The organism is Streptomyces sp. NPDC093591 (genome assembly GCF_044764885.1).
GTDB lineage: Bacteria > Actinomycetota > Actinomycetes > Streptomycetales > Streptomycetaceae > Streptomyces.
In genome coordinates, this window is the sequence record NZ_JBIWIY010000013.1 from 57,672 (window position 1) to 173,014 (window position 115,343).

The window sequence follows — 115,343 nt, forward strand, 5'->3', positions numbered from 1 at the left end:
CACTGGCCCCGGGCCGGGTTGTCCGGGCTCCAGCGTGACCGGAACTCCGGCGGGCTCGTGTCAGCACCCCAGCTGCTGCGAACAGCACGCTCGATGTCAGTAAGAAGCAATGACGTCACGGTGAGCATCGTCGCAACGACCACTGACAACGGGTCTGATCTGGACCCTCCGCGGCGGGCACCTGGGGAATTACGCGACGTTTGTCCTGAGGAATTACGTGATCGTCGACATCACGTCGCGACGGATGCCGGGCGAGTCAGTGCGGGCTGCCGGAGACGAGCACGTAGCCGGTCTTGGCCAGGCGGACGGTGAAAGCCAGGCGCAGGCCCAGGCGAGCGCCTTCGGCGATCAGCGGGCGCAGGCTGGCGGAGCCGGAGGCAATCGCCTGGGCACCGACGCGGCCGGCGCCGGAGCCGGTCGGGGTGATCAGATCGGCTTTGGAGCACACCCGGGCGAGCAGCGGCCCTAACCGCTGGATGACCCGGCACACCATGGAGGAGGAGACGCCGAACAGCCAGCTGCCGCATGGTCAGGTTCGTGCGGTAGTACACCGCGACCACCAGCACACGCTCAGCCAGCGGCAAGGACCACGGCCGGCCTCGCAGGGTGCCGTTGCCGCCCTGCTCCCGCACTACCTACAGCAGGCGTGCAAACTGTGTCACCTGCAGCCCGGTGAAAACGTCTCCACCCACACCCGCTCAGCCCTTAAGACGCCGACCATAGCAGGGAGATGCCCAGGTCAGGACCTTGTGCACTACCCTTTAGGGCTGTGGGGGTGTGGGGAGTCGGGCCCAGACCATCTTCCCTGAACTCTGCGGCCGGGAGCAGCCCCAGGAAGCAGTGAGTGCTTCGATGATCTGCAGGCCGCGCCCGGATTCGCTGAGCTGTCCTGGGTGTTGAAGTACAGGGACGCAAGAGCTCGGATCCGCCACCGCGCATATGACAGCCTGCTGCCTGCGTACGAGTCCGAGCCAGGCTGTGGCGGTGGTCTCGTCGTGGCCGTCTGCTTCGAGTGCGTGTCGGGCGGCGTTGGCGATCAGCTCACCAACGACGATGACTGCGTCCTCGATATAGGCGGTAAGTCCCCATTCATCCAGGATGTTTCGGGCGAAGTGTCGGGCATGCTTCAGGCCGGCGGGGTCGGCGCTGAAGCTGCGGGCTGCGAATTCAGCCGCGCTGATACCCATGAGCAGGCCCCAGTCGCCTTCTTCGGCATGGGCGCGCAAACCTCTTGCGAACGCCGGAGTTTCGACTGATTCAGGTGCATCGTCAACTTTCTCCGCGTGACACGCTGTAGTCGTGGCATGTGTCGGCACTACTCATCTCCCCGCACGCCGCCCCGCTCGGCAGCACTAAGAATGCCTGGCCGAGGCCAGTATCCTCGCCAACCGCCCGCCGATGCAATTGCTTCCGAAATTGCATCGCCCTGCCTCGAGGAGACGTACATGCACCCACGGTGACTATCCATCACTCCGTCAACAAGAAGGATATTCGGACGCGTTAGCGAAAGAAGGCGATAATGCAGCGGATCGTCAACGGTGTTCCGGCAAGCACACTTCAGGACGTCACCTGGGTCAGGAGCCAGCGCAGCGCAATGGAAGGCAACTGCGTCGAGATGGCCGCCCTTCCCGGCGGGACGGTGGCCCTGCGTAACTCGCGCGACCCTGAGGGGCCCGCCCTCATCTACACCCACGCCGAGATCGTCGCGTTCCTCGAAGGAGCGCGGGACGGCGACTTCGACGCGCTGGTCGATTAACTCCCCAATAGGACATAACGCTCTTGGGGCGCACTGCGGGCTCCATGGTGGGAAACTGGCCTTCATTTCATGGTCCCCTGCAGGAGCCCGCATGTCCGCTGCACAGCCGAACCGGCTGCCCAGGCTGGAGCGTTATCTCTCCGCCCCCCGACACAATCCCACGGCGCTGCATCTGATCCTGGCTGCTCAGTTGCGGCGTCTGCGGCTGGCGGCGGGGCTCAGTCCGATAGCGGCGGGGGATGCACTGCAGTGCTCCGATTCCAAGATCAGCCGCCTTGAGCGCGGCGAGGTTCAGCTGAAGGAACGTGACGTCGCCGTCCTGTTGCGTTTGTACGGTGTCGGGGCGGAGGACGCTGCGGAGTTTCTCGCGTTGGTGCGGCGCTCCAACCAGTCGGGGTGGTGGCATCAGTTCGACGATGTGCTGCCCAAGTGGTTCGACAAGTTCATCGGTCTGCAGGAGGCGGCGTCTGTTATCCGCACCTATGAGGTGCTGCTGGTGCCGGGGCTGCTGCAGACTCCGCAGTATGCGCGGGCTGTGGCCGCCGCGGACCGGCGGCCGACCGAGGAGCAGGCGGTCGCCGCGCGTAGGGCCGAGCTGCGCCTGGCGCGGCAGGAACTGCTGGAGTACCCGGATCCCCCCAAGTTGTGGGTGGTGCTGGAGGAGGGGGTGCTGCATCGGCAGGTGGCGGATCGGCAGGTGATGCGCGAGCAGTTGCAGTATCTGGCCCGGGCCGCGCTGCGGCCCCACATACAGGTGCAGATCATCCCGTTCACTGCTCCGCAGTGCATTACTTCCGGTTTCCCCATCACGCATCTGCGGTTTGATCCTCCCGAGCTTCCGGAGATCGTGTATCTGGAGCATGTGCGGGATGCGGTCTACCTGGACAAGGCGGATGAGACGGAGCAGTACCGGTCGATCCTGGACGGGCTGCTGAATGCGGCAGAGTGCCCCGATAGTTCGCTGCAGCGTATCCAGGACGCGGCCGACCGCTACTGCTGAGCCGGCGGCGGGCGGGTCAGCGCACATGGCCGACACCTCCGTATTCCATCCATTCCCGGGTGCGCGGCCGGGGGCCGAAGCGTGGATCGGCCCGCCAGGCGGACACGTCCACCAGGCCGGGTGCGAGGAGGTCGAGGCCGGTGAAGAATGAGTCGACCTCGCGTGCGCGGCGGACGGCTCCCCAGTGACTGTCGGTCCACTCGCGCATGAGGCCCGTGATGTCGCGGCGGAATGCCGCGTCCTCGCTGACGAGCTGGCTGACCGCCAGGAAACTGCCGGAGCGCAGCCGGGCGGCAGTGCGGCGGACCAGCTCAGCGGGAGCATCTTCGTCGGGAACGCAGTGCAGGACAGAGACGTACAGGGCCGCCACCGGCTCGGTGAGGTCGAACAGGTCAGTGACGCGGGGGTGGTCGAGGATCGCCTCGGGGTCGCGTAGGTCGGCTTGGATGACGGCCGTGCGGTCGTTGTCCTCCAGCAGAGCCCGGCCGTAGGCGAGAACCATGGGATCGTTGTCCACGTAGATCACGCGGGCGTCCGCGGCATGGCGCTGGGCGATTTCGTGGACGTTGTCCTGGGTGGGCAGCCCCGAACCGATGTCGAGGAACTGCCGCACCCCGTGTTCCAGTGCAAGGCAGCGGATCAAGCGCTCAAGGAAGCGGCGGCTGTTGACGGCGAGAATCTGGGTGCTGGGTGCATGCACGAGCAGCTGCTCGCACACCTGTCTGTCCGCGGGATAGTTGTCCTTGCCGCCGAGGTAGTAGTTGTACATACGGGCCACACTCGGCCGCGTGACATCAATGGTGTGTGAGAGCGGCGCGTGGTAACTCATCCGGCCCCTCACTGCCGTGTCAACACGGCTCGCGGACAATGCAGAAGTCCATCGTAGGGAGGGGCCAGTGACATGAGCCAGAATCCAGTAAAGGCGGCGACTGGAGCGGTACAGTGGAGGGCTGCCCCCTTTCCTCTACTCCGGCGGTGCACGGCGTCCGGTGCGCGGTTTACACCTGGGCGGGCTGCACCGTCGGCTGTGCGGCCACCGCCCGCTCGGCCATGGCGCGGTAGGCCATTTTCAACTGGCTTGCCACTAAGGGTTCTTCCACGCCCATAAGGTCGGCCGCCTGCTCGTCGCTGAGCGACAGGCGGTGGCGCAGGATGATGATGTCGGCCTGCAGCGGGGGCAGTACGCGGTAGACGGCGTTGCAGACGGTCGACGCGGCTTGCCCGTGCACCGCCTGCGCGATGAGGGAGCCGAGGATGTTCCAGGCTTCTGCCGCGGGGCGGTGACTGGCCAGCACGGCCGCCCAGTTGGTGGCGACACTGCCGAGCGCCGTTTCGACCAGTTCCCGGCTTAGACGGGGGTCGGCGATGCGGGCACGGGCGTAGCGCAGGTAGCGGTCCTGGTAGAGCATGCAGAACGCGGTGTAGTCGACGGGCAGATGGACCACCAGGCCAGCGGGCCAGGCGGGCGGTTCCACGGCCCCGCAGGAGAACCGGGAGCAGGGGGAGCAATGTTCGCGGCGCGGGCCCGGCAGGTCGGCCGTCCCCATGCTCCTGGTTGATAAACGGGTCCGGTTCATGGGGTGGGTCCGTCCTGACCTCCATGGCTGTGGCGTGCCGTGCTGGCGCCTTGTTGCGGGGCGGAAGTCGGCGGTGCGGCAGCGTCGGAGTCCGGGTCGAGGAAGAGCAGGAAGGCGTAGTGGACGGCTTCCCACTGCGGGCGGACATCGGCGGGAGTCCCGCCGATGGCGCGGACGAAGGTGACCGTGGTCTTCCAGTCGGGAACGAGTCGGCCGTCGAGGATGTCCTTGATGGTGGACAGGCTGAGCGCGCCGCCGCTGGCCTCGTGGATCCGCGCGGGCGAGGGGGAGGCCGCCGCCAGGTACAGGCCGCGCAGGGCTGCGTTGAGGCGGGCCGTCTCATCGGGCAGCGGCCGGCGGGCGGGCGGGGTCAGGCCCTGGGTGTTTTCCCACAGCACCGCCAGTTCGTCAGGGTCCCCGTCGAAGAGGGAGGCGAGTGCCTCCACCACGGGCCAGGCCGGCACGCGCTCGCCGGAGAGGATGCGCGAGACGTACGACGGCGACAGTTCCATCTTGTCGGCGACCTCACGGATGGTCAGGCCGCTGCTGCGGTGCAGGTGAGACAGCGCTGCCGCCAGCTTGCCGGAGGGCCGCTCGCCCGACGGTTCCCGTTCCTGGCCGTCCGGACGGGGCTGAGCCACATTGCCTGCCGCCTCGCGCTGGCGGGCCGCGGACCGTTCAGAGGCACGGCGCTCAAGGCGCCGTCGTACGGTCTTTTCCGCCCACCGGGAACGCGCCGTGGCAGGGCTGACGGCGGCGGCCGCGGCCACGGTGTCCCAGCCGGTGCCCTGAAGGCGGGCGTCGTGTACGGCCGCGCACACGTAGTAGTCCACTTCCCTGGTGAGCTCGGCCGCGCGGCCGAGCAGCACGGTCAGTCCCTGCTCGTCGTACTCGGCCGCCAGCAGGCCCTCCGCGAGCGCCTGCACGGACTCGGCGATGTTCCGGGCCAGCGGCAGCGGACTGTCCGCGCTCTGCCCCGTTTTCGCCGTCGTGCGACTGCGCTCCCGCTGGGCCCGCCGCCTGCACTCGGGCTTGCAGTACTCCTGTTTGCGTCCCGGCTTTCCGGTCCGCTCAAAACGCTGCCTGCAGTAACGGCACTTGCCGTACTGGGGGCCGCTGCTCGGCATGGTTCCTCCCAGAACGCGCCCGGGGTATTTCTCACCCGGACCACCGCAGAACTTCAACGCCGTTGAAAGAGGAATGCGGACGTCCGGCCCTTGGCGGTCGGTACGTCACTCGGTGCCCGCCGACGGCCCGGATGCTGCCGCCGGCGGGCACCGTGGCCTCAGCTGACCCGGATGCGCAGGTGGCGGAGGAAGGAACGGCGGGACGCGGCGCACGCCATGGCCACCGCCGCGGCACCCGCGGGGGCCTGCCAAGCCTCGGTGACGAGGACGATAGGCAGGACAAGCAGGGCAAGGAATGCGCTGAGCTGCAGCGTGCCAGCCCAGGCACTTACGACGCGCGTTTGACCGCGCAGACTACGCGGAATGTTAGCGTCGTAGCCCGTTCCCGACAGGCGCAGCCAGCCGGGGGCGGGAATTGGATCGATCACGGAGACCTCGCTTTTTCTTGTGAGTCGGTCAACGCATATGAGGGACCCCGGAGTTGGTTGCTAGGCCGCCCGGGGTCTTCTCGTTTCACGGACGCTAGCGCGTCAACACACTTCTCCGCCATCCGCTTCAGTTCATTAAGCAAAGGTTCGGCGTTCACCACGACGAATGGGAGGGGTGCGCGGGCGCACGGTAACCGAATGCAATTGCAGTGCACTCACCCCCGCGACAGAAACGGTCGCAACCGATCAGAGGACGCCGAAAAAACGCTTTCCAAGCGTCGACTACCGCCGGTTACTAGCGAGTTCAAGACGCAGAGGCGCAATTGTGTACCCCGCCACGCCTGTTCTACTCCCCAGGCAACGCGCGTCGATCCAAGCCTCGGATGGGATAAACTCTCGCGCCCTGTTACCCGCTCCGGCGCACAACTCGCAGTGCCGTGCAGCTGCAAATGCATCCCACTGGCAGGCAGTACGGTCGTTCCGGGTGGGGGCGCTTTGTGTTCCTCCCGGCCTCGTCCGTCTATGGCGGTTTCTCACATCCGTGCCCGGCCGGAGGCAGTCCGGGCGGCTGGCGAGCACAGGAGCCGGGCTCGGCGCTGGTGAGCCTCCGGCTCAGCACCTCGCGCCTGGAGGTGAAGCCGCCGGGACCGGGCGGGGATCAGCGCCCGCAGCGCAGGGGGCTTATGGAAACCGTCGGTGAGGCAGATCCACACGACCACGGCACGATCATCACGGTCGGATCCCGCACGGTGCCGAACAGACCATTCCGTGCTGCAGTCGACTCATGGCCTCACCGCCCCAGGGCGACCAGAACACCCCGGCACATCCTTCCCAGGTCCGCGAACGCCCCTCTTGGCTGACCGACATCGTGGTTGCCCTGCTCCTCCTGATCGCGGACGTGGTCATCGTCGTCGTCGCCGCGATGGTGCTTGTCATGGTCGGCATGGGCATCACACAGGCACCGTGCCCCTCCGCAACCGTGCGCTCCCGCGACGTTCCAGCCCTTGCGTGGCTCGCCATCTGGGGCATCCCGACCGTGGCGGCGACCAGCGCCGTCGTGTACGCGCGCCTGAGGATGCCGGTCACCACCGTCATGCAGACCTTATTCACGCTCGCCTGCACGATCCTGGCCGTGGTAGGGACGCGAATGCTGCTGACGTGACCGTGCACACCTGCGACGGTCAGCGCACGCAGACCACGGATGTTCCGCTGCATGGTGGTGTCGGGTTCTCGCCGAATAGATAGCCGTCCTCGGTGCTCCCGGCTCCTCCAAGGCCGGGCGCAACTCGATGAGCCGCCGCCCATGAGCCATCCCTTGATCACAACGCTAGGGCTCTCCCCCAACTGCCCATGGTGTGGGTATCGAGGGTGTACGCCCGGGTCGCCAGGGCAACTCGCAACGTCGGCCGCACTCACCGACTTGTGCTCCCCATCCACGACGCTCGACTGGTGACGTCGAATTCGCTGACCGGGAAGTCAGCCGCGTGGTCGCCGGCCGTGGGAGCACCCACTAATTGCCCGTGGTCAGTGCGACTGCGCCAGGTACAGGGTCAGCGTGGGCGCCAGGTGCGGATTTCGAGGTGGATGATGTGGGCGTCCTCGCGAATGCGGCCGGTCTCGACGAGCCATTGGTGCACGGCGGCGGTGACGTCTCCGCCTGCGGCGTCAACACGGCGGGCGAAGTCGGCAGCGTCGAATCCTCCGGTCTGGGCTGAGCCGTAGGAGCGTTCCTCCGTGTGGTCGGCGCGCTGAATCACGCCACGGCGGATGCCGGGTGAGTCGGTGCGGCTGCCGGAGGGGAGCAGATAGCCGGTCTTGGCCAGGCGGACGGTGAAGGCCAGCCGCAGCCCGAGGCGTGCGGCTTCGGCAATCAGAGGGCGCAGTGGGGTGGAGCCGGAGGCGATGGCTTGGGCGCCGACGCGGCCGGCACCGGAGCCGGTAGGAGTGATCAGGACGGCTTTGCTGCGGACCCGGGCCGGCGCGCCGGAGGCGGTCGTTCGTCGTTGGGTGTGGCGTGCGGCGATGGCGGCGAGTTCGGGTACGTCGGTGATGCCGCCGGTCTCAACGGCGGCCAGGACCTGCTGGAGGGCGGTGACGAAGGCGGCTCCCTTGTTCTTTGTGTAGAACTGGGAGACCAGCGAGGGGTCCCGGTCGATGATGCGGGCGATGTCGCGTTTGGTGTAGCCAGCTGCCTGCAGTCGGTCGGCGAGTTGGGCAGCCTCGTTGATCTGCCGTGGTGCAGCGGGTTTGCGGCGACGGCGGGGCGGCATCACGCCTCCTGGGTAGTGGTGGCGAGCGCCGCGCGTCCCGCGTCGCGCAGGGCGAGGAGTTCTTCTTCGGTTGTGGGGGCAGCCAGGGGGCCGTTGAGCTGTCCCTTGAGGAGGTAGTCGCCCGGCTGGTGGCGATAGGGCCAGTTCTGGGGCTGGGTGAGGTAGAGGGCGTCGGTGCGGAAGGCAACGACGCTGCCGGGCGGGGTGTGCAGGGCGCCCGCGTAGGTGTCGTCGTCGCGGTGGTACTGGGTGAGCAGGGCGGCACGGGCTCCGGACCAGATCGTTGCAGCCCATTCGGGATGGGCGTTGGGGTCGCGGGCGAACCCGGTGGGCCTCTGCCAGGTGATCAAGTCGTCGTCGAAGCCGATGATCTCAGCGTCCGGCGGCACGTCGCGTTCCATGGTGCGGGGGGTGGTGCCGGTGACCATACGTGGCCTTTGGGCGAACGAGCCGATGCCATACAGCAAGATGGCGCGCACCGCGCGCGAGGCGAGGTGGGCGGCTCGGGCCTGCTGGGCGTCGCCCTGGAAGTGGGCCTGGGCGGCAAGGTTGGCCCAGGTTTCCTTGAGCCTCTTGGCCCAGTCGGTGAGGGGTTTGTCTGCTTCCCAGAGGATCCCGTCGATGATTTCGATCTTCCAAGGCTGGATGGGGTTGTTCAGCGCGGTGTGGACTTCGGGTCCGCCGGCCCAGGTGGTGAAGGTGGTGCCGGGTGCGCTCGGGTAATGCCAGGCGCGTTCTCCGGGGGCGGGGGCGGGCAGGATTCCGACGTGGTTCCAGCCGTCGGGGACGGTGACCCTCACATGCCAGTGGCCGCAGCCGTAGAGTGCGTTGATCTGTTCCTGTGTCGTCCATGAGGCGAAGGTGCGGGCTGTGATGCGGCGGGGGGTGCCGACGGGGGATTTCCAGGTGTGCTTGGCGTAGGCGAAGGTGCGGTCGTATTCAACGAGTTGGGGCAGCTGGTCCGGGACGTGGGGTGCGGTGATCAGTTCGTTGCGGCCCTGGCCTGCTGTGGCATGCAACAGGCCGCGCAGTTCTTCGGACACGACGGGGAAGCCACCGGCGTATTTGCCGCGCTCGGGGATGGTGCGGGTCCACAGGTCGCGGCCGGTCTGGGAGGGTGAGCCCATGACGACGGCGTCGGGCCAGTGGCGGCGCAGTTCCTGCCATAGCAGCAGGAATGCGTCGCGGACGATGGTGGGGTCGTCTCTGTCATCCAGGTCGAACCACTCCCCCACGGAACGGATTTCGACGCGGTGGTCGCTTCCGTTGCGCCGGTAGCGGCCGACGGGGTTGCGGGCGTGGACGAAGTGTCCGGCCAGGCGGTCCTTGCCGTGGCCGGTGTCGGCGCGCCAGCCCGGCGTGGGTGCGTTCAGCCAGGCGGTGACGGCGTCGCGGAGGTAGGGGTAGCGGTCGGCGTCGCGGTGCCAGGGGTGGCCGGCGGTGATGTAGATCCGCTCCACGCTGTCGGGGACGGTGCGGAAGACGGCTGTCAGGAGGGCTACGGCGGAGCGGTCGCCAAGGTCGAGGCGGGCGGTGTGGTCGCGGTGGACCAGCACGCCCGTGGCGGCGTCCAGGAAGACGGTGGCGCGGGGCCGTTGCATGAAGTTGGGGCGCTGGGAGATCAGCCCGGGGGTGTGGGTGAACCAGCGGGCTGCTGCGGTCTCGTCAGGCAGGGACGGAAGGGTTCGGGGGGCGGTATCTGCTGAGGGCTCTTCCCGAGTGTTCGCGGCAGGGGGCTGCGGCGCAATCGGGGCAGGCTTCTCTGCCGCAGCGTCGGTGCTCGGACCGGAATGGGTGCTGGCGTGGTCGCTGAGGCTGTCGGGGGTGAGTTGGGGGGCGACGGCCACGACGTCGGCCACGCTGATACCGGCGGCCTGTGCGATCCGGCCTGCCTTGGCCTTGTCATGGCCCGCCAGTTCGGTGATGGCCTTGGTGCGTTCCGTCTCGAGTTTTGCCAGGGCTGCTGCGGTCTTCTTGATTTGGTCGCGCAGGGTACGCAGCTCGGCCAGGCCGGTGTTGTAGCTCTGTGCATCCATCACGGATCCTCGTGCAGCCGGGGGGTGTGGGGGGTGACATACGCGATCGATCCGCCGGAGTGCGATTCCAGGCGGGTGCCCAGTAGTAGCTCGGCGAGGACTCGGTCACGTTTCACGCGGGAGGTCAGTTCGGTGGCGGGGGCGGCCAGGTCGGTGACGTATCCGGCCAGCCGTGCAGCAGGGAACGCGTAGCGGCCTTGGGGGTTGCGTTGGAAAGGGTGCAGGCCGGTCAGGACGGCGACCACGTACCCGGACAGGGTCACCGGTAGCACTCCGGCGGCGGCGATGGTCGGTGCGTCGCAGCGCCACCAGCCCTTGAGGCTGTTGAGGAGGCGGTCGGGGCCGAGGTGGGGGGCGTAGCCGATCCACTGCCGTTCGTCGTCGACCCGGCGTGCCGCGTCGATGCGCAGCACGCCGAGTTCGGTGGCGTCTAGGCGGTGCACCGGGGCGTGGGCGCGTTCCTGCAGGGCCTGGACGACGGGTAGGGGGGTCATGACGCGAACGCCTCGGCGGGACAGGCCGGGCAGGACGCCGGCGTTGATGAGACGGCGGTAGGTGGTGACGGCGCAGCCCAGTTCCTCGGCCGCCTGTCCCGTGGTCAGCAGCACTGCCGCCTCCTCGGGATGTGGGTGCTTGCCGTGCCTGGACGGTATAGGCTCACCCCACCACGATGCAAGCCCGATCAGATATGTGATTCGGCATGTTGTTTGGACGATGTGTTCCGGGTGGTTCTCGCGCCGCCCCGTCAGGTCAGAACTCCGGTGTGCGGGCCTTGTCGGCAGCGGGTCCTTGCGCGCCGATGGCTTTCATACGCTTCTCGATGGCTTGCTCGCTGCGGCCGAACTCGCGGCTCATCTCTTCGGCTGTGGCGCCCTGGGCGCAGCGCTGGGCGAGCTGCTTCTCCTCTGTCTCCGTCCACGGCTCGTGGGACCGGCTATGGGTCCGGCGGCGTTCTTCGAGCGTGGGGCCATGGGTCTGCTTCGGTACAGGTGCGGGCCGGGCGGTGGGGTGCGGCGGCGTGGGGCGGCGGGCGAGGCCGAGGCGGGCGAGCTGGTGCTGGATGGCCAGGGGGCTGCGCCCGAATTCCCGGCCCAGCGCGTCAAAGTCGCGTTCGTGGCGGTAGCTCTCGGCCAGGCGTGCGCTTTCTTCGTCGTTCCACGGCTCGCCGCGGCGCGGCGGTGGAGGGCCGGGCACTGCGGGTGCGGGGACAGGGGACGGTGCGGAGGCGGCGGATTGTGTCTGGGTGGCGCGGGCAGCGGCGCTCAGCAGCCGGGCCAAGCCGTCGAGGTGAGCAGTGCCGATGTCCCCGCGTAGTTCTCCTTCGATGTCACCGGCAAGGGTGCTGGCGGTAAGAGTGGCGGTGAGGCGGCCGTCGTCGTGCCGGGTGGCGGTCAGGACGTAGCGGCGGCCATGGTCGGTCACGGCCAACTCCAGACACGGCTCGGAGGTGCCGTCGAAGTCGGGTGGTTGCGGAGTGGTCCGGGTGCCCACCGGCGCGGCCAGGAGGGTGTGCACATGCCAGGAGGCCGGGAAGAGGCCACCACTGTCGAGCTGGTACATGACGGGCCCAGGTTCCAAATCGGTGACAGCGAACAGGACTTTGAGGGTCTGCCCGGCGAAAGGGCTGGCCGCCTCGGGAGTGCCGGGCACGGGGAGGTAGGTGAGGGTGCCGTGCCCGCGGTCTGCGAGGAGGGGGGCATCGAGGTCGCCGTGCCAGTGTCCGGAAGCATCCTGAAAGGCGTAGATGAGGGTCATGTGCGTTCTCTTTTTCGCAGCGAGCGGGCGATGCGGACGGAGGTGGGATCGGCGGCGTGGCGCTGGACGGGCGGCGACGACTGCCTTGGGCAGGAGATACGCGCCGATGTCAGGAAGCCTTCGCCGCCTGGCTGTTGGTTAGTAGTGGAACTGGACAAAGTGCAGGTCGCTGATCGCGACGGCGGCCTGCTGCTGGTCGGCGGGCAGGGCTCGGAAGAAGTAGGCCTCGCCCATGCCGTCAGCCAGGATGCTGCGCAGTGTGTCCTCGTCCGCGTTGCGGTGGCGGGCGTCGAAGAGGGCGCGGGCGTGTACGGCGGGCAGGTCCTCGGTCAGACAGCGCAGACGAGGGTCGGGGAATTCGCCGCAGCTGGTGGTGTAGGTGAAGCGGGCGTGCAACTGGACGGTGACGCAGCCGCTGTGGTGCAGGATCTGCTGGTGGGCGCGGTGCCTGACGTCCGGCTGCCAGGTGCGGTAGATCTCCCGCTCGATGAGGGTCGTGTGGGCGGGTGTGAGGCCGTCGGTCTCTCCGGCAGCCCACCGGGTGACGGCATCCGGGTAGGCGAACAGGCGGGGGGCCAGGTCGGCGGCGTCTTGGTGACGCAGCAGGTGACGTAGGCGGGTGGCGGGCAGGACGGGAGGCCGGCGGGTCCAGTGGCGGGCGTCGGCGATGTCCAGAGCCTCGGCGACCGACGTGCTGGGGTGGGGCACGGTGCGGCAGTCCTTCTGCTGGATTCGGGGGCACGGTGCCCCGTACGGCTGGTGATCGTTGTCCAAGCGGGCGGAGAAGCGGGGAGCCCGCAAGTGCGCCGATGATCAAAGGCAGGGGGCATAGCGCAGTGAGTGTGCTGGTGGCGAAGGCAGTGGGTCTCTCGGCGGTGCGGGGCGAGGCGACGAGTTCGTTCGTTGCCCGGCTTGCTGCCGTCAACGGCCTTCCATGTGCCGATCTCCTGAAGGATCTGGGGCTGGCAACCCGTCACGAACTCAACCCGTGCACGCGCGAAGTCCTGCTGAATGCCCGGGGGCTGGGGCTGCTTGCCACGCTGGCCGGCCGGGAGGAGACGCATCTGCGCCGTGCCCTGCCCACTGCCGCTTCACTGCCGGTGGCCTCGCGTGCTCGGCCTGCGCGCCTGGGGCCTTGGCCTGCGGGCTGGACGGTGCTGGCGGAGTGTGCGGGGTGCACGGCCCGCCGCAGTGACGGGCTGCCGCCTGCGTGGCTGGCCGTGCGTGCTTCCTGGCAGGCGTGTGTGAGGCACGGGCAGTGGCTGCACGGTGCCGACCCTGCGCAGCACATCAGCCTTGCCGGGCTGGCGGCGGTGGTGGAGGCCCATCAGCGCCGGATGCGGCTGGAGCGGCGGGTGGGTCCGTACGCGCGGGCGCTGCTCGCCGATGCTCTTCAGGTCGCCGGGTTTTGGTGGCGGTGCCGGCAGATGGGATCGGACACGGTGTGGGCCGCCCGAGAGCGGACGCTGGGCCTGGTGCGTCGGCCGGAGGCCCTGCCGCTGGTGGTCTATCCGGAGGCGGTCACGGTTGCCGAGGCGATGGCCGTGCACGAGCGCCAGCGGTGCTGGGGCCGGGACTTCGACAACGGTGCGCCGGGATGGGTGTCGCGGCGCTGGATCAGATGGGTCGGTGAGCGGCTGGGCATGGCGGAGCAGATGGCGCACGGCGGCTACCGCGCGCTGCTGACCTGGACGATGCAGCACCGCATCACCACGCCGGTGGTGGCCCGGCTGGCGCAGAAAGCACCGCCGCCCGGCTACCGCTCGGGACAGATGCAGCCGCTCGAGCCGCACCGGCCGCTGCCGGAAGCCTTGGAGGACTCCTCCTGCCTGTCCTGGCGGCTGGACGGGCCGGTGACCAGCTTGCCGTGAGAAGTGCGGCCAGGGCGGCGAGGACTGGCCGGCTTTGTCTGCCACAGGAGCCGTCACCATGTCGCGGCCGCGTTCGACAGCACGTGTGCGGGGTTGTGGCCGAGGCGGCAGTGCTCGAGGAACCAGTCCATAGGGCGCACGGCGACCGGTCGCACATGGCCGGGCGAGATACCGACCCTGAACCCGCAGCCGGCCTCACTGGTGATCTCCAGAATGCTGGGGGTCCGCGTGGCGTAGATGATGTGTCCGGTGTGCACGGCCAGCGGGAAGTGTCCCGTGCTCGCGGTCTGGCACAGCTTGCGGTGCACGTTGGCCCGGGTATTGGCGGTGAGCGCGGCGAGCAGGTCGGGGCGCCAGCTGGGGTCGTTCGGGCTTGGCCAGGGCAGGGCGGGGTTGTGGTCGGGGTCGACGGGCTGCGCGGCCAGCCGGGCCAGGCCGCCGTCTGCGGAGGTGTGCACGGCGCGCAGGAGGGCCACGTCTACCGGGTTGCCCTGGGCCAGGTCGTGCAGCGCGGCCTCGAAGGCCTCAGGTGATTCGGGAACGGTGATGCCGAGGCGTTCCAGCACAGTGAGATGGGCGAGGCGGATGCGCTCGTACCAGGGGTTGAGATAGGGGCCGGTCGGGCCGGTGCGCAGCCAGCCCTTGACGGGCCGGATGGTGACGCCCCGGTCCAGGGCGTAGGCCACGGCCGGGGTGGGCTGCCAGGCCAGGCCCTCGGTGGGGAAGGGGGAAGGCAACTGGGGGTGCTGCGGACGGACGGGGGGCAGGGCGACCAGCCAGCTGCCGGGAACTTTAGGGTTGAATGGGGGCTGGTTGACCTCACGGGCCGGGCCGTTGGTAACGCGGACGTTGTTGCAGTCGGCGACATACGGCAAGTTGACGGCCAGGCAGACCACGTACGCGCGCTCGGCCTCGGCAGGGGTGGGCGTGCGCCACCAGTCGAGGTCTTCGACGGCGAGGCTGTCGGCGGCCGCGCGGCCCACGGCCAGTTGGTGACCGGCAGGTGCCTCGCATGGTGCGGGATCGACGCACTCGGTCAGCGCGCCCCCTGCGCCCGGACACAGCAGGGCTCCGGAGAGGGCGTGGCGGCGCGGTGGCGGGCGTAGGTCGCTCATGAGCCGGTGGCCGCAGTCCCCGGGCTGACCCAGCGGGGTGCGCAGCAGACTTGTGTACTCGCCCAGCAGGCGGGCCAGTTGGGCGGCATCGAGGCTCTCGGGCAGCTGCCACGCATCGCGGAACAGAGCGCCCCAGGCGGTGACGGCCAGATGGACGCCGTCTCGGTGGGGGTCTTGGTTGCTGGGGTGGAGGGTGGACCAGGGGCCCAGTCCGTGGGTGTCGGTCTGCCAGCCGATCGCCCGCAGCTGTTGCAGCAGAGGGTGGTCACTGCGCGGATGCTGTGCTGGGGCCGGCAGGGCGAGCGGCAGAGCCAGGCGGGCGACGGCCGCCTCGGTCAGGACGAGCAGCGGGCCTGTGTCCAGCCCTGCCCCGGGTTTGATGGCGGGCGTGCCCAGGCCGGCGGTGACGGCCCAGGACAGCAGCCGGGTGAAGTCGTCGGTGGCCAGGGGATGGCGGTGGCCGTCGGGGTAGCGGGCGGCAAGCCCCTGCCCGTCATCGGCGTCGATCACTGCGAGGGGGCCCGCGATGGTGCGGCGTCCGGCCGTGGGGTAGTCCAGGCGAACGGCCGGAAGACCGGGCGGGCCGGTCGGCGCGGGGGTCGGCGGCGGTGCCGGCTGGGGCGGCAGGGACGCCAGCGGTGAGGCGGGCTTGGCCGCAGGGGCAGGGCAGCGGGTGCCCAGATGCTGGGGTTTGCCGCCTACGCGCTGGGTGGTGGGCTGCCTGCAGCGCCGGCACGGCTGGTCGGTGTCGGCCTGGGAGGGAATTTCGCGGTGGATGCCTCCCAGGGCGGGCCAGTCCGGGGCGGTGGCGGCCGAGTGGGCAGGCGCGGGAATCTGGGTGAGCCGTGCGCCCAGTCCCTCCAGCAGGTTTCGGTAGACGTCGGCGTTGTGGCCGCGCGGGGTGGTGGTGCCGTCCTCCCAGGCGCGGATGGTGGCCTCAGTGACGGAGCAGGCGTCGGCTATCTGGTGGAGGGACAGGTCGGATTGCCGACGCAGCCTGCGCCGTTCGTCCGGGGCGGGCAGGCCGCGCGATGCGGAGGCGGACAACGCCGCGTCCACGGGGAAGAGTTCGTCCATGGGCTGCCTCAACTCCCTGGGACAGTAAGGGCAGATGGCGGCGCGGATGCTGTTGCCAGCGACGCCTGGCAGCGGAGCATGCCAGGGCCCGAACACGGCGTGCCGGTCCGCATGAACGTTCTGCCGCCGGGCATGACGATCTGACCTGCACTGATGCGCCGCACCTCGAACCCGTTCGAGCGAAGCGCGCGCTGGCGTTCGGCGCACGCCCCCCTAGAGACCCCGCCCGGCGTGGCTGGCGCCCCGCCGTGCACCGGGCAGGCCTACGCAGCGAGTGGTTCGGTCACACGATCGAGCGAGGCGCACGCCGGATGCCCGCGCCTCGCTCGATCGAGCGCGTTCGAGCCGGATCGCTTCCCTGTCGGGCGGTCGGGCCGCCACCGTGTTCGACACCGCCCGGATCGATCACACGGGCGACGTCTATGTTTTCGCGATCCGTGAGGGGTGTGCTGTGCGGGATGTGGTGTGGGCCGAGTTCCACTCCCTGGCCGGGCGGCTGGTGCGGCGGCCGGTCAGTCAAGTGCCGCGGGAGGCGCTGGAAGAGCGGGAGCCGGTGTGGAAGCCGGTGCAGTACCGGGGCAAGCGGGCGATCGCGACCTGGTGGCGGCCGGCCGACACAGCCCGCCATGCCGGCTGCGCCACATTGGAGGGGCTGGCGGCGGCCCGCGCGCTGGAGTTCGACCCGGAGGTGGTCGCGTTCACCGCGTGGCCGGTGCGGTTGAGCTGGCCGGAGGGCCGCGGCGCCTATGTGCCGGACTTCTTTGCCCGGCTGTCTGACGGGCGGGCCCGCCTTGTGGTGCGCACGCCGGGCGGCGAGGGGCGCACCGGCTGGCCCGGAACGCTCCGGCTGCTGGATGCCGCCCGTCAGCAGGCAGACTGGCAGGTACGGGTGCACACCCCGGCGGATGCCACAGTGGTGGAAAACCAGCGGCGGCTGTCCCGCTACCGGCATGCGCGTCTGGCGGATGCTGAGGCCGCCCGGCTGCTGCACGCCGCATTCGCCATGCCGCGGCCCGTCACCGAGGGGGTGGCGGCGACCGGCCTGCCGGAGCTTTCGGCGCTGGCGCAGGCGTATCACTTGATCTGGAAGCGGGATTTGCTCATCGACTGGAGCATGCCGTTCGTGGCGGCCCAGTCGCTGGTGTCGTCGTCCATGGCGTTCCAGGCGGTGGCGTGATGGCCGCTGCGTCCGTGCCGGCCGCGCCGCCGGGTGCGGTGGCGGTGGGGGACGCGGTGCACTGGCACGGCAGCACCTACCTGGTCGCGGCTCTGCAGGGCAGCAGCGTACATCTGCTCAGTCACGGCGGCGCCGACGGCGAGGACGCCGTCGTCCTGCTCGATGTACTGCTCGCCGCGCCGGACTTCGCCCGGCTCGCCTCCCCCGACGACACCAGCACGGGCGGCGGCGGGGGCGGCCGGGCGGCGCCGATGAGAGAGGGCCTGGCAAGCGTGGCCCTGCTGGAGGGGCTGTCCGAGAAGGCGCGGGAGGAGGCCGAGTTCTGGCTTGACCACGTGCTGGAGGTGCACACCGGTCTGCCCGGCTTCGCTGCGGCTGGTTCCGCGCCCCGCCCCGGGTACGACCCGGCATGCACGACGCTGCGTGAGCGCTACACGCTCAAGGCGGCCGAACTTCAGGCCGCGCACCACCAGGTGTCGGCGGCGACGGTGGAGCGCAAGCGGCTGGCCTGGCTGGCCGAGGGGGTGTGGGGGCTGGTCGACAAACGGCGGCTGCGCGCCCGCGGCGGCCACGGCCGTGTCGACGAGCGGGTCGTACGGCTGCTGCGGCAGGTGCACGGCCGGCTGAAGAGGAAGTCCGCCGGAACTAAGTCACGGCTGTTCGAACTGCTCAGGAGAGCGTGCGTGAAAAAGTTCCAGAAGCGGGAAGCCGGGCGGCTCTTACCGTCGCGGGCAACGTTCTACCGGCTGCTGGAGCGCCTCGGTATCGAGTGCGGCACCGGCAAGGACACCGCCAGGTGCCGGGGGGACGACGGCAACCGCCCGCAGCCGCCGTTCACGCGGGCCACGGCGCTCATGCCGGGTGAACAGGTACAGATCGACACTACCCAGCTCGACGTGCTGGCCCTCGACGAAACCGGCCGGGTCGTTTCCGTCGAGCTGACCGCGGCCATCGACGTGGCCACGCGGTCGATCCTGGCCGCGGTCATCCGGCCCAAGTCCAGCGGCACCAAGACCGGTCCCAACAGCCGCCGTCACGGCGGCCGGGCCACCAAGGCTGTCGACGCGCTGCTGCTGCTGGCCGAGATGTGCACGCCGCAGCCGATGCGGCCCGGCTGGTCGGTCAGGGCCCGTGCCGAGGGCTCGGGGCTGCCGTATGCGCAGCTGGTTCAGGCCGATGAGCGCATGCGGGACGCGGCCGCCCGGCCGGTGATCGTGCCGGACATGATCGTCATGGACAACGGGAAGGTGTTCGCCGGGCGGGCCTTCATGGACGCGTGCGCCTATCTCGGGATCTCGGTGCGTCCCGCCTGCTACCACTCCCCCACCCACAAGGCGATCATCGAGCGGACCTTCGGATCGGTGAAGAGCCGCTTCAGTCAGTTCCTCACCGGCTACACCGGCCGGGACTTCACCCGCCGCGGCAAGAAGGTCGAATCCGAACGGCTGTGGAGCCTGCAGCAGCTCAACGACCTGCTGCAGGAGTGGATCGCAACCGGCTGGCAGCAGCGCCCGCACCAGGAACTGCGCAACCCGTTCCTGCCGTCCATGCCGCCGCGCACGCCCAACCAGATGTTCGCCGCGCACGTGGCCAGCAGCGGCTACGCACCGGTGCGGCTGAGCGCCGAGGACCGGCTGCGGCTGCTGCCCACCGCATGGGTGCGCGTCACCGACCAGGGAATCCGGCTGCACAACCGTACCTACGACAGCCGGGCACTGAACGGCTACCGGGGCGCCGCATCGGGCTGGCCAGGCAAGGGCGAGCGCTGGCCGGTGCGCTACCACCCGCACCAGCCCGAAAAAGTGTGGCTGCAGGACCACCGCAACGGCACCTGGGCCGAGGCCGACTTCGTCTACCAGCGGCTGATCGGTGACGCGTGGACCGAGCACGTGTGGAACCAGGCCACCGCAACCCACCTCGAACAGGGCGGCAGCGCCAAAGAGGAGCGCGCCATCGCTCGCGCCGTGCGCTCGCTGCTGGAACGCGCAGGCCGCGGCCCCGCCCGCACCAAGCCCGAGCCGATGCCTGTGGAGCGCGGGCCTCAGGTGGGACCTGTCCCGCGGGAGAACCGCTACGCGGGTATCCCCGCCCCCGTTTTCGGCACTATCGCGGCCCTGCCCAGCATGGACATCGACCCGCGATATCTGTGCCTGCCGCCCGCTTCCTGCGACCAGGGCCGCCCGGGCGGCGAGTCCGACTAGAACGCCGTCCTTCTCTCTCAGTTCGCGCTGGGGCGGGTGCGAAGCCACACGCCCCAGCGGCTCCTTGACGATCACAGAAAGTGCCGACCATGCCCCCTTCTACCCCCATTGCCGACGACGGCGAGCAGCCTGCGCGGCCCACCGTCCGTGCTGGCTGGCAGTCCTACGTGCACCGCACCGTGACACCGCCCGACCTGGGCAATTGCCCGCCCGCCGGCTCCCCCGTCGGCCCGGAGGACAAGCGGCTGCGCTATCACGCCACGATGCGCACCGTGCAAACTCCTGCGTTGAAGAAAGCAGTTGTCGTCGCGCGGCGGCTGTGGCTGGCCAGCAGTCCGCGCAGCGAAGGCCCCATGCACCTGGCCGTCGACGGGCCCGGCGAGACCGGCATGACGACCGTGCTGAGGCAGATCGGACGTGCCTTCGAAGGCATCGTCAGCGACCAGCTGCCTCCCGACCGCACCCGGATCCCGGTCATCCACATCAACGTGCCCTTGTCCCCGACGAGCAAGCTGGACTGGTCCATCCCCTTCGCCGAGTTCGTCGGCCACCAGCACAACAGGGACCCCGAGAGCGGTCAGCGCAGCACGGACATGACCGGCCCGGTCTGCCACGTCATGAAAACCCGCGGCACCCGCCTGGTCCTCGTCGACGGCCTCGACCGGCTGGAGAACTCCGAGCTCAAGACGGCGTTCGACTACTTCGGCTACCTCGCCAGCGAGTTCAGCCTCTCCTTCGTCTTCTGCGGCCCGGGCGCCCGGGACATCGCCAACGACGCCCGCCGCGGCAAACGGGCCGAGGCACCCGCAGGCGGCGCAGGCGGGATCGCCACCCTCGCGGTCAATCCGATCCCTTACAGTACCGACGCCTACGACATCTGGCACGAAGTCATCAAGTTCTTCGACCAGGACCTGCGCCTGCACCGCCACTCTCCCGGCGACCTTCTCAAACTCGCGGCCCACCTGCACCAGCGCACCGGCGGCTACATGAAGCCACTGTCCTACCTGATCTGCCAGGCAGCGCAGGAAGCCATCGAGACCGGCACCGAGGCCATCACCAAGGAACTCCTGGACAACCAGTTGGTGGGGCGCTTCGATGACGATCCGATTCTGCAGATCTGACACGCATCCCATCGGATCATCCACTCGTTGTACTCCATGTCACCCGAGGCCGTCGAGCCGTCGCAGCGCTGAAGGAATCCTCCTGCCCGTGGCCAAACGCAAAGCCAAACCTGCCCGTTCCCGCCTGAGGCCCACCGTCCTCGTCGCGGACGTCACCGAGATCTCGGCCTGGCCAGGCGTCCTCGTCGTCAGGACCGGCCCCCTCACCAGGCCCCCCACCGTTCTCACTATCCCTGCCGAGATCATCGGTTCGTTCGTGCCGACGCTGCAGGAGGCCGCCCGCGCAGCGGAAGAGGAGTACTGGGACCTGCTGCCCGCATTCCGCGCCGGGGCCCGCAGCGAGGACAACACTGAGCTGGCAAGAGCCAAGGAGGAGTGGCTCCTGTCCCAGCCCTGGCAGCAGGAAATGCGGCGGGTGCTGGGCAATGAGCGTCATCGGCTGTTCTTCATGGACTACGCGGGACACGTCGGCGTCGTTCTGGCACCGCCCTACACCGCCACCCCTCACCTGCTGATCTTCGATCCGCTGCAACTGCACCGGCTGGCCCCGGCGTTGCGGCAGGCTGCCACCGCCGTCACGCGCAGCCTGCCAGACGCCACGGCCGATCCGGCACAGCGGCTTGCAACGGCGCACTGTGAATGGTCCTCGGCGCCCTGGCCGCGCATCGCCGTCGTCCTGCCCACCCAGCAGCAGGCGGACGAGGTCATCACGGGGCTGCGCACCAACTTCCTGCGCCGCACTCCCCTCCTGAAGGACTGAGCGCTCCTGGCGGGCCACCGGAGGACTTCGCGCGTCGCTACGGCGTAGGCAGGCTGCGTGCCGGCGCGCGGCAGCAACCTCCGGCACGGCTCGCCGCTGTCGCGCACCAAGACGCTGCCCGGATAACGGGCCGCCGCCCCTTGTCCCCATTCCCCTTCCGTCCGCCGGCGCGGCAGGCCACGCAGGCAGAACGCTGCGCCCACAACACAAGCGAGAACGCCCTCATGGAGACGTACCGCACGTTGCTGGAAGTCCGGTTCCCCGATGACGACGGCGAGGACGGCCCCTGGCAGCGCTATGACGAGGTCATGGACCCCTACTATTCGCAGGCCCCCAGCAGCGAGCAGGCGTACGACGACGACAGTGACTGGCTCCCGGGCACCCCGCAGGAAAGCGCCCAGGACGATCTCAAGGAGGCTCTTCGTACCGTCATCGACGAGCAGTACCTCGCCCACGTGGTCCGCGACGGCCCGATGGACGTCCGTGTCCGGCTCGTAGAAAACGGCGCTGGCGATGCCACTGACAGAGTCGTCGCCGTGTGCATGCCGTCCCCCGAAGAGAAGGCCCGGGCGTATCTGGAGACAGCCCTGCGCGGCTACGACGACGTGCGGGCCGACCTGCGCCGCCGACTGCTGATGGCACACCGGGCAGGTGTCGGCGCGGACGAGCTCATCGATGCGGCCGCTGGACGGATCGAAGCCACCGAGATCCACGCCCTGTTCGAGGCGGGCCGACTGGCCGAGGCCGCCCGCGAGGTCATCGGCGGCTGGGAGGACCCTGAGGCGCGGGCGAGGGTGTCCGTCGCAGTGGACAACTCGGTCGTTGTACTGCTGCAGACCTCGTTCCAACAGGAGATGAACTACGAGGACATGTGCCGCTGCGACGGTATGGAGGGGTACGGGGACTGCGAGGACGGCGACTTCTGGGGATACAAGGACGGCGTCCCCGACGCCGAGTCGCTGCTCAAGATCCTTACCGGCCACTACACGGTCACCCGTGACGGCCGGCCCGCGGCGCCGTCTGACCTGGCCCCGACGAACCCTCACCAGCCGGGGTGGGTACGGATCACGGCCGGACCGGGGTCGGCGCAGGCTTCGCCCGTGCAGTCGCCCTGACGGACAGCGGTGGCGGCAAGTTCGGACGGCCCGGGGGATGCGCACGTACCCCCTGGCCGCCGATACCCACCCGTCAACCCGGCTGCCAGGGCAGCGGCTCCTCCGTTTCAGAAGGGGACTTCGTCGCTTCGCCTGGGGTCCGCAAGCCCGACCACCTGGGCGAACTGCCGTTCCAGCCGGGCTCGATGCCCGTCATCGTGCAACCGGGCACAGTTGCGGACGGCCACGCCGCCGTCGAGCCGGTGAAATCCCGCGGCCCGCAGCAGGCGGCTCGGGGTCGAGTCCTCGTCGCCGATGTCCGCAGCGGCCAGGCGGCACCCCGCGCCCAGGAAGTCCAGGGCCTCGCCAGCCAAGTAGGCACCGAGACCGAACCCCCTCCACGCCTGGTCCAGCTGGACATCGAGAAGAACCAGCATGTCTCCATGTGCTGCCAGGCCGAGCTGGTGGATCTTGCTGTCCGGGCGCTGCCAGTGCTCGAAAACCTTCGATGCCAGGCAGCCGAAGCTGTAGTCCTCGCCGTCCAGGGTTCCCACGGTGTACTCCTCTTGCCACCAGCTCAGCCGCGCCAGTGCCAGTCGGCCGATTTCGCCCAGAGGGGGCTCAGGATCGTAATCCGACGGCCGGTGGTGCATGCGCACGCTCCACCACTGGACGTCGTCCTGACCGCAGGACGACAAGCGATCCGGCTTATACGAGAACTCCAGCCTCAAGTCCACTGGGGAGCCGGGCAGTTGCAGTGGGTCGAGCGGGCCGATCTGCCGAGGCACGCCCCGCTGCTCACTGATCGGCACAGGCCGGGGGATCACGAGGTGCAGGAGACGTTCCTGGTCTTCGTTGATCTCCGGCTCGTGCTCTTCGTAGTCCCAGTCGTCGGCGAGGTCGGCGTCGGCGAGGTGGAGCCGCTCGGCGAAGTACTGGGCATGCTCGGCGGCGGGCAATCCCACCGTAACTGCGGCCTGCATGAGCTCCGTCATGAGATCGCCTTCGACATAGCGCATCCAGTCCCGCTCCTCGCGGTGGCGCTCGGCGAACAGGGTGGTCTGCTCGCGGACGGTCTCGCCACCGCCGGCAATCGTGTGCGCCTCGCACAGAGTCCGGTAGCAGGTGGGCCTTTCAGGACATCGAAGCTGGTTACAGAGTCTGTGAGCATCTCCCCAAGGCCCCGCCCCGAGATGGAAACGCCGCCGGGCATCGCTGATCACGATGCCGTCCTGGTCGGCGGTCTCGATCGAGAAGCTGCGCTGCTCGAGCGGTGGCCAACCGGATGCCAGGAGGTTGACGGCGGCCAGAACGCTGGTGCGGGCGACCGCGGTTCCCAGGATGGCCGAGTGATAGACCACGGAATCGCAGCAGCGGTGTGCGGCGGTGCGGTAGCACTCCTCAATGAGATCCCATGCAGAGAAAGGGGTGAGAGTGTGGGGCGGTGCTGCGTGCGGGCAGAGGTGTGCAGTGCTGTTCATGGGGTGCCTTTGGGAGTGGGGCGGGAGGGATCAGACGTGCTGCATGGAGGGGCAGGCGCAGTGCGAGCACGGTTCGCCCTCTGTGACGTTGCCGGGGTGACACGACCAATCGTGTCCGCAGGCGCAGAGCATGCCGCCGTGGGCGGCGGAGAATGAGCACACGTTGCAGGCCGCGCTCTCGGGCTGTGGGCCGGTCGAGGGAGCAAGTAGCCCTGCGGGGAGGTTTTCGAGGAGTTCTCGTGGCATCGCAGAGCGGCCCTGGTTGAGGATGATGTCGGTCAGCTCGTGGTCGAGCCAGGCCTGGGCGGGGTCGGGAGTCGACGCGATCAGCCAGCTGCGGTATCCAGCGGGTGCATCCTCCAGGAGCGCGAGTTCTCCCTCTCGCACTTTGCCCAGCACGTGGTGGAGCCGGGAGGCAAGCTGGGTGCCCAGCTCCCAGTCGGATGCTTTGGCCATGCGGGCCCGCAGTAGCACTTGGCTGCCGCGCGGCTGTACGACGAGCTCGCCGGATGAGTGGGGGCCGGACGTCCTGGTGTTGCTGGTGTGCCAGGGGCAGGGCTCGGTGAGCTGGCTGACGACCGTGTCCCGGAACGTGACCGGATCAGCAGTCTCGGGCGACCATCCCCAGTCGATCACGCAGCCGCATTGCTGCTTCAGCGGCGTCCAGGCGACGTGTGCGGTCGCTGCTCCTGTTCGGTTTCGGCGTGGGTGATGTGGATTGCGACGTGGCTTGTGCTTCTTTGCCCGTCCCATGATTGCCCCCTCTGTTGTCGGATATCGCTGACCAGTTCAACCGGCGAATGTCTGTGCCGGATGGCCAACGATTCGATAAGGCGAAGAGCAGTGGATGTGACGGCATTCTCGCTACTTCGTGTGATCATCGATCATTCACGCGACGCGGCGCCGTGAGACGGCGAACGTCTTCGGGGGCGGACGCCGCCTGGCTTGGTGCATGTGGAGCGTCTGCATTGTGATGACGGCACGTCAACCGCGGGTTCTAGCCGGGTTGATGCTCCGCAGCGCACGGCGTCGCAGGAACGGGCGCGGAGGGCCTGTCGCAGGCGAGTGGAGCGGGCTTGCTTGATCGTCCGTGTGGGTGGGGTGCGGTTGCACCCGTCACCGGGGGCGATGGCCGTTCGTTGGCGCCACCGCATTCGGCCATGCGGGCTGAGCGGAGGGAGTACGCGCTGTGCGTCGGTCTTTCATCATCGAGTGTCACGAGTTCGAGGTCCAGGGGGCCTGGGTGAAGCAGGCCTTCACCAGTGCGGTGACCTTGCTCGTGGGCTGCTCCGGGTCCGGCAAATCGACAGGGTTTGAGTCGCTGCTGTACCCCTTGGGTCTCAACTCCGGAAAGATCATGCACGCGGTGCGGTCGTGTACCCAGGTTCGGTTGGTCTTCCGTGTCGGTGAGATGCGGTGGCAGGCGACGCGACCGGCCGTGCACCGCGGCGGTCATGTGTCCTTCGAGAACCTGAGCGATCCGGCTGTCGGCGTGGTGCGCCGGCCGGTCGGTCGCGGGCGCGGCGGCGAGCAGAGTGCCAGCGAGTTCGTCATGGAGTTGCTGGGGATCCCGCTCCTGGGCAGCGGCGGGGGCCGGGTCGGACTGACCGAGGTGGAGCGGTGGATGGCACTGCGGCAGTCCACGATTGCCACCGCCTACCTGGGCGGCGGGAGCGATACGGTACGCCGACTGACGGGGCGGGTGCTGCTGGGTCTGCACGACGAGCACATCGAGGGACTCCAACAGCGGTTTCAGGAGGTCAAGGCGGCTCATGCGCAGGCGAAGGCGTCGGCTGCGGCGATGCGGGCCGCGCGCCGTGAGGCCGGACTGCCCGGCCCCATGGATCTGGAGGCGACCGAGCAGCTGTGGAAGCAAGAGCATGCGGCTGCAGCCGGCCAGGCGCAGCAGGCGCAGGCACAACTAAGCAGGCATCAGCAGCATATGGCCGGTCTGGACAGGCAGCGTGACCAGGCGAGGGCCGCTCATCAGGCGGCGCGCCGCCATACCGGCGCCGTGGAGGAGCGGCTGCGGCAGGCGCAGCGTCACGAGGGCCGTCTGGAAGGCCGTCTGGAAGGCCTCAGTCAGCAGGCGTCGGAGCCCCAGCACTGTCCGCGATGCGCTCAAGTTCTGCGGACGGAAGGACTTCCTGTAGACCACTGCCGGGTCTGCAAACAGAAGGACGTCCTGCATACGGAGCGGCTGGCGGGCCAGGCGGCGCGGCTGGCGGAGGCACAACAGGCACTCGCCTCCGCGCGGCAGGCCTGCGGGCGGCTTGAGACCGAGCTGGCCCGGGCGCACGAGGCGGAGGACAGGGCGCGGCAGGCGCTGTGGGCCATCGAGCAGTCGATCGGTGACTTCACGCGCTCCGTCCTCAACCCGTGCCAGGCGGCCGCGTTGGCGCACGAGAAGGAGGCCGCTCACCTGGCCGGGCGCTTGGAGCAGCTCCAGGAACGGATCAAGGAGGTCGGGGTGCTTGCCGCACTGGAGGCCGAACGGGACCGGTTGCTGGAGGAGAAGGATCAGGCGCACGACATGTGGAAGGAGGCGGAGAAGAAGCTCGCGGCGCAGCTCAAAGATCTGGTGGAGCAGTGGTCGCGTCACTTCGCTACTCGGATCAGGGCGGTGAACGCTGACGTACGGCATGCCCACATCGATCCGGAGACGTTTCTGCCCCATGTAGACGGGCTGGCCTTCGACGAGCAGGCGGTGGCTGGCGGTCCGCAGACGCTGGCCAATGTCTGCGCCATGCTGTCGCTGCGTGATGTGGCGCGTGAGGTGCCGACCGTGCGCCTTCCGCTGTTCTTCATGGTCGACTCGCCGCTCAGCGGGCTGGGCGGGCAGGGACTGGACGGTCAGATGGCCGAGCGGCTCATGGAGCAGCTCGCCCACGCGGCCGCCGTCGCCGACGCGGACGGTACGCCGATGCAGATCATCGCGGCGGTCAACGATCCCCTGACACGCCCGCTGAACGGGGTGCGTGAGATCCGCCTGGACCGCAGTGATCGCTACATCCCCGCCCAGCTGGAGGCCGAGGCGGCCTGATCGGCCGAATCAGTGCGGCTGGCCGATCGCCTCTTCGCGTCCCTCGGCCGGCTTGTCGGTCAGCCACCGCGCGGCGCGGGAGTCGTAGTTGGGAGCCAGCAGGTGCTGGACACCGGTGACGTACTCGGCGGCCGACTGGCCTTCGGGCGCAGTCAGGACACCGGCGTGGACCAGGTTGGCGGACACGACCCGCATGGTCGGTATGGTCGGGCCCGTCCAGCCGCCGAAGTCGGGCACGTTCACCGTGGGTGCGCTGCCAGAGGCGCGCCAGGCAGCCTGCCGCACCTGGCGGTTCCCGCTGAAGGCACGATGCGTCGCGAGATAGTCCAGAAGCCTGGCCGTGGTGCCCGCCGACGTTCCGAGCACGTGAGCTCGCGGAACTCGACACGGAGGGCCAGGCTGCATGAAACCTCACGCCACTACGGCAGCGATCGACGCACGCCGCCGCCAGGCCGCGCAGAAGCTCGAGCAGGTCGAGAAGGCCATCGGCCAGCTTCGCCGGGAACGCGGTCGACTGACCGTCCGGGCCATCGCAGAACGGGCCGGCGTGTCCGTCACGTTCCTCTACCAGAACTCCAAGGCCCGCGCGCTCGTGAGCAATGCGGTCGACGGCAGCCGCACACGCCAAGTCCGAGCAGCCCAGGCCGAGCACGAGCAAATCGAAGCGTCCTGGCGCGAACGTGCGCTGAACGCTGAGGCCGAACTCGGCCGCACGCAGAAGGAGGTCTTCGCGCAACGGCAGAAGATCGGCGAGCTCATGGGGAAGCTCCGCGACCTCGACCAGATGGTTCCGGGGGAGTCGGTTCAGGATCTGACCTCCGAGAACATCACGCTCAAGCGCCGCGTCCAGCAGCTCACCCGGGAACACCGAACCTTGCAAGAACGCCTCGAAGTCGCCCGCTCCAACCTGCGGTTCGCCGAGAAGCGCATCGCTGACCTCGAAGTCCAACTTCTCGAACAGGGACAGCCCTGACTGAGCAGGCCAGCCCCGGCACGATCCCGTTCGACCGGCAGCAGGCCCACAACCTTGGCCAAGCTCCTTCGCGAGGTCTAGACGAGTAGTTCCGATTGCGGGGTTCACGGACGCAGGGAGGGTGTCCAACATCGGGTTGTGACGACCGATTTAGACACCCTCTTGACGGCATGTACGTGCATGTCGATGACCGTTTGAAGACCCTGCGGTGGCGTGGCCGCCCGCCGCGGCTGACCGGTGCCGAGCTGGTGACCCTGGCGGTGGCCCAGGCCGTGCTGGGCTTCCACTGCGAGGCCCGATGGGTGCGCTTCGCCCACGCGCACCTGCAGCGCATGTTCCCGTACCTGCCCCAGCGCCCGGCCTACAACAAGCGGCTGCGAGCCGCACTGCCCCTGGTCAAACGGGTCATCCGGTCGCTGGCCGCAGACACCGACCTGTGGCTGGACGACGTGTGGATCGTGGACTCCACTCCCGTCGAGTGCGCCCGTTCCCGCGAGACCGTCAAACGCTCCGACCTGGCCGGCTGGGCAGGCTACGGCTACTGCCGCTCCCATTCCCGCTTCTACTGGGGCCTGAAGCTGCATCTGGTGTGCACCCCGGCCGGCCTGCCCGTCACCTGGGCCCTGGCCGACCCCAAGGTCGACGAACGGCAGGTCCTGGCCGCGCTGATCGACGACGAACCGCATCTGGCAGCCGCCCGGCCGGGGCTGCTGATCCTGGCGGACAAGGGCTACATCGCCGCCGAACTCGACCGCTTCCTCGCCGCCCGCGGCATCAGCCTGCTACGGCCATCCTACCGCAACCGCGGCACCTCACAGCCCGCAGAAGCCCTGCTCAAGACGGTCCGGCAGCTGATCGAGTCGGTCAACGACACCCTCAAGGGCCAGCTCGACCTCGAACAGCACGGCGGCCGCACCATCGAGGGCGTCGGAGTCCGGGTGGCCCAGCGGATCCTGGCGATGACCTGCGCGATCTGGCACAACCGCGCCATCGGGGCACCTATCACCCGCTCACTGATCGCCTACGACCACTGAGCCACATCGGAACTACTCGTCTAGCAGTTCCCTCGACGAGCGCGACGAGTCCGTCGAAGAGGTGCTGTCCGCCCACTTCGGCCTTCACCCGGCCAGCGAGGCATTCAGCGCGGCCCTCTACTTCCACGCGGACCGGATCGAGGCCGCCCTGGCCGATAGCTCGGACCCATCACGGACATCTACGCGATGCGCCCCCTGCAGTTCAGACCCCATCTGGCCTGATCGACGATCGGTGTATGACGAAAACCCGCCTCACCGGCGGGGCTTGTCCCTCGCTGTTCTGGACGTGAATCCGTACGGTTCGAGCTGGACATGGCAGCGCACCTGGAGATCACGCGGGCCGCCGTGCCCGGGCCCCCGCACCGCGGCGGACACCGAGGCCGTACAACAAACGCCGGGGTGAGATCCCCCTGCCCGCGTGAGGGACGAGAGGAAGTCGGGTCTATCCGATTCCTCTACGCGCCCGAGTGGAGGAAGGCGGCCCACAAGGAGGGGGTCGCTGGGTAGCGGTCGCGTAGTCCCCGGATGGTGTGATGTAGAGCGGTTGCGGCCTGAGTGGGATCGAGTGTTCCGGGCGGGCCGGTGGTCAAGTGGGTGTAGAAGGATTCGGCAACTTCGACGGCTAGGCGGTCGTTGATCGGCCACAGGGTTCCGACGACGTGGGGAAACCCAGCGAGTTGGAAGGCGCTGGTGAGGTGAATGGACTCGTCCAGGAGTTTGGGGTTACCAGGATCCGCGGTGCTGCAGGCGGAGAGGTAGGCCAATTGTGCGTGGTCCAGGTTGACCTGGGCCAGCGCAGAGACGGTCAACGGCGTTGTGGCGTGATCGTGCAGGAGCAGTTGGCTTCGTGAAGGGTCCACCCGGTCGCTTACGCCGTGGCACGCGAAGTGGGCAATGGCGCACTCAGGGAGACGAGCGAGGACTGTAGCCGTGCTCGGGGCTCCCATGCCGCGAGGGTGATGGGTGCCGTCGGAAGCCTGGGCGACTTCGATGAGTTGAATCGGATCGTGGAAAAGTCCACGGATCCGGCGAACCTCCTCGGAGACATAGCGCAGCGGATTGTGCCCCGGGGTCGTCGGCATGGCAACAATCAGGGACTGGGGCTGATCGGTGGGCCGGGGGCGGCGGGTACGAGCGTGATGCAGTGCGCGGATGGTGGGAGTGTACGACGAGATCACCCGGTCCAGAACAGTGCGACGCTGTGGGCCATCTCCGGGGTCAGTGTGGAAGCCGGCGGCGTGGAGGGGGAGCAGTCCGAGCAATCCGCCCGGCGCCAACCACACCCGTTGCAGAGGTTCACCGTCCTTTGCAGGAAAGACCGCCTCGCCCAGATCCGCCAAAGCGGAGAGGACAGGTTCGGCTGCGTGTTCCCAAAGCCATTCCAAGATCTCTCGTAGCGTCTTTTGGGCGGCAATGCGGTCACCATCGGGGGCCGTGGACGTATCAAGGGCCTGGTAGAAAGCGTTGACCCGCTCGATGACGTTGTCCGGAGTGAGTTTCGGCAGTGAGACGGAACTGATACCAGCGCGAGTGAGTAGAAGCGCGTCACTGCGGTAGCCACTGACATTGAAAGTCACCACTGGGCCCAACGCTGCTTCAGCGAGCAGGTCGTCGGACGTAGGTGGCAAGCCGAAATCGGCGAATCCCTCCTGTGACCGGATGCGCCCAAGTAACGCCTCCAGCTCTGCGACCAACTGGGGACGTTGCCCACCGACCGGTATCTGTGCGTGGCCGACGCCCAACGCGCTGAGAGTCACAGCAGAATCCTGGTCGAGCAGTTCGCGGAGTGTGGCGAAACGCTGTGCCAGGTCCGGATGTTCCTGGTGCAGATCCGTCAAGTCGCTGCGAGTGTCCAGGGCTTGCGACAGCAATACCGATCGCCCGGCCTCTGCCAGACGCAATGCGCGAACAGCCCGCTCCTGGGCGGTTCCGCCCGGTGCGGCCAGCGCCAGGGCAACAGCGTCCGCAGTGACCGTCGTCCCGTGAGAACCCAGGGCACGCTGCTGATCATTACGTTTCAAGCGACGGGGCGCCAGCTCTGGGAGCATCAGCACTGCCCGCTCCGCAAAGTTAGCTGCTCGGCCAAGATCCGGAATGCAAGCTGTCCAGAACATCGACGAGCACGCCGCCCGAAAGCGGTGCAATGGCAGCGTTGTCGGCGCTTCCACCGCATCACCCCAGACCGACAATGCCTCATGCACATACTGCACGTCCCCCTCAGGCACCCATCCGGATGAAAGAGCGTCGCCGAGTTCGGTCAGGAGCATGGCATGATTTGGCGAGTCATGAGGGGTGACTCGAAGAGCGGCACGGTATGCCTCCAGTGCCTCTTGCAGATCTCTCGATTCCCAGGTGCTGGTAAACCGACTCCGCAGGGTATTGCCGAGGACAAGCAGCCGACCGGCGTAATCGTGACCGCCCTTGGGGGACGCTCTGACAGCGTTCCGGCTTGCCTCCACCGCCTCGTCGAGATCTTCCATCCGTTCCGTATGAGTGAACCTCTCCCGTAGGACCTCGCCGAGTGCGTCCAGACGCAAGGGCAGACCAGGATCGTCCTTTGCCGCACGGACGGCGAGACGGCAAGCTTCCACAGCGTGGTTCAAGTTCTCCAGATTCCCTGTCTGCCGGAAAAGGTTACGGAAACCCGAAGCCATGTGAGTGGCGGTGCGCACGGGATCGCTGTCAGGGCTCGTACGTATAGTGGACGAGTGCAACTCCAGCGCCTCGTTCAGGTCCGCTTGCCGCCCGGTGTGCTGGAATCGATCAGCCAGGGCATCGGCAAGCGCGGATAGATGTGATGCGTCGCCAGGAGAGGCATCGACCGCTGCTCGATATGCCTCCACCGCTTCATCTAGATCCGCCAGCTGCTCATGTGAGGTGGACGCGAACCTCAGTTGCAAGCTGTTTGCCAGGAGTGCGAGGTGCTTGGAGTGGTCGGGGTGTCCCTGAGGGGTGGCACGGACAGCAGCACGCTGTGCTTCCACCGAATCATCCAAGTCCGTCAGTTCGCCGGTGCCCCTGAAGCGGACCTCAAGGGCCGTACCCAACTGGGCCAGCCAGTCGGCGCGCTTGGGGTGGCCCAAGGGGGCGGCGCGCACAATACGCCTCCACAGGGTGACGAGTTCCGAAAGATCGGACGCATTCAATATGGGTGCGTAATAGGCCCGCCAGAGCACGTCACACGCATGTGGGTACACACTTTCGGCGATGGAGGCGAGCAACGGTTGAGGAAGGCGGTCCATTCCAGCAACAAAGCATCCTTGGAGAAAAACGACCGCCATTTCGCGGGCGTGCTCAGCCTGCTGTGCGGGTAGGACTAGAGAGCGGACGTGATACCACCAGCCCAAGGCGCATGCCACTTCCAGGTCAAACTCGCCCTCGTTGCCTGCCTTCGTGAATCTGTCGATCAGGTGAAGGGCCTCGACTTGGCTGCCTCGCTCCAGCACGGCGGAGAGGTCTCCCGTGGCAGTCACTCCATCGATTCGCGCCCACATCGCCGCCAGAAGTTCCTCGCGCTCTGCCATTGCTGTCCCCCTTAACCGATGTGTCTCAACTAGTGCAGGATGAAGGCTAGTTGCTGCGCAAGGCCAAGTTCGGCACGATGGGCGCATCGTGTACTGCCCGGGTGCCACCATCGACGTTTCGGACCCGCCTGCAGCGGACTGCCACGATGCTGGTGCTAGTCGGCGAAGGTGCGGCAGTGAAGGGGGCGCAAAGTGTCTGACCAGCAAGAGACAAGCAGTTCTGGGTCGAAAGAAGACATCGCCTACGTATGTGACCAGTTGGAGAACATCCGCGCGAGCCTTGAGGCGCATGGCAGCGATGGCGCGGCCCCACTAGAACGCTTGCTGGTGGCCCTGCACTCCGGGCAAGATCTTACGGCCGGGTTGGACGCGCTCCATGAGGCTCTGCTCACCGTGGGAGACGCCGCAGGTGTCCACGGCCACGTCCGAGGGCTGAACCCGATCGGGATCGAACCCGCCGCTCCGGATGAGTGGGTGTTGCTGTGTCCGACCCATCAATGCTCCCGGCATGCGTGGCCCGACGGCGCCGAAGTACCCCGCTGCCACATCAGCGGCCAACCCCTGTGCACTGTACGGCTGTAGCACGTGAACGGATTCCTCAATGCCCTGGGGCAGAAACTCGCCGAACGCTGGCTAACCCTGCTAGTCCTGCCGGGGGCCCTCTACCTGGCCACCGCCACCACCGCCCACACCCTCGGCCAGGCCCACGCCCTGGACTACCACCGCCTCACCAACCACATCACCCACTGGGCCCAGGCCCCTGCCGCAACTACCCTGGGCGGCCAAGTCGTCCTGCTCGGCGCGATCCTCGCCGCCGCAGCAGCGGCCGGGCTGGCCGCCCAGAGCCTGGGGACACTGGTCCAGCGCACCGCGCTGGCCGTCGGCTGGCACACCTGGCCACCCCCGCTGCGGCAATGGGCACACACCCGCGTCGCCCGCCGCCGCACCCGCTGGGCCACCGCCCAGCAGCGCTACCGGCAACAACTCGACGCCGACGCCCGCACCCTGGCCCGCGACAGGCGCCGAGCCGACCCGAGGCCGCGCCGGGCCGCGCACCACGCGCTGCAGCGCATCGCCCCCGAGGAACCCGACCGGCCCACCTGGAGCGGCGACCGCATCCACGCCGTCACCGTCCGCCTGGAACGCGACCACCACCTGGACCTGCCCCTCCTGTGGCCGCCCCTGTGGCTCACCCTGCCCGAGACCACCCGCACCGAGATCACCACCGCCGAACAGGCCCTCACCCGCGCCACCACCCTGGCCGGCTGGGCCCTGCTGTACGCCCCGCTGACCGCATGGTGGTGGCCCGCCGCGCCGCTCACCATCGCCCTCGCGTTGACCGCCAGGTACCGCCTCCGCAGCGCCACCGACACCTACGCCCAGCTACTGGAGGCCGCTGTCCGCCTTCACGCCACCGACCTGGCCACTCAACTCGGCATCGCCCACACTGCCTCTGCAGACCCTAATCTCGGCGACGCCCTCACCCACCAGCTACGCACCCGGACTTCCGGCCCGCCCGCCTCCGGCGGTACCCCTCCCCGCTGACTGCAAGGTGTCATGTGTAGCCTGCCAGCGACGCAAGTCAGCCAGGCGTTCCTGTGGCGCCTGTCACGAAAAGTTGCACCTGCGTGCTTACTCGAACGCTCCGGGGGCAACCCGGCCACTCAGGCCCATCCGCCGGGCAGTGACGGGGTCGAGGGATGTTTCTTAGGTGGCCGCTGAGGCTCCGAAGGCCCCGGTCGGCGGAGGTCAGCCACTGGCCAGCGCCGCCGAACTCCGTTTTTGCGAGCCGGACTCAGCGACTGCGGCCTCTATCACCCGGTGGTCAGACGCATCACGAATCACTGGGACAACATAAGGCGAGGGTCTGGCATTGAGATGGCGCCGGACAACGTCCCAGACGTCTACGCGACGCTCCGACCTCGGTCGCAGACGATCCGAACGCCACACAGGTCGGTAAACAGGACCACGACGTGCTGTGGCTGTACGACAGCAAGTACGGCGAGGGCGACGGTGAAGCAGACGGCGAGGCCTCCCCCGTCCCGCCCGCCTTGCACCCGGACAACTGGTTCGAGGACTTCCTCAACGTCCCCCGACGCTCCCCCGATCGCGGTCACCGCCGCTGAACCGCGGGCACCGTCCCGGCTGCCGGAGCCGATCCCGTGGCCCTCGCATGGGCCTTGCTTCGCCTGCCCGGCCCGCCGCGTGCCGGTACCCAGATCTGCAACAGAGAGCCCTTCGTATGACCGTGAGCACCCAGCCCGTGTGGGCTGAAGAGAGATTCGAGCTCGACAAGGTCCGCCAACTGCTGGTCCCTGGCAGCGCGTTGGACGTCACGGACGAGGAGGGGCTACTGCGTGTTTCCAACGTCTACGGCAGCTGGCCCGCAGTGCGCACGGCAGCGGAAGCGGCCGACGGGCTGACGGCCGTGCTGCCCACCCGCGCAGGCCGGGATGTGCGCTGGCAGGGCAGCCGGGCCTGTGCACCGCAAACGGTGGTGGAGTCGTATCGGGAGGCCATCGGATTTCGTCCGTACGACGAGCCGCGCAGCCTGCGCCGCCCGCAGATCGGCGCCCTGCACGCGGTGATGGGCCACTGGGCCTCGGGCCTTACCGACCCGGGCATCGTGGTCATGCCCACCGGCACCGGCAAGACCGAGACCATGCTCGCGCTGCTCGTGGCCGCGCGGATGGAACGGCTGCTGGTGCTGGTGCCCAGTGCGGCGCTGCGCGACCAGATCGCGGGGAAGTTCGAGACGCTCGGCATCCTGCAGCGGGAGGAGATCGTGACACCCGCCGCCTTGCGGCCGCGGGTGGGCCGCCTCGAGCACGGGTTCAAGGACTCGGAGGAGGCGGCTCGGTTCGTTCAGGCGTGCAATGTGGTCGTCGCCACCCCACAGATCCTCAGCCGGGCCGCGGGGAATGTGCGGATGGCGCTGCTGTCGTCGTTCTCCCATCTGATCGTGGACGAGGCGCATCACTCCCCCGCGGACACGTGGGCACGAGTGATCGACGACTTCTCCGACCGGCCGGTGCTGCTGTTCACCGCCACCCCGTTTCGGGAGGACGGCCGCCGCCTGCCCGGCCGTACCGTGTTCCGTTTCCCGCTGCGGGAGGCCCAGCGGCTGGAGTACTTCCGGCCTATCAACTACCGGGCGGTGTTCGGTGTCCAGGACGTCGACCGGGAGCTGGCCGAGCTGGCCGTGGGCCAGTTGCGCGCCGATCGGGAAGCCGGGCACGACCACGTGCTGATGGCGCGGGCCGAAAGCATCCCGAAGGCGGAAGAACTCGGGGTGCTCTACCAGCAGTTGGCGCCCGAGTTCCATCCCACCGTGGTCCACCAGAACGTCGGCGTCACGCGCCGCAAAGCGGCCGTACAGGCACTGCGGGAGCGCGAGTGCCGCATCATCATCTGCGTCGACATGCTCGGCGAGGGATTCGACGAGCCCGCCCTGAAGATCGCGGCCATGCACGCTGCCCGCAAGAGCCTGAGCCCGATGATCCAGTTCATCGGCCGGTTCACCCGGGCCGCCAACGGACTGGGTGGGGCCACCGTGTTCGTCGCGCAGGAACCGGGCGCCGGCACCTCACCGCTGCGCCGCCTGCTGCGCGAGGACGCAGACTGGAATCATCTGCTGCGCGACCTGACCGACCGCGCCACCCTGGCCGCGGAGGAGACCAGCACCTTCGACGCAACGTTCACCGGTGTGCCCGAGGACGTGGCGGTCAACGTGCTGGAGCCGAAGATGAGCGCGGTCGCCTACCGCGCAACCACCGCCCAGTGGAGGCCCGAGGCCGCTCTGACCCTGTACAAGGACAACGAGCGCGTCCTGGACGGCGCCATGGCCCTGGGCGGCGAGGACTCCCCCGTGGCCTGGTACGTCATCGAACGCCGCACCCCCGTGCGCTGGGGCGCCCCGCAGGAGTTGGAGCAGGTCGTCTACGAGCTGATGGTGCTCTACTTCGACACCACCAGGCGGCTGCTGTACATCCACGGCTCGGAGAAGTCGAGCACCTACAAAGACCTGGCCGAGGCGGTGCTGGGCGAGGACTGCGAACTGATCAACGGCAAGCGTACCTTCCGGGTACTGGCCCGCCTGGACCGGCTGGTGCCGACCAACGTCGGCCTCAAAGACGCCCGTGACTACTTCACGCGTTTCTCCCTCCACGTCGGCAGCGACGTCTCGCAGGGCTTCACTACTGCCCAGGAACACAAGAGCCAGACTCACATCGCCACGTCCGGCTTCGACGACGGCGACAGCGTCTCGATCAGCGCGGCGCACTCGGGCCGCTTCTGGTCCCCCACCACCGCGCCGAGCCTGAAGGCCTGGACTGACTGGTGCGATCAGCAGGGCACCAAGCTGCTGGACAGCACTATCAACCTGGAGCAGATCTTCGACGGATTCATCATCCCCGAGGACATCACGGCACGGCCGCCGTACGCGCTGTTGGGCGTGGAGTGGCCCTGGCAGGTCCACCTCGGCTCCCGCGACCGGTACACCCTCACCTACGACCAGCACAGTTATGCGCTCACCGACGTGGATTTCGAGGTCGACGACTACTCCCCCACCGGCCCGTTCCTGTTCTCCTTGACGACCCCCGCCTGGCGGGTCGCCTATCAGGCCGACTACGACGCCAAAGGCCTGGTCTACCGGCCACGTGACCGGGACGCCGTCATCGTGGGCAGCGGCCCCACGGCCGAGCCGCAGCCGCTGAAGGAATGGCTCAACGCACACAGGCCCGACCTGTTCCTGGAGGGCGACCGCCTCATCGACGACGAAGGCAAACTCATCGCCCCGCGCTACACCCGCCGCCCCTACGATCCGTCCCTGCTCACGCCACTGGACTGGCGAGACGTGGACCTCAGCAAGGAGTCCCAGAAGCCGCAGCGCCTCACCGACTCCATCCAGTACTACATGTCGGCCCACCTGCAGGCCACTGGCTCCTTCGACGTTCTTCTCGACGACGACGGCTCAGGCGAGGCAGCCGACCTCGTCGGCCTCAGAGTCGACGGCCGCTACCTGGGCGTAACGCTCGTGCACTGCAAGTACTCGCACAAGCCCACTCCAGGCACACGAGTCGAGGACCTGTACGAGGTATGCGGCCAGGCCATGCGCGGCGCCAAGTGGCGGCGCGGAAACGCCCTGCCCCTGCTGGACCATCTACACAGCCGGGCCGTGCAGTACGCCCAGCGCAACGGCGGTATCTCGCCCTACGAAGTCGGAGGCGCCAAGGCCCTGTTCGCCATCCGTGACCAGGCCCGCCTGTTGCGACCCCGCTTCCACACGATCATCGTCCAGCCTGGCCTTCAGGCCAGCAAGGCCACCAACGAGCAGCTCCTGCTGCTCGCCGGCGCGGAGAAGTTCGTCCGGGACACCAGCGCTGGCGACTTCACCGTCTACTGCAGCCGCTAGACACCCGGGGCGATAGGCAGGAGGGCCGCTCGGCTGACGGCCTGCGTGCGGGCCCGGCGACTGCAGGTGGGCCGAACTCAGTGCCTTACTGGATCGTCTCCGGCCGATCGGTCCCACCGTCGGCACTGTCCCGCGGTGGACACGGTATCCCCTGTCTGCAGCACAACAACGTGCCGCACCATGCCGGCGGGTCGTTACAGGCAGGTGGGTGTCGAGGACGCCGGACGGAAGAGGACTGCGATGTCATACGGTTATGGCGGAGGCCCGAATTGGCCAATGATCCGCGCCAAGCAACGCGCTGAGAGCGAGGCTGACGATGCCCGTCGTCGCAGCGCACAGCTGCAGGCAACGGCATCAGAATGGCAGGCAAAGTTCGAGGCGCTGGCCGAGCGCGTGCGGGAAGCCGCAGATCGTGCAGGCGGGGAGCACCAGCAAGAAGACGGCTGCTTGTGCCGCTCCTGCTGGGATTCGGTGATCACGAAGATCGTTGAGGAGCCGCGAGCCGGGGAGAGGGCCACCGGGCATTTCGGCAACTCCGCTGGCACGTTCTCCTTCGACGACCTGTTTGGCCGTTCCACCCCACCAGGGCGCAACTGACGAGTCCGAGTGGGCGTCGCTGGCTGTACTGCCGTCGGCTGGGTCAACGACAGCGCTGCGCGCCACCTCGCAGCCCGGCGCCTTCATGTGGGGAACGCCCTCGACCGGGGCGTTCCCCACTGCCGGGCCGTCAGTTCCGAGTGACAGTTAGGGTGCGCTGGTCAAGGTCGAGGTGGACGACGCCGCCGTTCTGCTCGCGCAGCTGGCGCCAGGCGGTGTAGCCGGTAAGGATGGCGTGCTCCCAGTCCGCGGCGCGGCAGATGCTGACCTCCAGGTGGGCGGTCATGTGGCCGATGGTGGCGAGGAGTTCGTGGTCGACGTGCTTGATGTCGGCGAGGTAGCGGTGGCGGGCGGCGTAGGAGAAGACGAGGGCGGAGATTCCTTCTTCGATGGCGATGGCGCGGCCGCCGTCTTCGGCTTCGTCGGTGCGGGGGTCGCTCTTGCGTTTGCGGCCCAGCAGGAAGCGGGTGACGGGGGACCAGCCCAGCACGGTGGCGTGGGCGAGGTGGAAGATGTCGTGGAAGCGGTAGCCGTCTTCGACGTGGGAGGCGCTGGTGAGCGGGTCACCGGCGGGGGTTCCGTCTTCCCGGGTGAGGATGATGACGGTGCGGCCGGCGTCAGTCTTGGTGGGCGTGAAGGTGAGTGAGGTCTGCCGGGGCAGTTGCTCGTGGGCGGGAAAGCCGGCGTCGAAGGGGACGTGCTCGTCGCGGGGGGTGGGGCGCCAGCGGTCCTTGGTCTTCTCGAGGTTGGCCGCAGCGACGTCGTCGAGGTCGAGTCCGAAGCGATGGGCGAGCGCGGCGACGTACCACAGGACGTCACCGAGTTCTTCGCGTAACTGGTGTTTGCCCTGCTCGAAGGCGGGTCCGTCGCGCAGGAACTTCTTGTAGGCGGTGGTCAGGGATCCGACTTCACCGGCGAGGCCGAGGAGGGGGACGAGGACGGGATCGGTGCCGTCCGCGGGGGGCTGGAGGGTTTTGACGGCGGCTTCCTGGTAGCGCTTGAAATCCACACTCACACCTGTCTGATCTTGGGACAACCCCGTTGGCTTTCCCGACAGCGTGTCGTATGCTACGACAGCGCCGTTGGAAATGCAGACGATTGGGGAGAGTTGTCGAACACAGGCACACCGAGCATGGACGACATCACCTCGGTCGTCATCGGCTTCCTCGCCGAGTACGAGGGCGTATCGCCAGACGAGCTCCGCTCCGAACTGGAGCAGGGCGGCCGAGAGTTGCCCGTGGATTCGCTTCTGGTGGTCGAGATTCTCACACGCATCGAGGAGCGCTACCAGGTCGCCATTCCCGCAGACCGGGAAGCGGCCCAGGCGACCGGGTCGGTGCGGTCATTCGCCGCGGCGGTCCTGGACGCGATCGAAGAAAGGCAGCAGTCATGACCCCTCCCCCCTCCGATAGCCGTGACCGCGATCCCGAGCTGGTGCGGCTCGGTGAACGGCTGAAGAAGACCCGCGACTACTTGAACATGTCCCAGCAGTTCGTCTCGGACTCCACCGGCATCCCTCGCTCGGCGATCAGCGACATCGAGCGCGGCGAGCGGCGTGTGGACAGTCTGGAGCTGAAGAAACTGGCGCGCCTGTACCGGCAGCCGGTCGCCTATTTCCTGGCCGAGGAGAAAGACGCCGACGCCAGCGAGTACTCGCTGGCGGGTCTGCCGCGGGCGCTGGCCCAACTCACCGACGGGGATGCCAAGACCGTGCTGGAGTTCGCCGAATACCTCACGCTCCGACGCGCGGCAGAACGCGAGGAACAGGACGCCAACGGCGGGAGCCCGACGGCGTGAACTGGGGCTTAGCACACCGGATCGCATCGATCGCAGCCGTCCAGGCGCACCGCGACCTCGGCATCGACCGCACGCAATACGTTCACGTGCACCGGGCGCTGGGAGCGGCGGACGTGATCGGGATGGCACAGCCGATGCCCCGGCTGTTCGGCGTGTACTTCTCCCCCGCCGACAAGGGGCCAGCCGTGATACTGAACGCCTCGCTGAACGCAGTCACCCAGCGGCACACGGCCGCGCATGAGTTGGGGCATCACCGGCTGGGCCATCGCACCGCGGCGGACCAGGAGCTCGATCCCGCGTTGCGTTGGGGCAATGGCAGCTGGCCCGAGGAGGAGAAGACGGCGGAGGCGTTCGCGGCGTGGTTCCTGATGCCCCTGCCAGCGGTGCGGGCGGCCCTGGAAAGGATTTGCGGAGGCCGCCCGTCGTCTCCCGAACACGTCTACCGGGTGGCGCGCGAGCTGGGTACGTCGTACGCCGGAACGGTACGTCACTTAGTGAATCTCCGGCTGCTGGACGCCGGCCGGGCCGGCCGGTGGGCCAAGATCCCTCCTGCCGACCTGCGCAGCTCGCTTGCGGGAGGGGCCTCGCTGCCCGGGCAGGCCCAGGTGCACGTGATCACGGCGGCTTCCGAGGGGCAGACGGTGTACGCCGACGCGGGCGATGTGCTGGTACTGCACATGGACAACGCGCTCTTCGACGTACTGCCCAAGGGCCTGGAACGATGGACCAGTGATGGCACGACGCCGCTGGCGAGCGCCGTGGTGACCGACGAACTCCCCCCGGGCGAACAGGGCCTGATCGAGGTCGCGCTACCGATGCACGACGCAGCGCTGCGGCTGACGGTGGTGCGCGAAGCCCCGCGTTCCGGGGTCGACGAGACCTGGCCTGCCTGAGCCCGACTCCCCGGACGACACCCGTATGTGTCAGGAGGACTGATGCACACCTTCACCGTGACCGAACGCGACGTCACCCAGGCCTGGGTCGCCGCCTGCAACAAGCTGGACCGCAAGGACAACCCTGACCGGACTGGCCTGCACACGGTGGTGCGCATCGCTGACCCTACGAGCGACGACCTGGTGTTCCGCGCCGAACTGGACCGGCTGCGCACCGCTCGCGGGCTGTGGCCGCTGGAGACCGTGGCCGGCACCCTGTTCCCGGAGGCCCTGGCGGCACGGTGTGCCGGCCCGGATGACCTCGCCAAGCGCTACCGGCAGATGTATCAAGTGATCAAGCGGTACCCGGGCAACCACCGCGGCACGTACTTCGGCCGTCTGGTGTCCTACCCCGCGGCGTCGAAGAGCGGCGTCGACCAGCTCTGCACCGTCATCGGCCGGCTGCGGGCCCAGGCCGCAGGCAACAAGATAGCCGCCGCCTACGAGATCGACATAGCCGCAGCCATGGAGACGGAGGAGGCCGGCGCGGACCTAATGGTCCACACCGCAGGGAAGGACAACAGCTACATCGGCTTCCCCTGCCTGAGCCACATCTCCCTCCAACTAGACCGCGACCGGCGGGTGCACGCCGCGGCCCTGTACCGCAGCCATTTCATGTTCGAGCGCGCCTACGGCAACTACCTCGGCCTGGGGCGTCTGCTGGCCTACATCGCCCAGCAGGCCGAGCTGGCCTGCGGTTCCCTGACCGTGGTGGCGGGCCACGCCCGGTTGGACGGCCCCATCACCCAGCTGCGCCCCCTATTGACCGGCACCGGCCGCCTCGCCGCATGACGGCAGCTGTCCTACGGCGTGCGGGCGTAACCTGCGGCAAGCTCAGTGTCCGGGCGGGTCGTTGAGCTGCCACTTGGGGGGAAACCAGGCTGGCATCGGATCGGCCTGCTGCCGGTAGGTCTGCTTGATGCGACTGCGGCCGCTGATCCCGGCGATATCCGGATGGGCGACCCGGGCGTACTTGTCGACCTCGCAGAACAGGTTCTGGCAGTCGATCAGCTGCAGCGGGCGCCCGCGCAGTCCCGCAAAGGCAAGACCCAGCCGGGCGAAGTGCTCGTCCTGGGTGTCGGCCATGTAGCGGATGACGTCCGCCTCAATGCCGTCGGCCGCTGGCCCGAAGCACTTGCGGATCCCGTCGCGCGCGCCCGGCCCGGCGACGACGAAGTCCATCTCCGAAAACGGCATCTCGGCCGCGTAGTTGAGGTCGATCACGAACTGGTAGGCCAGGAACGGCCCGATCGCCGGGAAGCCCAGCAGGACCTGGTAGGCGTCCTGCAGCGTCGGTGCGGACAGCACGCGCTGCGGCGCGTCCGCGGTCATCATCATTTCCAGCAGCCGCAGGTGGTTTTGGTGCTTGCGCTCCTCTCCGAGCTGAGGCGGGGGCACGATGTAGGCAGCCGAGTACAACCGCTGCCCTTGCGCGAAGGCCCGGGAGAGCACCCGGTCAAAGGCCCGGTAGTCGTAGCCGTCCCACCGCACCTCTCCCAGCACGCCGTTCAGCAGCCGCCACGTCGAGGTCTTGTTGAAGATCTTGAACAGCAAGGTGCGGAAGAAGACTTCCTCCCACGCCTGGTCTCCGCGGTAGATCACGCTGCCGATCAGGTCCTGGCTGACCCGGTCAGCAGCCCGGAAGCAGTTGGTGAAGCGGTACCGCTGCAAGATCGGATCGTCAGTGAACGGCCCCGCTCCCCCGGCAAGTCGCGCCTCGTAGACCTTTTGGCGGGCCGCCGCGAAGCGCCAGTAGGTGTCGAACACCGGCGTCAAGGTGAGCGTGCGGCTTGCCACACGGATCTTCCTCGCCGGGTCGCGGTCTAAGGCCCTCTGCTCTGAACGCTCTTGCAGCACCGTCACCATGGGGTCAATATATATTCAATATAGATAGGTGTCAGCGAGGGGGACGTGTGGAATTGCTGTGGCAGCGTCCACGACGCAAAACGCTGGTCAACTGGCCGGAGGACGTGGACACCCGACTGGACATCCTGGTCCGGGCCGCGGCCGCAGCCGGAGAGCAGACGTCGCGTTCCCAGGTCCTGGCCGCACTCGTGACGGCCACCGAGGTCCGTCCCGCCGTCATCGCCGAACTCCTCCACGCCTACCGCCAAATGCCCGCTGACGCCCTCGAAACGGACAACGCGCGCGACGACCTGCCCTCCGTCCGCTCCCCCGGACGCACCCGCACCAGAAGGTGACGGCGCGTCGGTCCCCGCTTCTCGCCCGGACGCCTTGGCTACCCCGGTCAACGCCGCCGGCAGTCCTGGGGTCACGGCTGCGCGCGCCGCTCCGGGCGGCCATGCGGCAGCCACCTCTGGGCGGTTGCTCGGGCTCCACGACGACGTCGCCGAGGACAGGCCGGCTGGCCGTGCAGGGCGGCGCGATGCCGGTTCCGGCGAGAGGGTGTGGTCGCACCTGAATCGTGTCACTGTCTGCTACGGCATTGAGGGGGCGAGTTGCTGGCATGGGGAACTGCCGTGATCGCATGAGCCGTCCTTATGGCGTGCCCGCGGTTGGCTGGCACTGGACAGCGGCGGCGTTGTGAGGAGAGGGCGGAGCATGTCGGGTGGGCGGAGAGCCGCGGTGATGGCTGCTGCCGTGTTGGTGATCGTCTCGACCCCGGTTTTCTGGCTGCTCCACGGGCCAGATACCGGGCAGATGGTGGGGGCCTCGGTACAGGCCGCCACGGGGGTGGGCGCTTTGGTGTGGGCCTGGCTCTACCCGGCCGCCGAGGCACGGGACAGCGCGGTGCGGACGGGGCGGGCTGAGGCCGGCGACGGGGGGACGGCTCATACCGGCATTCGCCGTCGTGGCGCCGGAGGCAGCAGAGCAGCTCGTGTTCAGCAGAGCGGGGATGCGGTTGCCCGCGGGCAGGGAAGCAGCGCCGGTACCGGCATCGACTACACCGGCTAGGGCTGGCGTGGCTGCGGGACAACGGCGGGAGGGCGGATGAGACGGTTTCGGATGGGGCGTTCGTCAGGCGCCCTGAAGGGCACAGGCGAAACGCCACCGTCCGTCAGCGTCAGTGAGAGCGGCGATGCCACGGCCGTGGGCGGCGGCGACGCGCTGAGCGGTTACCGGGCTTTGGGGCGTCAGGCCGCGGCGAGTGGCGGGGCCGTGCGGGTGGAACGGTCGGGTGACGCAGTCGCCTTGGGCGCCCATGCGGTGGCCATCAGCGGCCATGTCAGCCAGGTGACGCTCTCCACTCCGCCGCCGAGCAGGCCGCTGGACTGGCCGATACGGTTGGGCTCGGTGCCGGTGCTCGCCTCCACGTTCCAGGCCCGGCCTGCGCTGCGGGACCGGATCGATCGTGTCAGGACCGGGCATGCCACGGTGGTACTGGCCCAGGTGTTGTCCGGCGGCGGGGGCGTAGGCAAGACCCAACTCGCCGCCGCCTACGCCCACCAGGCGCTGATGGACGGCATCGACCTGGTGCTGTGGGTCGACGCCAGTGACATCGAGCAGGTCATCGCCCGCTATGCCCACGCCGCGTACGCCGTGGAAGCGGCTTCTGATCGTCTTCTCGGCCAGAGTGCCGACTCCGACGCCGGGCTGTTCCTCCAGTGGCTGGCGACGACCCGGCGATCATGGCTGATCGTTCTCGACGACCTCACCGACCCGGAGGCGATGCAGGCGTGGTGGCCGCCGTCCTCCGCCTTAGGATCCGGTCGCGTCGTGGCAACGACCCGCCGTCACGACGCGCTGCTGTCCGGGGGCGGCCGGGCCGTGGTGGACATCGACGCCTACAGCGCCGAGGAAGCCGAGGCCTATCTGCGCGAGCGGCTCAGCGCGGCACACGCGAACCACCTCTTGGACGCACAAGTCGCCGTATTGGCCGAGGCACTGGGATTGTTGCCGCTGGCGCTGTCGCACGCAGCCGCCTACATGGTCAATGAGAACGTCGGATGCGCGGAGTACCTGCGCCGTTTCAACAGCAGTGCCACGCGTCTGGACGATCTGCTGCCGCGCAACGCGGACACCGAGGGGTACGGCCGCCAGGTGGCTGCGGCTCTCCTGCTGTCGCTGGATGTCGCGCAGGCAAGCGAGCCGGTCGGGCTGGCCATCCCGGTCATGCGCCTGGCCGCCGTTCTGGACCCGGCCGGGCACCCCCGCTCCCTGTGGACCAGCGACGCTGTCATCCACTACCTCAGCGCCCAACATCCCACAGCCGCAGACAGCGATCCCCGAGCCGTCGACCCTGCTCAAGCCCAGGCGGCGCTCCGCCTGCTGCACCGCTACGGTCTGCTCGTCGACCACGCACAGAACGGCCCCCGGGCCGTGCGTCTGCACGCCCTCACAGCACGCGCCGTACGCGAGTGCACCCCTCAGGCTGCGCTACCAGCAGTGGTGAAGGCGGCCACCAGTGGACTCATCGACCTGTGCGAAGAAGTCTCCGGGTACGACCACGAGACCAGGGCCGCACTGCACACCAACATCGACAGCCTCGCCGAGTGCGCCGGAGACCTGCTGTGGCAGGTTCGGGGCTACTACCTGTTGCGCTGGGCCGGGCACCGCCTGACCCAAGGCACGGCGGTCAGCTACTGGCAGCAGCTGATCCGCACCAGCGAACGGCTCTTTGGCCGCCCCCATCCCCTGACCCTCGCTGCACGACGAGACCTCGCCCTGGCGCTCTTCCGCCACCGCGCCAAGGAAGCCTTCGCCGTACTGCAGGAGGACTTCCCCTACCAGGACAACCGACTGGTTCTGGAGGCTCAAACGCCCGCTGCGGCCGACCCCGAGGCCGTCAACGCCATCCCCTTGGTGGAAGACACCGTCACCGCTCGCCAACAGCTGCTGGGCTGGGCGCACCCGGCAACCCTCTCGAGCCAAGCCGACCTCGCCCTGCTGCACTGGACTCACGGCAACAGGACGGCCGCCATCGAAGTACTGGAGCGCTCCCTCACCGGCTACCGGGCCACCTTCGGACCCGGCCATCCGCGCACGATCTCGGTGGGCAACCGGCTGCGCAGCTGGCGAGAACAGCACAGGAGACGCTGGTGGAGACGCACACGCCGCCCGTCCCCGCCAGCCGGGTCGGCGGAGGCGGACGGCGGCGTGACTCGGTAGCACGGCACGACCGGCATCGCGGCGAGAAGGCACGGGGCGTGGGTTGGGATCACGACCGGGTGGGGCTTTTGCGCGGCGGGTGGCACACCGGGCAGCATTTGCCGGTCCCACCGCGGCGGGAGCGCTGATCGGGGGTGGCTTTCCATCGTCCCGGACAGTCAGGCTTCGAGCAGGCCCACCGGCACAGTTTGGTGGAGCTCGGCCTGAGTTCCCTCGCGGTCAGGTCCGGTTCGTCGATCACTTCGAGGAACTCGCCGGCGATGGCAGGGTGCACGTCCTGCAGGGATTTGCCCGGCTTGGGATGCACCCTGGCGGCAACGGTGCGTCGGCGAGCGCATCGAGGGCATCCGCTCGACTGGCCTGTGCGGCGGTTTGGAGGGGCGGGGTACTCGAAGCGGCAGTGTGGTTCGGGGCACCGCCACTGGCATGTTTTGTTCGATGTCGGGAGCAGGTCGAAGGCGGTCCAGCCGGGGTGGTCGACGACCTCGATGAGTTCTTCGGCCATCGTCGGGTTGACCTCGGCGAGTGATTCACCGGGGCCGGGCCTGCTGTTTGCTGCGCCCACTCGTGCGTGACCGCACTGGCGGCAGCCGCGGCCGGCAAGTGTCCGGCTGTTCAGTATGGCCTTCCATTCGTAGCCGCAGGCCGGCTTCCGGCACCGCCACAGACACACGTCGTTGCAGCCGGGCGGCATCCGATCAGGGGCCTTCCCCGGGTTGGTGAGGTTCGCGACGAACTCCTCCTCCAAGTGGGGCGCCACGTCCACCGCCGATACCGCAGGGCCGGACACGGCCTTCTGCCACAGTTGCGCACCCTTCCTGAGCGCCGCGATGACCTCGGCCGGTGTGAGCTGTCGCCAGGAAAGGCCGCGGCGTCGCAGTACGACACCCACCGCCTCCGCCCAGTCCTCGGGGTTCACCCCCGGCCCGGCCTCATGGTGGGCCAGGCCGTGCACCGGCACGGGCGGCAGCCCGCGGCTTCGGACGCGTTCCACGTCGAGTCCGGCGGCGAGCGCTGCCGCGGTCTTCGCGGTGTCACGCTCCAGGCTTCCTGGCCTGTTGTGGGTCCATTCCGGATCCAGGTCGATGAGCAGGCCCGGGGCCGGCTCAGGCAGGTACAGGTCGAAGCGGTCCTGACGGCGCCCGGGCAGGCGGAGGCGGTGGTCCAGTTCCACGCCGAGCCCAGAGGCCGCCTCGACGAGCATAGCGACGTTGCACTCGAACGGGGAGCGGCCGTGGCCGGTGCAGTCCGAACAGCCGCGTCCATTGGTGCGGTTGGCAAGCGTCGCCGGCCAGTAATGCCCCTGCGCGCACTCCCACTCGCATAGGTCATGAGACTGCGGGCGCAGGGTGTCCGGACCACGGTCGGGGCGGCTGAGGTTGCGGCGGAACTGCCGTGCCAGCGCAGGATTCAGGTCGGCCAGCGATTCTCCCGGGCCGGGGGCCCGGTTGCGGCGCCTCCAGCACTCAGGGCACCCCGAGGGTTTGACGGTACGGGTTCGAAACTGGAACCGGGCGAGCCACTGGTGACCGCATCCTTCCGCCGAGCAGCGCCACTGGCACCGGTCCGTGGAGGACAGCGGCATGTCTTCCAGCGCCATACCCGGGCTGGACAAGTTGGACACGAACTCGCCCCTCAGCCGAGCCCGAACTGCAGCCACCTCGGTAGCACTTCGCCGTTTACCCATGACGGCAGATCCTGACAGCCGCTACCGACAACGGCCGCCCCTCGGCCCAGGCTTGTGCTGCCGGGTACCCCCACAGCAACCCTCAGGAGCCAAGTCGCGCGCCAGGGAAGCACGTTCGTACCCAGGTGATTCAGTGTAATGAGCAGAACTGCAGGTACATGCCGTGTTAAACATGCCTGTGTGCGTGTAACACGGGTGCTGATTGATGGCTTCAGAGGTTGGGGACACCTTGATGTGCGTCCCGGCAGCCATGTGTTGGTGGCGGGGGTCCCCCGCGCCGGACGCACCGACCTGATCACCGCCCTTGCCCGGGTCCTGGATCCGGATGCCGTGCGTGGCGCCGCACTGTCCGATCTGCATCAGCGGCCGGTCATCCCCGACGGCGCTGACTCTGCACCGGCTGAAGCGGGCGATGACGTGGCCGAGGGAGTTGTAGCCCCAGCCGCCGATGTCGCCAACACGGAAGACGCGGCAGAAGAGGACGCGTCCGGCGATAACAGCGCCACACCGCAAGCCCCCTCTGCGGTGCTGCAGCGGGTGGAGGCCGCCCTGGTCGAGGTGACGCTGACCGATTTCGATCCCGATGTGCAGCAGTTGCTCGATGGTGTCCTGGAGCCGTTGGAGGACTCCGGGCGCGCGAGTGAGGATCCTGATGCATCTGTGGATGCTCCGCTGTGCGCGCGGCTGGCCTATCGCCTGAGCTATGACGAGGAAGCCGAGACGCTGGAGTCGGTGGTGTACTTCCCGGCACGCAGCAACCCGGCGCTCGGCCAGTACTCCCGGGTTCCGGCCGCCACCCGGCGGATGCTGCCGGTGGTCACCCTCGATGCCGGCCAGCCTCTGCAGTTGCGCGCCGGTGCCGGTTTGCGGCGCATCCTCGACGAGCGGGACGCCAAGGCCGGCGCCGCGGCGTTTGACGCGCTGGCCCAGGCCGTCGCGGAGGCCGTGTCGGCGCTGTCGGCCAGCCCAGCCGTGGCCGAAGCCGTCAACGCGGTCCTCGCGGTCGGCGGGACAGGAGAACGGATCGGCGATGCCCCACTGACCGCGGAGCAGGTCGGCTTCCGCACCGAGGACGGGTCGGTGGCCGCACTGCTTCGGACCCTGCGCGCGGCGCTACACCTGGACGCAGGCGGCATGCTGGGGCTGGCACAGCACGGCAGCACGGTCAGCGCGGTTTTGTCGATGGCCGAGGCGATGCTGCTGGCCACCGTACCCGGAGCCGTGGTTCTCGCCGACGACTTCGGCGACCAACTGGACGCTCCGGCGACCGAACATCTGGCGGCCCTGCTGCGCGCCCGCTCCGGACAGGTATGGCTGTCCACCCGGCGGCCGGAAGCCGCCCGGGCCTTCGAGCCCACCGAGGTCATCCGGCTGGTGCGGCACGGTGGTGTCCGCTCCCACCACCAGCTGACCAAGATCATGGACCGCAAAGCGCTAGTCGCCATGCGACAGTGGCACACTCAGCTGCTGGCCGCGCTGACCGCTCCCACGGTCGCCATCACGGAAGGCCCGCACGACGTGGCCGTACTAAGCATGGTCGACCGCCGCAGGCCCCCCTCCTTCCTCCCTCTGTCCGCTCACGGAGTGCGCCTGGTCGCCTCCGGCACCGGAGGCGAGGGGGGCATCAGCCAGATCCCCCGCGTCGCCAACCTTGCACGCCAGCTGGGCTTCCGCGTCCTGGCAGTGATCGACCGCGACAAGGACAACACCCAGACCAGCGACGAACTCGCCAAAGTCCAGGCTGCTTGCGATGCGGTGGTGCGGCTACCTCCCGGAGCCATCGAGCAAGCCATTACCGCAGGCCTCCCGCTGCAGGCACTCGCCGACGCCAGCGCCACGCTCACCGAGTACGGCATCCCTGACCCCATGTGCGGCCAGCTCACCGAAGCCGCAGTGACCAACCTGTGCAAAGTGATCCACAAACAGGGCCTGCACGAGCAGTTCCTGGAAGCCCTCTATGCCGAGCCCAACGCACCGCACCCGCCGGTGCTCTCCATCACGCTGGCCCTCCTGGAACTGGCCGCCGCCCCCACCTACAGCGGGGAAGGTCTGATCGATGTCCCTGCCGTGTCCCGGCCGGCAGGCGCCTGATGGCCTATCAGGCACGCGCAGACCAGCGCGCAGTGATCGAGAGCGTTGCGCCGGTACTGGTGGTCAGCGGCGGCGCCGGCACGGGCAAGACCACAACCGCGGTGGCTGCGGCCCGCGCCCATCTGGAAGCTGCCGACGAGAAACTGCTGCTGCTGCGGCAGGAAGCGTTTCGGCGCGGGGAACGTGCACAGCTGCCCGCTGCGACACGCGTGTTGTTTCTTTCCTTCTCGCGCACTGCCGTTGCTCAGATCATCGACCGTGCCGCGAGCGTCATCGGAGAGCTGCGACCGCGCCTGGAAGTGTCCACCTTCCACGGCTTCGCCTGGAGGGTCATCACAGGCTTCGGTGCGCATCACGGCTTTCCGCCTCCGCAGAGCGTGCTCAGTCAGGCCAACCAGACCGTGCCCGGGGCCCCTCCCGGGCTGACGTACAGCCAGCTGATGCCAGCCGCCTGCCGGCTGCTGGCCCTGGAGAAGGTCCGCGACCACTACGCCGGGCGCTACAGCCTCGTCATCTGTGACGAGTTCCAGGACACCGACGCCACCGAGTGGGCCTTCCTGCAGCAGATCGCCCCCGAAGCGCGTCGCATCTTGTTGGGCGACGTCAACCAGAGCATTTACGAGGGCTCATTCAAACCCGGCGTGAATCCCACAGCCAGAATCGCGGACGCCATGGCCCTGCCCGGTGCCCGCCGGATCGACCTGCAGGCTGCCAGCTACCGTGACCCCTCCGGTGTGCTGCCCGCCGCCGCGGAGGCCGCCCGTGAGCGCCGCTTCACCGACCCCGCCCTTCGCGTAGCAGCCCAGCAGGGCCGCCTCGCCGTCACACGGATCACGGATGGCACCGGCTACGCGCAGGTCATCGAACTCGGCCGGGCCGCCCGCCAGAAGAGGCACACCGTCAGCATCTTCACCCACGGCAATATCGCCACCACCTCCCTGTCAGACGCCCTGACTGCGGCCGGCCTGGTCCACGAGCAGGTCGGCTTCACCGAGGCCCACGCGGAAGCACTGTCCGCCCAACTCGCCCTCCTCCAGTTCGCGCTCGGGCAGAAAGGCACCCAGGTGCGGCGGGCACTTGCCGTGTTCGTCACCGCTTGCCTGCGCGGCCGCGGACTCTCCGATCTCGCACGGCAAATGCTGGACAAATCCAACCCCGCACTGGAACGTGCCTTGCGGGCACTCGCGCAGGATCTACGCTCGGCGGGGACCGGCCCGAACGCCGACATCGACCGCCTCGCCGACATCGTCACCGGCGCCTACGCACGCATCGGAACCTTCCGCGGCCAGGAAGCCTGGCTCCAGGCCGCTCCTACCACGCGCCGCGCGCTGCGCCTGCTCAAGCAAGACCAGAGCATCACAGCGGTGGCCGAGGAACTCCACCACGCCCGCGACGAGACCCTGGTAGGCGACACCCGGCCACGCCCGCGACCGGTGCAAGTGATGAACCTCCACCAGACCAAGGGACGCGAAGCCGACACCACCATCCTGCTGCTGGCAGACGACGAGTACTACGGACCCGAAGGCGAACCGTTTCCCAACGGCTCACGACTGCTCTACGTCGTCATGACCCGCGCCCGCCACCGGGCGCACTTGGTCGTCCCGACCAACTCCCACCCTCTGTGGGCGCCCCTCATCGCCGCGCTGGAATAGCTTCCCCCGCCACGCCTCAGTCGCCGGCCAGCGTGACGGCCAGGAACAGCATTTCCTGACCAAGCAGCGCACCGGGAGAGCGGACACCCCACGCGACGACGACCCTCATTGCACCGCCTCAGTGTTGCGACCACCTCTCGAACCCAAGTTGGCAAGTGGGGCCGCAGACGGCTGTCAAGGCCACCTGAGAGCGAGCACAGAGCCCTCTCGAAAGGCTGTCTCATTCAAGACGCTGCGCTACAGGTGAAGACCCCACAACATCAGTGAGACCTCACACCTGGCCATGCCGCCCCCACGGTGCACGAAGAGCAAGGGGACACGGCTGTCGATCTCGAACCGAGGTCGCCTTTGTCGAGGCGGGCGGCCCTCAGCCCGTGGGCGCGTCTTCCGAAGACGTGCGGTGACATGTGCTTGTTTCAGACGAAAAGGCCACGGGGCAAGAGGAAGTGGCGGGCGCTGACCGACCCGCCCCGGTGGGCTTTCCACGGTGAGGGGAGACATGTCCCAGAGTTGGAAGATCACAGTCATTGTGGCGGCCGCGGTGGGGGTTGTCTCGACACCGTTGATCTGGCTGCTGGACAGTCCGGATGCGGGCCAGATGGCCGGGGCTTCCGTGCAGGCTGCCGCGGGCATCGCGGCCCTGGTTTGGGCGGTGTTCCAGCACCCGGGAAACCGTACGGATGATGCGGCGGTGCGGACCGGGCAGGCACGTGCGAGCCGAGGAGGCAGGGCCGTCACGGGCATCTGGCGGCCGCGGCGTTTTCGGGGCAGCGGACCGGCCAGGGCGGCAAGAACCGGGAATGCCATCGCCGACGGTGAAGGCAGCCATAGCGTCAGCGGCATTGACTACAGCGACTGATGCAGGGCCAGAAGGTACCGGGGGAACGGTTGCATGACGCAAGCAGACAGGCGTGGGGAGGATCCCGGCGCGGATACGGATGGCGCCAGGGTCACTGTAAACGACACCGGGAACGCCTCATCCACAGCCGGGGCCAGAGCGATAACTGGCTATCTCGGGCCGGTGCCGGAAGCCGGTGCCGCTGGTGACGTGCAAATATCCGGGACGGGGACTGCGACGGCATCCGAAGGCGGGACCGCCATCAGCGGCTATATCCATCACCTCAGCATCGGCCCGGGCGGGACGATCATCACCGGGCATTTGCCTGCACAGATTGACCCGGCACTGTCCGGGCTGCCGTCGGCCTCACCGACCTTTACAGGCCGCGAAGATGATGTGCAGCGGCTGCTGGGGTTGCTGGGCCCCCACCGAGGCCACGAGCAGGTGATGGTGGCGTCGATCGTGGGGCTAGCGGGCGTCGGCAAGACCGAACTTGCTTTGCAGACCGCCCAGCGCGCTCTGAGGGAGCCTGAATGGTTCCCCGGCGGAGTGCTCTTTCGTAACTTGCACGGATACGACCCAGACCGCCGTGTGGCCCCCGACGCGGCACTGGACAGTCTGCTGCGCGCCCTCGGCATCCCGAGCGAGCACATACCAGGTGACCTCGACGGCCGGGCCGCGCTGTACCGGTCGGTGCTGAGCGCGTACGCCCGCCACAACCGCCGGATCCTGGTGATCCTCGACAATGCCGCGACCGTGGAGCAGGTCCAACTACTCATACCCTCAGACGGCAGCACTGCGCTGCTGATCACTTCGCGTCACAACCTGGCTGTCGGGAAACGCGTTGAGCTCAACGTGCTTGCGCCCGAGGCCGCCGTCGACCTGATGCGCAACTCCTTGCAGCAGGTGCACGACGCGAGCGACGCCCGCTTCGACCAAGACCCGCATGAGGCGCTGCAGATCGCCCGCCTGTGCGGGTTCCTGCCCCTTGCCCTGCAAATCGCCGCCGCTCTGCTCGCCGACGCCCCCAGTCGTCCTCTTGCTTCCCTGAGCCAGTCGCTGTCGGACGTCCATCACCGACTGGACCAACTCACACGCGAAGACCGCGCTGTCCGCGCTGCCTTGGACCTGTCCTACGCAAATTTGAGCCAGGCTCAAGCCAGGATGTTCCGGCTTCTCGCCCTCAACCCTGGCCCGGATCTGTCAACCGAGACAGCCGCCCACCTGGCCGATGCCCACCCCCTGCGCACGCAGCAACTCTTGCAGGATCTCGCCCGCGCCCATTTGGTCGAACTCGGAGCTATTTGGGGACGCTGGCGCTTGCATGACTTGGTACGGCTCTACGCCAGCGAATGTGCCGCAAAGGAGCCCACGAAAGCGGAGGACGTCCGGCGCCTTCTCACCTACTACCTGGAACGCGTAACGAGAGCAAACGAGTATGTACTCGATCTGGCAGAGCCAGCGCCCAGCGGCTTCCACGATCGACCCGAAGCGCTCGCATGGCTGGACGCGGAACGAGACAACCTGCTCGCCGCAGCAGACCTGGCAGAGACCACCGGACACACCGAAATCGCCCATGCCTTGCCCATGGCCTTGGAGGACTATCTCTCTACGCACGACTACCAGGAGGAATGGCGCGCAAGTGCGGTCCTCGCCATCCGGGCTGCGCACAGCTTGGGCGACAAGCGCGCTGAGGCCCGCGCCGGCGTGTCACTCAGCGACGCACTGCGCGCCCTCAATGCCCCTGCCGTAGCCATCGCCGTAGCACGCAAAGCTGCGGAGATTTTCCGCAGCCAGGGCGACCAACCCGGCGAAGGCATGGCGCTGCGTGCACTCGCCTCGGCATTAGGCGACGCGGGCCGCCACGAGGAGTCGGTTCGGATGTCCGAGAAAGCCATCCCTCTGCTGCAGCACGGGCCCAACCGGCACATCGCGGCGGTGGCTCTCATGGATTATGGCGTTCACCTGATCGATGCCGAGAGATACAGCGAGGCTACCGACACCTTGCGGGAAGCTCTGGCGGTGCTGTCTCAGACCAGCCGGAGCGTGGAATCACTGGCGCTGAGGAACCTCGCTGGGGCACTTGACGGTGTCGGTCGACGTGGCGAAGCCATCGGTACCCTCCAACAGGCCTTGGCGCGTGCTCCCGAAGAGGGCGGACGCTGGGACACCATTAATGCGGCGGAAGCGTCGTTCTTCCTGGGAACCCTTCTTGAGGAGGACGAGCAGCACCCTCAAGCAAGCCAGGCATTCCAGCAGGCGGCCGAGCTCTCCGAGAAGGCGGGGAACGGCAGTCGGGCAGCGCAAGCGCTCACGGCTCTGGCGGCGTCTCTGATGGCTCAAGAGCGCCATGAGGAGGCGGCCGACGCTCTCCACGCAGCTGTCACCCTCACCCGTCGTGCAACCGAGGCCACCGGTGACGCCTTTGGACCAGAGGTGGCGGAGCTGCTGATGATCCTTAGTACACCGTTGGTCAAGCTGCGGCGCTTTGATGACGCCGTCAGCTCCCTCCGGGAGGCTCTTGCCATTCTCCGTCGGCTGACCGCGGAGGATCCCCACACCCACGAATCAGGCCTTGCTCCAACGCTCGAGGTGCTGAGCCGCGTGCTGTCACAGGATGACGACCAGTTGCCGGCCACACTGGAGGCGGAGGCAGAGGCGGTCGAAATCAACGCATCCATCGTGCGCTTCCATTACCTCAGGGCGACACGCCAGTCCCGTCTGGGCCCGGACCACCCCGACACCCTGAGAGCCCGGCACAACCTTGCCTCTTTCCGGGGGGAGGCGGGCGATCCAGCAGGGGCAGCGGCCGCGTTCATGGCGCTTCTCGCCGACCGGGAGCGTGCGCTCGGCCCGGACCACCCCCACACCCTCGCCACGCGGGGTGAGCTTGAGTACTGGTGCAGTGAGGCAGGCGATCAGGCTGGGGCCATCACCGGATTTACCCAACTTCTCGCAGATCAGGAGCGGGTGCTCGGCTCGGACCACCCGGACACGCTCATCACCCGATACAACCTCGCCTGGTGTCGAGGCGAGGCGGGCGACCCAACAGGAGCCATCACCGGATTTGCTCAACTTCTCGCAGATCAGGAGCGGGTGCTCGGCCCGGACCACCTGGACACGCTCATCACCCGACATAACCTCGCCTGGTGTCGAGGCGAGGCGGGCGACCCAACAGGAGCCATCACCGGGTTTACCCAACTTCTCGCAGATCAGGAGCGGGTGCTCGGCCCGGACCACCCCCATACGCTGGAAGCCAGACACCACCTCGCGCACTGGCAGCAAAGAGCAGAGCGAGAAGACGAACACGGTGCCACGTAGCGGTCGGGGAATAGGCGCAACTCGGCATGCGTCCGACACGGTTTCCTGACGCCCTGTGCACGTCAGGCTCGTCCTCTCACCGCCCCGCCCTGCCGGCCGATCCGGTCCACGACGTCTTCGCAGACGGGGACGCAGTCACCACAGGAGCGGCTTGCACAGCTTCTTCCCAGACCGTGTGCCCCCAGGAGGACCTGGTGTTGCAAAATGCGGGCGTTTCCTGGATCCCCGCCCCTTGAGCCCCTGCCCCCTGCGCTGAACAGCACCGTACAGACCACGTTCGATCTCAGCGGCTGCAATCCGACCTGCCTCAGCGCCACCTGGTTCCCATCTCGACGGCGGCGCATTGGCGTTCTCACAACATCTGCGGCAGTCTCAATCAGCCTGCAGGACCGCAGTTCAGGTGTACTTTCCTCCCTCGCACCGCTTCTCAAGACTGTCTCAGCACATCTGCGGGATCACAGGTCACAGCCACACGGATACCGCAGCATCGATGAGACCTCACACCCGCGAGTGAGGCGGACGACCTGGTGACCGCGCTGGAGGCCGGGGCGGTCGCCGGGGCGCAGTGCCAGGTGGTGGAGCTGGACGGCGTGGCGCCGGCCTCTCGGGGTTCGCTGTTCGCGGACGGCTGGGATGACGGTGTGAGGCCCTGGTGGGCATCGCAGACCGGGAGTGGTCCCGGCGCGGCGGCCAGTCGGCCGGGGCCGCTGAACTGGCCGTACACATCGCGGACGTGAGGCAGCGTGAGCGGGCGGACCTGGTGAGGCTGGAGAAGTTCGTCCGGGAGAGCGTGCTGCCGCGCACCCACCCGCACACCACGGCGCGGCGGGTGCTGGAGGCGCTGGACGAGGCCAGCGGTCTGTGCACGGCCAGGACGCGGAACGCGGACGGAGACGTCATCCTCTGCACGCTCGATGCCAGGCACTACGACCCGGACGACAAGCCGCCCTTCAAGGACGGAAAGCACAGCGGCTGGCACAAGGCGGATGCGTCGATCTGGAACGACCTGGGCGCGGCCTGCATTCCGCACGCAGCCCTCTGAAAACCACAGGAACTGACCGCTCGGGGAGGCAAGGAAATGTCAGCGATTCAGCTCAAGGAACACCAGGTAGATCAGCGCTCCGCGTTTCGCAGGTGGGTGGGATTCCCTGCAAGGTCATCTGTGCCCCCGCAGGGTGCCCGGGGCACGATCGTGTCAGCGACCGGCTCGGGCAAGACGATCACGGCCGCTGCGTGCGCGCTGGAGTCGTTCGCGGGCGGCCGGATCCTCGTGACCGTGCCCACCCTGGACCTGCTCGCGCAGACCGCCCAGGCGTGGCGGCTGGTGGGCCACCGGGCCCCGATGGTGGCGGTGTGCTCGCTGGAGAACGACCCGGGGCTGAAGGAGCTGGGCGTTCGTACCACCACCAACCCGATCCAGCTCGCCCTGTGGGCGGGGTCCGGGCCGGTGGTCGTGTTCGCCACGTACGCCTCCCTCGTGGACCGCGAGGACATCGACGCACGTGAGGGCCAGCGGAAGGTTCGCGGGCCGCTGGAGGCCGCTCTGGCGGGCGGAGACCGGTTGTACGGCCAGCGCATGACCGGGTTCGACCTCGCGATCGTCGATGAGGCACACGGCACCGCTGGTGATCTTGGGCGGCCGTGGGCGGCGATCCACGACAACGCCCGCATCCCGGCGGACTTCCGGCTCTACCTGACCGCGACGCCGCGCATCCTCGCCGCGGCCCGGCCGCAGAAGGGCGCGGAGGGCCAGGAGGCGGAGATCGCGTCGATGGCCGATGACCCGGAGGGCACATACGGCGCGTGGCTCGCGGAGCTCGGGCTGTCGGAGGCGATCGAGCGGGAGATCCTCGCGGGGTTCGAGATCGACGTGCTGGAGATCCGCGACCCCTCCCCCGTTCTGGGGGAGTCGGAGGAGGCACAGCGCGGCCGGCGCTTGGCGCTCCTGCAGACCGCGCTCCTGGAGCACGCCGCCGCGTACAACCTCCGCACGGTCATGACGTTCCACCAGAAGGTCGAGGAAGCCGCCGCGTTCGCGGAGAAGCTGCCGGAGACCGCTGCCGAGCTGTACGTCAACGACGCCACCGACGACGACCTGGCCGCCGCCGACAAGCTGCCGAAGTCCTCCATCGACGCGGAGTTCTACGAACTCGAGGCCGGCCGCCACGTCCCGCCGGACCGCGTGTGGTCGGCGTGGCTGTGCGGCGATCACCTCGTGACCGAGCGGCGCGAGGTCATCAGGCAGTTCGCCAACGGCATCGACGCCGCCGGTCGCCGGGTGCACCGCGCCTTCCTCGCCAGCGTTCGCGTGCTCGGTGAGGGCGTGGACATCACCGGCGAGCGGGGAGTCGAGGCCGTCTGCTTCGCGGACACCCGCGGCTCGCAGGTGGAGATCGTGCAGAACATCGGCCGCGCGCTCCGGCTCAACAAGGACGGCAGCACGAAGGTGGCCAGGATCATCGTGCCGGTGTTCCTGGAGCCCGGTGAGGACCCGACCGACATGGTCGCCTCCGCGAGCTTCAAGCCGCTCGTGGCCGTGCTCCAGGGCCTGCGCTGCCACGATGAGCGCCTGGTCGAGCAGCTCGCCTCCCGCGCCCTCACCAGCGGCAAGCGCAAGGTCCACGTCCGGCGTGACGAGAACGGGCAGATCGTCGGGGTCGGCGGCGAGAGCGACGGCGAGGACCAGGAGGACGACACGCAGGCCGCCGCCGAAGCAGCCCTGCTCCACTTTTCCAGCCCGCGCGACGCGGCGACCATCGCGGCCTTCCTGCGCACCCGGGTCTACCGGCCAGAGTCCCTGGTCTGGCTGGAGGGCTACCAGGCCCTCATCCGCTGGCGGAAGGAGAACGAGATCACCGGCCTGTACGCCGTGCCCTACGACGTTGAGGTCGAGGTCGGTGTGACAAAGGCTTTTCCGCTTGGGAGGTGGGTCCACCAGCAGAGGAAGGCACTGCGGGCCGGGGAGCTGGAGCCACGGCGCAAGGAGCTGCTGGACGCACCCGAGGCCGGGATGGTGTGGGAGCCCGGTGAAGAGGCGTGGGAGGCCAAGCTCGCCGCGCTCCGGTCCTACCGGCGGGCCACCGGGCACCTCGCGCCGCGTCAGGACGCGGTGTGGGGCGAGGGCGAGGCGATGGTGCCCGTCGGGCAGCACATGGCCAACCTCCGGCGGAAGGGCGCGAAGAACGGTCTGGGCAAAGACCCGGAGCGGGCCGCCGTACGCGCCGCGCAGCTCACCGCGATCGACCCCGACTGGGACTGCCCGTGGCCGCTCGACTGGCAACGCCACTACCGGGTGCTCGCCGACCTCGTCGACGCCGACGGCAGCCTGCCCGACATCCATCCGGGCGTGCTGTTCGACGGCGACGACATCGGGCGGTGGCTGGAGCGGCAGAAGCAACCGGACACCTGGGCGCAGCTGTCCACCGAACAGCAGGAACGCCTGTCCCAGCTGGGCATCAAAGCCACTGCGGCACCGTCTCCCGCCCTGGCAGCCAGGGGTGCGACGAAAGGCCCGAGCAAGGCCCAGCAGGCGTTCCAACGCGGCCTGACAGCCCTCGCGCAGTGGGTGGAACGGGAAGGCGCCCACCGGCCGGTACCGCGCGGAGCCAGCGTGCAGATCACCGTCGACGGAGAGACGGAACCGGTGACCGTCAAGCTGGGCGTATGGATCTCCAACACTAAATCGAGGCGCGACAAACTCAGCGCCGACCAACTCGCCGCGCTCCGGGAACTGGGCATCGAATGGGCATAGCGCGGAACGACTGCCCAGACTTCATGGGGGGTGCCCGGAGAAAGAGGTGAAGGGTCCGGCTGCAGCCGGACCCTTCGATCGTAGCGGGGGCGGGATTTGAACCACGCGACCTCTGGGTTATGAGCCCAGCGAGCTACCGAGCTGCTCCACCCCGCGTCGGTGAATCCACCGTACGCCACGCACGCGCCGCCTGCAGCGATTTACCGTGCCGATGCGCCCGGCGGCCTCGCCGAACAGAACAGGGTGAGCGCGTCGACAGTCGATGTTTCGGGTCGTACTTCTCCCACCCGTCATCCAGCATCATGGGTGGACGTCTGAGGTGGTCTCCGTGCCGGACAGTTCTGACAGTACGCGGAGCCATGGGCGGACACAGGCCGGCGGACACGGGCCGAGGGGCCTGTGCATACCAGCGATCACTGAACATGCCCCCCCTGGCCAACAGAGATGGCAATGCCTGATCACCACCGTCAGCTACCTGACCAACCAGCAGTTCACGTGCCACATCATGGGCCGCCCCCTCGCGGCTTGCGCCACCTACTGCTCTGCCTTGCTCTCGCCGTTGGCCGTGGTCTGTCGCTTCTTCCAGGCCCGGACGTCGGCGGCAGTGGCCGCTGCCGCCGACGCTGTGAGGGACTGTCAAACAAGTGGTGTACTGCGGTAGTTGGGGTTACTGACGGGCCGCCGATAGGCGGCCGTCGAAGGTGATGTCGAAGGCGTTCAGCGCGGTCTTCCAGCGCATCGTCCAGCGGGCCTGGCCCTTCCCGGTGGGATCGGGTGACATGATCGCCATGTAGACGCACTTCAGGGCAGCCTGCTCGTTCGGAAAGTGTCCGCGAGCCTTCACTGCTCGCCGGATGCGGGCGTTGACCGACTCGATCGCATTCGTGGTGCAGACGATGCGGCGGATCTCGGTGTCGAACCGCAGGAACGGGGTGAACTCCTCCCAGGCGTTCTCCCACAGTTTGACGATCGCCGGATACTTCCTGCCCCAGGCGTCGACGAACTCGGCGAACCGCTCCAGGGCGGCTTCTTCGGTGGGGGCGGTGTAGACGGGCTTGAGAAGCTTGGCGATCTTGTCCCAGTCCTGGCGGGCGGCATAGCGGAAGGAGTTCCGCAGCAGGTGGACCACGCAGGTCTGCACGATTGTCTTTGGCCAGACCGTCTCCATCGCCTCAGGCAGGCCCTTGAGCCCGTCGCAGGCGAGCATGAGGACGTCGTGCACGCCGCGGTTCTTGACCTCGGTGAGAATGTGCAGCCAGTGCTTGGCTCCCTCGCCGCCGTCGCCCGCCCACAGGCCCAGGATCTCGCGCCGGCCTTCGGTGGTGACGGCCGGGGCCACATAAATGGGTCGGTTGGCGACCGCGCCGTCGCGGATCTTGACGTGGATGGCGTCGATGAAGGCCACCGGATAGACGGCGTCGAGAGGCCGGCTCTGCCATTCGGCCATGCCCTCCAGGACCTTGTCGGTGATGGTGGAGATGGTCTGGCGGGAGACCTCGGCGCCATAGACCTCCGCCAGGTGGGCCTGGACCTCGCCAGTGGTCAAGCCCTTCGCGGCCAGCGAGATGACCATCTCGTCGACGCCAGTCAGGCGCTTCTGCCGCTTCTTCACGATCTTCGGTTCGAAGGAGCCGTCCCGGTCGCGGGGCACGGTTATCTCCACCGGGCCGACATCGGTCAGCACGGTCTTGGAGCGTTTGCCGTTGCGGGAGTTGCCGCCGTCCTTGCCCGCCGGAGATTGCTTGTCATAGCCGAGGTGGTCGGTGATCTCGCCCTCGAGAGCGGACTCCAGCAGCCGCTTGGTCAGCTGCTGGAGCAGCCCGCCCTCACCGGTCAGCTGCAGGCCCTCGGCCTGGGCCCGGCTCACCAGCTCGTCGATCAACTGGTCATCCACGGCCTTCGCCGACACAGCCGCTGCCGACTCGACAGCCTCATGCTCGACCACGTTCTCACTGGTCATCGATGCATCTTCCATGATCGGGAGTTACACCGAACGTCTTACAGCCCCGTTGGCCTGTGGAATAAGTGCGCTATTCGATGCGGGGGCGTTCTCTGCCTGGGGCACTGCTGGCACCGTGTCGACCCCTGGCGCCTTCTGTGCAACGCTGAGCCGATTCGTTGTCTTATTGGGGAGCACCCGTTGGAGGGAGTTTATTGGCATGCTTGAAACAGTGTCGAGCTCGGAGGACTGGATTAGCCGTTTTCATCCGGCGCCGGACAGCTCAGTGCGGCTCGTATGCCTGCCGCACGCCGGCGGGTCGGCAAGCTTCTTCTTCCCGGTTTCCAAGGCTCTCGCACCCGCTGTGGAGGTACTGGCGATCCAGTACCCCGGTCGTCAGAATCGGCTCCATGTGCCGCCGATCGACAACCTTTCAGAATTGGCGGATGGGATCTTCGGCGCGCTACGGCTCAGGCTCGATGACCGGCCGCTGGCGCTGTTCGGGCACAGCATGGGTGCCGTGCTCGCGTATGAGGTAGCGCTTCGCCTGCAGCGGAGCGGTCTTCCGTCGCCGGCTCGGCTCTTCGTCTCCGGTCGGCAGGCCCCGTCCTGCTATCGAGACGGACAGATCCATCGGGCGTCCGATGACGAGGTCGTGGCTTCGCTCCAGGCGCTGAGCGGCACCAGCCAGGCGATTTTGGACGACCCGGAATTGCTGGCGGTGATCCTTCCGGCGATCCGCAGCGACTACCATGCCGTCGCGGGGTACCAGCACGACCCAGCCCAGGTACTCAACTGCCCGGTGACCGTGCTGACCGGCGACAGCGACCCGCAGGTGTCGATCAACGAGGCACGCGCCTGGGCAGAACACACAACTGGGCAGACTGACGTGGAAGTGTTCCCGGGGGGGCACTTCTTTGTCGTCGACCGCAGTAGTGAGGTGATCGGACTGCTGTCCCGGGAGTTGCGCAACCTGTGCGCGGGGTTGAACCGATGAATCATCTTTGGGGACGTTAGCTCGCGGCGAGCAGTGTTTTCTCAGGCATAGCCGGCGGGTCGCCGCCCTGCGGTCGCATGCTCGACGGCTGAACAACGGCTTTGCGCTCTCCCACAGTCCGTCCGAAACGATCCGACTCCACGTTCGCTGCCGCCACGTTTCAGGCAGGAGTCCGCCCCATACAGAGAAGCAGGGAAAACAATGATGCGTGTTGAAGTCGACGTTCCCAGCTGTGTTGCTTCGGGCCAGTGCGTGATGCTCGCCCCCGACGTCTTCGACCAGCGGGAGGAGGACGGCAGCGTCCTCCTCCTCGATGACACTCCGCCTTCCGAACTCCATGACGCCGTAGGCGAGTCGGCCACGATGTGCCCCGCGCAAGCGATCCGGCTCGCGGAGTCGTGAGCCCGTGGGCGTGCCTTGAGGAAGTCGCTGCCGCGCTCGCGTAGTGGGCTGTGCGGTTCAGCGTCCGCGCCGTTTCATATAGAGGTCGAAGACCCGGTAGACCACCGGCCGCAGTGGCAGGTCCCACTCGCCGACGTACCGGACCGCCTGGCCGCCGGTGCCGACCTTGAACTGGACGAGGCCGACGTGCGGATCCTGCGCGTCCAGCGTCGGCGTGATACCGCGCAGGTCGTAGACGTCGCAGCCGGCGGCGAGCGCGTCGCGGATCATCGCCCACTGGCAGGCGTTGGAGCCGCGCACCTCGCGCTTCGCGGTGGCGGAGGCACCGTAGGCGTACACCGCGTGGGCGCCTACGCGGACCAGGATGGTGGCGGCGACCAGATCGCCCTGATGGTGGGCCAGGTAGAGCCTGATCCGCTCGGGGCCCTCGGCGCTCAGCGCCGCGAACATGGTCTCGAAGTAGCGCAGCGGCCGGGGTGTGAAGTGGTCACGCTCGGCGGTGTGGACGTAGAGGTCGTGAAACGCCTTCAGGTCTTGCGGGCACCCGTCGCCGGCCGTGACCTCGACGCCTTCCTTGGCCGCCTTCTTGATGTTGCGGCGCCACTGCTGGTTCATGCCTCTGAGCAGCTCGTCCTCGGTCCTGCCTGCCAGCGGGACCTCGTACTTGAATTGCGGATGCCCGACCCCGAACCCGTCCAACGGGTTCTGCGGCAACCAGCCCGCGTCCTCCAGCCTGTTGCCCACGCGGGCGCCGACCGGGTCGCTCCACTGTCCGGGCAGGTCGGTCAGCCGCCGGATGTCCGGGCCGGCGATGCCCTCCTTGACCTGGGCGGCGGCCCAAGTGTCCGTGACCACCGGCGGGCCGAGTCGGATCGCGAACGCCCCGTGCTCCTTGAGATACGCCGCCAGCGGATCGAGCCACGCACCGATGTCACCGCTCCAGTCGATGACCGGGCCCTCGGGCAGATACGCCAGCGTGAAGCGGTCGAGCCGCGGCACCGGGCGGTGCAGGACGAGCCCGGCACCGACCAGGCGCAGGCCGTCGAACCAGCCGAGGGACTCGCTGCGCCACTCTGTCTTGACGCGGCCCCACGCGGGGGTCTGCAGAAAGCTGACCGACCGCTGGGCCCGCACGAACACCAGATGCTCGGCGGCGCTAATCGGCCTGACGACGAGATTCCCGACTGCAGTTCGCATGGGTTCACTGGAGAGGTTGTAGGACATGGCGCCAGTCAATGTAGCGGGGTGTTGCCCGGGCGTATGCGATTCTCGATACGCCGACGATATGTCACGGCGGCGACGGCCTTGACGAGCTTCGTCGCAGCGGCGTCCCGTCTCCTCCTGCGAACCGGTCTGAACTCCGGCGGGTACTTGCAGGTCAGCGCATGTCGGTTGTCGCCAGGGAGCGGGGTGGCGACGCCGGGATGGGCGCTCCGGTGCCGAGTTGCGTCTCCAGGCGCTTCGGGAGCGCGCGACGGTACAGCGGCAGGGCCGCGGCGCTCGTGACAACGGCGACCACGACGAGAACGGAGAAGATTGGCTTGGTGATCAGGCCCTGCGTCAAGCCGATGTTGATGAAGATGAGGATCATCATGCCGCGGGCGTTCATCAGTCCTCCCACGGCGAAGGCCTCGCGCCAGCTGAAGCGGAGCGTCCTCATGGCCAGGGTGCTGCCGAAGTACTTGCCCGCGAATCCCGTCAGGAGCACGGCGGCGCCGAACAGCAGGGTGTCGGCCGAGATGCCGCGCAGGTCGGTGGTGAGACCGGACAGGCAGAAGAAGACGGGCAGCAGCAGCGTGGAGACGGTGTCCATCATCCGGCTGTGCAGCGCCTGGCGGAACCGCGGGTCGCGGGGCATGGCGAGGCCGGCGATGAATCCGCCGAAGACGGAGTAGATCCCGATCAGGTCGGTGAGGTATCCGCAGACGAGCGGGACGATGACGACGACGTACATCACGCCGGGGCTCAACGTGCCCTGTCGGCCGACGTGCCGCGCCAGCGGCCGCAACAGCCGGTTCACTCCGAACAGCATCACGGCGGTGAACAGGAGGCTGTAGCCGATCATGGGCAGAGCGTCGGCGGCCCCGGCACCGGTGTGCACGGCCGTCAGCACGGCCAGGAAGCACCAGGCCGCCGCGTCGTCGATGGAGGCGGCGACCAGGGACAGCCGTCCCAGGCGGGAGTTCTGCAGACCCCGCTCGTACAGCATTCGGGCCAGCATGGGGAGCGCTGTGAGGGACAACGCTCCGCCCACGAAGAGGGCGAATTCCCACCGGCCGACATCCTCGCGCGAGAGGTCGTCCCACATCAGCAGGCCGACGAGACCGCCGAGGACGAGGGAGGGCAGGAACCCGGAGATGGCAAGGACCGCCGGATGGTGCTTGCGATCGGACTCATGGCGGCCGGGCTCGAGACCGGCACCGACGAGGAACATGTAGAGCGTCAATCCGATGGTGCTCAGGACGTACAGCACCGGCCGTGCCGCAGCCGGGAAGACATCCGCCTGAAGACCGGGCGCCAGCCAGCCGAACAGTGTCGGGCCCAGCATGATGCCGCCCACGATCTCGCCGAGTACCCGCGGCTGTCCGAGCATGGCCGCGAGCCGGCCGGCCACGGCCGCTGTCAGCAGGATGACCGCCAGCGCAGGAAGCACGTCGAGCGCCAGTTCGAGGTTGGCGTCGCTCGCGGCCAAGGACACGTGGTCCTGCATGGGAATGGGGCCTCCTTGAGTCGGGTGCCGAAGGCTGTCGTCAGTGAGGGACCGGACAGAGGCGGTCGTGGGTGGCGTGGTCCTTCTCGGCGCATCGGATGTGGTTCACGTCCGCCTCGCGGCGAACCGGCTCACCTTGTCGATGACGTCGGCGCCGTACAGCCGCAGCGCCTGCTGGAGCGCGAAATCCGCCATGTAGCGGCGGAACTCCTCGGGCGGCTCCTCGGACAGGTTCAGCATCCGCCGGTTGGCGAGTACCGCTTCCCCGCCAAGCCGTTCAAGGGCCCGCTCGATCGCGGCGTCCAGGTCGGCCGGTTCGGCGACCTCGTCGACGATGAGACGGGCGTCCGGTTCGCTCGCCCACAGCCGTCGGCCGCCGAGGATCACCTGCCGGGCGGCGCGCGGGCCGAGCGAGCGGGTGAGGCGGAAGTTCGCGACGCCCGGGATGATTCCCTCCTTGGCGGCGGGCAGGCTGAGGAAGGCGTCGGACGCGGCCAGCACATGGTCGAAGACGAGCAGCAGCTGGGCGCCGCCGCCGATCGCGAACGCGTCGACGGCGGCCGCCCACGGTTTGGCCGCGTACGGCGGCCGCCAGTCACCGTCGTCCAGGCGGAGCCCGCGAACGATTTTGTTGAGGTAGCCGAGCTCGCGGCGGAGCAGGAACCCGACGAGCGGGATGTCGCCCGATGACAGGTACTTGAGGTTGATTCCGGCGCTGAACACGCGCCTGCCTCGGTAGCGCGGGTGGGTCATCTGGCCGCCGCGCACGAACCCGACCGTGACGTCCTCGTCCAGCAGGGCGAGGTCGACCGCGGTCTCCATGTCCTCGACCTGTCGCTCGTCCTCGGCGTTGAGGCGGTCGCCGCGGCACATCGTCAGGTGGGCGACGCCGTCGCGCCGCTCCAGCCGGACGGCCTCGGTCCGCAGGAGGCCGGTCCGCCGGAACTCCGGGAGCAGTGCGAGCGCCCGTGCGGTCGGCCGGAGCATCGCGTCGACCAGGTGGGGGCCCGTGACGGGCGATCCGAGCACCGCCCGCAGGAAGATACCCTGGTCGATCTCCCGGCCTTCCTTGTCCGCCTGGGTCCGCGACCGCTCGTCCGCGAGTTGCGCCGTCGTCGGGACCAGGCCGGGGAAGACTTCGGCTGCCTGCGTGACCAGGGCTTCGATGCGCAGACTACGGCTGGCGGTGAGCCGGGCGTACACCTCCTCGACGTGCTCGGCCAGGAACCGTGAGCGCATTCGGCGCATCTCGTCCTGGGCGGCGGCGGCCTCGGCCCGCTGGCCGGGGGTCCGTCGCGTCGGCTCGGGGAGGACGGCGAGCAGGTCGTCGACCTGCTCGGCCGCCTTGTGCAGCGCCTCCGCGGCGGCGGCGAGGCCGCCCGGGAGTTTGCTCGCGATCGTCATGCGGACGGTCCCGTGCGGCGCAGGGTGCGGTCGCAGGCGGCGAGGTGCCTGCCAAGCGCGTCCTCGAAGGTCGTCGAGCCGGCTTCGAAGATCAGCTGTCTGCGCATCGCCACCTCGGTGCCGTCCACTGCGCCGGCCGCCTCGGCCAGGTGGGCCAGCGTCGTCGCCGGGTCCTCGGTCACTTCGTCGATCAGGTTGAGTGCGAGCGCGCGGTCCGTATCGATCGGGGCCCCGAGCAGCACGGCCTGCCGGATGCCCGCGGCACCGGCCTGCTGGGTGAGCCGGTGCACGGTCATCCCCGGCCAGGTGGCATCCCCTGCCCAGGAGAGCAGCAGCCGGGTGTCAGGAGCGACGATGCGGACGTCGGCGGCGAGGAGGACGTCCAGGGCTGTTCCGGCGCAGTCGCCCGACGCCACCACGACCGTGAGGCGGCCAAGCCGTTCGAACCGGCGCACCACCCGTTCCCATTTGGAGAGCAGGCCGACGGTCAGCTCCGTCCACCAGTCGGCCGGCGGGACACCGGTGACGTGGAGGGTGACCGGGCCGGATTCCCGATGGTCCTCGGCGCGGTCGCAGAGGCCGTCCATCTCCTCGACCGACGCGGCCGACAGAGGCCGGGTGCCGTCCAGGCGCAGCATCAGTTCGCCATCCGTTTCCCCGCGCGTCACCACTGGATCAGCGCCGTTTCGATCGAGGAGCCGGGCCCCATGGTCATCAGCACTCCGTAGTCGCCGGGTTGGGCGATGTCCTCCTCGGCGAGTCGCTCGTAGGAGAAGAGGAAGGAGCCGCTGGAGAGATTCCCGTAGTCGCGGAGCACACCGGTGGTGTGCCGGACGTCGTGGCGGCTCAGGCCGAGGTTGACCACGACGGCGTCGATTACTTTCTTGCCGCCGGAGTGCACCAGCCAATGGCTGATGTCACTGCGGCGCAGCCCCGTACCGGACAGCAGCCTGTCGATGACGATCTCGGCGTGCGCACCGACCACGTAGGGAATCTGCGGATCGAGGAAGAAGCTGAACCGGTCCTGGTCCCGGTCCCAGTCGTAGCGCATCGCGTCGATCGCGTCGGTGATGAGGTAGCTCGCGGACTTCAGCATGCGTGGGCCAGGTGCCCGCGCGTCACCGGAGACGACGGCGAGGGCGGCGGATCCGTCACCGAACAGGCTGTTGACCACCGCGGTGCGCATCGTGCCGTCCAGGGCGTATGCGGCGGAACACGCCTCGCTGCACAGGACGACGCCGAGCTCGCCCGGGTGTGCCGCGGACCAGCCCGCGACCACGTTGAGCGCGTTCAGACCCGCATTGCATCCCATGCCCACGATGTCCGAACGGCTGCAGTGCGGGTCTATACCGAGTTCACGGATGATCAGTGCGCTCAGGCCGGGAGTCAGGTAGCCGGTCGAGGTGACGCAGCACAGGTGGCGCAGGTCCGAAAGCGTCGCTCCCGCCGACTTCAGGCAGCCTTCGAGCGCACGGCATCCCATGTCGACAGCGATCTTCTTGTGTTTGTCCAGGAGGTCGCCCTGGGGTTCCGATACGCGCACGCCACCGGGGCCTTCCTGCGGCAGCGTGAGAAAGCGCCGTTCGATCGCGCTGTTCAGGAAGACCGATCGGACCCTGGGGTCCTCGATGCCGAGGATGTCGAGCAGTTCGGCTTGCGAGTAGGACGTGTGGGACACGGCCGTCCCGACACCTGCGAACCTGGTGATCTCGGTGAGTCCGGTGAGGGCGGAAAGGTCCGCAGCCGGCGCGACAGTGGTGGTCATCGGTACATCCAGCCCCAAGTCCTGAGCTTGCTGCGCAACACTGGCTTTATCTGTGACGCGGTCATTGGTCTCACCTTTCGTGTTTCGCCGTACGGAGGTGGGGGTGCTTGTGACGCCGGGCTCCTTGCGCGGAGCATCAGCCGTACCGGTCTCTCCTCATGCTCAGCCGTCCGGCCGCGTGCACCGACTCGCAGCCCGCGAGGCCCAGGGCGTCCTGGAGTTCGGCGGCGAGCAGTTCGAGCACCTGTCGGGCGCCGTCCTCGCCCGCCGTGGCCAGCCCCCACATCAGGGGCCGTCCGATCAGCACGGCCGACGCACCGAGGGCGACCGCCTTGAGGATGTCTGTGCCGCTCCGGATTCCCCCGTCCAGCAGCACGTGGCAGCCGTCGGCGACGGCTGCGGCGATCTCGCCCAGCACCTCGATCCCGGGCACGGCGCCGTCCAGCTGACGGCCTCCGTGGTTGGACACCACGACGCCGCTGACACCGGTCTCGACGGCACGGCGGGCGTCCTCTACAGCGAGAATCCCTTTGAGTACCACCGGCAGGTTCGTGCGTGCGCACACCGCCGCCACGGAGTCCCAGTTGGCCGGGGCGAACTCGCGCGCGGTGTGGTCGGCCACGGCCGAGACGCCTCGCGTGCGGTGGTGGGCGGCCGCAGATGCCTCGAAGTTGGCAGCTGTCACCCACTCCGGCAGTGCGAAGCCGTTGCGCATGTCGCGCAACCGCCGTCCCATCCACGGCACATCGACGGTGAACACGATCGCCTCGCAGCCGGAGTCCTCCGCCCTGCGCACCAGTTCCAGAGATCGTTTCTGGTCACGCAGCCAGTACAGCTGGAACCACGGCCGGCCGCCGACGGCCGCGATCTCCTCCAGCCGCACGCTGCTCATGGTGCAGATGGTGTACGGCACGCCGGCGTCCCGGGCCGCGCGGGCCGCCGCGAGCTCGCCCTCTGGATGGAACAAGCGCTGGTACGCGATGGGCGCGACCGCCAGCGGCAATGCGGCATGGCGGCCGAGGACCTCGGCCTCCGTGCTGCTGTCGGTCACATCACGCAGCATCTGGGGCACCACGAAGATCCGCTCGAGCGCGGTGCGGTTGGCCACCAGAGATGCCTCGGTGCCGCTGCCCCCGGCGAGAAAGTCCCAGATGTGGCGGGGGAGGAGATCCCGGGCGGCGCTTTCGAGCTCCGCCAGGCGGAGGTACGTCATCGTCGTACGGCGCCGGGCTCGCTCTGTCCGGTCCGTTCCAGCTCCACGGCCTCGTACAGGGCCTTGATGTTGGAGCTGCCGAAGGTCTCCGCCCCCTGCCGCTCGATGATCTCGAAGAAGATCGTCCGCCGACGATGAGTGGAAGCGGTGAAGATCTGGAACATCTGGCCGCCGTGATCCTCGTCGGCCAGCACGTTCGTCGTCCGCAGATCATCCAGTTTGTGGGTGTCCAGCGCGATCCGTTCACCGAGCATGTCGTAGTAGGTCGCCGGCGTCTTCAGGAACTCCACCCCGCGCCGGGACAGCGCCTGGACCGAGCGGACCGCGTCGTCGCTGGTGAATGCGATGTGCTGGACACCAGCCCCGTGGTGCTCCTTGAGGAAGTCGTCGATCTGGCCCGGGTCGGCGCTCTCATCGGGCTCGATCAACGTGAGGGTGATCGCTCCCGAGGCGCTCTGCACGACGGTGGAGTTCATCGCCTGGGCACCGACCACGATGTGCTCCTCGAATATCTGCCGGAACCCCAGTGCCCGCTCGTAGAACCGCACCGTGGGGTCGAGGTCGCCCCCGCTCAGACAGACCGCGAAGTGATCGATCCCCAGCAGGTCCACGTCTCCCCCGCGATGGCCGTTCGCGTGCGGCGGGGCGGGAGTTTCGTCACTCTGGACCAGGGTGTGCACCACATCGCCGAAACCGAGGACGGCGGCCGTGACGGCCGGTCCGTGCGGATCCGCCGCGCTGCGCCGTGCCGGTTCCCGGACAGCGACGGCCCCGCCCCGCACGGCGGCCTCGAAAGCGGCGGCCGCGTCCAACGTACGCAGCGCGATATCGGCCACACCGTCGCCGTGCGTCTGGAGGTAGGCCGTCGCCGGATGACGGTCCGACGTCGGCTCGGTGAGGATCAGCTTGATCGGTCCCTGGCACAGCGTGACGCTCCGGTGGTCCGCCGAGCGGCTCGTACCGGCGACGGCGAAAGCGTATTGGTCCACCCAGCCGAACGCGGCCTCCTCGAGATTACCGACATACATTTCCACATACTCGATCTCGAAATTCTGCACAGCGCTCAAGACTTCCTCCAAGAAACGGATAGATGCCTATTCACAGCATGGCTGCGAGGCGATTTCTCATCAACGGTGTCAAATTGACGCCCCTCGGCACAGGCGTCGTGGATACCGGCTCCCGGGTTCAGCGCCCTGTGAACCGCACCGGGAGTTCCCGGTACCCCTGCACGGCGATCGCGCGCAACCAGGTGGGCTCCCGCACCAGTTCCACCCGTGAGACCCGCTCGGCCAATGTGCGCAATACGACCGACAGTTCAATTCGGGCAAGTGCGGAACCGAGGCAGTGATGCACGCCGTGGCCGAACGTGATGTGCCGGTTGGGCTTTCGCCCGGGGTGGAACGCGTCGGGGTCGTCGAACTCGGCGGGGTCCCTGTTCGCGGCGGGCAGCCACGCGACCACCGGTGTGCCGGGCGGCAGGTGACGGCCGTTGACCGTGACCTCGCTGGTCGTCACCCGGAGCACGTGCATCGCCGGCGAGGTCCAGCGCAGGACCTCCTCCACGGCAGTGCCGACATCCGCGCTCCCGTCGCGCAGGCCGGTCAGCAGGCCAGGCACCGTGGCGAGCGCGTGCACCGCGCCGGTGATCGCGTGCCGGGTGGTCTCGTTGCCGCCGATCAGTACGTTGTCGCAGTTGAGCAGGGCATCGTCGATGGTGAGGCTGTCTTCTGCCATCAGCGTGCTGACGAGGTCGGCACCAGGGCGCTCGCGCCGCTCGGTGATCAACTCGTAAAAGTAGACGAGGATCTCGGTGTGGGCCTGACGCGGCGTCATCCCGTCGAACAATTCGTCCGCACCGCCGAACGCGTGATTGGTCAGCTCGATGAGCATGTCCTGGTCCCCGGCCGGTACGCCGAGGATGTCGCACACGACCGCCGCCGGGATGCGTGAGCCGATCGCCGGGGCCACGTCGCACACGCCGCCGTCGAGCGCCTGGTCGAGCACGCGGCGCACCTCGGTCCGCACCCGCTCCGCCAGCTCCTGCGCGGCCGCTCTGGAGAGCAGTGGTCCGATGAGCCTGCGCAACCTGCGATGTTGCTCCCGTTCGGAGACCACCATCATCCGGCCGCCCGAGGTGTCCGGATGGTCGCGGTCGAAGCCGATCATCATCCCGTACTCGGAGGTGAACGGCGCGGAGGGCGCGAGGACCGCGGCGCACGCGCGGTGCGAGAACACGGACCAGAAGCCGGTGGGTGAACTGCCCGGCTCGCTCCACACCATCGCGTCCTGCGCCGCGAGCACCCGCCAGCGGGCGTGCCGGTCGAGCGTCGTGTACAGGTCGGGGTTGCCGAGATCGGTCGTGTCGGCGGTCTTCGTTCGCATGGAGGGTCTCCAGGTCACGTCGGTGCGCCGTCTAGCACCTTGGCGAGCTGTGCCACGGTCGGCGCGTTGAAGAAGGCCTGCACCCGCAGCCGGACGTGCAGGCTCTCGCGGATGCGGGCCACCAGCCGAGTCGCGAGCAGCGAGTGGCCGCCGACCTCGAAGAAGCTGTCCTCGACGCCGACGCTGCTGACGCCGAGCACTTCGGCGAACAACGTGGCCAGGTGGATCTCCGTGGGGGTGCTCGGCTCTCGCCCCGATGTCGCGCGTCCGGCGTCCTCGGGGTCGGGCAGGGCGGCCCGGTCGACCTTGCCGTTCGGCGATGTCGGCAGCCGCGGCAGGGCGACGACCACGTCGGGTACCAGGTAGGAGGGCAACCGTCCGCGCAGCTGTGCCAGGAGGTGTTCGGCCGGCACCGGCGCGCCCGCCGTGCCGACCACGTAGGCGACCAGCCTGTTCTCGTGCTCGGTCACCACCGCCTGGGCCACGGTGTCCACTTCGAACAGGGCGGCCTCGACCTCGCCCGGCTCGATCCGGTGACCACGGACCTTCAGCTGGTTGTCGGCGCGGCCGACGAAGACGAGCTGGCCGTCCGCGCGCGCCCGTACCCGGTCGCCGGTGCGGTACATACGGTCGCCCGGCGTGCCGAACGGATCCGGCAGGAACCGCTGCGCGGTCTGCGCCGGCCGGTTCAGGTAGCCGCGGGCGAGGCCGGGGCCGCTCATGTACAGCTCGCCCACGTCCCCGTCCGGGACGGCCCGTAGCCGGTCGTCCAGGACGTACGTGCGAACGTTGGTGATCGGCCTGCCGATCGGCGGCGTTCCGTCGCCGGTCAGTGGTTCGCTCGCGGTCACCGCGACCGTGGCCTCGGTCGGGCCGTACGCGTTGATCATTACGCGGTCGGTGGCCCAGCGTTTCGCGACCGGTGCCGGGCACGCCTCGCCCGCGACCAGGAGGGTCAGCCCTGCGGGCAGGCCGCCGGCTTCCTCCAGCGGCGCCAGCGCCGACGGCGGCAAGGTGATGTGGGTGATGCTCTGGTCGCGCACCAGCCGGGCGAGCGGTTCGCCCGGGACGAGGTCCGCCGCGGGAGCCAGCACCAGGCAGCCGCCGGCCAGCCAGATCGGCCAGAACTCGGCGACGGAGGCGTCGAAGCTGGGTGACGCGAACGCCAGCAACCTGCTGTCCGGCAGCAGCCGCTGGCGGCGCATGTAGTCGGCGGCCAGGTTCGGGATCCCGCGATGCGTGACCAGCACGCCTTTCGGCCGTCCGGTCGAGCCCGAGGTGTAGATGACGTACGCGGGGTGGTCGGGAAGCAAGGCGCCGAGCCGGTCGTGGTCGGCCAGGTCCGGCGCGGACCGAGACGGCTCCCGTTCCACGCTCAGGGCGACAGGAGCGCCGGCCACGTCCTGTCCCGGCAGGGACAGCACGCAGTGCGCTGAGGCGTCGTCAAGCATCTGCCGCCTGCGTTCCTCCGGATAGTCCGGGTTGACGGGCACGTACGCGGCACCGGCCTTGTGCACGGCCAGGACCGCGATGAGGAACTCGATCGACCGCGGCATCACCGTGGCGACCAGCCGCTCCGGGCCGGCTCCGTGCTCGACGAGGCGGCGGGCGACAAGGTTGGCCTCCGCGTTCAGCTCGGCGTAGGTCAGTGTGGTGTCACCCATCGCCACCGCCGGGCGGTCCGGCAGTGCCGCAGCGGTCGCCTCGAACAGTGCGGGCGCCGTGGACGGCGGCACGATCGCGCCGGTCATACCTGCTCCTTCGCTGCTCCGCGCGCGTCGGCGCTCGGGTCGACGGGGCGTCCGGCACGGCCCGGCTGACTGCCGCGGGCCGGCTCAAGGGGTGTCATGCGGTCTCCTCCCATCGCGCGGGCTCGGCGCGCAGGAGCCGGATCAGCTCGCGATTCACCGCTTCCGGGTTCTCCAAGTAGCCGAAGTGCCCGCACCCGGGGATCGTGCGGTGCGTCGCGCCGGGTATCGCGGCTGCCAGCTCCCGTCCGGCCGCCGGCGGCGCCACGAGGTCGTGCTCGAACGAGACGACGTGGCAGGGCACCTTGATCGCGCGGTAGGTCTGGATGCGGTCGGGCAACGCGCTCAGCAGCAGCTGGGCCCGGATCCCCGGGCCCCCCGTACCCGACGCCTCGAGCAGGTCGAGCCAGTCGGCGGTGAGGTCGTCGTCGGTGAGCGTCGCGGGCCCCAGATTGTGCATGGCGCGGACGGCGGCGAGGTACCCCCGCGGCAGCTCCGTACCGCGTTCGATCAGCTCTGCCTCGGCCTCCGCCAGCAACCGCTGGACGAGGCTGCTCCTGCCGCAGGCCGCCATCAGCACGGCCGATGCCAGCAGCTCGGGGCGGGCAAGTGCCAGCTCCTGCGCGATGTACGAGCCCATCGAGGTGCCGACCACGCGGCACGGCGCCACCCCGAGGTGCTCGATCAGGGCGGCCACGTCCGCGACGAGGTCGTCGATGGTGAAGCCGTCCGCGCCGTCGTCGCTGGGCGGGATCCCGCGGTTGTCCATGGTGATCACCCGGAATCCGGCGGCGCGGAGCGCGGGCACCTGGTGCAGGTCCCACACCGAACTCGGGGCCCCCGTGCCGGTCAGCAACAGGACGGGCGAAGTATTTCCGTGGTCGTGGTAGGACAACCGAATTCCGTTCTCCGTTGTCATCAACATGCCGGTCCTCCCCCACCAGATGCTGTGGCATATGTGCGACCGTACCTTCGGATATCGAGCATATGGAAGAGCAGCCATAGACATCCGCTATTTCGGACGCGCCGGAGACATGCGTCCACGGCCGTCGGCTTGACACCTCGACCGCCTATGAAAAACCCTGGCATTCATGAATTCATACGGTCTGTCCACGCGCTTGAGCATGGAAACTCTGCACGGCTCGCTCACCGATCCGGCCATTTCGTCGATGAACCTGCTCAATGAGCTGGTCGGCGAATATCCCGCGGCCATTTCCATGGCGGCGGGCCGCCCGTACGAAGAGTTCTTCGACGTCCGTCTCATCCACGAGTACATCGACGCCTACTGCGACCACCTCCGCAACGATCGGGGGCTGACCGAGGCGGAGGTCACCCGCACGCTCTTCCAGTACGGCACCACGAAGGGCGTCATCACCGATCTCATCGCCCGCAACCTCGCCGTGGACGAGAACGTCGAGGCCGACCCCGAGTCCGTGGTCGTCACCGTGGGCGCGCAGGAGGCCATGTTCCTCGTTCTCCGCGCGCTGCGGGCGGACGAGCGGGACGTGCTGCTCGCCCCCGCCCCCACCTACGTCGGCCTGACCGGGGCCGCGCTGCTGACCGACACCCCGGTCCGGCCGGTCCGGTCCACCGAGAATGGCATCGACCCCGAGGACCTCGCCCTCCAGCTGAAACGCGCCGACGAGCAGGGCAAGCGCGTCCGGGCCTGCTATGTGACGCCCGACTTCGCCAATCCGACGGGCACCAGCATGGACGTGCCCGCCCGCCACCGGCTCCTGGAGGTCGCCGAGGCGGGCGGCATCCTGCTTCTGGAGGACAACGCGTACGGGGTCTTCGGGTCCGAGCGCCTTCCCACGCTGAAGGCGCTCGACCGGTCGGGGACCGTGGTCCACATCGGCTCCTTCGCCAAAACCGGCATGCCCGGCGCCCGGGTCGGTTACGTCGTGGCGGATCAGCACGTGGCCGGGGGCGGCCTGCTCGCCGACCAGCTCTCGAAGCTCAAGGGCATGCTCACGGTGAACACCTCGCCCGTCGCGCAAGCGGTGATCGCCGGAAAGCTCCTGCTCAACGACTTCAGTCTGGTCAAGGCCAACGCCAGGGAAATCGCCATCTACCAACGCAACCTCCAGCACACGCTGGGCCAGCTCACCCGCAGGCTCGGCGGCTGCCCCGGGGTCGGCTGGAACGCGCCGAAGGGCGGTTTCTTCGTCACCGTCACCGTGCCCTTCGTCGTCGACGACGCGTTGCTGGAACACGCCGCCGGCGACTACGGCGTCCTGTTCACGCCGATGCATCACTTCTACGGCGGCAAGGACGGGTTCAGTCAACTCCGGCTCTCGGTCAGCCTGCTCACACCGGCGCTCATCGAGGAGGCCGTCTCCCGGCTCGCCGCGCTGATCACCGCGCGCCTCCCCTGATCCGTGATCCGGGCCGGGAGGGTCATGAGGGATCGCTCCGCAAGGACGCCTGCAGCAACAGGGCGTCGTGGCGGCCGCTGCCCCCGGCGGACCTGAACGAAGCCGGCTCCCTCACGTCGAATCCGGCCTGCTCCAGTTCCCGTACCACCTGATCCGGCTCCAGGAGCCGCAGGCGACTCGTGCAGACGACGAAGGGGTCCGACGCGTCATCGGCGGGGTAGACGGTGATGTCCTGGATCGCTTCCGCCGGCGACCGCCGCACGTGCAGCACGTACCGTCGGCCGCTGCGACCTGACAGCTCCTGAGCACGCTCGAGCGACTGCGACCCGCCCGTATCGGCCATGCTGATCAGGAAGGTCCCGCCGGGCTCGAGGTGCTCGCGAACCGACGCGTACAAGCCACGTCTGCCGGCGTCCTCCAGAAGGCTGATCGAGCCGTAGCTGATGACCACGGCCCCGAAGCGCCGGCCCAGGACGAAGGCGCTCATGTCTCCTTGCACCACGGTGCACCGGTCCCGAAGATCTGCCGGCTCGTCCGCCAGCTGCTGCCGAAGGGCGGCGACCATCGCGGGCGACAGCTCCAGTGCAGTCACCTCGAACCCGAGCGCCAGCAAGGGGAAGGTCAGCCGGCCCGTTCCGGCGGCGAGTTCGAGGACCGGTCCGGACGCGGAACGGATGCGGGCGCCCATCTCCTGTGCCTCCGAGACGCCGTCCGCATCCTGCATCAGATCGGACCCGGCGTCGTCGTCGTAGAAGCTGCGCAGCACACCTCGCTCACCTACGGAGGCCAGCAGAGCGTCCGCGCGAGTCGTCCGAACCGGGCCGTGTTCCAGCTGATTACTCATGAGGCCAACCTCCTGGTCGACATTGGTCGGACGACAGCCCAGGTCTTCTCGCCGTATCCGCCGTGGGGCGAGCTTTCCCGGGCATGGTTCTCCAGCTGGGCGAACAAGTCCTTGTCGGGCCCGTTGAGCATCGACATCTGAGACGCGTAGCGCTTCAGGGCCTCGAATTTCCACGTCCGCGCCTGCGCCCCGACGGAGCTGAAGTCGGCAGGGCCGAGATGAAAGCCCCTCGGCAGCTCGGCGGCGTCCAGCCCGAAGATCGCGTGCGGAAGGTCTTCCCACAGGCGCACCGGAATGCCGTGCTCGTGCGCCGTGAACAGCGCGGTGTCCCGGGTGATCTCGCTGTCGATATGACCGTTGGCGGCCGCGCACGTGACGATCAGCGTCGGAGCACACGCGTCGACGGCCGACTCGATGTCGGCCTTCACCGCGGAGAACAGAGCCGCGTCGCCCTGTGCCGGTCGCCTGCTGATGGCCACCTTCTGCCGGCCCGGCACGTTGTCGGCCAGCCATCGGCCGTCCGGCGACTTGCGATAGATGGCATCGAGGAACCGGCCGTGCCGGTGGTCGGCCCCCAGGTGGTCGAGCGCGGCGATGTCTTCTTTCCGGCGGTGCAGCGATGCGTCGTGATCCGGCGGAATGCCCCAGATTCCGTGCAATCGCTGCGCCGCCGGGGAGTAGGGGGGTGAAGGGGTGCCGGCGAATACCGTGAAGACGGTCGCCTGTGCACCGTCCTGCACCGCTTGGGCGAGGCCGGCCCCGAAGGACAGGGCCGCATCGTCCAGATGAGGGGATATCACCAGTAGTCGGGTCCGGTCGGAGCCACGAAACATGGCAGTCAATCTATGAACGGCGTTGCCGCGTAGCAACGAGTGAGGACTGGACGGGCCGGTGTGGTTCCCGGTCGGCCGCATCGAGCAGCAGCTCCGCGGCCACCCGTGTTCCGTCGCCGCGGATCGTGCCCGCCGCGGCCGTCGCCCGCGCGCGGGTTTCCGGGGCAAGGGCTGTGCCGAGCGCGACGGACAGGGAGTCGAACGTCGGGGCCGGGCCGTCATGTGCCACCCCGATGCCCAGCTCGGCCACCCGGCCGGCGTAGTACGGCTGGTCCGCGATCTGGGGGACCACGACCTGGGGGGCGCCTGCCCGTGCGGCCACGTGCGTCGTGCCCGCGCCGCCGTGGTGGATGACGGCGGCCACCCGGCCGAACAGCACCTGCTGGTTCACCTCCCCGACGGTGCAGCAGTCCGCCCGGTCGTCGGGCGGGATCAGATCGGCCCAGCCGCGGGAGAGGATCACCCGGCGCCCGTGGGCCCGGACCGCTTCCACGGCCACCCGGACGGTGTCCGCCGGCGTGCGCAGGCTGCCGAAGCCCACGTACACCGGCGGTGACCCGGCAGCCAAGAACGCCTCCAGCTCCGTCGAAAGGGGCCGTTCGTCCGGCAGGAGCCACGCGCCGGTCTGCACGGCGTCGAGGTCCGTCGGCTGCAGCGGGGCCAGGACCGCGTCCGCCGCCAGCCAGGGGTGGTCGGTGTAGCCGAACCTGAAGATGTCCTCGACGGGTGGCAGGCCGAGCGCGCCCCGCCTGTCGTTGAGCGGACCGCCGTAGCGCTGATAGGCGCTTTGGTTGTTCCGCTCCCACAGCGCCCCGATGTCGGTCACGTCCCGGGCGGGTGGCTCGCCGAGGGGCGGCGGCGGCGGGTAGTACGGCGACGGCACGTAGACCGGGCAGTGGAAGGCGTAGACGTAGGGGATGCCCAGCTTCTCGGCCACCGACCGCACCCCGATCGCGACGGGCAGCAGACCAGTCGTCACCACCGCGTCACACCCCTCGGCGGCTGCCGGGAGCTGGTCGAACTGCGTGGCGATCGCCTCGGCCGAGAACCTGAGCATGTCCTCGGGCGTCGGCGGCGCGGTGCCGTGTCTCGGCGCACGCGCCGACGGGCCGACCGGCACATGCTCCACACCGACCTCGGCCAGCCGCTCCGCGCAGTCCGGCGGTGCGCACACCCGCGCCTGCGCGCCCAGCTCCCGCAACCCCGCCGCCAGTGCCGCCAGCGGTTCGACGTCTCCCCGGCTGCCATACGTCGTCAGCAATACGCGCATGTCGCACCCCCTGCTTTCAGGCCGGCTGATGAGGCAGCCACTTCATCCCGTCGGGCGAGGTCACGAGGCCGCCGGGGAACAGTGGCAGCTCGGGCTCGGCGTCCTCGCCGAGCAGCGCCTTCATCTGGACCTGGCCTGCCTCCTGCATCGCCTGCCTGACCACCTGTGACTTGAACATCGGCACCATGTTTTCCTGGTCGCCACCTGCCATCTGGTCCACGGCCGCGGCGAACTCGGCGCTGCGCTTGGCTATCCTGTCCGCCGTCGTGAGCGCCGTCTCACCGGACGACACCCCGCCGACCAGCTCCACGAACGACTCGATGTCGGTGGTGTTCTGAGCGTTCGTCACCTTCTTGGCCTGCCAGAAGTACGAGTCCTCGTTCACGTTCATTTGGTAGAACGACATGAGGAACTCGTAGAACACCTGGTATTCGCGGCGGTACCGGGCCTCGAACTCGGTCAGCACCGTCTTCTCGTCCAGCTCGCCCGCGAGGACGCTGTTGATCGACCGCGCCGCGAGCAGCCCGCTGTAGGTCGCCAGATGCACCCCGGAGGAGAAGACCGGGTCCACGAAGCACGCGGCGTCGCCCACCAGGACCATCCCCAGCCGCCAGAAGTGCGTCTGCTGGTACGAGTAGTCCTTGCGGATCCGCAGTTCCCCGTACGTGCCGGTCGTCACCCGGGTCGCGTCCGCCAGGTATTCCGAGATCATCGGGCACTCGGCGATCAGGGAGTTGAACGCCTTTTCCCGGTCACCCTGGACCTTCTCGGCGTCCTCCCTGCGCACGACCGCGCCGACGCTGGTCAGTGTGTCGCTCAGCGGGATGTACCAGAACCAGCCGCTGTCGAAGGCCACGCTCAGGATGTTGCCCGAGACCGGCTCGGGCAGCCGCTTACCGCCTTCGAAGTAGCCGAACAGCGCCAGGCTGCGGAAGAACTCCGAATAGTTCCGCGCGCCGCCGACGTTGCCGTACAGCCGGCTCTTGTTGCCGGACGCGTCGATCACGAAGCGCGCCGACACCGCACGCTCATTGCCGTCGGGATCGGTGTAACGCAGGCCGGTGACACGGTCGCCGTCCTCCATGACGTCGGTGACCGCACACCCCTCCCGCACGACCACACCCTTGCGTCTGGCGTTGTTCAGCAGGATCTCGTCGAATCGCGCCCGCTCGACCTGATAGGCGTACGACGTCGAGCCGGCCATCCGGGCGGAGAGGCCGAAGTGGAACGTCCAGGGCTCCGGGCGAGCGCCCCAGCGGAACGTGCCGCCCCGCTTCACCGGGAACCCGGCATCGGCCAGTTCGTCCGCGACGCCGAGCATCCGGCACACGCCGTGCACCGTGGCGGGCAGCAAGGACTCACCGATCTGGTACCGGGGGAAGTTCTCCTTCTCCAGCAGCAGCACCCGATGGCCCTGCATGGCCACGAAGGTGGCCACGGTCGAACCACCCGGCCCGCCGCCGGCCACCACTACATCGAATTCTTCGACCGACATCTCGCCACCGTTTCCTTTGTTGCGGGTCATTGTGTTGCGGCCAGTTCTCCGAGCGTGCGCCGCTCGACGGCTACCAAGTGACGGGCACCTGGTCCGGGCAGTCGACGAACGCGTTGCGGTACTTCACTTCGCCGATGGGCACTGCCAGCCGCAGCCCGGGGAACCGGCGCCAGAGGGCCTGGTAGGAGATGCGCAGCATCGCCCTGGCCAGCGCCGCGCCCACGCAGTAGTGGATGCCGTGCCCGAATCCGACGTCCGAGACCGGTTCGCGGTTCGCGTCGAGGATGTGGGGATCGGGCGTCAGCGCGTCGTCCCGGTTGGCCATGAGAACCGAGCACAGCACATAGTCCCCGGCCTTGATCAACTGTCCGTCGATGACCACGTCCTTGAGGGCCAGACGGGGATTCGGCCCCTGCACGGGCGACAGATAACGCACCAGTTCGGCAACTACGCGATCGGCCTTCTCGCGGCCCGCGAAAAGCAACGGTATCTGGTCGGGGTGGTCCAGCAGCGCGACAACCCCGAAGCCGATCATCCCCGCGACGGTCTCGACACCACCGAGGATCAGCGCCATGCACAGGCCCTTCAACTCCTCGTCCGTGATGTTGTCCCCGTGCCCTTGCACGACCATGCCGAGGAGCCCCTCGCCGGGGTCCCTGCGCTGCCGGGTGATCAGGTTGTCCAGGTACCGGTTGAACGCCGCGCTGTCGGCGGCCCTCGCCTTGAGCCCACGGCTCAGATCGACGTTCCGCCGCAGCCGCCGGACGAACTCGCGTCGGTCGTCCCGGGGGATGCCGAGCAGCTCACACAGGACACCCGCGCCGATCGGATCGGCGAAATCCCGCTGGGCGTCGGCGGGTGGTCCCGCGGCCTCCATCATGTCGAGCCGGTCGTCGATGAGGCCTTGGATATGGGGCTCCATCTTGCGTATACGCCGGACCGTGAACTCCGGTGTCAGCATCTTCCGCAGGCGTGTGTGCTCGGGCGGATCGTAGGTCGATATCTGCCCGACGAACTGGGGCTCAACGCGCTCCGCCGCATTCCCCTGGGTGAAGCGGGGCCGGGTCGTGAAATTCTCGTGGTCGCCCAGTATCCGGCGCACGACGTCGTACCCGAAGGCCTGCCACACGTAGTCCCTGCCCAGCTGCTCGGACGCCTCCCCGGTGATTCGGAACAGCGGGCCATGCGCTCTGAGATCGAAGTTGTCCGTATGCGGATCGCAGTTCGTTCTCATCTTGAAGTTCGGCGGCTCGCGCAGGAGCGGCGCTGCCTGATCCGTACCCTGCCCCATACGAGTGGTATCTCCTTCGCTGGCCGGCTAGTCGGCGTACCCGTACTGCTTGGCGTAATGGGCGTATGCAGTGTCGCCGTGCAGCAGCTCCTGATAGGCGGACTCGATCTCCTCGCCCAGGAAGGACAGTGAACGGTCGCCGTACCGGCCCTCGCCCACGAATTCCGGCCCGTCACCGCCGGCCTCCTGGCCGGCGGGGGACGTCCCGCCGCCCACCCGCGCGCTCTCCCGCTCCAGCTCACGCATCCGTTCCAGGGTGCTGGCCTGCACCGCGCGGCGAATGTTGTCGATCTCGACGGGCTCCCCGAGGGCGAGGAACTCCATGATCTCGGCGAACCGTGCCACCGGATCGGCCCGCAGATCCTCGTAACGCACCGTCAGCAGGTCCGCGTCGGGGAAGCGGTCACCCGGCGATTCGGTCCAGCTCCGCACGTTCTCCGGCCACGACCCGATACCGGCCCGCGGCGAGAGTGCCGCCATCTGATGGCCCTCCGTGGCGATGAACGCGCGGACGAAGGCGCGGCTTCTGTCCAGGTCGTCGAGGGGTATCGCGGCCATGCGCAGCGAGCTGAGCAGGATGTCCCTCGGGTTGCGCACGAGGTAGAGAACCTTGACGGTCGGCTTCCGCAGCACGTCCAGCACCGGTACATCGGCCCTGAAATGCGTCTTCAGCAGCATCGGTGCCGTCGGCTCCATCGGCGGCAGATCGCCGTGCCGCAGCATTCCCTCCAGCACGGGGGTCGTGGCATACACGTCGTTCCAGACCTTCGGTGCCTCTCCCGTGATGTAGGCGGCGAGCATGCACCTGAGCCACGTGTTTCCGGCCTTGGGATACGACGCGATCCACCGGATTCCGTTCATACCTGCTCCTCTGCGGTCGTTTGCGTCACCGGTCACAGCAGTCATCCCAGACGATCACCAAGCGACCATCAGCTCCGTCAGTCCGTACGCGGGGGTGGTCAGGCGGAACATGTCCTCATGGGCGGGGTCCGCGAGCCGCAGCCCAGGAAAGCGCCGCCACAGAGCGGTGTAGACCGTCCGCAGTTCGAGGCGGGCCAGAGCGGCTCCCAGGCAGTGATGGACGCCGTGCCCGAACGCGACATGCGGGACGGGCTCACGCGTGACGTCAAGACGTTCCGGATCCGGCGTCAGGGCGGGGTCACGGTTCGCCGCCGGAAGCGCGCAGATGACACTCTCCCCCCTCTTGACCACCTGGTCCCCGATGGTGACGTCCTCCATGGCGATGCGGGGTGTCGGGGAATAGGTGACCGTCAGGTAGCGGATCAGCTCATCGACCGCCCGGTGCGCCGTCCGCTCGTCGCCCCGGAACGCGGCGATCTGCTCGGGGTGCCGCAGCAGCGCCAGCACACCCAGCCCGATCATTCCGGAGATGTTGTCGTCGCCGGCCAGCATCACCTGGACGCAGAAGCCCCTCAGCTCCTCGTCCGTCGCCGTGTCGCCGTGTTCGGCGACGACGGCTCCGATCAGCCCCTCGCCCGGGTCCTTCCGTTCCCTGGCGATCATCGCCAACAGGTAGCGGGAGAACGCCTCGCCGGCCGCCGCCCGCCTCTTCCGGCTCCGTGAAGCGTCGAGATGCCCGTGACACAGCTGCATGAACATGACCCGGTCGTCCCGGGGCACGCCGATCAGCTCGCACAGCACGGCCCCGGGCACCTCATCGGCGACGGACCCGATCAGATCCGCGGGGGATCCCGCCTGCTCCATGGCATCGAGACGCTCGGTCACGATCTGTTCGATGGCAGGCTGCAGACGCCGCATCTTGCGCAGCGTGAAGCCGGGAGTCAGCTTCTGCCGCATCCGGGTGTGCTCCGGCGGGTCGTAGTCCATCAGGTTGCCCACCAGCTCACGCGGCCGGAAGATGCCCTCACCCCCGATCTCGTCCCGCCGGTCCCAGCGCCGCCGTGTGCTGAACCTCTTGTGATCGCCCATCACCTGCCGGACGACGGCGTGCGTGGTCGCCATCCAGCGGGTCTCGGCGTCCGCTCCGGATCCGACGGTGACTTTCGTCAGCGGTCCCGCCGCGAGCAGTTCGTCCGCCGGATCGAGGCCCTGCCTGCGTACGTGGAGGGGGCGCGGGTCGTGATCACTCGACGCATCAGCGGGAAGCTCCTCCCCTGCCATTGGTTCTCCTCCTAGCCTCGGCGCTACCAGTTGAGCCGCAGGGCTTCCACGTTGAGCGGCGGCCGTCCCAACGTGATCTCGCGATCCGGTTCGGCCAGCCGCAGGGTCGGAAAGCGGTGGGCCAGAGCGGGGATCGCCACCCGGAACACCATCTCGGCCAGCGACCGGCCGAGGCAGTGGTGGATGCCGTGCCCGAACGCGACGTGCACGGGCTTTTTCCTGGTGATGTCGAACCGGTCGTCCGGGCCGGGGAAGTTCCAGCGGTTCGCGGCCAGGAACGAGGGGGTGACGGTGTCGCCCGCCTTGATGGGGCACCCACTGATGTGCACGTCCTCCAGCGCGACGCGCGGTGTGGTCTTCTCGTCGCTGGTGATGTACCGGACCACCTCGTCCAGCCAGTCCGGCACGGTGTCCGGCCTGTCCCGCAGAACGGCGAACTGCTCGGGCTCCTCGACCATCAGCCATGCGGCCGCCGCGAGGAAGCGGGCCACCTGGTCCCCGCCCGCACCCATGACGAACGCGGCCACGCCGATCAGCTCCGCGTCGGTGATCTCGTCGCCGTGCTCGCGCACCACGACGCCGAACAGGTCGTCACCGGGATCGCGGCGGGTACGCGTCACGACCTGGTTCATGTACGCCCAGAACTTGTTTCCCGCCGCCAGGCGCCGCTTGCCCGACCGTTCGGCCCGGCTGGCGTGCAGGGCACGGGACAGCTCCGCCTGATCGTCGCGCGGAATGCCGACGAAGTCACAGGTCACCGTCGTCGCGATGGGCCAGGCGAAATGTGGGACGAAGTCCACCGGGCCACCGGTGGACTCGATGTCGCCGAGGGTGGCCTCGACGGTCTTCTCCACCTGCGGCCGGAATCCCTGTATCCGCCGGATGGCGAACGGGCCCGTCACCATCCGGCGCAGACGCGTGTGCTCCGGTGGATCGTACTGAGTGAGGAAGCCGGGGAATATGAAACCGGCCGCGGTGCCACGGTAGAGCAGCTTGGAGCTGAATTTGTCCGAGCCGAGAACCTGCCGGATCTCGTCGTACCCGGCGGCGAGCCATGCGGTCCGCCCTTCGGGGGCGTCCTCGACGCCCAGTACGGGCATGGGGCCCTCGGCCATCAGGGCGCGTAGCTCCGGCACCGGATCGAACCGGTCACGTCGGTGTATGTCCAAGCCCAGTTCAACGTTGATCTCCTCGAACGAGCCCCGGACAACGTTGTTCTCCTCGAGCACTGCGCAGGTCCTTTCGCCATGTCCAACCGTTCGCATTGAGCGGCTGGACACCCTGGTCTCAGGCGCCGGCTTCCTGGATGAGGCTCTTCGGCCGGAGGTCCTGCCAGTTCTCCTCGACGTAGTCGAGGCATTCCTGACGGGTGGCCTCACCGTGCACACGGGACCATCCGGCAGGCACTTCCGCGAAGGTCGGCCATAGGGAGTGCTGGCCTTCACCGTTGACCAGCACGAAAAAGGAACCGTTGTCGTCGTCGAACGGGTTGGTCATCATTGCGTCCTTTCGCTCTTCGGCCGGGAATGGAGTTTCTCGGCGACGATGGCTCCAATCTGGGCCAGCGCCGCGGGTTGCACCAAGTCGTAGTGGTTGGACGGGATTTCGTGGGGCTCGATGGTTCCGCTGGTGAAGTCCTTCCAGCTGGCTATCGCCTCCGGCACGGGCAGATGTGCCGGCCGGTCCAGCGAGGCGATGAAGAGCAGGATGTCGCCGGTGAAGGGCGAGGCGGTGTGCCGCGGCCCGACCTCCCAGAGGTTGCGCATCACCGCCTGGAGGCGCTTCCTGGTGCCGGACCCCTGGACCAGTCCGCTGGCGAGCTCCAGGTCCTGCTGCTTGCGCTTTTGCACGGCCTCTTCGTCGCGCACGGCTTCTTCGCTCACCGTGCCGGTGGCGTTGCGTCCCATGTAGACGGGGTAGGCGTCGAGCAGGGCGAGCAGGCCGACGTCCTCCCCTTCCGCCTCGAGCGACGCGGCCATCGCCTGCGCGATCCGCCCGCCGAGGGACCAGCCGAGAAGGTGGTACGGCCCTGTCGGCTGCACGGCCCGGATGTGCGCGAGGTAATCGGCCGCCATCTCCTCGACGCTGCCCGGCAGGGGTTCGGTGCGGGCCAAGCCGCGCGCCTGCACTCCGTAGACCGGCTGGTTCGCCGGAAGATGCCGCAGCAGCGGCTGGTAGTTCCAGCTCAGACCGCCACTCGCGTGGAGGCAGAACAGTGGCGGGCGATCACCGCCGGCTCGCAGCGGCAGCAGGATCTCGTAGTCGCCCGTCTTCAACGCCGGGGCCGAGCGCCGCCGTTCGCCCACGACGAGCAGGGTTTTGGCGGCGGTCTTCCGGGCGAGCAGGCCCGTGCGCAGCATCTGATGTCCCGGAGTTCCGAACGGGCAGGGCACGGTCGGCCGGCCGGACTTGCCTTCGTCCAGTGCCGCCCCGGTGACGTAGAGATCGCCCACGGCCCCGGGTGGGACCGGGCGCAGCCGGTCGTCGAGGAGGAGTGCGCCGAGCGGGCCGTCCTCGGCCAGGCCGGCGAGCGCCGGGGGCGCGGCCCCGTGCCACCGCGCCGGTGCGATGACCGGACGGCTGCGTTCGGCGTCGTCCAGGAAGATGTCCAGGTCGCTGATGCGCCGCCGGGGGTCCTCCGCCACCTGTTCCAGGACGCGGACCAGCCGCCGGGCCACCGACTCGGCCGTGTCCCGGTCGAACAGGTCGGTGGCGTAGCGGAGGGTGCCTTCGAGGCCGTCCTCGTCGTCGGTGAGCCTGAACGCGAGGTCCAGCTCCATGGCTTCGGCCCCGCCGGGTTCGACTTCGGTGCGCAGGCCCGGCAGTTCCCTCGCGTCCCAGGTGCCGAGCCCCTCCTCCAGCACCTCGAGTTCGACCTGGAACACGGGGTGGCGGGAGAGGGAGGCGGGCAGGTCGAGCAGGTCGGCGAGGCGCTCGAATGGTACGTCCAGGTGCTCCTGCGCGGCCTGGACCGCTTCCTGCACGCGGGTGACCACTTCCAGGAAGTCCGGGTCGCCCGAGACTTCCGTGCGCAGGGCGACCGGCCGGGCGAACGGTCCGATCATCGGCTCGAGGTCGATGAGGTCCTCGTCCCGGGGCAGCGTCGTGCCGATCACCAGGTCGTGGCCCGCGCCCAGTTTGGTCAGCAGCATGGCGAGCGCGGCGTGCACCACCTGGAACGCGTCCGCGCCGGCCGGCTCCGCCGCCGCCATCAACCGGGCGTACGGGCCCGCGTCCAGCTGCAGCTCGACCGTGCCGGCCCGGCGCGAAGGGACAGCCTGCCGCGGGCGGTCGAACGGCAGCACCGTCTCCCCGTCGATGCCGGCCAGGTTGTCCCGCCAGAAGGCGATCTGCTCGTGGGGCAGGCTGCCCGGCTCGTTCTCGTCCGCGAGCAGCGTCTGCTCCCATATCGCGTAGTCGGCGAACTGCACGGCCAGGGGCGCGCGTTCCGGGGCCCGGCCCTCGCGCCGCGCGCCGTACGCGGCCGCCAGGTCGCGGAAGAACACGTCCAGCGAGTCGTCGTCGGCGAGGATCCGGTGCACCCGCAGGAGCAGTACGTGCTCCTTCTCCGCGAGTCGGAAGAGCTCACATCGCCACGGCACGTCCTTGGTGAGGTCGAACACCGACTCGTGCCGTTCGGCGAGCAGCCCGGGAAGGTCCGCCTCGGTGGCCGGGACGGGCGTCAGCTCGACCGCGAGGGCGTCTTGGATGTGCTGGTGGACGCTGTGTGCGTCGCCGGGGAAGGTGGTGCGCAGAATGTCGTGCCGGGCCGCGACGTCGCCGAGCGCCGCCGCCAGCGCGGGCACGTCCAGCCGGCCGCGCAGGCGCAGTGCGACCGACGTATGGAGGCCGGCCGTGTCCTTGCCGGGGTCGGCCAGCAGCCTGGCGCGCAACTGGCGGGTGGTGACCGGCACCCGGTCCGGCCGCTGGACGGCTTCCAGTGCGGGGCGTGACTTCGCGGCAAGCACCCTCGCCAGACCCGCGGGGGTCGGTGAGGAGAACAGCTGCCGGATGGGCAGGTCCGCGCCGAGTTCCTCACGGATCCGCGCGATGAGCCGCATGGCCAGCGCCGAACTCCCGCCGAGGTCGTGGAAGGTGTCGTCGCCCCCCACGTGGTCGACGCCGAGGATCTCGGAGAACAGCGCGCACAGCACTTTCTCGGTCTCGCTCTCCGGCGCCTTCTCCGACGCGTGTCCGGCGAGATCCGGGGCGGGCAGGGCCCGGCGGTTCACCTTGCCGTGGGCGGTGACCGGCAGGCCGGGCAGGGCGACGACCGCCGTCGGAACCATGTACGCGGGCAGGACCAGGGCCATGTTCCGCCGGATCTGTGCTGCCCCCGCATCGCTGCCGTCGGAGACGAAGTAGCCCACCAGGCGCTTCTCGCCCGGCTGGTCCTCCCGCGCCACGACGACTGCCTCGACCACCCCGGACTGGGCCGCCAGCACAGCCTCCACCTCGCCCAGCTCCACCCGGTAACCGCGGATCTTGACCTGGTCGTCGGCGCGGCCGAGGAAGACGACCTCGCCGTGCTGGTTCCAGCGCGCCAGGTCGCCGGTGCGGTACATCGGTTCCCCGGCGAGGAACGGGCACGCCACGAACCGCCCGGCGGTCAGGCCGGGGCTGGTGAGGTACCCGCGGGCCAGCCCCGTACCGGCGATGTACAGCTCGCCGGCGACTCCCGGCGCGACCGGGCGCAGGAAGGCATCGAGGATGTAGACCTTGCGGTTGGTCATGGGGCGGCCGACCGGCAGCTCCCGCCCGAGCTCCTCGCCGGGCTCGATCGGCTTCCACGTCGCGCACAGGGTGGTCTCGGTCGGTCCGTAGGTGTTGCGCACCCGCAGGCCGGGCTGGGCCCGCCGCAGGTTCTGCACCGACTGTGCGGGGACCACGTCGCCGCCGGTCCCGATCTCGACCAGTCCCGCGAAACACTCCGGGGACGTCTCCGCCAGGGCGCGGAAGGTACCGGCGGTGAGGTGGACGGCGGTCGCGCCGCGTTCGACGGCCCGGCGTACCCCGGCCGCGTCCAGCACACCCGGTTCGGTGAGCAGGACGCGGCCGCCCGTGGCGAGCGGCACCCACATCGCGTAGAGCGAGGGATCGAAGACGTGTGTCGCGTGCATCAGCACGCCGTCGCCCGGACCGATCTTCCAGCCCTCGTCACCGGCCAGGCCGGCCACGGCTCCGTGGGGGATGCCCACGCCCTTCGGGAGGCCGGTGGATCCGGAGGTGTACATCACGTACGCCAGGTCGTCGGCGCTCGGCAGGTTTTCCGGCGCCGTGGCGGCGCAGCCGTCGACGGCCGCCCGCGTCTTCGGCGCGTCGAGGACGATCGCGTCCTGCGGCGCGACGGCGCTGGTGGCCTCGGTGCACAGGACGGTGGAGACGGCGGAGTCGTCGAGGATGGACGCGATCCGCTCGGCCGGGTACTCGATGTCCACCGGGACGTACGCCGCACCTGCCTTCCAGATCGCCAGGAACGCGATCAGCAGGTCCGGTGACCTGTTCATGGCCACCCCGACCCGGTCGCCGCGGCCTGTGCCCCGACCGGCGAGGTAGCCGGCCAGCCGGTTCGAGGCCCGGTCGACCTCGGCGTAGGTCAGATTCGCGCCGTCGGCGTCGGTGATCGCCACCGCGTCCGGCGCCTCGGCCACCCGCCGCGCGAACATCTCGACCACGGATGCACCGGGCACGGGGCCCGTGGTCGCGTTCCATTCGTCCACCACCAGGGCGCGCTCGGCCTCGCTCAGCAGGGTCAGGCGGCCGACCAGCACATCGGGCTCGGCGACCAACCGCTCCAGCACGCGGGCCAGTGCGCCGACGACGGATTCGGCGACCGCGCGGTCGAACAGACCCCGGTCGTAGTCGAGGATGAGCGGCATCTGCTCGCCGGGTCCGGTGATCAGGGTGAACGGGTAGTGCGAGGAGTTGCGCCCGCGCTTCACCGGGTGCAGGACCAGGCCGTCGTCCGGCGCCCGGCCGGGTCGCTTGCGGGGGAAGTTCTCGTAGATGACGAGTGTGTCGAAGACCGCTCCGGGTCCGGTGACGGCCTGCACGTCCTGCAGGCCGAGGTGGTGGTGGGCCATTAGAGCCGACTGGTCGCGCTGCAGTTCGGCGAAGAGCTCGACGGCCCGCCGCCCGCCGTCGAGGCGGACCCGCACCGGCAGGGTGTTGAGCAGCTGGCCGACCATCGACTCCACGCCGTCGAGGTCGCCGGGCCGCCCCGAGGCGGTCGCGCCGAACACCACGTCGGTACGGCCGGCCAGTTGGGACAGCACGACGGCCCACGCGCCCTGCACGACGCTGTTCAGGGTGAGGTCGTGACGGCGCGCCAGTGCGGCCAGGTCTGCCGTCAGCCGCGTGGACAGCTCGAGCAGCACCGTGTCGATGTCCGGCACGCGGGTCGGGTCGGCCGGGGCGACCGTGGTGGGCGTGTCCAGCCCCGCGAACTCCGCTCGCCAGGCTGCCCTGGCCGCCTCCTTGTCCTGTCGGCCCAGCCACGCGAGGTAGTCCCGGTAGGACCCGGCGGGCGGGAGCCCTGACGCGTCCCCGTCCGCCGCGTAGACGGCTGCCAGTTCGCGGTGGATGACCGGCATCGACCAGCCGTCCACCAGCACGTGGTGAAGGGTGTGGACGAGGCGGTGGCGCTGCGGGCCGAGCCGGATCAGGTGCAGTTTCATCAGTGGTGCCGTCTCGATGTGCAGCCGCTCGGCCACCTCGTCCGCGGCCAGCCGGTCCACTTCGCGGTCGGCGACGTTGTCCGGCAGTCCGGACAGATCCGTCTCGCGCCAGGGGATCTCGGCGTCCCGCGCGATGACCTGCACCATCTGTGCGCCGCTGACGTAGCGGAAACACGCCCGCAGCGCGGCGTGCCGGTCCACGACGGCCTGCCACGACGCCCTCAGCCGGGCAGCGTCCAGCGGGCCGTCGATGCCGTAGACGGTCTGCACGGTGTAGGTGTCGGGGCCGTCGTGGTCGAGTGCGGTGTGATACAGCATCCCTTCCTGCAACGGCGAAAGGGGCCAGACGTCCTCCACGCTGGAGCGGGGCTTCGGGCGGGTGCCGTCAACTGTCACGGTCTGCTCCTTACAGCGCTTGTTCATCGGCCAGTCCGGCCTCGAGTTGGTGCATCTGCTCGGACGAGAGATCGACGAGCGTGCCCGCCGAGGTCTCCGGCGCCGCGGTGGCATCGCCGGCGGCGGGGAGTTCCGCGACAAGCGCCGCCAGCCGTTCCGGTGTCCTTTCCTCGAACACCTGCCACGCGCTCAGTTCCAGCCCCTTGCGGCGGGCTCGGGCCGAGAGCTGCATCGAGATGATCGAATCGCCGCCGAGTTCGAAGAAGCTGTCGTCGGCGCCCACCCGGTCCAGGCCGAGTACTTCCGCGAACAGCTCGCACAGCCTCGCTTCCATCGCTGTGCGCGGCTCCCGCCCCGAAGACATCCCGGCGAAGTCGGGGGTCTGCAGCGCCCGGTGGTCGAGCTTGCCGTTCGGGGTGAGCGGCATGTGGTCCAGCGTCACGAACGCCGCGGGCATCATGTACTCCGGCAGGCGTTCGGCGGCCAGCTCGCGCAGGGCGGAGGTCAGCGTGCCGTTCGCGCCGGAAGCGTCGGCCGAAGGCACGACATACGCCACCAGTTGCTTGTCGCCGGGTCCATCCCTGCGGACGGCGACCGCCACCTGGCCAACTTGGGGATGCTCCGCGAGCACGGCCTCGATCTCAGCCGGCTCGACCCGGTATCCACGCACCTTGACCTGTGCATCGACCCGGCCCGCGAAGATCAGCTGGCCCTCCGGGCTCCAGCGGAACCGGTCGCCCGAGCGGTACATCCGCTCACCGGGGGCGAACGGGCTCGCGACGAACCGCTCCGCCGTCAGGCCGGGGCGTCCGAGGTAGCCACGGGCCAGTCCGACGCCCGTGATGTAGAGCTCGCCGACCACCCCCGGCGGTACCGGCTGGAGGAAGGCGTCGAGCACGTAGTGCCGCACGTTGCGGATCGGGCCGCCGAGGGGGACCACATCGTGGCCGGGCGCCAGCGGGGCGCTCATCGTCGAGCAGATGGTCGTCTCGGTCGGCCCGTAGGCCTGGATCACCCGGCGGCCCGGCGACCAGCGGTCCACCAGCGCGGCCGGCAGCGCCTCGCCGCCCGTCAGCACTGTCCGCAGGGTGTCCGGCAGGTCGTCCTCGCTCGCCAGCACACTGGGCGACACGGTCAGGTGGGTGATGTCCGCCCTGCGGATCGCGTCGCCCAGGGTCACGCGGGGCGGCATGCTCGCCGCGTCCGGCAGTACCAGGGTCGCACCGGCCAGCAGGGTCATGTACAGCTCGGAGACGATGGCGTCGAATCCGATCGCGGACAACTGCAGGACCCGCGAGGACGACGTCACGGCCATGCGCTCGATGTGCGCGTACCCCAGGTTGACGAGTCCGCAGTGGGCGACCAGGACGCCCTTGGGCACCCCTGTCGACCCCGACGTGTAGATCACGTACGCCGCGTCCTCGGGTGCCACGTGCGGCAGCTCGGCATCCGGGTCGGCGGCGGGCAGCTCATCCAGCACCAGCACCGTGCCCGTGAACTGCGCGGGTACGGCCGCTCGGGTCGTCTCCGTGCACACCAGCACCTGCGGCGCCGAGTTCGCCAGAATGAACTCGATGCGCTCGCGGGGATAGTCCGGGTCGACCGGTACGAACGCTCCGCCGGCGAACGTCACCCCCAGCAGGGTCACCGCCAGCTCGGCCGAGCGCTCGACCAGTACTCCCACCCGGGCCTCACGCCGCACGCCCAGGCCCACGAGCAGTCGCGCCATCGCTTCGACCTCGCCGAGCAGTTCGCTGTACGAAAGACTCCGCGCCGCGTCCTGCACGGCGGGCGCGTCCGGTGTCCGCGCGGCCTGCCCGCGGAACAGCTCCGGCAGCGTCTGCGCCGCGAGCGGTTCGTCGGTCCTGTTCCACTCGTCCACCACCAGGCGGCGTTGCTCGCGTCCGATCAGGCCGACCCGTCCCACGGGCGTCCGCGGATCGGCCACGACCTGTTCGAGAGCCCGGAGGAGCGACGCGAGAAGGTCCTCGACCTGGGTCCTTTCGAAGGCGTCCGGGCGGAAGATGACTTCGCCGTGGACGGGGCCCGCTACGGAGGCGCGCATGGACAGTGGGTAGTGCCCGGTGTCGTTCGGGATTGACGCGGGACGCATGACGAGTGCGTCGGGTTCGTCGGACGCGGGCGGCGGGGGCGGGTAGTTCTCGAACACCACGATCGTGTCGAATGCCGCGCCGGGACCGGCATGCTGCTTGATCTCGGTCAGCCCGACGTGCTGGTGCGGTATCAACGCGACCTGTCGTTCCTGCAGGTCCGCCAGCATGTCGAGGAAGGGTTCGGCGCCGGCCAGGCGGGCCCGGACGGGCAGCATGTTCATGAACAGGCCGACCGCGGACTCGACACCGGGGATCTCGGGCGGACGGCCGGCCACCGCGGCGCCGAAGACCACGTCGTCGCGACCGGTCAGCCGGGCCAGCAACAGTGCCCAGACACCTTGGAAGAGCGTGTTCGCCGTCACATCGTGCCGGCGGGTGAACTCCACCAGGCGCCGGCTCAGGCCGTCGTCGAATGCGAACGCGACCCGGTCCGGCTCGACGGGCGCGATGATCGTTTCCGGTGGCACGACGTGGGTCGCCTCGTCGAGCCCCGCGAGTTCGGCCCGCCACGCCTCCCGGGCAGCTGTCTTGTCCTGGCGCACGGTCCAGGCGAGGTAGTCGTGGTACGACGTCGGGGCCGGCAGCGCCCGGCCCTCGCCGCCGGCGTAGTACGCCGCGAGCACCTCACCGGTGATGAGCGGCAGGGACCAGCCGTCCGCCGCGATGTGATGCGACGTGAAGACGAGCCGGTGCCGGCGCTCACCGAGCCGCAGCAGGTGCAGACGCAGCTGCGGCGCCCGGGTCAGGTCGAACCGCTCGGCGTGCAGCTCCGCCGCGAGACGGTCGACTTCCGCCAGCGCCTCGTCCTCGGGCAGATTGGACAGGTCGGTCTCCTGCCAGGGCGGCGTCACCTCGGCGGCGACCGCCTGCACCGTCGCACTCGACCCGAGCTGGTGGAAACTCGCCCGCAGGGCGGGGTGCCGGTCCAGCAGCACCTGCCACGACCTGCGGAAGCGGGCGACGTCCAGCGGTCCCTCGATGACGAGGGTGCGCATGCTGGCGTAGAGGTCCGGGCCGCGCTCGTCGGCGGCGTGGAACAGCAGGCCCTCCTGGAGCGGGGACAGCGGCCAGATGTCGAGCAGGCCCGGTACGGCGGCCTCGACCTCCGCCACGTCCCGCTGCGTCAGCGCGGTGAGCGGGAAGTCGGACGGCGTGTGCCCTCCGGCGCCGCCCGCCTCGAGGTGGGCGGCGAGGCCGGCCAGCATGGACAGCCAGCCCTGCACGAGCGACTCCGCCTCGGCGTCGCCGAGGATGCGCCCGGCCCAGGTCACGGTCAGCTCGAGCTCGGGTCCTTCGGCGGTGTCCAGCACGACCGCGTCGATCTCCAGGACGTGGCGCAGCGCCGTGTCCTCATCCGTCGTACCGCCGATGGTCCCCACCGTCTGCCAGGGCTCGGCGGCACCGCCGGGCCGGGACGTGAAGCGGCCGAGGTAGTTGAACCCGATACCTGGCTTCGGCAGCGCCGCCAGGACCGGCCCGGTCTCTGCGTTGAGATGACGCAGCATCCCGTAGCCGAGCCCGCCGTCGGGCACGGCGCGCACGCTCTCCTTGACGCTCTTCAGCAGCCTGCCTGCCGCGTCGCCGCCCGAGAGGGCTTCGGCCGTGTCGATTCCGGTCACGTCCAGCCGGAGCGGATGTATGTCGGTGAACCAGCCGACGGTCCGGGACAGGTCCAGGTCACCGATGGGCTGGCGGCCGTGGCCCTCGACGTCCACCACGACGGCCGGGTCGCCGCGCCACCGGGCCACCGCGCCCGCCAGAGTGGCCAGCAACACCTCGTGAACCCCGCAGTGGAAGGCCGAGGTCGCCTTCGCCACGAGCACGCCCGCCTTGTCCCGCGGCAGCCGCCAGGACCTGCGTCCCGCGGTCGACATGGTGTCGCGCGTGGGGTCGAACTCGCCCGGCCACGACGGCGCTCCGTCGAGGATCGCCGTCCACGTCTCCAGCTCCGCGGACCGGATCGCCGCCTGCTCGGCCAGTGTCCGTGCCCAGCGCCGGTAGGAGACGCCGACCGGATCGAGCGCCGGTTCCCGGCCCGCGGCCACGGCCGCACACGCTGCCTGCAGGTCCGCCAGCAGGACGCGCCACGACACGACGTCGGCCAGGAGATGGTGCGCCACCACCACGAGCCGTCCGGGGCGGCCGGGTCCGGCGTCCACCCACACCGCTCTGATCATCACGCCGGCGGCGGGATCCAGCCGGGTGGCGGTCTCGCCGGCACGGCGCTCCGCGATCTCGTCCATGTCACCAACGCCGGCCTCGACCCGCTCGACCAGCGTCGCCGCGGCCACCGCCGCCCGGTCGGCCACGACCAGCCGGGGCTGTTCCCCGTCGGTCTCCACGATCCGGCTGCGCAGCATGTCATGGGTGTCGATGACCGCGGCGAGTCCGGCCGCCAGCACGTCCACGGACAGGTCGTCGGGCGCGCCCACGGTCACCCACTGCGCCGGTGCCCGCCGGGTCATCGCGCGGGGGTCGCGCTCGAGCAGGGCCCGCACCACTGGCGTCCACGGGACCTCGCCGACGCCGTCGGCGAGGTCGGCCGGCGCCGGTCCGCCCCGCTCGGCGACCGCCGCGATCCCCGCGGGCGTCTTCCGCTCGAAGACCTGCTTCGCCCCGAAGACGAGGCCCTCGCGACGTGCGCGGGCGGCCAGCCGCATCGACAGGATCGAGTCGCCGCCCAGCTCGAAGAAGCCGTCGTCGGCGCCGACCCGGTCCAGCCCGAGTATCTCGGCGAACAGGTCGCACAGCACCCGCTCATCCGCGGTACGCGGCTCACGGCCGGCCGCCTTCGCGGTGAACTCGGGAGCCGGCAGGGCCGCAGTGTCGATCTTTCCGTTGAGCGTCAGCGGGAAGCCGTCCAGCGCCACCACCGCCGCGGGCACCATGTACTCCGGCAGCCGCGCCGCGAGGTGCTCGCGGACCGCGTCGGTATCCGGTTGCGCATCCCCTTGTGCGGTCACGTACGCGATCAGCCGCTTCTCGCCGGGCTGGTCCTTACGCGCCACCACGACCGCCTGCGCGATCTGCGCGACTTCGGCCAGGGCCGCCTCGATCTCCCCGGGCTCCACGCGGTGGCCCCGGATCTTCACCTGGGAGTCGGCCCTTCCGGCGAACAGCAGCTCGCCCCGGTCCGTCCAGCGCGCCAGGTCACCGGTGCGGTACATCCGCCCGCCCGTCGCCGCGTCGCCGGGGACGAACGGATCGGCGACGAACCGCTCCGCGGTCTGCCCGCTCTCGCCCGGATAGCCGTGCGCGAGGCCGTCGCCCGCGAGGTAGAGCTCGCCGGTCACGTTGGGCGCCACCGGCTGGAGGAACGCATCGAGCACATAGGCCCGCCGTCCGGCCAGCGGTCGGCCGATCGGAAAGGTGTCGCCCGTTTCGTCCCAGGGTTCGAGGAGGTGCCACGTGGCGCAGAGGGTGGTCTCGGTGGGGCCGTAGAGCTGCCGGAACCGGACCTCGGGGCACGCCCGGCGCACCCGTGCGACGGACGCGAGGGGTACCGCGTCCCCGCCGGTCAGGATCTCGCGCAGCCCGCGGAAGGATTCCGGAGCTTCCTCGGCCACCACCCGGAAACTCCCGGCCGTCAGATGGGCGGTGGTCACGCCTCGTTCGATCGCTTCGCGCAGCCGCTGCGCGTCGACCGCGCCCGGTTCCGCGACCAGCACGCAGGCCCCACTGACCAGTGGCACCCAGATCTCCAGCAACGACGCGTCGAACGCGTGCGACGCGTGCAGCAGCACGCAGTCGTCCGGGCCCTGCGACCAGCCGGGCTCGCTCGCCAGAGCCGCCACGCTTGCGTGCGGCACCGCGACGCCCTTCGGGACCCCGGTCGATCCCGACGTGTACATCACGTAGGCCACGTCGTGCGCCCCGACCGTGAGCACCGGCGCCTGGTGCTCCGCTTCCTCGATCGCCGGTACGTCCATGATCACCGGCTCGACCCCGTCCGGCACCGCGTCGTGGGTCGCCGTCACGCAGAGCGCCATCCGTGCGCCGGCGTCGGCCAGCATCCGGTCGATCCGTTCCGCGGGGTGGCCCACGTTCACCGGTACCTGCGCGGCCCCCGCCTTCCAGACCGCGAGCAGGGCGACGAACAGGTCCGCGCCGCGTTCCAGCACCACGCCGACACAGTCGCCGCGCCGCACGCCCAGCCCGGCGAGGTGCCCCGCCAGGCCGTCCGATCTCCGGTCGAGGTCGGCGTAGGTCAGGGTGCGTCCCCCGGCCATGACCGCCACCGCGTCCGGGGACCTGTCGGCCTGCTGCCGGAACAGCTCCAGCACCGACTGCGGGCCGGCCGCTTCGCCGGTCGCGTCGCCGTGTTCCAGCACCGCCGCGCGCGTCGGTGCCTGCGTCACGGCAAGGCGGCCCACCGGAAGCGAGGGCTCCGCCACGATTCGTTCGATGACCCGCACGACCTGCCCGGCGACCTCGGCGGCCGTTTCCCGGTCGATGCGATCGGGCCGGTAGGCCACATCGATCCGCAGGCGGTTTCCGGGAGAGACGCTCATCGTCAGCGGATAGGGGGTACCGGTCCGGGTGCGGAGCGAGCTGATCGCGAAGCCGCCGTCGTCGCCGGGACCGGCGTCGTCGTCCGGGTAGTTCGCGACCATCACGAGGGTGTCGAAGATTGCGCCCGCCCCCGCCAGCCGCTGGATCTCCGACAGCCCCAGGTACTGGTGTTCCGTCAACGCCGACTGGCGCCTCTGCACGTCCCGCAGCATCTCCAGCACCGGCTGGCCGCCTTCGAGCCGCACGCGGACCGGGACGGTGTTGATGAACATCCCCACCATCCGCTCGACATCCGGCACCTCCGCGGGACGCCCCGACACCACCGTCCCGAACACCACGTCCGTCCGGCCCGCCAGCCGAGCCAGCACCAGCGCCCATGCGCCCTGCACGATCGTGCTCAGCGTCAGTCCATGGCCACGCGCGAAGTCGGTGAGCGCCTGCGTCGTCTCCTCGGGCAGCCATGCGCCATGCCTGTCCGGCATGACCATCGTCTTGTCCGCGTCGGCGTCCGTCAGGGTCGGTTCGTCCGACCCGGCGAGCTCGGCCCGCCACGCCGCTCGTGTCGCCTCCACGTCCTGACGGCGCAGCCACGCCAGGTAGTCCCGATAGGACGGCGCCGTCGACGGGCCCTGTCCACCCGCGTACCCCGTCGACATCTCACCCAGGACGATCGGTGTGGACCAGCCGTCCAGGACGACATGGTGCGACGTCACGATGAGCCGGTGCGTGCTCTCACCGAGACGGATCAGCAGCAGCCGGAGCAGCGGCGCCCTGGTCACGTCGAACCGTTCGGCCTGATCCTGTGCGAGCAGGCGGTCGGCCTCCGCGGCGGCGGCCTCCTCGTCGAGGTGGGACAGATCGGCCTCGCGCCATGGGACAGCGACCTCGTCCGCGACGGCCTGCACCGTTTCGCCGGATCCGAGCTGGTGGAAGCTTGTCCGCAGCGATGCGTGCCGGGCGACCAGCCGTTGCCACGCCGCACGCAGCCGTGGCGCGTCGAGCGGCCCTTCGAGGTCCAGGATCCGCTGGCTCTGGTAGACGTCGACGCCGTCCGCGTCGACGGCCCGTTCGAAGAGCATGCCTTCCTGCAGCGGTGACAGCGGCCAGACGTCCGTCAGCCCCGGCACCGCGGCCTCCAGCTCGGCCACGTCCCGCTGCACCAGCTCCACCAGGGCGAAGTCGGACGGTGTGTGCCCGCCGGCGCCGGGATCCTCGGCCAGTGCCGCGAAGCCGGTCAGCATCTCCAGCCATGCCTCGCCGAGCCGCTCCACCGTGTCGGGGTCGAGGTCCCTGCCGTCGATGGCCAGTCTCAGCCGGGGTCCTGCGGGCGTGTCCTGGACATCCGCTGCGACCTCCACCGGGTGGGCCGAGGGCGTCCACGGGCCGCCGCCGAGCGACTCCTCGCTCGCCTCCCACGGAGTGTCCTCGGCGGCGAGGCCGGAGCGGCCGAAGTAGTTGAATCCGATCTGCGGGGACGGCAACTCGGCCAGCCTGGCCCCGGTTTCGGGGTTGAGATGGCGCAACAGCCCATAGCCGAGGCCGTCGCCGGGGACGGCGCGGGCCTGTTCCTTCACGGCCTTCAGCAACTGCCCGGCGGCAGCGTTGCCCGCCGCCGCGGCAGCGAGGTCGACGTCGGAGACGTCGAGGCGGACCGGGTGGACGCTGGTGAACCAGCCGACGGTGCGCAACAGATCCATTCCGTCGGCGCCGTGGCGGCCGTGGCCTTCCACGTCCACCAGGATTCCGGCGCCGGTACCGCGCCACCGCGCCACCGCACCTCCGAGACCCGCCAGCAGGACTTCGTGGATCCCGCAGTGGAAAGCCCCCGGCAGCCGGGCCACCAGACTGCGCGCCGTGGCTCCGGTCAGCGTCCGTGACCAGGAGTGCGGCTGCCCGGTCTGCTTTACGGTCTGCTTTACGAGGGACGAATCCGCACCGCCCAGTACGGCGACCCAGTGATCGACTTCAGCGATCGTGCTCGCGCTGAACGCCTGCTCGGTCAGGTGCCGCGCCCAGTGCCGGTACGAGGTCGTCGCGGGCTCCAGGGCAGGGGTCCCGCCGGAGAGCACCTCGTCGTACGCCGAGCGCAGATCCGGCAGCAGGATGCCCCAGGAGACCGCGTCGACCGACAGGTGATGTGCCACCAGAGCCAGCCGGCCCGGCCGGTCGGCTCCGGCGTCGACCCATACGGCCCGCACCATGATTCCCGCCGACGGGTCCAGCGTGCCGGCCGCCGCCCTGGCCTCGCGCGCGGCAAGCTCGTCGAGGTTCCCGGCCTTGGCCGGCACCCGCGTGAGCAGGCCGGCCGCGTCCACCGCGCCGCGCTCGGCCACGAACAGCCGTCCGTCGGGCGCCACCCGTGCCCGCAGCAGGTCGTGCACGTCGAGCACCGCCTGCAGGGCGCCCACCAGGGCATCCGGATTCAGGTGTGCCGGGGTGACGACGGTTTTCGCCTGCACGAAGTCAGGGCGTACCGCGGCATCCCCAAGGGCACGCATCACCGGCGTCCATGGGATGTCTCCCACGCCGGTGACCGCCTCGGAGCGATCCCGTGCCGGTGTCGTCGGGGCCTGTTGTGCCAGTCCCGCGAGCCGCTCAGGGGTCCGGTGCTCGAAGATCTGCCGGGGGGTGAGGGAGATCCCCTCGCGCCGCGCACGGGCGGCCACCTGCATCGAGGAGATCGAGTCCCCGCCCAGTTCGAAGAAGCTGTCCTCGGCCCCGACCCGTTCCAGGCCGAGGACTTCGGCGAACACCGCGCACAGGATGCGCTCGGCCTGCGTCTCCGGCCCCCGGCCGGCCGCCTTCGCGGCGAAGTCAGGTGCGGGCAGGGCCTGCCGGTCCACCTTTCCGTTGACCGTCAACGGCAGTCGGTCCAGCACCAGCACCGCGGACGGAACCATGAACTCCGGCAGCGTCGCGGCGAGTTGTTCGCGCAGCCGCTCCGGGTCGGCGTCGTGCCCCGTTTCGGCGACCACATAACCGATCAGGTGCTCGTCCCGTACGGACACCACCGCCTGGCCGACACCGGGCAGGCCGGCGAGGACCACCTCGATCTCGCCGGGCTCCACCCGATACCCGCGGATCTTGACCTGGTCGTCGGCGCGTCCGGCGAACACCAGCGCACCCTGGTCCGTCCAGTACGCCAGGTCCCCGGTCCGGTACATCCGCTCACCCGGCGCGCTGGCGCTGCGCGCAGCCGTGCCGCCGGCAGTGAACGGGTCGGCGACGAACCGCTCCGCCGTCAGCGCCGCACGGCCGAGATAGCCCTGCGCCACACCGGCTCCGGCGACATACAGCTCGCCCACCACGCCCGGCGGCACAGGTCGCAGGAGCGCGTCGAGGACGTAGGTTCGCCGCCCCGGGAGCGGTCGTCCGATCGGCAGCACCGTTCCCGTCGCGTCGCAGGGTTCGAGCAGCCACCACGTCGCACACAGCGTGGCCTCCGTCGGGCCGTAGAGATGCCGCACCCGCACGCCAGGACTGCCGCGCCGCACCCGCTCCACCGCCGCGGGCGGGACCGCGTCCCCACCGGTCAGCACCTCGCGCAGACCGGCGAGCGACTCCGGTGACTCCTCGGCCACCACCCGGAAGGTCCCCGCGGTCAGGTGGGCGGCCGTGACACCGCCGGCCACATGTCCGGCCAGGGCCTCGCCGTCCACCGCGCCCGGTCCGGCCAGCACCACCCTGGCACCCGACAGCAGCGGCACCCACAGCTCGAACAGGGAGATGTCGAAGGCGTGCGAGGCGTGCATCAGCACGGCGTCATCGGGGCCGATCGCCCATCCCGGCTCGCCGACCAGCGCCGCGACGCTGCCGTGCGACACCGCGACGCCCTTCGGTGTTCCCGTCGACCCCGACGTGTACATCACGTACGCGAGGTCGTCCGCGTGTACGTCCACGGACAGGCGTGTGCACTCCGCCACCGCCTGCCGCGTGCGGACATCGTCCAGGACGATCGGATCGAGCCCTCCGTCCAGCACGACATCCCGGTATGCCGCCGCGCAGATCACCGCCGCCGGTTCCGCGTCCGCGAGCATGAACTTCAGGCGTTCCGCCGGATACGCGGGATCCAGGGGGACGTACGCCGCTCCCGCCTTCCACACCGCGAGCAGCGTCGCGATCAGCTCGGGCGACCGGTCCAGCACGACGGCCACCCGGTCCCCGCGCCGCACTCCCCTGCCGCGCAGATAGCCGGCAAGCCGCTCCGCGTGCTCGGCCAGTTCCCCGAACGACATCGACCGATCGCCCTGGACGAGCGCCGTCTTGTCGTGGCGGCGCTCCACCTGACGGCCGAACAGTTCCGGGGCCGGCCGGCCCGGCGTCAGGGGGGCTGCCGCACCCCATGCGTCGACCACCAGTTCCCGCTCGGCCGCGCTCGTCACGTCGATCTCGGCCACCGTCAGGTCGCCCGCACCCGTCAGCTGACGCAAGACCTCCTTCAGCCGCTCGGCGATGGAGAACGCCGTGGTCCGGTCGAAGAGCTCCGTCAGATAGTCGAGTTTGAGGAGCATCTTTTCGCCAGGGACACACACCAGCGTCAGCGGATAATGGGCGGCTGCCCGGCCCTGATGTATGCGAATTCCGAAGTTCCCCGCGGAGTCCGATTCGGCGGGCTTATTGGGGAACTTCTCGAAGACAATCATGGTGTCGAAGACCGCGCCGGGGCCGGCCGCCTGCTGTATGTCCACCAACCCCACGAACTGGTCTGGTATGAGCGCCGACTGCTGTTTCTGTAATTGCGCAAGCAACTCCATGACGGGCATCGCACCGCGGAGCCGTACGCGCACCGGAACGGTGTTGAGGAACAGCCCCGCCATCTCCTCCACGCCGGGCAGATCCGGCGGCCGCGCCGACACCGCTGCCCCGAACACCACGTCCGTCCGGCCCGCCAGTCGCGCCAGCACCATCGCCCACGCGCCTTGCACCACCGTGTTCAGCGTCAGCCCATGACTGCGGGCCAGCTCGTCCAGCGAGCGCGTGAGGGTCTCGGACAGCTCGACCTCGACGCTCTCCGGCACGCCGGGCGCTCGCCCCGGATCGGCGGGCGCCACCAGCGTCGGCTCCTCGGCACCGCGCAGCTGCGCCACCCATGCCGACAGCGCCCTCTCCTTGTCCTGCCTGCTCAGCCACGCGAGGTAGTCCCGGTACGACGTCACCGCGGGCAGGGCCCGCGGATCGCCGTGGGCGGGGTACAGCTTCGACAGCTCGTTGACCACGACCGGCAGCGACCAGCCATCCATGATCGTGTGGTGACAGGTCATCACCAGCCGGTGCGTACGGTTGTCGAGACGGATCAAGGTCAACCGCAGTAACGGCGCCCGCGCGAGGTCGAACCTCGTCGTCCGGTCCTCCTCGGCCAGCTCTCGCACGGCCTCCTCGGGGTCCTCGAGGTGCGAGAGGTCGACCTCCCGCCAGGGCAGTTCCACCTCCCTGAGGATGATCTGCACCGTCTCACCCGAGTCACGCTGCCGGAAACAGGCCCTGAGCGGCGCGTGCCGCGTCAGCAGCGCCTCCCACGACGCGCGCAGCCTAGCCGCGTCCAGCGGCCCGTCCAGGTCCAGGATCCAATGGCCTATGTAGACGTCGGGTCCTTCGCCATCGTAAACCGCGTGGAAGAGCAACCCAGCCTGCAGTGGCGACAGCGGCCAGATGTCCTCGATCCGCGACTGGGCCATCAATGTCTCCCTCGGTCAGTTGTGGGATTGACGTGCTTCGTCGAACTGAGCCGTGAATTCCTCCACTCGCCCATTTCCAGGTCGAGGGGGTCGACGTCGAATGCGGAACGTGCCGCACAGAAGAATCATCAACCTGACGGGCGAGCCCGGACAACATGTCCAGTCGCAATCGGCGCGGTCGCTTCTGTTTTCAGCGCTCGTGCCAGCCACCCGTCCGCAGAGCTTCCCTCAGCGGTGCCGTCATGCCGGGAGCGACGCTGACATGGACCAGGCCGGCCTGCCGGCCGGTGGCATGTTCGATGCGGATGTCCTCGATGTTGACGTCCGCGCGGTCCGCGTCCGTCAGCAGCCGTGCCAGTTCGCCCTGCTGGTCCCCGATCATCACGGTCACCGATTCGAACCGCTCGGGCCGGCTCCCGTGCTTGCCGGAGATGCGGCCACGGCCCGACACTCCCCTGCGCAGCATGGTCCCGACCGTCACCATGCCACTGTTGCGCTTGGCTTCGTCCGTCGCCGCCATGGCGCGCAGCCCGGCGACCATCTCGCTCAGATCGGCGCCCAGTTCGTCCAGGAGGTCGGCCACGGCCGTGGCGTTGCCGCCCAGTATGTCCAGCCAGAGCTGAGGGTCGGCCTCCGCGATCCGGGTCAGGTCCCGTAGGCCTGGGCCCGCCAGACTCACCTCACGTTCCTCGGCGCTCTCCAGGCGCATCGCGACCAGGCTCGCCACCACATGGGGCGCGTGGGACACCAGCGCCACCGCGCGGTCGTGCACCGCCGCCTCCATCAGCACGGGAACAGCGCCGCACAGCGTCACCAGTTCCAGTGCCGTGTTGAGCGTCTCCGTATCGGTGTCCGCCGTCGGCGTCAGCGCCCAGGTGCGGCCCTCGAAGAGGTCGCCCCGGGCCTTCAGCGGACCGCTGCGCGACGCGCCCGCCATGGGATGTCCGCCGATGTAGCACGAGGTGTCGCAGGCGAGGTCGATGATGTCGTGCTGCGTTTCCGCCTTCACACTCGCCACGTCCGTGTAGTGCCGCGCCAGGTGTCTGCCCTGTGCGTCCGCCAGCACCTTGCCGACCAGTGGCGGCGGCACGGCGACGATCGCCAGGTCGACGGTTTCCGTGGGCGGCTGCACCGTACCCGCGCCCAGCGACGCGGCCGTCCGGGCGGCCGCCGAGTCGACGTCCTCGAGGTACACGGTCATGCCACGCGCCCGCAGCGCCAACGCCACCGACGTACCCATCAGTCCTGTGCCGATCACCAGCGCGGAGTGCATCACGGCCACATCCATTCCTTCGGTTGCCCGCACGAGCGGCGGGATCGGCGGTCCTACTGGTGGTCGAACTCGGCCTCGAACGCGTCGATCTCCGACTGGTCCAGGTCGAGGAGGTCGACGTCAGCGGTGAGGTCTCCGCCCGCAGCGGGGTCGTCCGCGCCCAGCTGCACGATCGTGGCGATGCCCGCGGGCGTGCGATGTTCGAACACCTCCCGTGAGCCGAAGACCATGCCGTCACGGCGGGCCCGCGCCGCCAGTTGCATCGAGAGAAGCGAATCCCCGCCCAGCTCGAAGAAGCTGTCGTCCGCACCGACCCGTGGCAGACCGAGCACCTCGGCGAACAGATCGCACAGCATCCGTTCGACCTCCGTGACCGGCTCCCTGTCCGAGACGCGTCCGCTGAAGTCGGGTTCCGGCAACGCCTTGCGGTCGACCTTCCCGTTCGCCGTAAGGGGCAGCGCATCGAGCACCACCACCGCCGCCGGCACCATGTACTCCGGCAGCCGGGCCGCCACGCCCTCGCGCACCGCGACGGCATCCACCGCGCTCTCCCCGGCGGCGGTCACATATCCCACCAGCCGTTCGCCGGCGCGGCCGGCGCGGACCACCGCCACCGCCTGTCCCACCGACTCCTGCGCCAGCAGCGCCGCCTCGACCTCACCGGGTTCGATGCGGAACCCCCGCACCTTCACCTGGTCGTCGACACGGCCGACGAAGACCAACTCCCCTTCCGGGTTCCAGCGGACCAGGTCCCCGGTCCGGTACATCCGCTCGCCGAAACCGAACGGATCGGCCACGAAGCGTGCCGCGGTCAGCCCCGCTCGTCCCAGATACCCCCGCGCCACACCCACGCCGGCTATGTACAACTCGCCCACCGCACCCGGTGGCACCGGACGCAGCCACGAGTCCAGCACGAAGGCACGCGCGTTCGCGGTCGGATGGCCGACCGGCGGGATCTCATCACCGGGCGGTATGTCCGGGCCGATGGTCATGGCGATGGTGGCCTCGGTCGGCCCATAGGTGTTGATCATCCGGCGCCCGGGCGACCACCGGTGCACGAGTTCAGGAGGACACGCCGCCACACCCAGTACCAGGCACGGCAGTACCGTCTCGGGTACTGCGGGCACGGTGGCCAGCACGGGGGGCGGGATCAACGCGTGGCTGATCTCCTGGCCGGCCAATACCTCGGCCAGCTCTCCACCGGCCACCACACCCTCGGGCGGAACCACCAGGGCCGCGCCGCCGCCGATCGCCATGAGCAGTTCCAGCACCGAGACATCGAAACTCGGCGATGCCAGCGCCAAAACCCGGCTCCGCGCGGTCAGGTCCAGCCGCTCGGCCAGGCTGCGGGCCAGACTGGCCAGACCGGTGTGGGTGACCACCACGCCCTTGGGCTGTCCGGTGGAACCGGAGGTGTAAATGACGTAGGCCGCGTTCTCGGGCACCGCCCGCGACCGCACAGGACCGGTGGGGCAGTGGCCGACCTCGCGCACCACCGACTCGTCCACCACGACCGCCGGCTGCGCGTCGGCGAGGATGTAGTCGATGCGCGCCTGGGGGTAGTTCGCGTCGATGGGCAGCCAGGCCGCGCCGGCTTTGCTGACACCCAGCACGGCGACGACCAGTTCCAGGCGGCGAGGCAACATGATCGCGACCCGGTCCTCGGGTCCGACCCCGTGATCGATGAGCCAGTGGGCGAACTGGTCGGCGCGGGCATCGAGCTGGGCGTAGGTCAGCGACTGGTTCCCGAAGACCGCCGCAGTCGCCTCGGGGGTGGCGGCGACCTGCGCGGCGAACAACTCCGGCAGCGTCTGCGCGGGCACCTTCGCCGCAGTGTCGTTCCACGCCCCCAGCTGTTGCCGTTCGGAGTCGGTCAGGACCGGCACCATGGACAGCGGCACCTGCGGCGCGGCGATCAGGGCTTCGAGCACCTGCGTGAACCGGTCGAGCACGGCGTCGGCCTGCGCGGCGGTGACCAGCGCCGGCTGGCGTTCCAGCCGCAGCCGCAGGCCGTCGCCCGGGATGGCCGTCAGGGCCAGGGGGTAGTGGGTGGAGTCGGCGTCGGTCACACCCCGCACACGCAGCCGGTCCGGTTCCGCGTCGGCGTCTTCGTCACCGATCGCGGCGGGCTTGGGGTAGTTCTCGTAGACGAAGAGGGTGTCGAACAGCTGCCCAAGCCCGGCGGCCTGCTGGATGTCGGTGAGCCCCAGGTGGTGATGGGGCAGCACCGCTGTTTGCTCGTCCTGCAGGCGCCGCACCAGCTCGGTGAAGGTGTGCTGCGGCCGCATCCGTACCCGGACCGGGACGGTGTTGATGAAGAGTCCGACCATGGTCTCGATTCCGTCGAGCCCGGCCGAGCGCCCGGACACCACCGAGCCGAACACCACATCGTCGCGGCCGGTCATCGCCGCCAGCACCACGCCCCACACCGCCTGCAGCAGTGTGCTGACCGTGACGCCGAACTCACGGGCCCGCGCCGTCAGCGCCTCGAAGAACGCCTCGTCCAGCGCGGCCCAGATCTGTGCGGACATCTGGACCGGCACCGGCCGGTCCGCCGCAATCAGGGTCGGCTCCGGCAGGCCGGCCAGAGCGTCGCGCCACGCGGTCGTCGCGGCGTCCCGATCGGTTTCGCTCAGCCAGACCAGGTGCTGCCGGTACGGCGTCACCGGGGCCAGCGCGAGCGGGTCCGCTCCGTTGTCGTACAGCTTGAACAGTTCATCCAGTAGCAGGTGTATCGACCAGCCGTCGAGCAGGATGTGATGAGAAGTCAGCACCAGTTGGTGATGGTCCTGTCCCACCGCGATCAGCACGAACCGCAGCAGCGGGGGGCGGGCCAGTTCGAACAGGCGTGTCCGTTCGGCCGCGGCCACCGCCTCCGCCTCGGCCTGCGGATATGCCGATCGCGCCACGTCCACCTGGGTCCATGGCACCTCCACGGTGCCGGCGATCACTTGGTAGGGGACCCCGGCGGCGCTGTGCCGGAATCCGGCCCGGAGATTGGCATGCCGGTCCAGCAGCCCGCGCACCGACGTGTGCAGCAGCTGTGTGTCCAGCGGACCGGTCAGGTCCAGTACCGCCTGTGCGGTGTAGACGTCGACGCCGTCGCCCACGTAGTCGGCGTGGAAGGCCAGCCCGTGCTGCAACGGGGAGAGCGGCAGCACCTCGGCCAGCCCGCCGGTGCCCGCGTGTTCGGCCTCGAGGGCCTCGATCTCGTCCTGCTCCAGGTCGACGAGGCCGAAGTCGGACGCGGTGTGTCCGCCCGCGGCCGGATCGTCCGCCTGACGGGCCAGCCCGGACAACATGTCCAGCCATTCCTGGCCCAGTCGTTCGATCTCGGCCTCGTCGAGCAGACCGTCCGGCCATTCCAGGGTGAGCGTCAGCTGCGGACCGTCCGGCCGGTCCTGGACGACCGCGTTGGCGTCCACCGCGTGCGGCAGCTCCGTGCTCGCATCCATCGAACTGCCGATGTCCCCGGCCAACTGCCATGCCCGCACGCCGTTGTGGTCATCGACAGCGAACCGGCCCAGGTAGTTGAACCCGATCCGGGGCGAGGGCAATACCGCCAGAATCGGCCCGGTCTCACGGTTGAGATAGCGCAGCAACCCGTAGCCGAGCCCGTCGCCGGGCACCGCCCGCGACTGCTCCTTGACCACCTTCAGCAGGCGTCCGGCCGCCGCACCACCGCTCACCACATCCGCCAGGTCGATCCCCGTCACATCCAGCCGCACCGGATGCACGCTGGTGAACCAGCCCACGGTCCTGGAGACATCCGCCCCGTCGACGGGATGACGGCCATGGCTCTCCACATCCACCAACAGCGCGTCCTCGCCGTGCCACCGCGCCACCGCGCCGGCCAGCCCGGCCAGCAGGACTTCATGCGCCCCGCAGTGGAATTCTTTGGGGGCCCGCCCGATGAGCACCGACGTCTCCGCCTTCGGCGCGACCCACGACCGCGAGCGCACGGCGCCGCCCGCGTCCCGGCCCGGGGCCAGCCCACGCGCACCGACCGGCCGGTCCTCCTGACCGACGATCGCCTTCCACGCCGCCAACTCGCCGACCCGCTCGGCGGAGAGAGCCGACTCCTCCAACAGGCCGGCCCACCGCCTGAACGACACCGCCACGGGTTCCACCCGCGGAGCCCGTCCGGCGGCCACCGCCTCGCAGGCGGCCTGCAGATCCGGCAGCAGGATGCGCCACGACACCCCGTCGACCGCCAGGTGATGTACCGCCACCACCACCCGTCCCGGCCGATCCGGCCCGCCGTCCACCCACACCGCCTGTACCACCACACCCGCCGCGGGATCGAGCCGTTCCACCGCTCCCCGGGCCGCGTCCTGCACGGCCTCGTCCAGTCGGCGTCCGGCCGCCTCTGCGCGCGTGACCAAGGCGGACGGGTCCACCGACCCCGGTTCACCCACCACCAGCCGCCCCGGCTCCACCCGCACACGCAACATGTCGTGCGCTTCCACCAGCGCCGCCAGCCCCGCTGCCAGCACGTCCTGCGTCAGATCCGGTGGCGCACCCACCACCGCCCACTGGGCGAACCCCGCCCCCGCCACCCCGTCCCCCAGCATCCGCATGACCGGCGTCCATGCGACACCGCCCACACCGTCAGCCGTGGGGGAACCAGCACTGTGCGCCAGCGGCGATCGCGCCGCCAGCCGGGCGAGCCGCTCCGGCGTCCTGCACGCGAAGACATCCCGCGAGGTGAACGTCAGACCGGCGTGCCGCGCCCGCGACGCCAGCTGCATCGCGAGGATCGAATCCCCGCCCAACTCGAAGAAACCGTCGTCCGCACCGACCCGGTCGAGACCGAGCACCTCGGCGAAGAGGCCGCACAGCTCCCGCTCGGCCTCCGTGGCCGGCTCCCGTCCCTCGCTCGCGGCGGCGAAATCGGGATCGGGCAGCGCGCCCCGGTCGATCTTCCCGTTCGCCGTCACCGGCAGCGCGTCCAGCGGTATCACCGCCGCGGGCACCATGTGCTGGGGCAACCGGGAGGCAAGCCTTTCGCGGACCTCCCGCGGATCGACATCGCCCGGTGAAACGTAGGCGAGGAGTCGGTCCGCGCGGACGGTCACGGCGGCTTGGGAGACCCGTGGGTGGTCGGACAGGACGGACTCGATCTCGCCGGGTTCGATCCGGAACCCACGGACTTTGACCTGGTCGTCGGCGCGCCCTGCGAACACCAGCTCACCCTGGCTCGTCCAGTACGCCAGATCCCCTGTCCGGTACATCCGCTCACCGGGGGCGAACGGATCGGCCACGAACCGCTCCGCTGTCAGCCCCGCGCGGCCCAGATAGCCGCGGGCCAGCCCGATTCCGGCCACGTACAGCTCACCAGCGATCCCCGGCGGCAACGGAAGCAGGAACGCGTCGAGCACATAACAACGGCCCCCCGGGATCGGCGTCCCGACCGGGACCACATCCCGCCCCGCCGTCAACGGCATACTCATCGCCGCGCATACCGTGGCCTCGGCCGGGCCATAGGCGTCGATCAGCCGCCGCCCCCGGGACCAGCGGTCCACCAGGCTCGGCGGACAGGCCTCCCCCGCCACCACCACCGTCCGCAGCGCGTCCGGCAAGGCGTCGGCCGTGCCCAGCACCGACGGCGGAACCGTCACATGTGTGACCTGCCACCGTTCCAGCGCCTCGGCCAGCGACACCTGCGGGGGCAGGTCCCGCGCCGGCGCCATGACCAGCGTCGCCCCCGACAGCAAGGCCATCAGCACCTCCGACACCATGGCGTCGAAGCCCAGCGCCGCGAACTGCAGGACCCGTGACGACGGCGACACGCCGAACCGGTCGATCTGCGCCGCCGCCAGGTTGCCGAGCCCCGCGTGGGAGACGACGACCCCCTTCGGAGCGCCCGTCGAGCCCGACGTGTACATCACATACGCCGCGTCACCCGGACGCGCCTGCGGCAGCCCCGCCTCCGAGCCCCCCGACAGATCGACCTCGTCGACCATGACCAGCCGGTCCGCGAACTCCTCCGGCACTGCCGGCCGTGTCGTTCCCACACACACCACCGACACCGGATCGGCGTCGTCCAGCATCCACTTCACACGTTCGGCCGGATACGCCGGATCCACCGGAACGAACGCACCGCCCGCCAATGACACGCCCAGAATTCCGACCAGCCACCACGACGACCGCTCCACCACCACGCCCACCCGGCGCTCCGGCCCGACCCCGCGGGCCCGCAGCACAGCGGCCAGTCCCACCGCCCGGTCCCACAGCCCCCCGAACGACAGCTCACCCGCACCGTCCACCACCGCCACGTCGTCGGACCGCTCCGTCACCACCCGCCTCACCAAGGCCGGCAACGGCTGCCCCGCCACCAACGCCGGGCCCGCGTCATGAGCGTGGCCCTCGGCCACACCCACCCGCCCCACCAGTCCGGACGGATCGGCGACCAGCGCGGCGAGCGCATCGACGAACCACCGCAGAGCCGACTCGGCGACGCTCTCCCGGATCTGCCCGCGCCAGTAGCTGAGCTGGATCCGGAAATGATCTCCCGGGATGATGCCGAGGGTCAGCGGATAGTGGGTCCCCTCGACCGTGCCCAGATACGTGAACCGGCCCGCGAAGTCGCGCGGATAGTTCTCGAACACCAGCAACGTGTCGAACGCCGCGCCAGGGCCGGCCGCCTTCTGGATCTCCGGCAGCCCCAGATGCTGATGCGGGATCAGGGCCGTCTGCCGGTGCTGCAACGCGGTGAGCATGTCCACAACCGACTGTCCGCCGCCCAGTGGCACCCGGACCGGCACCGTGTTCATCATGAGGCCCGGCATCCACTCCACACCCGGGAGCACCGCGGGACGGCAGGCGACCGTGGCGCCGAAGACCACATCGGTCCGCCGCAGAAGCCGTGCCAGGACCATCGCCCACGCGCCCTGTGCCACCGTGTTCAGCGTCAGCCCGTGGTCGCGGGCCAACCGTGTCAGCCGGGTGTGCAGATCCGTCGACAGGTGGACGACGCGGTGGTCGTAGTCGGCCGCGGGGGCCGCTGTCGCGACCAGCGATGGCTCGTCCGGACCGGACAGCTCCGCCCGCCAGGCCGCACGCGCCGCGTCCTTGTCCTGCCGGTCCAGCCAAGCCAAGTAATCCCGGTAGGAGGCCGAACCCGGCCGGGCGGGAAGCTGCCCGCCGGCCGTGTACGCCTCGGCCACCTCGTTGAGGATGACCGCCACCGACCAACCGTCGATCAGGGTGTGGTGGATGACGACCAGCAGGCGGTGCCGGTCCTTTGCGATCCGCGCCAGCACCAGCCGGGCCAGCGGAGCCTCGGCGAGATCGAACCGCTTCTCCCGTTCCCGTTCGACCAGGGCGTCGACGGCCTCATCGACGTCGCTCGCGCCCGTCAGATCCACCTCCTGCCACGGCAAGGTGACGTGCCGGTGGACGACCTGCACCGTCCTGCCCGACGGGAGTCGATGGAAGCTCGGCCGCAGCTGGGGGTGGCGGGCGAAGACCGCTTCCCACGTGGCCCGCAGCCGGGCCGCGTCCAGCGGTCCGGTCAGCTCCACGAGCCAGTGCACCTGGTAGATGTCGCGTCCCTGATCACCGCGACCCTGCTCATCATGACCGTGACCCTCGCGGCCCTGATCATCGAGGGTCGACTGGAAGACCAGCCCCTCCTGGAGCGGTGTCAGCGGCCAGACCTCCTCCGCCTCCGGATCGGCGACCGCCGGCTCCGCCTCGTCCTGCGCGGTCAGAGCGATCAGCGGCCGGTCGACGGGGCGATCAGCCTGGACGGCCTGCGCCACGGCCGCCAGCCGTGCGGGGGTCTGCTCCTTGAGGATCTGGGCGGGTGTCACCAGCAGGCCGGCTTTGAACGCACGTGCCGCCATGCGCATCGCGACGATCGAGTCCCCGCCCAACTGGATCAAGCCGTCGTCGACACCGACCCGCTCCTGGCCGAGCATCTCGGCGAAGAGAGCGCACAGGACGCGCTCCGCCTCGGTCACGGGTTCACGGCCGGTCGCACTCGCCGCGAACTCGGGCGCGGGCAACGCCGCTCGGTCGACCTTGCCGTTGCCGGTCAGCGGCAGCGCGTCCATCACGATCACTGCGGCCGGCACCATGTACTCCGGCAGGTGTGCCGCGAGGCGCGCGCGGATGAGTTCGGGGTCCACGTCCCCCTCCGCCACCACATAACCGATCGGACGCCCGTCGACCGCCACGAGCACGGCGTCGTGGACGCCCGTCTGAGCCGTCAGCGCGGCCTCGATCTCGCCGGGCTCGATCCGGTACCCGCGGATCTTCACCTGGTGATCGGCCCGGCCCGCGAACAGCAGCTCACCGTCGGCGGTCCACTGGGCGAGGTCCCCGGTCCGGTACATCCGTCCGCCCGTCACCTGGTCACCGCCCTCCTCGGAGGCGCTGTCGGGTGCGTACGGATCCGCCACGAACCGCTCCGCCGTCAGACCCGGCCGGTTCAGGTAGCCGTCCGCCAGACCGGCGCCGGAGAGGTACAGCTCCCCGACCACGCCCGGCCCCACGGGCCGAAGGAACTCGTCGAGCACCTGAGCCCGGCGGCCCGGCAGGGAGCGTCCGATCGGCAACGCCGGACCCATCACGTCGCCTGGTTCGAGCACATGCCACGTCGCCCACACAGTCGCTTCGGTCGGGCCGTACAGGTGCCGGATCCGCGCCCGGGGGCAGGCCTCCCGCACCCTGTGCACCGCGTGCGCGGGCACCTGGTCGCCACCGGTCTGCACCTCACGCAGGCCCGCGAACGACTCCGGCGACTCCTCCGCCACCGCGCGGAAGTTCCCGGCGGTCAGATACGCCCTCGTCAACCCGGCCGCGACCAACTCCCGCAGGCGCCGGGCATCCACCGGCCCCGGCCCGGCGATCACCACACGGGCGCCCCACGCGAGCGGCACCCAGATCTCGAACATGGAAGCGTCGAAGGCGTACGGCGCGTGCATGAGGACCGCATCGTCGGGCTCCATCGCCCAGCCGGAACTCTCCACCAGCTCCACCAGGCTGCGGTGCGGGACGGCCACCCCCTTCGGGGTACCCGTCGAGCCGGAGGTGTACATCACGTAGGCCAGATCGCCCGGGCGCACCGTGATCGCCGCCGCGGCGTACGCGCCCTCGTCCGTGCCGGCGTCCGCCTCGATCGACTCGATCCCGTCCGGTACGCCGTCGCGCCGCGCGGCTGAGCACACCATCAGGGAGACCCCTGCGTCCGCCACCATGAACGCCACCCGCCGCGCCGGCCAGGCGGCGTCCACGGGCACGTACACCGCCCCCGTCTTCCATATCGCGAGCAGCGCCACCAGCAGGTTGGCGGAACGGTCCATCATGACCGCGACGCGGTCGCCGCGGCACACGCCCCGACGGACAAGGCGCCCGGCCAGCCGGCCCGCGTGCTGATCGAGTTGCCGGTACGTCAGAGCCCGGTCACCGTCGACGACGGCCACCGCGTCGGGGGTCCGGTCCACGTGCGAGGCGAACAGCTCCAGCACCGTCGGTGTGGCTTGCGCTGTGGAATTCATCGTTCTCCTTCACGAACCACCTGAGGCACCGGCCGGAGTGCGTTGTCCGGTCCGAGCCCGGTCCCGAGTCCGGCGGGCTCGGCGCCGTTGCCCGCCGGCTTGGCGAACTGTGTGCGGTAGAGGTCGGCGTACAGGCCGTCTGCGGCCAGCAACTCCTCGTGCGTCCCGTGTTCGCGGACCTGTCCGTCGTCGATCACGAGAATCTGGTCGGCCTCGCGGATCGTGGACAACCGGTGGGCGATGACCAGCGAGGTACGGCTGCGCAGGGCGATTTTGAGTGCTCGCTGGACGGCCGCCTCCGACTCGGAGTCCAGGTGCGCGGTGGCTTCGTCCAGCACGACGATCGAGGGTGCCTTCAGCAGCAGCCGGGCGATGGACAGCCGCTGCTTCTCCCCCCCCGACATGCGGTAGCCGCGATCGCCCGAGACGGTGTCGAGCCCACTGGGAAGGGAGGCGATCAGATCCCAGATCTGGGCCCCTTTGCATGCCTCGATCAGCTCGTCCTCGGTGGCGGTCGGGCGGGCGTAGAGCAGGTTCTCCCGGATCGTGTCGTGGAACAGGTAGGCGTCCTGGCTGACCACCCCCACCGCTTCGCGGAGCGAGTCGAAGGTGAGGTCCCGCAGGTCGTGTCCGCCGACGCGAACGGTCCCGGAGTTCGCGTCGTACAGCCGGGACACCAGGTGGGTGATGGTGCTCTTCCCCGCGCCGGACGAGCCGACGAGCGCGGTGAGGGTTCCGGCCCGCACGTGAAAGCTCACGTCGCGCAGGACGTCCGGCGTCACTTCCCCGCGCTCGCGATCGGTCCGCA

Annotated in this window: 75 protein-coding genes, 1 tRNA gene and 2 pseudogenes (2 of these 78 cut by a window edge); 32 read left to right on the top strand and 46 right to left on the bottom strand. The window is 69.2% G+C overall.

Annotated elements, in window-relative coordinates; translation table 11 throughout:
• The 4 genes and pseudogenes from ACIREI_RS26580 to ACIREI_RS26595 form a co-directional block, all read right to left on the bottom strand.
• Nucleotides 1-119, bottom strand: partial view of a hypothetical protein gene (locus ACIREI_RS26580; protein WP_403338010.1) — the beginning only. The gene continues 307 nt to the left of window position 1, outside the view; the window shows 119 of its 426 coding nt (coding positions 1-119); it begins with the start codon at nt 117-119; its stop codon lies off the left edge, out of view.
• 137 nt (nt 120-256) lie between these two features.
• Nucleotides 257-448: a hypothetical protein gene (locus tag ACIREI_RS26585; RefSeq protein WP_403338046.1), complete on the bottom strand. Its 192-nt coding sequence runs from the start codon at nt 446-448 to the stop codon at nt 257-259.
• 3 nt (nt 449-451) lie between these two features.
• Nucleotides 452-721, bottom strand: a pseudogene (locus ACIREI_RS26590) (transposase family protein); the annotation flags it as partial.
• 40 nt (nt 722-761) lie between these two features.
• Nucleotides 762-1,100: an ATP-binding protein gene (locus ACIREI_RS26595; RefSeq protein WP_403338013.1), complete on the bottom strand. Its 339-nt coding sequence runs from the start codon at nt 1,098-1,100 to the stop codon at nt 762-764.
• Between ACIREI_RS26595 and ACIREI_RS26600 the strand changes: the two genes are divergently transcribed.
• The 3 genes from ACIREI_RS26600 to ACIREI_RS26610 all read left to right on the top strand — a co-directional run bounded on the left by ACIREI_RS26600 (nt 996) and on the right by ACIREI_RS26610 (nt 2,756).
• Complete coding sequence (locus tag ACIREI_RS26600; RefSeq protein ID WP_403338047.1) at nt 996-1,256, top strand: hypothetical protein; 261 nt, start codon at nt 996-998, stop codon at nt 1,254-1,256. The genes ACIREI_RS26595 and ACIREI_RS26600 overlap by 105 nt on opposite strands.
• A gap of 263 nt (nt 1,257-1,519) precedes the next feature.
• Nucleotides 1,520-1,756: a DUF397 domain-containing protein gene (locus tag ACIREI_RS26605; RefSeq protein WP_403337530.1), complete on the top strand. Its 237-nt coding sequence runs from the start codon at nt 1,520-1,522 to the stop codon at nt 1,754-1,756.
• A gap of 91 nt (nt 1,757-1,847) precedes the next feature.
• A complete protein-coding gene (locus tag ACIREI_RS26610) occupies nt 1,848-2,756 on the top strand; it encodes a helix-turn-helix domain-containing protein (protein WP_403337533.1) in 909 nt (302 codons plus the stop codon).
• A gap of 16 nt (nt 2,757-2,772) precedes the next feature.
• On the opposite strand, the gene ACIREI_RS26615 is transcribed toward ACIREI_RS26610, so the two are convergent.
• The 3 genes from ACIREI_RS26615 to ACIREI_RS26625 all read right to left on the bottom strand — a co-directional run bounded on the left by ACIREI_RS26615 (nt 2,773) and on the right by ACIREI_RS26625 (nt 5,460).
• Nucleotides 2,773-3,585 carry an SAM-dependent methyltransferase gene (locus ACIREI_RS26615; RefSeq protein WP_403337536.1) on the bottom strand — a complete coding sequence of 271 codons (813 nt, stop codon included), beginning with the start codon at nt 3,583-3,585 and terminating at the stop codon, nt 2,773-2,775.
• A 169-nt stretch (nt 3,586-3,754) separates the two neighbouring features.
• Nucleotides 3,755-4,231, bottom strand: a complete 477-nt coding sequence (locus ACIREI_RS26620) for a hypothetical protein (protein WP_403337538.1) — start codon at nt 4,229-4,231, stop codon at nt 3,755-3,757.
• 98 nt (nt 4,232-4,329) lie between these two features.
• Nucleotides 4,330-5,460 carry a helix-turn-helix domain-containing protein gene (locus ACIREI_RS26625; protein ID WP_403337541.1) on the bottom strand — a complete coding sequence of 377 codons (1,131 nt, stop codon included), beginning with the start codon at nt 5,458-5,460 and terminating at the stop codon, nt 4,330-4,332.
• 1,212 nt (nt 5,461-6,672) lie between these two features.
• Here ACIREI_RS26625 and ACIREI_RS26630 point away from each other — a divergent pair.
• Nucleotides 6,673-7,050, top strand: a complete 378-nt coding sequence (locus ACIREI_RS26630) for a hypothetical protein (protein WP_403337544.1) — start codon at nt 6,673-6,675, stop codon at nt 7,048-7,050.
• Nucleotides 7,051-7,438: 388 nt separating this feature from the next.
• Here the strand turns inward: ACIREI_RS26630 and ACIREI_RS26635 are convergent, their stop codons facing one another.
• The 5 genes from ACIREI_RS26635 to tpg all read right to left on the bottom strand — a co-directional run bounded on the left by ACIREI_RS26635 (nt 7,439) and on the right by tpg (nt 12,657).
• Nucleotides 7,439-8,158: a helix-turn-helix domain containing protein gene (locus ACIREI_RS26635; RefSeq protein WP_403337546.1), complete on the bottom strand. Its 720-nt coding sequence runs from the start codon at nt 8,156-8,158 to the stop codon at nt 7,439-7,441.
• The gene (locus ACIREI_RS26640) at nt 8,158-10,194 is read right to left on the bottom strand and encodes a hypothetical protein (RefSeq protein WP_403337549.1); all 2,037 of its coding nucleotides are present in this window, start codon (nt 10,192-10,194) and stop codon (nt 8,158-8,160) included. Before ACIREI_RS26640 ends, ACIREI_RS26635 begins: the two co-directional genes overlap by 1 nt.
• Nucleotides 10,194-10,802 carry a DNA-binding protein gene (locus ACIREI_RS26645; RefSeq protein ID WP_403337552.1) on the bottom strand — a complete coding sequence of 203 codons (609 nt, stop codon included), beginning with the start codon at nt 10,800-10,802 and terminating at the stop codon, nt 10,194-10,196. The genes ACIREI_RS26640 and ACIREI_RS26645 overlap by 1 nt, the downstream gene beginning before the upstream one ends.
• 142 nt (nt 10,803-10,944) lie before the next feature.
• Nucleotides 10,945-11,949, bottom strand: a complete 1,005-nt coding sequence (locus ACIREI_RS26650) for a hypothetical protein (RefSeq protein ID WP_403337555.1) — start codon at nt 11,947-11,949, stop codon at nt 10,945-10,947.
• Between the two features lie 138 nt (nt 11,950-12,087).
• Nucleotides 12,088-12,657 (bottom strand): telomere-protecting terminal protein Tpg, encoded by a 570-nt coding sequence (gene tpg / locus ACIREI_RS26655; RefSeq protein ID WP_403337557.1) that lies wholly within the window; start codon nt 12,655-12,657, stop codon nt 12,088-12,090.
• Nucleotides 12,658-12,785: 128 nt separating this feature from the next.
• Here tpg and ACIREI_RS26660 point away from each other — a divergent pair, with 128 nt between their 5' ends.
• Entirely contained in the window at nt 12,786-13,820 is a 1,035-nt protein-coding gene (locus ACIREI_RS26660; RefSeq protein ID WP_403337560.1) for a hypothetical protein, read from the top strand.
• Between the two features lie 53 nt (nt 13,821-13,873).
• Here ACIREI_RS26660 and ACIREI_RS26665 read toward each other — a convergent pair whose 3' ends face one another.
• A complete protein-coding gene (locus ACIREI_RS26665; protein ID WP_403337563.1) occupies nt 13,874-16,012 on the bottom strand; it encodes a helix-turn-helix domain-containing protein in 2,139 nt (712 codons plus the stop codon).
• 382 nt (nt 16,013-16,394) lie between these two features.
• On the opposite strand from ACIREI_RS26665, the gene ACIREI_RS26670 reads away from it, so the two are divergent.
• The 5 genes from ACIREI_RS26670 to ACIREI_RS26690 all read left to right on the top strand — a co-directional run bounded on the left by ACIREI_RS26670 (nt 16,395) and on the right by ACIREI_RS26690 (nt 22,386).
• Entirely contained in the window at nt 16,395-17,189 is a 795-nt protein-coding gene (locus tag ACIREI_RS26670) for a TnsA-like heteromeric transposase endonuclease subunit (RefSeq protein ID WP_403337566.1), read from the top strand.
• The gene (locus tag ACIREI_RS26675) at nt 17,189-19,390 is read left to right on the top strand and encodes a Mu transposase C-terminal domain-containing protein (protein WP_403337569.1); all 2,202 of its coding nucleotides are present in this window, start codon (nt 17,189-17,191) and stop codon (nt 19,388-19,390) included. The genes ACIREI_RS26670 and ACIREI_RS26675 overlap by 1 nt, the downstream gene beginning before the upstream one ends.
• Nucleotides 19,391-19,479: 89 nt before the next feature.
• The gene (locus tag ACIREI_RS26680; RefSeq protein WP_403337572.1) at nt 19,480-20,511 is read left to right on the top strand and encodes an ATP/GTP-binding protein; all 1,032 of its coding nucleotides are present in this window, start codon (nt 19,480-19,482) and stop codon (nt 20,509-20,511) included.
• An 88-nt stretch (nt 20,512-20,599) separates the two neighbouring features.
• A complete protein-coding gene (locus ACIREI_RS26685) occupies nt 20,600-21,271 on the top strand; it encodes a hypothetical protein (RefSeq protein WP_403337575.1) in 672 nt (223 codons plus the stop codon).
• 224 nt (nt 21,272-21,495) lie between these two features.
• Nucleotides 21,496-22,386 carry a hypothetical protein gene (locus ACIREI_RS26690; protein ID WP_403337578.1) on the top strand — a complete coding sequence of 297 codons (891 nt, stop codon included), beginning with the start codon at nt 21,496-21,498 and terminating at the stop codon, nt 22,384-22,386.
• Nucleotides 22,387-22,493: 107 nt separating this feature from the next.
• Here the strand turns inward: ACIREI_RS26690 and ACIREI_RS26695 are convergent, their stop codons facing one another.
• A complete protein-coding gene (locus tag ACIREI_RS26695; RefSeq protein ID WP_403337581.1) occupies nt 22,494-23,846 on the bottom strand; it encodes a hypothetical protein in 1,353 nt (450 codons plus the stop codon).
• Between the two features lie 30 nt (nt 23,847-23,876).
• A complete protein-coding gene (locus ACIREI_RS26700; protein WP_403337583.1) occupies nt 23,877-24,482 on the bottom strand; it encodes a hypothetical protein in 606 nt (201 codons plus the stop codon).
• 607 nt (nt 24,483-25,089) lie between these two features.
• Here ACIREI_RS26700 and ACIREI_RS26705 point away from each other — a divergent pair.
• A complete protein-coding gene (locus tag ACIREI_RS26705) occupies nt 25,090-26,889 on the top strand; it encodes a hypothetical protein (protein ID WP_403337586.1) in 1,800 nt (599 codons plus the stop codon).
• A 9-nt stretch (nt 26,890-26,898) separates the two neighbouring features.
• On the opposite strand, the gene ACIREI_RS26710 is transcribed toward ACIREI_RS26705, so the two are convergent.
• On the bottom strand, nt 26,899-27,084 hold the full coding sequence (locus tag ACIREI_RS26710) for a hypothetical protein (RefSeq protein WP_403337588.1): 186 nt from the start codon (nt 27,082-27,084) through the stop codon (nt 26,899-26,901).
• 208 nt (nt 27,085-27,292) lie between these two features.
• Here ACIREI_RS26710 and ACIREI_RS26715 point away from each other — a divergent pair, with 208 nt between their 5' ends.
• Both ACIREI_RS26715 and ACIREI_RS26720 read left to right on the top strand, forming a co-directional pair.
• Nucleotides 27,293-27,862 (top strand): DUF6262 family protein, encoded by a 570-nt coding sequence (locus ACIREI_RS26715; RefSeq protein ID WP_403337591.1) that lies wholly within the window; start codon nt 27,293-27,295, stop codon nt 27,860-27,862.
• A 138-nt stretch (nt 27,863-28,000) separates the two neighbouring features.
• Nucleotides 28,001-28,896: pseudogene (locus tag ACIREI_RS26720) on the top strand (IS982 family transposase).
• A 455-nt stretch (nt 28,897-29,351) separates the two neighbouring features.
• Here the strand turns inward: ACIREI_RS26720 and ACIREI_RS26725 are convergent.
• The gene (locus ACIREI_RS26725) at nt 29,352-32,420 is read right to left on the bottom strand and encodes a CHAT domain-containing protein (RefSeq protein WP_403337594.1); all 3,069 of its coding nucleotides are present in this window, start codon (nt 32,418-32,420) and stop codon (nt 29,352-29,354) included.
• 585 nt (nt 32,421-33,005) lie between these two features.
• On the opposite strand from ACIREI_RS26725, the gene ACIREI_RS26730 reads away from it, so the two are divergent.
• The 4 genes from ACIREI_RS26730 (at nt 33,006) to ACIREI_RS26745 (ending at nt 38,430) form a co-directional block, all read left to right on the top strand.
• Complete coding sequence (locus tag ACIREI_RS26730; RefSeq protein ID WP_403337597.1) at nt 33,006-33,965, top strand: hypothetical protein; 960 nt, start codon at nt 33,006-33,008, stop codon at nt 33,963-33,965.
• Nucleotides 33,966-34,393: 428 nt separating this feature from the next.
• Nucleotides 34,394-34,546 carry a hypothetical protein gene (locus ACIREI_RS26735; RefSeq protein ID WP_403337600.1) on the top strand — a complete coding sequence of 51 codons (153 nt, stop codon included), beginning with the start codon at nt 34,394-34,396 and terminating at the stop codon, nt 34,544-34,546.
• Between the two features lie 116 nt (nt 34,547-34,662).
• Entirely contained in the window at nt 34,663-37,833 is a 3,171-nt protein-coding gene (locus ACIREI_RS26740; protein ID WP_403337602.1) for a DEAD/DEAH box helicase, read from the top strand.
• Between the two features lie 276 nt (nt 37,834-38,109).
• Complete coding sequence (locus ACIREI_RS26745; RefSeq protein ID WP_403337605.1) at nt 38,110-38,430, top strand: hypothetical protein; 321 nt, start codon at nt 38,110-38,112, stop codon at nt 38,428-38,430.
• Between the two features lie 130 nt (nt 38,431-38,560).
• Here ACIREI_RS26745 and ACIREI_RS26750 read toward each other — a convergent pair whose 3' ends face one another.
• Nucleotides 38,561-39,445 carry a nucleoside triphosphate pyrophosphohydrolase family protein gene (locus tag ACIREI_RS26750; RefSeq protein WP_403337607.1) on the bottom strand — a complete coding sequence of 295 codons (885 nt, stop codon included), beginning with the start codon at nt 39,443-39,445 and terminating at the stop codon, nt 38,561-38,563.
• A 117-nt stretch (nt 39,446-39,562) separates the two neighbouring features.
• On the opposite strand from ACIREI_RS26750, the gene ACIREI_RS26755 reads away from it, so the two are divergent.
• The 4 genes from ACIREI_RS26755 to ACIREI_RS26770 are packed head-to-tail and all read left to right on the top strand — an operon-like array spanning nt 39,563 to nt 41,951.
• Nucleotides 39,563-39,823: a phosphopantetheine-binding protein gene (locus ACIREI_RS26755; RefSeq protein ID WP_403337610.1), complete on the top strand. Its 261-nt coding sequence runs from the start codon at nt 39,563-39,565 to the stop codon at nt 39,821-39,823.
• Nucleotides 39,820-40,227 (top strand): helix-turn-helix domain-containing protein, encoded by a 408-nt coding sequence (locus tag ACIREI_RS26760; RefSeq protein ID WP_403337613.1) that lies wholly within the window; start codon nt 39,820-39,822, stop codon nt 40,225-40,227. Before ACIREI_RS26755 ends, ACIREI_RS26760 begins: the two co-directional genes overlap by 4 nt.
• Nucleotides 40,224-41,120, top strand: a complete 897-nt coding sequence (locus tag ACIREI_RS26765; RefSeq protein ID WP_403337616.1) for an ImmA/IrrE family metallo-endopeptidase — start codon at nt 40,224-40,226, stop codon at nt 41,118-41,120. The genes ACIREI_RS26760 and ACIREI_RS26765 overlap by 4 nt, the downstream gene beginning before the upstream one ends.
• A 42-nt stretch (nt 41,121-41,162) precedes the next feature.
• Entirely contained in the window at nt 41,163-41,951 is a 789-nt protein-coding gene (locus ACIREI_RS26770) for a hypothetical protein (protein ID WP_403337619.1), read from the top strand.
• 42 nt (nt 41,952-41,993) lie between these two features.
• On the opposite strand, the gene ACIREI_RS26775 is transcribed toward ACIREI_RS26770, so the two are convergent.
• Complete coding sequence (locus tag ACIREI_RS26775; RefSeq protein ID WP_403337622.1) at nt 41,994-43,025, bottom strand: nucleotide kinase domain-containing protein; 1,032 nt, start codon at nt 43,023-43,025, stop codon at nt 41,994-41,996.
• Between the two features lie 47 nt (nt 43,026-43,072).
• Here ACIREI_RS26775 and ACIREI_RS26780 point away from each other — a divergent pair, with 47 nt between their 5' ends.
• Nucleotides 43,073-43,360, top strand: coding sequence for a hypothetical protein (locus tag ACIREI_RS26780; protein ID WP_403337625.1), 288 nt, complete (start codon nt 43,073-43,075; stop codon nt 43,358-43,360).
• A 766-nt stretch (nt 43,361-44,126) separates the two neighbouring features.
• Nucleotides 44,127-46,229, top strand: coding sequence for a tetratricopeptide repeat protein (locus ACIREI_RS26785; protein ID WP_403337627.1), 2,103 nt, complete (start codon nt 44,127-44,129; stop codon nt 46,227-46,229).
• Between the two features lie 49 nt (nt 46,230-46,278).
• On the opposite strand, the gene ACIREI_RS26790 is transcribed toward ACIREI_RS26785, so the two are convergent.
• On the bottom strand, nt 46,279-47,853 hold the full coding sequence (locus tag ACIREI_RS26790; protein ID WP_403337630.1) for a zinc-ribbon domain-containing protein: 1,575 nt from the start codon (nt 47,851-47,853) through the stop codon (nt 46,279-46,281).
• A gap of 243 nt (nt 47,854-48,096) precedes the next feature.
• On the opposite strand from ACIREI_RS26790, the gene ACIREI_RS26795 reads away from it, so the two are divergent.
• The 6 genes from ACIREI_RS26795 to ACIREI_RS26820 all read left to right on the top strand — a co-directional run bounded on the left by ACIREI_RS26795 (nt 48,097) and on the right by ACIREI_RS26820 (nt 59,569).
• Nucleotides 48,097-50,007: a hypothetical protein gene (locus ACIREI_RS26795; RefSeq protein ID WP_403337632.1), complete on the top strand. Its 1,911-nt coding sequence runs from the start codon at nt 48,097-48,099 to the stop codon at nt 50,005-50,007.
• Complete coding sequence (locus tag ACIREI_RS26800; RefSeq protein WP_403337635.1) at nt 50,007-51,659, top strand: UvrD-helicase domain-containing protein; 1,653 nt, start codon at nt 50,007-50,009, stop codon at nt 51,657-51,659. The genes ACIREI_RS26795 and ACIREI_RS26800 overlap by 1 nt, the downstream gene beginning before the upstream one ends.
• Before the next feature lie 499 nt (nt 51,660-52,158).
• The gene (locus ACIREI_RS26805) at nt 52,159-52,518 is read left to right on the top strand and encodes a hypothetical protein (protein ID WP_403337637.1); all 360 of its coding nucleotides are present in this window, start codon (nt 52,159-52,161) and stop codon (nt 52,516-52,518) included.
• A gap of 33 nt (nt 52,519-52,551) precedes the next feature.
• Nucleotides 52,552-55,818 (top strand): tetratricopeptide repeat protein, encoded by a 3,267-nt coding sequence (locus ACIREI_RS26810; RefSeq protein ID WP_403337640.1) that lies wholly within the window; start codon nt 52,552-52,554, stop codon nt 55,816-55,818.
• Between the two features lie 652 nt (nt 55,819-56,470).
• Nucleotides 56,471-56,860 carry a hypothetical protein gene (locus ACIREI_RS26815; RefSeq protein WP_403337642.1) on the top strand — a complete coding sequence of 130 codons (390 nt, stop codon included), beginning with the start codon at nt 56,471-56,473 and terminating at the stop codon, nt 56,858-56,860.
• Nucleotides 56,861-56,896: 36 nt separating this feature from the next.
• The gene (locus ACIREI_RS26820; RefSeq protein WP_403337644.1) at nt 56,897-59,569 is read left to right on the top strand and encodes a Helicase associated domain protein; all 2,673 of its coding nucleotides are present in this window, start codon (nt 56,897-56,899) and stop codon (nt 59,567-59,569) included.
• 81 nt (nt 59,570-59,650) lie between these two features.
• Here the strand turns inward: ACIREI_RS26820 and ACIREI_RS26825 are convergent.
• Both ACIREI_RS26825 and ACIREI_RS26830 read right to left on the bottom strand, forming a co-directional pair.
• Nucleotides 59,651-59,725: transfer RNA gene (locus tag ACIREI_RS26825), tRNA-Met, on the bottom strand.
• Between the two features lie 511 nt (nt 59,726-60,236).
• Nucleotides 60,237-61,529 (bottom strand): IS256 family transposase, encoded by a 1,293-nt coding sequence (locus ACIREI_RS26830; RefSeq protein ID WP_403337646.1) that lies wholly within the window; start codon nt 61,527-61,529, stop codon nt 60,237-60,239.
• A 199-nt stretch (nt 61,530-61,728) separates the two neighbouring features.
• On the opposite strand from ACIREI_RS26830, the gene ACIREI_RS26835 reads away from it, so the two are divergent.
• Nucleotides 61,729-62,505 carry a thioesterase II family protein gene (locus tag ACIREI_RS26835; RefSeq protein WP_403337649.1) on the top strand — a complete coding sequence of 259 codons (777 nt, stop codon included), beginning with the start codon at nt 61,729-61,731 and terminating at the stop codon, nt 62,503-62,505.
• Nucleotides 62,506-62,709: 204 nt separating this feature from the next.
• Nucleotides 62,710-62,907, top strand: coding sequence for a ferredoxin (locus ACIREI_RS26840; RefSeq protein ID WP_403337652.1), 198 nt, complete (start codon nt 62,710-62,712; stop codon nt 62,905-62,907).
• A 57-nt stretch (nt 62,908-62,964) separates the two neighbouring features.
• On the opposite strand, the gene ACIREI_RS26845 is transcribed toward ACIREI_RS26840, so the two are convergent.
• From ACIREI_RS26845 to ACIREI_RS26890, 10 genes are all read right to left on the bottom strand, one after another.
• A complete protein-coding gene (locus ACIREI_RS26845; RefSeq protein WP_403337655.1) occupies nt 62,965-64,104 on the bottom strand; it encodes a lipid II:glycine glycyltransferase FemX in 1,140 nt (379 codons plus the stop codon).
• A gap of 181 nt (nt 64,105-64,285) precedes the next feature.
• On the bottom strand, nt 64,286-65,617 hold the full coding sequence (locus ACIREI_RS26850) for a cation:proton antiporter (protein WP_403337658.1): 1,332 nt from the start codon (nt 65,615-65,617) through the stop codon (nt 64,286-64,288).
• Between the two features lie 105 nt (nt 65,618-65,722).
• Nucleotides 65,723-67,021 (bottom strand): (3,5-dihydroxyphenyl)acetyl-CoA 1,2-dioxygenase DpgC, encoded by a 1,299-nt coding sequence (gene dpgC / locus ACIREI_RS26855; protein ID WP_403337661.1) that lies wholly within the window; start codon nt 67,019-67,021, stop codon nt 65,723-65,725.
• The gene (gene dpgB, locus ACIREI_RS26860; protein WP_403337664.1) at nt 67,018-67,689 is read right to left on the bottom strand and encodes an enoyl-CoA-hydratase DpgB; all 672 of its coding nucleotides are present in this window, start codon (nt 67,687-67,689) and stop codon (nt 67,018-67,020) included. Before dpgB ends, dpgC begins: the two co-directional genes overlap by 4 nt.
• Nucleotides 67,686-68,786, bottom strand: coding sequence for a 3,5-dihydroxyphenylacetyl-CoA synthase DpgA (gene dpgA / locus ACIREI_RS26865; protein ID WP_403337666.1), 1,101 nt, complete (start codon nt 68,784-68,786; stop codon nt 67,686-67,688). Before dpgA ends, dpgB begins: the two co-directional genes overlap by 4 nt.
• 136 nt (nt 68,787-68,922) lie before the next feature.
• Nucleotides 68,923-69,999 (bottom strand): alpha-hydroxy acid oxidase, encoded by a 1,077-nt coding sequence (locus ACIREI_RS26870; protein WP_403337669.1) that lies wholly within the window; start codon nt 69,997-69,999, stop codon nt 68,923-68,925.
• Complete coding sequence (gene hppD / locus ACIREI_RS26875; RefSeq protein WP_403338015.1) at nt 69,996-71,027, bottom strand: 4-hydroxyphenylpyruvate dioxygenase; 1,032 nt, start codon at nt 71,025-71,027, stop codon at nt 69,996-69,998. Before hppD ends, ACIREI_RS26870 begins: the two co-directional genes overlap by 4 nt.
• A gap of 157 nt (nt 71,028-71,184) precedes the next feature.
• The gene (locus tag ACIREI_RS26880) at nt 71,185-72,381 is read right to left on the bottom strand and encodes a cytochrome P450 (protein WP_403337672.1); all 1,197 of its coding nucleotides are present in this window, start codon (nt 72,379-72,381) and stop codon (nt 71,185-71,187) included.
• A gap of 14 nt (nt 72,382-72,395) precedes the next feature.
• Nucleotides 72,396-74,132 carry an amino acid adenylation domain-containing protein gene (locus ACIREI_RS26885; protein WP_403337675.1) on the bottom strand — a complete coding sequence of 579 codons (1,737 nt, stop codon included), beginning with the start codon at nt 74,130-74,132 and terminating at the stop codon, nt 72,396-72,398.
• 94 nt (nt 74,133-74,226) lie between these two features.
• On the bottom strand, nt 74,227-75,054 hold the full coding sequence (locus ACIREI_RS26890; protein ID WP_403337678.1) for an alpha/beta fold hydrolase: 828 nt from the start codon (nt 75,052-75,054) through the stop codon (nt 74,227-74,229).
• A 199-nt stretch (nt 75,055-75,253) separates the two neighbouring features.
• On the opposite strand from ACIREI_RS26890, the gene ACIREI_RS26895 reads away from it, so the two are divergent.
• Entirely contained in the window at nt 75,254-76,507 is a 1,254-nt protein-coding gene (locus ACIREI_RS26895; protein ID WP_403337681.1) for a PLP-dependent aminotransferase family protein, read from the top strand.
• Nucleotides 76,508-76,529: 22 nt separating this feature from the next.
• Here the strand turns inward: ACIREI_RS26895 and mpaM are convergent, their stop codons facing one another.
• From mpaM to ACIREI_RS26965, 14 genes are all read right to left on the bottom strand, one after another.
• Nucleotides 76,530-77,273 carry a daptide-type RiPP biosynthesis methyltransferase gene (gene mpaM / locus ACIREI_RS26900; RefSeq protein ID WP_403337683.1) on the bottom strand — a complete coding sequence of 248 codons (744 nt, stop codon included), beginning with the start codon at nt 77,271-77,273 and terminating at the stop codon, nt 76,530-76,532.
• Between the two features lie 74 nt (nt 77,274-77,347).
• On the bottom strand, nt 77,348-78,184 hold the full coding sequence (locus ACIREI_RS26905) for a PIG-L deacetylase family protein (protein WP_403337686.1): 837 nt from the start codon (nt 78,182-78,184) through the stop codon (nt 77,348-77,350).
• A gap of 10 nt (nt 78,185-78,194) precedes the next feature.
• Nucleotides 78,195-79,454 (bottom strand): glycosyltransferase, encoded by a 1,260-nt coding sequence (locus ACIREI_RS26910; RefSeq protein WP_403337689.1) that lies wholly within the window; start codon nt 79,452-79,454, stop codon nt 78,195-78,197.
• 16 nt (nt 79,455-79,470) lie between these two features.
• The gene (locus ACIREI_RS26915; RefSeq protein ID WP_403337692.1) at nt 79,471-80,949 is read right to left on the bottom strand and encodes a tryptophan 7-halogenase; all 1,479 of its coding nucleotides are present in this window, start codon (nt 80,947-80,949) and stop codon (nt 79,471-79,473) included.
• 70 nt (nt 80,950-81,019) lie between these two features.
• Complete coding sequence (locus ACIREI_RS26920) at nt 81,020-82,240, bottom strand: cytochrome P450 (protein WP_403337694.1); 1,221 nt, start codon at nt 82,238-82,240, stop codon at nt 81,020-81,022.
• Between the two features lie 27 nt (nt 82,241-82,267).
• The gene (locus ACIREI_RS26925) at nt 82,268-83,101 is read right to left on the bottom strand and encodes a sulfotransferase domain-containing protein (RefSeq protein ID WP_403337697.1); all 834 of its coding nucleotides are present in this window, start codon (nt 83,099-83,101) and stop codon (nt 82,268-82,270) included.
• A gap of 54 nt (nt 83,102-83,155) precedes the next feature.
• A complete protein-coding gene (locus tag ACIREI_RS26930; RefSeq protein ID WP_403337699.1) occupies nt 83,156-84,382 on the bottom strand; it encodes a cytochrome P450 in 1,227 nt (408 codons plus the stop codon).
• A gap of 23 nt (nt 84,383-84,405) precedes the next feature.
• On the bottom strand, nt 84,406-85,611 hold the full coding sequence (locus ACIREI_RS26935; RefSeq protein ID WP_403337702.1) for a cytochrome P450: 1,206 nt from the start codon (nt 85,609-85,611) through the stop codon (nt 84,406-84,408).
• Nucleotides 85,612-85,669: 58 nt separating this feature from the next.
• Complete coding sequence (locus ACIREI_RS26940) at nt 85,670-85,879, bottom strand: MbtH family protein (protein WP_403337705.1); 210 nt, start codon at nt 85,877-85,879, stop codon at nt 85,670-85,672.
• Nucleotides 85,879-91,455 carry an amino acid adenylation domain-containing protein gene (locus ACIREI_RS26945; protein WP_403337707.1) on the bottom strand — a complete coding sequence of 1,859 codons (5,577 nt, stop codon included), beginning with the start codon at nt 91,453-91,455 and terminating at the stop codon, nt 85,879-85,881. Before ACIREI_RS26945 ends, ACIREI_RS26940 begins: the two co-directional genes overlap by 1 nt.
• Nucleotides 91,456-91,465: 10 nt before the next feature.
• Nucleotides 91,466-103,756 (bottom strand): amino acid adenylation domain-containing protein, encoded by a 12,291-nt coding sequence (locus tag ACIREI_RS26950; RefSeq protein WP_403337710.1) that lies wholly within the window; start codon nt 103,754-103,756, stop codon nt 91,466-91,468.
• A gap of 190 nt (nt 103,757-103,946) precedes the next feature.
• On the bottom strand, nt 103,947-105,038 hold the full coding sequence (locus tag ACIREI_RS26955) for a prephenate dehydrogenase (RefSeq protein WP_403337713.1): 1,092 nt from the start codon (nt 105,036-105,038) through the stop codon (nt 103,947-103,949).
• Nucleotides 105,039-105,082: 44 nt separating this feature from the next.
• Nucleotides 105,083-114,535 carry an amino acid adenylation domain-containing protein gene (locus ACIREI_RS26960; RefSeq protein ID WP_403337716.1) on the bottom strand — a complete coding sequence of 3,151 codons (9,453 nt, stop codon included), beginning with the start codon at nt 114,533-114,535 and terminating at the stop codon, nt 105,083-105,085.
• On the bottom strand, nt 114,532-115,343 hold the 3' portion of the coding sequence (locus ACIREI_RS26965) for an ABC transporter ATP-binding protein (protein ID WP_403338018.1). Its footprint extends 1,147 nt past the window's final position; 812 of the gene's 1,959 nt are visible here — the last part of the coding sequence; its start codon lies off the right edge, out of view; the stop codon is at nt 114,532-114,534. The genes ACIREI_RS26960 and ACIREI_RS26965 overlap by 4 nt, the downstream gene beginning before the upstream one ends.

Excerpts from the sequence above, each read along its gene's own strand:
- ACIREI_RS26605 (WP_403337530.1), top strand. The coding sequence starts at position 1,520 with ATGCAGCGGATCGTCAACGGTGTTCCGGCAAGCACACTTCAGGACGTC.
- ACIREI_RS26610 (WP_403337533.1), top strand. The coding sequence starts at position 1,848 with ATGTCCGCTGCACAGCCGAACCGGCTGCCCAGGCTGGAGCGTTATCTC.
- ACIREI_RS26615 (WP_403337536.1), bottom strand. The coding sequence starts at position 3,585 with ATGAGTTACCACGCGCCGCTCTCACACACCATTGATGTCACGCGGCCG.
- ACIREI_RS26625 (WP_403337541.1), bottom strand. The coding sequence starts at position 5,460 with ATGCCGAGCAGCGGCCCCCAGTACGGCAAGTGCCGTTACTGCAGGCAG.
- ACIREI_RS26630 (WP_403337544.1), top strand. The coding sequence starts at position 6,673 with ATGGCCTCACCGCCCCAGGGCGACCAGAACACCCCGGCACATCCTTCC.
- ACIREI_RS26635 (WP_403337546.1), bottom strand. The coding sequence starts at position 8,158 with ATGCCGCCCCGCCGTCGCCGCAAACCCGCTGCACCACGGCAGATCAAC.
- ACIREI_RS26640 (WP_403337549.1), bottom strand. The coding sequence starts at position 10,194 with ATGGATGCACAGAGCTACAACACCGGCCTGGCCGAGCTGCGTACCCTG.
- ACIREI_RS26650 (WP_403337555.1), bottom strand. The coding sequence starts at position 11,949 with ATGACCCTCATCTACGCCTTTCAGGATGCTTCCGGACACTGGCACGGC.
- ACIREI_RS26665 (WP_403337563.1), bottom strand. The coding sequence starts at position 16,012 with ATGGACGAACTCTTCCCCGTGGACGCGGCGTTGTCCGCCTCCGCATCG.
- ACIREI_RS26675 (WP_403337569.1), top strand. The coding sequence starts at position 17,189 with ATGGCCGCTGCGTCCGTGCCGGCCGCGCCGCCGGGTGCGGTGGCGGTG.
- ACIREI_RS26680 (WP_403337572.1), top strand. The coding sequence starts at position 19,480 with ATGCCCCCTTCTACCCCCATTGCCGACGACGGCGAGCAGCCTGCGCGG.
- ACIREI_RS26690 (WP_403337578.1), top strand. The coding sequence starts at position 21,496 with ATGGAGACGTACCGCACGTTGCTGGAAGTCCGGTTCCCCGATGACGAC.
- ACIREI_RS26695 (WP_403337581.1), bottom strand. The coding sequence starts at position 23,846 with ATGAACAGCACTGCACACCTCTGCCCGCACGCAGCACCGCCCCACACT.
- ACIREI_RS26710 (WP_403337588.1), bottom strand. The coding sequence starts at position 27,084 with ATGCGGGTCGTGTCCGCCAACCTGGTCCACGCCGGTGTCCTGACTGCG.
- ACIREI_RS26715 (WP_403337591.1), top strand. The coding sequence starts at position 27,293 with ATGAAACCTCACGCCACTACGGCAGCGATCGACGCACGCCGCCGCCAG.
- ACIREI_RS26725 (WP_403337594.1), bottom strand. The coding sequence starts at position 32,420 with ATGGCAGAGCGCGAGGAACTTCTGGCGGCGATGTGGGCGCGAATCGAT.
- ACIREI_RS26740 (WP_403337602.1), top strand. The coding sequence starts at position 34,663 with ATGACCGTGAGCACCCAGCCCGTGTGGGCTGAAGAGAGATTCGAGCTC.
- ACIREI_RS26745 (WP_403337605.1), top strand. The coding sequence starts at position 38,110 with ATGATCCGCGCCAAGCAACGCGCTGAGAGCGAGGCTGACGATGCCCGT.
- ACIREI_RS26755 (WP_403337610.1), top strand. The coding sequence starts at position 39,563 with ATGGACGACATCACCTCGGTCGTCATCGGCTTCCTCGCCGAGTACGAG.
- ACIREI_RS26760 (WP_403337613.1), top strand. The coding sequence starts at position 39,820 with ATGACCCCTCCCCCCTCCGATAGCCGTGACCGCGATCCCGAGCTGGTG.
- ACIREI_RS26770 (WP_403337619.1), top strand. The coding sequence starts at position 41,163 with ATGCACACCTTCACCGTGACCGAACGCGACGTCACCCAGGCCTGGGTC.
- ACIREI_RS26775 (WP_403337622.1), bottom strand. The coding sequence starts at position 43,025 with ATGGTGACGGTGCTGCAAGAGCGTTCAGAGCAGAGGGCCTTAGACCGC.
- ACIREI_RS26785 (WP_403337627.1), top strand. The coding sequence starts at position 44,127 with ATGGGGCGTTCGTCAGGCGCCCTGAAGGGCACAGGCGAAACGCCACCG.
- ACIREI_RS26800 (WP_403337635.1), top strand. The coding sequence starts at position 50,007 with ATGGCCTATCAGGCACGCGCAGACCAGCGCGCAGTGATCGAGAGCGTT.
- ACIREI_RS26805 (WP_403337637.1), top strand. The coding sequence starts at position 52,159 with ATGTCCCAGAGTTGGAAGATCACAGTCATTGTGGCGGCCGCGGTGGGG.
- ACIREI_RS26810 (WP_403337640.1), top strand. The coding sequence starts at position 52,552 with ATGACGCAAGCAGACAGGCGTGGGGAGGATCCCGGCGCGGATACGGAT.
- ACIREI_RS26820 (WP_403337644.1), top strand. The coding sequence starts at position 56,897 with ATGTCAGCGATTCAGCTCAAGGAACACCAGGTAGATCAGCGCTCCGCG.
- ACIREI_RS26830 (WP_403337646.1), bottom strand. The coding sequence starts at position 61,529 with ATGACCAGTGAGAACGTGGTCGAGCATGAGGCTGTCGAGTCGGCAGCG.
- ACIREI_RS26835 (WP_403337649.1), top strand. The coding sequence starts at position 61,729 with ATGCTTGAAACAGTGTCGAGCTCGGAGGACTGGATTAGCCGTTTTCAT.
- ACIREI_RS26840 (WP_403337652.1), top strand. The coding sequence starts at position 62,710 with ATGCGTGTTGAAGTCGACGTTCCCAGCTGTGTTGCTTCGGGCCAGTGC.
- ACIREI_RS26845 (WP_403337655.1), bottom strand. The coding sequence starts at position 64,104 with ATGCGAACTGCAGTCGGGAATCTCGTCGTCAGGCCGATTAGCGCCGCC.
- ACIREI_RS26850 (WP_403337658.1), bottom strand. The coding sequence starts at position 65,617 with ATGCAGGACCACGTGTCCTTGGCCGCGAGCGACGCCAACCTCGAACTG.
- dpgC (WP_403337661.1), bottom strand. The coding sequence starts at position 67,021 with ATGACGATCGCGAGCAAACTCCCGGGCGGCCTCGCCGCCGCCGCGGAG.
- dpgA (WP_403337666.1), bottom strand. The coding sequence starts at position 68,786 with ATGACCACCACTGTCGCGCCGGCTGCGGACCTTTCCGCCCTCACCGGA.
- ACIREI_RS26870 (WP_403337669.1), bottom strand. The coding sequence starts at position 69,999 with ATGACGTACCTCCGCCTGGCGGAGCTCGAAAGCGCCGCCCGGGATCTC.
- hppD (WP_403338015.1), bottom strand. The coding sequence starts at position 71,027 with ATGTATGTCGGTAATCTCGAGGAGGCCGCGTTCGGCTGGGTGGACCAA.
- ACIREI_RS26880 (WP_403337672.1), bottom strand. The coding sequence starts at position 72,381 with ATGCGAACGAAGACCGCCGACACGACCGATCTCGGCAACCCCGACCTG.
- ACIREI_RS26885 (WP_403337675.1), bottom strand. The coding sequence starts at position 74,132 with ATGACCGGCGCGATCGTGCCGCCGTCCACGGCGCCCGCACTGTTCGAG.
- ACIREI_RS26890 (WP_403337678.1), bottom strand. The coding sequence starts at position 75,054 with ATGTTGATGACAACGGAGAACGGAATTCGGTTGTCCTACCACGACCAC.
- ACIREI_RS26895 (WP_403337681.1), top strand. The coding sequence starts at position 75,254 with ATGGAAACTCTGCACGGCTCGCTCACCGATCCGGCCATTTCGTCGATG.
- ACIREI_RS26905 (WP_403337686.1), bottom strand. The coding sequence starts at position 78,184 with ATGTTTCGTGGCTCCGACCGGACCCGACTACTGGTGATATCCCCTCAT.
- ACIREI_RS26910 (WP_403337689.1), bottom strand. The coding sequence starts at position 79,454 with ATGCGCGTATTGCTGACGACGTATGGCAGCCGGGGAGACGTCGAACCG.
- ACIREI_RS26915 (WP_403337692.1), bottom strand. The coding sequence starts at position 80,949 with ATGTCGGTCGAAGAATTCGATGTAGTGGTGGCCGGCGGCGGGCCGGGT.
- ACIREI_RS26920 (WP_403337694.1), bottom strand. The coding sequence starts at position 82,240 with ATGGGGCAGGGTACGGATCAGGCAGCGCCGCTCCTGCGCGAGCCGCCG.
- ACIREI_RS26925 (WP_403337697.1), bottom strand. The coding sequence starts at position 83,101 with ATGAACGGAATCCGGTGGATCGCGTCGTATCCCAAGGCCGGAAACACG.
- ACIREI_RS26930 (WP_403337699.1), bottom strand. The coding sequence starts at position 84,382 with ATGGCAGGGGAGGAGCTTCCCGCTGATGCGTCGAGTGATCACGACCCG.
- ACIREI_RS26940 (WP_403337705.1), bottom strand. The coding sequence starts at position 85,879 with ATGACCAACCCGTTCGACGACGACAACGGTTCCTTTTTCGTGCTGGTC.
- ACIREI_RS26950 (WP_403337710.1), bottom strand. The coding sequence starts at position 103,756 with ATGGCCCAGTCGCGGATCGAGGACATCTGGCCGCTGTCGCCACTGCAG.
- ACIREI_RS26960 (WP_403337716.1), bottom strand. The coding sequence starts at position 114,535 with ATGAATTCCACAGCGCAAGCCACACCGACGGTGCTGGAGCTGTTCGCC.